Genomic DNA, 113,253 nt, shown 5'->3' with positions numbered 1-113,253 from the left:
GGCATGCTGTGCTCGTTCTCCGAGCTGGGTATTTCCGATGACCATAACGGCATCATCGAACTGCCTGCTGATGCGCCAATCGGGACTGACATCCGCGAATACCTGAAGCTCGATGACAACACCATCGAAATCAGCGTCACACCAAACCGTGCCGATTGTTTAGGTATCATCGGTGTAGCGCGCGACGTAGCGGTGCTGAACCAGGTCGAACTTAACGCACCGGAGATCGTACCGGTTGCGGCAACTATCAGCGACACGCTGCCGATTCAGGTTGAAGCCGCTGATGCATGCCCACGCTACCTTGGTCGTGTGGTGAAAGGCATCAACGTCAAAGCGCCAACCCCGCTGTGGATGAAAGAAAAACTGCGTCGTTGCGGGATTCGTTCTATCGATGCGGTTGTCGACGTGACCAACTACGTGCTGCTCGAACTGGGTCAGCCGATGCACGCATTCGATAAAGATCGTATCGAAGGCGGGATCGTGGTGCGTATGGCGAAAGAGGGTGAAACCCTGGTTCTGCTCGACGGCAGCGAAGCTAAGCTTAACGCCGATACGCTGGTTATTGCTGACCACTCTAAAGCGCTGGCAATGGGCGGCATCTTCGGTGGTGAGCACTCCGGTGTTAACGACGATACACAAAATGTCCTGCTGGAATGTGCGTTCTTCAGCCCGCTGTCTATTACCGGTCGCGCGCGCCGTCACGGTCTGCACACCGATGCCTCTCATCGCTACGAGCGCGGCGTGGATCCTGCATTGCAGTACAAAGCCATGGAACGCGCAACTCGTCTGCTGATTGATATCTGCGGCGGTGAAGCAGGTCCGGTGATTGATGTCACCCATGAAGCGTCTCTGCCTAAGCGCGCGACCATTACTTTGCGTCGCAGTAAGCTGGACCGTCTGATCGGTCATCACATTGCCGATGCGCAGGTGAGCGATATCCTGCGTCGTCTGGGCTGTGAAGTCACCGAGGGTCAGGACCAGTGGCAGGCCGTTGCGCCAAGCTGGCGTTTCGATATGGAAATCGAAGAAGATCTGGTGGAAGAAGTGGCCCGTGTTTACGGCTACGACAACATTCCTAATGAGCCTGTTCAGGCCGGTTTGGTGATGGGCTCCCACCGCGAAGCCAACCTGTCTCTGAAGCGTGTGAAAACCATGCTCAACGACAAAGGCTATCAGGAAGTGATCACCTACAGTTTCGTGGATCCGAAATTGCAGCAGTTGATCCACCCTGGTCAGGAAGCGTTGATTCTGCCAAGCCCAATTTCCAGCGAAATGTCCGCGATGCGACTTTCTCTGTGGACCGGTCTGCTCGGCACCATCGTATACAACCAGAACCGCCAGCAGAGCCGCGTACGTATTTTCGAAACCGGTCTGCGCTTTGTGCCTGATACCCAGGCAAATCTGGGTATCCGTCAGGATCTGATGCTGGCAGGTGCCATCTGTGGCAACCGCTATGAAGAACACTGGGATCTGACCAAAAACAGCGTGGATTACTACGATGTGAAAGGCGATCTGGAGTCAGTTCTCGAACTGACCGGTAAACTTTCTGAAATTGAATTCCGCGCAGAAGCGATTCCAGCCCTGCATCCGGGCCAAAGTGCAGCCATTTATTTACACGGTGAACGCGTTGGTTTCGTTGGTGTTGTTCATCCTGAGCTGGAACGCAAGCTGGATCTGAACGGCCGCACAATGGTGTTTGAACTGGAGTGGAACAAGGTCGCAGACCGCGTGGTTCCTCAGGCTCAGGACGTTTCTCGCTTCCCGGCGAACCGTCGCGATATCGCCGTTGTGGTAGCTGAAAACGTTCCCGCAGCAGATATTTTGGCCGAATGTAAGAAAGTTGGCGTAAATCAGGTAGTTGGCGTAAACTTATTTGACGTGTACCGCGGCAAGGGCGTAGCAGAAGGTTCTAAGAGCCTCGCTATTAGCCTTATCCTTCAGGATACCAGCCGTACACTCGAAGAAGAGGAGATTGCCGCTACCGTTGCCAGATGTGTAGAGGCATTAAAAGAGCGATTCCAGGCCTCATTGAGGGATTGAACCTATGGCGCTTACAAAAGCTGAAATGTCAGAATATCTGTTTGATAAGCTTGGGCTTAGCAAACGGGATGCCAAAGAGCTGGTAGAGCTGTTTTTCGAAGAGATCCGTCGTGCTCTGGAAAACGGTGAACAGGTAAAACTCTCCGGTTTTGGCAATTTTGATTTGCGAGACAAAAACCAACGTCCGGGCCGAAACCCGAAGACGGGGGAAGATATTCCCATTACAGCCCGCCGCGTGGTGACCTTCAGACCCGGTCAGAAGTTAAAAAGCCGTGTCGAAAACGCAACGCCCAAAGCAGAGTAATATGAACTAACCAAAAAGGCCGCATTCGCGGCCTTTTTTCTTTGCGCGAAGGCACACCCACCGTAAAATCAATAGCATCACTCACCTGAAAACAGACCCCATGCTTGATTTTGCTCGTCAACAACACCGTTCCGACCTGCGCTGGATGCTGGTGCTTCTGGCATTGCTGGCCGCCGTTTTTACGGTGAGCCTCTGCGCAGGCGAGCAGTGGATCGGACCCGAAAGCTGGATGAGCGAGCAGGGCAAACTGTTTGTCTGGCAAATTCGTTTGCCGCGCACCGTGGCGGTTTTGCTGGTCGGCGCATCGCTGGCCCTGTGCGGCACTATCATGCAGGCGTTATTTGAGAACCCGCTGGCAGAGCCGGGGCTGCTCGGCGTCTCCAATGGCGCGGGCGTCGGCTTGATCGCGGCGTTGATGTTGGGTGGTGGAACGCTGTCTGGCTGGAGCATTAGCCTTAGTGCCATCGCCGGTGCACTGCTGATCACCGTCATTTTACTGCGTTTCGCCCGGCGGCACCTATCGACCAGCCGCCTGCTACTGGCAGGCGTTGCGCTGGGGATTATCTGTAGCGCGCTGATGACCTGGGCGGTCTACTTCTCAACATCCTTCGATTTACGCCAGCTGATGTACTGGATGATGGGCGGTTTTGGCGGCGTCGACTGGCGACAGGGCTGGCTAATGGCGCTGCTGATTCCAGTCATTCTGTGGGCTTCTTTGCAGTCCAAACCACTCAACATGCTGGCGCTGGGGGAGATATCTGCCCGCCAGCTGGGCCTGCCGATCGGCCTGTGGCGCAATGTGCTGGTGGTGGCTATCGGCTGGATGGTCGGTGTCAGCGTTGCTCTGGCAGGGGCTATAGGCTTTATCGGCCTGGTCATTCCGCATATGCTGCGTCTTGGTGGAATCACCAACCATCGTACGTTATTGCCCGCAGCCGCTATTACAGGTGCGGCAACGCTGCTGATTGCCGATATTATCGCTCGTCTGGCGATGAGCGCCGCTGAACTCCCGATCGGTGTTGTGACTGCCACGCTGGGCGCGCCGGTGTTTATCTGGCTACTATTAAAGGCGAGTCGCTGAACTCTTTGTAATAATTGAATATTATTCAATTTGGCATAACGCCGGGGGCACCGTGGGGGCACTCCGCTAAATTTTCCCGTTTAACATGTCTATCTGGTCATCGTTCATCCGCACGATCCATTTTGAATATACGGTGTAAACCATACGCGCATTTTTATGCCCCATCTGGCTGGCAATGAACGATGGATTTGCGCCAGCTGATAGTAACCAGCAGGCATATGTATGCCGGGTGTGGTAGGGACTACGATACCTTACGCCTGATTTTCTCATGGCGCCCGGCCATGTCAGGTTTATCGTGCTCTGTGAATAATGTCTGCTCATTTCCCCTTCATCATGGTTGGGCACGAAGCAGAATCTCAGGCTTTGCTTTTCAATTTTCCCACGTTCGCGGTGGTAAAAGTCGATCTCTGCGGGCACCTTATTGCCAGTAAGTTCGAATTGCCTCGTTAACGCTTCCAGCGCCGGTTTTAACAGCTTTACGGTCCTCACCCCGGCGTTTGTCTTCGGTGGACCAAACTTCTTTGTGAGCGTCATTGTACGCTTAACATGGACCTCGCCATTTTTTAGATCGACATCCTCCCAAGCCAGACCGGTCAATTCACCATGACGTAGGCCGGTATAGACGGCAAACGACCAAAGGTTTAAATGCTGACCCTGCCAGTGCTTAGATAGCTCCTGAAATTCTTCTTTCAGCAATGGGTCTGGATCAAGTTCAGATGTCTTCAGACTCTTTATGTTCTCAAACGGCTTGTGCTGGATGTAGTTACTCTGGTGAGCGAAGCTGAGCATTCTGCATAATTGCCCCATGAAGGCGTTAACAGTTCTGACGGTGCGTTGCCCATCGGATCTGGCCTTAAATTCCCCTTCAAGTAATTTCTTCCTGTACAACAACATATCGTTTAGCTGAATTTCTTCAAGAGAAGTGCTTTCTCCGATAATTTTCGTGAAGAGAGTACTGACCGAGCGAGTAATCATCATCGTTGCCGGGCTGATCTCCACCTCTTTCACTGCGTGATATGCATCGCACAGCTCTCCAAAGGTTAAGACGCTCTTTACGGGCGTCGAAAACTTCGTAAGAGCCTTACTCTCCGGAAAACGTTCTTCGTATTTGAATGTACCCAGCTGAATTTCAGCGCATATCAGCGCTCTAAGATTGCCGGCTTTCTTGATGTTGGAATTGTTCACCGCCCAACCCTGCAAAACTTCCCTGCAGCGAATATTCTTATACTTGAATGATATCCTCAGTTTACCGTTGTGGATTTCAACACCGGTAGGAAAGCCTGCCATTACGCGTCCTTAATGAAATGGTTTATTTTGGGGTAGTTGTACCAGGCAAGTCCTTTCTCGGACTCTGTTCTGCCATCGGCGGTAACGTATTTAAAATGGATGCCGTTGACCCATGATTTAAGACGGTAGCTCTTGATTTGCCCACTTGAGAGCCCGGTTCTTTCGGTGAGTTTGGCCTCAACAATCCACTCTTCGTTAAAAATTACCTGTGACATAGTTCACCTCAGGTAACCGGCATCAGTATAAAGATGCCGGTTAAAAATAATTGATATTCCGATATCAGGAGGCCTGACCGGGTAAGGAACGGAGCCGACGCATGCCCGTCATTGCTGTAGCCACATAGCTCGCCTTACGATTCACCACTTCAACCCAAACTTTTACACCTTCAACTCTCACGGTGTAGGTCTCTTTCATCTTGCTTCGCCCGTAATCGCCGTATCGTTGCTGGTGCGCGGCGAGCGCGATGTCACATGCCTGGCGAGCTAAAGGGGATTGCTTACTGCCTCGATTGATCAGTCGCATGTAGTCTCCTTAAGGGGAGGGTTGCCCCTCCCAGTATCCTTAGGCCACGTATTCCGGTTTCATATCCGCCAGTGTGATGCTGAACTGATCGTGCAGCTCATCTCCCAGGTGCCGCTTTGACGATGCCAGCACGCGTTCGGCTTCCGCGAACCGCTCGGCGGCATCCGGCTCATCGGGCTGGGGCAGGGAGTTGATCGCCGCCTCCACCTTGTTGCGAGCATCTACAAGGTAGTAACGCTTCACCGCTATGTTTTTCAGTTCAGTGAAGAGAGCTGAGCCTAGCGCCGCTTTAGCAGTTTCGATGTCTGCGCGTAGCGCTTTGGCGCTATCTACATCCTGAGCGGCCTCGATGCGGTCGCGGAAATCATCGGCCAGAGTGTTGATGTTGGAGGCGGACTCCTGCGCGCTTTGCGTGGTTGTAACTGTGTCACCAGAAATATCCGCCAGGTTCACGCGCTGTGGTGCCGGGTTGATCTCCCTCTCAGTTCGTGGTTCAACCTCGTCTGGGCTGTAGACACCGAGAATGACTTCAGGGCAGTACAGCCTGGCCCAGTACTTCACTGCGAGGTATGCGATCTGCTGCTTTGGTGCCGTCTTCCACAGAGGTGAGTTGCGGGTGGTGATATCAGCCAAATAGATGCTTTCTCCCCAAGTGATATCAGCTTCTCCGCGCAAAACGGCTCCGACCCGGATAAACAGACCTGACTCATCACGCGCATCTTTGTGTCCAGCGATCTTTTCCCAGTCTCCACCATATTCGTAATGGAAGCGGCCAACTATTGCGCTGGAACTGGAGATCACTGCGTTGACCAACTGAGCCTCGTAGCCCAGCACGCCGTTGACCAGGTGCGTTTTCTGCGCGACAGCGTAAGGGTTCATGCCCCACTGCATAGCCTGCATGACGATAGCCATACAATCGGCGGGTTTCCCCACCAGGTGTTTGGGAACAGTAACGGCAGACTGCGCCATTAGTTCGGCAAACGAAGTCAACTGGCCAAGTGCCTGAACGTTGAATACTGCATTGCTGGCAGAGATGGTATTCGGAGCCTGCTCAGTTGTGATGATATTGGTATTTTGCATGGTCGGATCCTCCTTTAAGCCAGACGCAGCGCTTCAAGACGGCGAAGGTCAAAATCGTTCAGTTCGTCGGTGTAATCGTCGGTAATCGGTGCTGGCCACTCGCCAGTGTCGAAGCCAGTGGCGATAGCGCGCATTGATTTACGGTACTCAAGCATGCCCAGCTCCAGCAGTTCTTCAGATGCCTCAATGATGGCGATCCAGTGATAGTTCTCGTCTTTGTTGACGAAGATCCAGAAGAACTGGTCCAGCGCCGCGGTTTCACAGTACATGGCCGCGCTCAGGTGGTAATCACGTTCAATGATTTCTCTGTGAAGTCGGGCGCGCAGGCTTTCCTGCTTAACATTCCACATGCTGATAGTTTTCAGGTCAGCGCCGATACGCACGCCGTCCAGATCGATCTCGAGGTCAGGGCGCACACGTACTTCCAGACCGGTCTCCTCGTCAAAGCCGAAGTAGCTCACCTCAACGGCGCGGCTTGGGTGCTGGAGCAACATGCCAGCTGTTGGATGTGCCAGTAGTGCGGACTGAATGGCCTGGGCGGTTGCCAGCTGCTGGCGCGTCACCAGAATTTTGTCGCCAGGGTTGTCGCGCCACGCATCAAGCAGTTCGTCAGCGAATACCGCATCCGGCTTCACAGACTTCACCGTTTGGATCATCTCCGCTTTGGTACCGGAAACTTTGAGTGGTGCCGGTTTCTGCGCTTCCTGCGCCACCAGGTCAGGGTTGATGATAGCCAGCTGCTCCAGCAGCGCGTCACGGCTGCCATTGGTTTTAACAGGCACGGGCAGGGTGGCGTTGTACTCTTTGATGCATGCCTTCATTGCCGTTGCCGTCTGCTTCTGGTCTGCCTCGATACGTTGGAAGTCAGCTGGCAGCGCCATGTAGTTCTGTGCCGTTTCCTCCAGGCTTGCGCCCAGCGGCAGTTGTGCGGGTAGTGTGGCGTTATACTCTTCCAGTAGCGCTTTGATATCGTCTGTACCCAGCAGCGCTGGCAGACTGGCATTGTGTACGTCGATGAACTCGCGCAGTGTAGCGGTGGTGGTAAAAGCACCTTCAGGGATTTCCGGCTCCACACTGAACTCTTCAACGAGGTTTTCCGGTTGCAGGGCCAGTGCATGGACCAGGTTACCCATATCCAGTACTTTGGACGGCGCGCGCTGGATAGTCTTGGCGACGTGGCGCGCGTTGAAATACATCAGGCTCACACGGGCATCTTTAACCTGTGTGCTGCTGATCCCATTCGCTGCGTGATAAACGTTGTTTGGTAAACCTTCATAACGACCCGGTTCGAAGTAGGCAGGGTATTTGACAGCTTGTTCGTCCCGCTGCACTTCCGGCTCATTTTGTGTTGGTTCTGGCACATTCTGGTGTGCAGAATCGATATTCTTGCTGGCAGAATCCGTTTTTTGGTTGCCATCCCCCGGTTCTTGGTTAGCGAGGCTAGGTGCGGCAGCTGCCAGTATCTCTGCCGGCGCTACGGTAACTGCTTGCGTATCATCTGCATCAACGCCTTCGCCTGGTTGTACCGGATCATTATTTTCGACTTTCTCTGGCTGAGCCGCTTCCATCTGCACATCGCTGGTGGTCTCCGTTGTGTTTTCCGTTTTTACGACTTCATTTGAGGAGGTATTGATGGCCGGGTCGTTATTTCCACCCATCAAGCCTTCGATGGAGAACATGCCGCTGCCGAGATTCTCAACTTGTGGCTGTTGTGCTGCCGCTTCAGGTTCTGCCACTGGCTCAGGCAGCGTCAGTAACTCACCTGCGGAATTAAATTCAGTCGTCATGGTCTGGCAAACGAACTCGAGGTGTGCAGCTGGTGTCAGGTGGATATTTTCCGGCGCGATGCGCACCAGGTTGAAGATTGCAGTGCGGTTAACTCCCAGGACGCCCGGCTGATTACGTAGGATGTTGCTCCATGATTTCCACGGTTCTTCTTTCTTCGTAACGATCTCTTTGGCGCGGCGCAGGATGCTGCCCGGGATCTCAAAGTGGTTGAAGTCCATCGGCAGCAGTGCGCAGGCAATCTCAAGATCGAGGGTGTCGAGTGTATGGTGTGCGCCTTCGCCGCGGTCGGTAACATAGCCGCCGTCGGCATTAGTTCCGGAATCAGTACGCTGCACGCTGCTGGTACGATTACCGGCAGCCCATTCGCGAACGAGAATGCCACGGTCAATGTAATCAGTCGCCGCCCACATTCTTGTAAATCGGAGGACCAAAGCGAGTTCGTGACGCTTCTCCTGGCTGAACACCTTGCGAATGGCGTCGGTATAGCGCCAAAGGTCTTTGGTATCGTAACCCTTAATCTCTTCACAGTTTTCAGCCGCCAGCAGCAGGTTCTGGACGTAGCTGTTGTCAGTGTCCATCTCCAGCGCGCTGATACCTTCGTATTCTTCGCGGGTTAAGTAGTGGCGCAGTACGTCGCCGGCGAACTGGGCGAGCAGCTGCTTGCGAAACGGCATACGAACGACTGGATAACGTGTGGTTTCGTCACCATTCTCGTCAATCTGGATACCGTTATCAGGTTCTAGAACCTGATCGGTTGTAACGTCGGCGTCGCTGGTGCTATCTGATTTGAGAAGAGTAAGCTTTCCGCTTCTCCACTCTTCAACTAACTGATTGCGTTCGCCGGCATCTGCTCTCGCCCAGTCGGCCATGAATGCAGAGATGATTTCAGCTTCGTGCGCTTCAACTGGCGCGAAGACCTGCTTTATCGCCTGAACCAGTTTCCACTCTGCGTGCAGACTGAGTTCGTCAACTTCAGGGATGTCGTTCTTCGCCATCAGCAGGTTCTGGAGATAAGTATTGCCTTCATCCAGAGACATTTCGCTGGCAGCCAGCTGCTGCTCTTTGGTGATATGTGATTGGTATTTGTCGCAGGTCAGGTGGACGGCAAAACGGACCGCTGGAGTGCGGTTTTCAAGCGGGACACTCTCGACGTTAGTTTCGACTTTTACAGTCGTTTCCGGTGCGGCAACATTGCCCACTACTTCAGTTGACTCAGTACCAGCCTTTGGCAGCCAGGTCCGGCCGTCGTCCTGCAATTCGTAGCGCTCGCGCCAGGTGTAATTCACTGCGCCTTCTTCCGGCAGGTCGTTATAGACCGGGAAATCGGTGCGAACAGGTTTGGCGTAATCTTTACCGCGTCCGGTTTCGATACCAGCATCTTCCAGCTCAACATCGAGCTGCAGGTTGGCTCGTGCTTCTGATTTTGCAGTGAACCAAACCACTGCATCGTCTTTGCCAGATTTCTGCGTAGCTTTGACTACATAGAAAAAATCCATGTGAGATCCTCTTTTTTGGATGTAAGATCCCCGGGCCAGAGATAGCGCCCATTGGGTGAACTTTGGTTTTTTAGGTAGTTTTCCGGTGTAACTTTGGTCGGTGTCACCGGACGTACGGGCCGCCTTGCGCGGCTTTTACGTTATGCTTCGTGGGCCATCTGGTCGAACGAAGCGCAACGTTCAGAACAGTATTCTTTTTCCTTGCGCGCCAGCTGTGTGCCGTTGCGATAGAGAAGGGTACTTTTGACTACTTCCTCCGGTTCAACCGGCTTGCTGCAGTAGCCGCATTTCATTGAGTTACACATCTGGATTCCCCTTTTGCGCCAGCAGGTAGCAGATGCGGCGAAGAATCGCCTCGATGAAGTTCAGCTTTACTGCCTGTTGCCGTCCTGGTTTGCGTGCGAAATCAATCATTCTCACCCTCTTTTGCCTTATCGCCGGCCAGCGGAACGTTTACACCTGATGCGCGTTAATCTCTCCACCTCATCCGACTGTTCATATGCCGTCGGCGGCTACTTCGTGGGCGTCCTGCCTTGGTGGTTTTTGATGCGTCTTAGTGAGATTTATTAAATCACTGGTTTATAGATGTGTCAATGATGGGTTTGGTTTGTTTGTAAAGCTGTGACTTATATTGCTTTAATTTGTAAGATGGTTGACAAAGGGTAGGAAGATATCCCTACAAAAAGTTAGTGGAGGCTGGGGCAGGTGTTGGCTGTCGAAGTGGTTGTCAGGGTATAAAAAACCGGCACAGAGGCCGGTTGGAGATTTTAAATTTCGGTGTAAAGAGCTATTGGCTCTATAAAATACTCATTTTCATGTGGCATGCAAAAAGTCGACTCAAGATCTGCCATAGCATCATTCATATTCCATGCAGCGCTTCTTATATCGATAGCATCACGTTCTGTTTCGGCTTTTTGATCAGTATGACTTTGCGTAATTATGCCAACTACAGTAAATGGGGACTTTGTTTTTCGTGAGTATAATTTGACAAGCATTTCCGGTGAAAGCTTGAAGAAATTACGAATAAGAAATGATGTGAATTTGTAATTATTAATTATTTGAGATATCTCTAATTCATTACCATAAGCGTAGCTCAATACGTTTGATAAATTATCAAAAAATTTCTTTTTCTCTTTCGCTGAATCTTTTTCAATTCCTTTTAAAATTTCACTCTTTAGATTCATTAAATCTTTTTTATTATTTTGTGTGATGTTTTTCTCAAGAAGAAGATTTTCTATTTGCTCAAGCTGTTCATGTTTATTAACATAATGTATGGCATATCCTAATGTGGTAAAATCTTTTGTTGTATTTTTTAATTTATTAAAATCGATAATTTCAATATTGCCAGTTATTTTTATAAAAGAACCTGATTGAATTTTATCAGCTGAAAAATCATCTGAAGATATCGAGCTAAGTAAACCTAGTCGAATCAACTCTTTCTCAAATTTTAGGTAATGGTAATCATGTGGATTAACCACTGTTGATAGTTTACTTGTGTCGCTTAAACTGCTAGATTTTTTTTCAGTCTTTACTTCTAAAGCATCGACATTAGATAAGGTTGATTCTTGTTGTTCAATGGCAGATTGGACAATCCCTTCGAAAAGTTGAGAGCTTAATGAATATACTTTTTCGTAATCTATGTATACAATATTTTTAAGCGACATACATTATCCATTTAGCGAAATTTGAGCTTGTCTTTTTTGGCTTCAAATCTTTTTTTGTTTAGATTTTTGGTGTTTTCGAAATCGAGTTTCTTTTGTTTTAATTCTTTAAGGTTTTTATTTGAAATGAGAGCTATCACTATTGGCACAACTGCTGCAAGCAAACTTAGAGAAATAAATTCGAAATCCATCTTTCATTCCTCCGCCAGTATTGAGTTATTGATAATAGCACATTTGACTGAATTTTGTCCAACATATAAAGAAATGCTGCACGTGATAGCTAGGAAGATTTTAGTTGTAGATGCTTCTAAAGTTTCAGAAGACATTATGCTCATTATATAAATGATTGAGAAAAGCATAACGAAAACTACAGAAAGAGTGGTGTTTAATATTAATCTGTTTTCAGTTAACTTGCTGGGTTTCCCCATTCCGAAATAAATACTGGAGATTTGTATAGAAAAACCGAAGCATACCAATTCAGTAATATTAAATAATTCAATATTCTTGTTCGTCAATGTATATGCAATCAGTCTTATGAAAATAGGGATTGCCCCTACTATAACCGTACCGCACCACCATTTGAAATAATCATTATGTATTCTTTCTGTCATAATAATTTCTCAATAAATCCGTGTCATTAAAAAATCATAAAGGTGATGCTACAAAACGAAACCTACATCACCATGAATTTAAACGTTCAGCAGCTGATCTGAATGTTTTTTCTTGTTAAATCAATCTGATATATGAACCAGAGGATGAAGTGCAAAATGCAAAGAATCACAATTTAATTTTAAAAGGGACTTTCCTTTTTTTGACATCTCCATTTACATCCGCTAGCTATTGTCACTTTTGACTCGTCTGCTCATATATTTTTCATATAACTCATCCAGTTCCTTTAGACGAATTGCGAAGATGCGATGCATGTTCTTTTGCTCTTCCTCGGGCAACTGGCGATAGAGTTCCAGCAAGCGCTGTTCGTCAGGCTTCAGTCCGTCTTTCTCATCAACGTCTTCACCAAGTAACCAAGCGACAGAAATACCAACCGCATCGGCTATAGCCAGCGCTGATTTCTTACTAATTACTCCTTTTTTGAACCAGCCGTTTACGGCCTGAGGGGTAACTCCAGCTATGCGTGCCATGTCTGCTTTGGTAACGCCGCGATCAGTGATCTCAGTAAGACGTTCTACCAAAACGAGGTTGGGTTCTTCTTTTCTCATAGAGTCATTGTAAATATTTGGTTTATACGTGCAATAAATCCTGTGTTTGCATGGTGTGTAAATCTGTGGTTTACTTTTGTTATTAATGAACAGGAGAAGCATATGTCCGCACTCGATAAAGCAATTAAAGCTGCTGGCTCAGCCCGAAAGCTCAGTCTCGCGCTTGGCGTGACGAGTATGTCTGTAAGTCATTGGAAAAACCGTGACTGCGGGGTAGTCCCGCCCAACCACATTCTACCCATATTCAATATGACAGGTGTAACACCTCACGAGCTACGCCCCGATCTCTACCCAAACCCCACTGATGGTTTACCTAAACAGGAACCTTAACAATGCAAACTGTTTCATATGAACAGCGTAACAGAGCTTCCTCTAATCCAATGATATTCGCGTGTCATCAAAGCGAATCGGCAGCGCAGGATATTGCTCATCGCGATATTTGCTCTGCGGTCCGTGCTTGGGCGGCAGCAGAAGGGCGCGTAGCTGTTGCACTTCAAATCCAGGAAGCGGCGGAAGAACTCCAACTTGATGGCGTGGATGTGTCTGGCCAGGCTGATGTCTGGAACGTGAAGCTGTTTCGATGGCTGGACAACAAAGAAGACTCCACATCTTACCGAAAGAACGTCGAACAGCTGGTGCCCGCGATCATGTCTGTATTACCGCTTCGATACCGCGACCGTGTCGTTAAAAACGACTCGTTTGCCTACCGAATGGCCAGGTTGGAAAAAGAGGTGAGTGAGGCGAAGCAAGCTCTGATGCTCGATGCACCGAAGAAGGAAAAGCTGAAGGAGTTAGGTGAGGGGATTTTTGAGATGTTCCGTGTCGATCCGGACCTAACGGCGCCGCTGCTGGCAATGGTCACAACCATGCTGGGGGCAATGTGAAGACTTCAAAAATGGCGAAAGCCGGTCTGCGCGAACAGAACCGACTTTCTTACGCATCAGTTGTTAGGCAAATGCGGAGCTAAGTATGTCAAATACCGCCGAAATTATCAATTTCCCCAATCAAACCGAACAACCGGGAGGTCGTATGGCCGACCTGTCGAACGGGTATACCAAGATCGCCAATGAGATCCAGAAGCTTAAGCCTCGCCTGAGATTATCAGGCCGAGAATGGCAGTGTTTTGAGGCGGTGATCTGGCTTACCTACGGCTGGAATAAGAAACAGGACCGAGTAACGAACACGGTGATCGCTGAGCTTACAGGGCTGAGTGATTCGCATGTTTCCGATGCGCTCAAATCCCTCACAGAACGCAAAATTATCTTCAGTCAAAAGCAGGGCGTAATGAAAATTGTCGGTATAAATACTGACCTTTCAGCCTGGATTTTGGACAAACCGAAAACGGGAAAAGTCTTCCCGAAATCGGGAAAAGTGTTACCGAAAACGGGAAAAACCTTCCCGGAAACGGTAGACACCCAAGACTATAACAAGAACAGTATTAATAGATCCTCGTCTCGGAATTCTGACGAATCCCGAAACCAGAAAACTCAAAATTTTCTCTCTCGCAATCCAGAAGCCGCCGCCGGGATATACACACCGGCAGGTAAATCATGGGGATCCGGTGACGACCTCAAGGCCGCTCGCTGGATTTACGACAGGCTTCTCACCGTCAACGCATCGCTGACTGAACCGAACTGGGCTGAATGGGCCAACACCATCAGGCTGATGCGTGTCCAGGACAAGCGCACGCACTATGAAATTTGCGATCTGTTCCAGTGGGCAAACAGGGACGAGTTCTGGAAAGACAACATCCTGAGCCCCTCAAGCCTGCGAAAGCAGTGGGATCAACTCACCACTAAACGACTGCGCGCAACCGGAACGGCAAATCCATCCCGGGCCGGTATCGACCTGCATAACACCGACTGGATTTACGGGGTGCTGGAATGAAAAACCTTGCCGAGGGTATTCGCAATTTTGACCGCGAACAGGCACGCCGTGTGGCGCATAACTTGCCTGAGCAGTACAGCGAACGGGAACAAACGCAGCAGGTGGCGCAGATTATCAATGGTCTGTTCGTACAGCTGGCGGCCGCGTTCCCTGCAAGCTTGGTTAATCGCAGCCAGGAGGACTTGAACGAAATCCGGCGCCAGTGGGTGATGGCTTTCCAGGAGAACGGGATCACCACCCTCGAACAGGTCGCGGCCGGCATGCGCGTTGCACGCCGCCAGGAAAAACCTTTCCTTCCATCACCGGGTCAGTTCGTTGCCTGGTGCAAAGAGGAGCGTTGCCTGCTGGGCATCACCGTTGATGAATTGATGACCGAGTACTGGAAATGGCGCCGCCTCGTATTCCGCTACCCAACCAGCGAGCAATACCCATGGTCCGCGCCGGTGCTGTATCACATCTGCATTGAGCTGCGCCGCCAAAGCACCGATCGGCAGATGACAGGAAAGGAGCTGCACCAGGCGGCCGCGAAATGCCTCTCAAGCTGGGAAAAACGTATCTCTGAAGGTAAACCTATTCCGCCAGTTCGACGCGCGATCGCCGCACCGGTAAAAGCAAGTGGACCGACACCCGCAGAAATGTTGAAAGCTCAATACGAACAACGCAAAGGCGCTGGTTTCATTTAACAGGAGAACGAATGGAAACCGTAATTCAAGCACTAGAAAAAATGGGCCGGGCAACATACCGCGAAGTGGCAGTCCGTCTGGATATCGAACCTGTTGAAGCACTGAACATGCTGCGCGAACAGCGCGAGCAGGGCCTATGTGATTTCTCCGACGGCGGCTGGTTCGTTGGCAAACTGAAGGACCAAAAGAGCAGGCCTGAGCCAGTTCCGGCACCGGCAGCTGGAAAGATAGCGCTGCGCGGCGAAGAGCCGAAAACAATTAGCATTGAGGAGATCACCCGTCTGCTGACGCAGCGCGGCGCCATCGACACGGTGGCAATCGCCAGGGAGTTTGGACGTAACGCACGGGGCATTACCGCATGGATGGGGTCACTAGCCCGCAAGGGCATCGTGGTGAAGAACGGACAGGGCCGAGGAGTAACCTGGTCACTGCCGATGGCACCGACAGAACCGGCTCCTGTACCTGCTGCTGTCGAACCAGTTTCTGCAGTCAGTTCTGAACCTGAACTGACCGTTCCGTCTCAGCCGAAGAATGTCGCGCAAATTGTCAGCGAGATCCCCTCGTTCACCGAAGGGCGAGCTACCCTCCAGGCCGTTCCGACTGTCCGGGTTATCTCACGTGAAATCCGCCGGACTAAAAGCAAGTTGGCGAATCTGGAGATATTGCGTGACGCGGTGCGCGTAGTTGGGCGCCACAAACATCTCGTGCAACAGCTGGTAAATGCGGAGGGCGACCATGCCAAGACCAAAAACGCATAATGAGCGCACGCTGCTCATCGCCTGGATTATTGAGATGGTGAAAAAGCATGGTCACGCAACGACGAAAGATATCGCTGCCATGTTCGGCCTGCATCGCTCTACCGCCGAAAAATACATCCGGGTCGCAGTAGAACGCGGCAACCTCATCCGCCATGGTCGCTGCGGTATCTTCCGCGACCAGCGCGCAGTTATTGATTTCGATATGGAGCGTTACACGCACCGAGGAGCATCAGAATGATTGATTCACTGAATAACAAAGAGATTGTCGCTGTTGGTCATGATTTTGCGAAAGCGATGAGCGGTGACACCCCGATCATCGAAATCGCGAAGATGATGTCGCGCCTGGCCGAACGTCTGGATTGCACCACTGCGGCTTTGCGTGAAACAACGAAGCAGCGTGATGCGCTGGGTGTTGAGAATGCGGCTCTGAAGTCTGGGGCAGCATATTTTTCATACGGCTCTGAACACAATTTCGAATGGCACAAAACCGCCGAGTTGGCTGTCGAGGCTGCGGAATCAGCAATCGACGACCATCGCGGCGAGGCCTGTGATGGGTGGAGTGAAGAGGTCGACAGCATCTGCTGGGGTGTAATCGTGCAGTCATCAACGAAGGTAGGCGAACGACCACGCACAGAAGATGACAGTTGTGATCCTGCGATCGATACAGTTTGTGATTATGCGCTGCTGCCAACTATCAAAACCCCAGCCACAGCCGCATTTCTTGCCGAAGTGCGGGCCAGCGGTGTGGAGAAGTTGCGCGAACATCCAGCAATCAAACTTTGCTCTTTAACGCACGTATGCGACGAGTTCGCCGCCCAGTTTCGCCAGGGAGGTGCAGAGTGAGTAACTTGCTATCTCTTAAATGCACCAAAGATACCGAAGGTTGGTGGACTGAGGGGGATATTTATCCTGCCCGTGTAGTTGCCGGTGGTTTCGTTCTAGTCGGTGATGATGAAGAACTGGACGGAGAGGGATGGAGTGCCGGACCGATGGAATACCGTGAAGATGGTTCAGTGCTTTATCAGGTCGGCGGCATTGATGGTGAAGTTGTGTTTGAGGAGGCTGCCCAATGACACTCAACACGGTTAAGCCAGAGGGACCGTTTGTCCTCATGACATTCGAAGGCGATGACATTCTTTTCGATGAGCGCGGCATCGTGATGATGAACGGGAAGCCAAAGTGGGTAGGCGTAGATCGCCTCTACTTTGAGAAAGACTTGGGAGAACACAAAGTAAAATATTGGACACGTTCTATCGAGGAGGCTTTCTCATTTTCCACGATGGACGATGCGACAACGCAGCTATGTAAGTTGAAGAATCCACATTTAATTCGGGTGCGTCGGTTGCACGTGGAGGAGGAGTGAGCATGGCAGAGCAAACCGTTTTGGATATGTGTTGCGGCTCCCGCATGTTCTGGTTCGATAAGCAGGATGAGAGGGCTGTATTTAGCAATATCCGCGCCGAGGAACACACCCTGTGTGATGGACGCCACCTGGTCATCAGTCCAGATGTGATTGCCGACTTCCGTGCACTGCCGTTCGCTGACAATACCTTCCCTGTGGTGGTGTTCGATCCGCCTCATCTTGAGCGTGTTGGTGAAGAGGCCTGGATGGGAAAGAAATACGGAAGATTAAACAAAGAGACCTGGCGTACCGACCTGAGCATCGGGTTTAAGGAGGCTTTCCGGGTGTTGCGGCCACACGGGGTTCTCATCTTCAAATGGAACGAAACGCAGATCCCGGTTAGTCAGGTTCTGGCACTGACAGACGTAAAGCCAATCATAGGCCAGCGCACCGGGAAGAACGACAAGACCCACTGGATAATTTTTGTGAAGGACTAATCCAGAAGATTGGCTACATATCGCGCGAAAAAAAAGCAGGATAATAATCCTGCTTTATTCTGTGGATTCTTAGTTATTTTCCAGACAGCTTTTTCCAGATGCCCTGGCTAATACCAAAAGCAATAGCTAAGAAAACAAGACCAGACCAACGCTCTATCCCTTGCGCCATCACCAGCATAGCAACTCCGATACATCCAAGAGGAATTGCAGTGATAACAAAAAGAATAATACCCCAAAAAAATTGGCCTGCAGTGGGCTCTTGAGACATGACAACACCTTTAATGAAGGAAACCGTTTACTAATGAGCAATTTTTTATTCTTATTATTTAGTCCCAAGATTCACTTATGCTTCTGTACTTGCTCTATCTTACTCAGGTGCATCATTAATTTTCACAAAAGTAACTGCGTATCTCAACCCCCCATTTTTAGTGGGCGTTTAGTCGCGTCAGGCCTTAAACAGACCATACAAGCGATATGGGAATCCCCATATCGACAGCCAGGGCCTCTTCGGAGGCCTTTTTATCGTCCAATGACAGGCAGAAAAGCCACCTCTGAAACACCTGATCGATAGAGTAAAATCGATCTATGAAAACGATTAATTAACAAACACAGGCGAGCAACATAATTTCAACCTGACACACTGTGTCACCGCCCGAATATACTCTTACTCCCCAAGAGGCACCCCGTCCGTGCCTGGCGAAAGCATCCTAATCAGATATTTACCAGCCTACGCATGTATACATTCACTGTTAAAAATAACGATCATTTTTTGCACGTAAGTGGCAATATTATTTATTCAAATCAATCAGATAAATGACCTTGCTTAAAGATACATTTCAGGTGCATACTTTATCAAAATCAGTAAATACTGTTTATCCGTACAGGTGTTTGATGTATGGTTTATTTACTGAATCAGAAAGTTTCGTTTTCCTTCCGGCTAACCTATTTGGAAATTTGAGCCATTTGATATGTTGGCTTCATAGAGGGGATTCGTCCCTGCCGGTTGGATAGATTTTGTTGATAGCAGAGAAGGGGGTTGTGTGAAAGAAAGTCAGGAGCCAGGTGACTGGTACGATATTATCAGACGCTCTGATGGCATGCTTATGTGCTCTATGCCACTCGAGCGCAGATACCTCGTGTACTCGAAGAATGGGCTGGTGTCATGTAGGCCGTTACTCGAAGATGAGGGGCTTTTTAATTTGTCATCTGGAACCCGTTTTCTTCGGCATCTTGGCTACCGCATATCGCAACCCTCTGATATGATAATTTCAACGGACTGAACACCCGTTAACCTGATGCGCCACGGAGAATCCCATGGCGCACGAACTACAACTAATCAAGCAGTCCTCAGGCATCCTGATCCCCGCAACGCCGGAGACCAGCGAATTACTACAATCAAAAATTAAACTCGGCGCCGTGCTGGTGGCTGAGTTCAGGCAGGTACGCAACCCTGCGTTCCATCGTCGTTTCTTCGCTCTGCTGAATCTCGGTTTCGAATACTGGGAGCCAACCGGCGGCGCCATATCATCCAACGAACGCAAACTTGTCACCGGTTACGCTAAATTCCTCGCTGTGTTTGGCGGGAGTGAAACCGCGCTGATGGATGCTGCTGAGCAATACCTGGAACAGGTGGCAAGTCGCCGTGTAACGAATGGGATTAGCCTCTGTAAATCCTTCGACGCATACCGTTCCTGGGTAACAGTTCAGGCTGGCCACTACGACGCTATCAAACTGCCTGACGGCACACTTCAGAAGCACCCTCGCAGTATTTCATTCGCCAATATGGACGAACTCGAGTTCCAGCAGCTGTACAAAGCCGCGCTTGATGTTCTGTGGCGGTGGATATTGTCTCGGGTTTTCAAAGACCAGCGAGAGGCTGAGAACGCCGCTTCGCAACTGATGAGCTTCGCGGGGTGATGACTATGAAAGAATCCTGGTTCCACCACTCGGATTGCACCACACAACAGGCTGATGAACTCCTGGCGCAATACAGGCGTCGCGGCGTGCTGGCGGAACGTAGCCTTAACCCCGATTACATCACCTGGACTGTCAGCGCCAAATTACCTGAAAGCAAAAATCCGCCACGCCCCAACAATCGCTGGCAAAACCGGGTTTGGGGGTAATGATGGCCAAGAAACCACGCCGTAAGTGCGCAAGCCAGAGCTGCCGTGAATGGTTCCATCCGATTCGTGACGGTCAGGTGGTCTGCTGTTATGAGTGCGCCACCGCTGTTGCCAAAGAGCAAACTGCAAAGAACAGGGCCGAGGTTATGCGCACTGAGAAAAAGCGCCAACGCGAAGAGGAGAAGACAAGGCGCCATCGCCAGGCAGAACGCCGGCAGGCTGTGAAGCCTTTAAACTATTTCATCCGCCAGGCTCAGCAGGCATTTAACGATTTCATTCGGTACCGGGATCGTCATCTGCCATGCATCAGCTGTGACCGTCATCACGAAGGGCAATATCATGCCGGGCACTTCCGCACTACCGGAGCCAATCCGGAGCTGCGCTTCAATGAAGATAACTGCCACAAGCAGTGCTCCGCCTGCAATAACCACCTTTCAGGCAACTTGATCAACTATCGGCCGGCGCTCATTCAGAAGATTGGACAGGCCCGCTTTGATGCCCTGATGGGGCCACATGATTTACCGAAATGGAAACGCGACGACTACATCCAGATCCGCGATGAGTACCGCGCAAAACTCAAAGAACTGAAAAAGCAGGTGGCAGCTTGAAACCAGAAATGATCGAATCGCTTCGCATGCGCTGGCAGCGCCTCCGCATTTATCGCCGCCCGGGAACGGTGCTGGTGGACTACCGCATCCTTCGTAACTTTCTTCGCATTGAACAGATAGCAGGAGCTGCTGCATGAACCTCGAAAACACGGTGAAATATCACTTTGCTAAATCGACGCTGATTAGCGACTCCCCGCGCGCTACTGCCTCAGACTCACTGACCGGCACGGATATCATGGCTGCGATGGGTATGACGCAGGAGCGTGCAGCGATGGGGTACAGTGCATTCCTCGGCAAAATGGGTATCAGTAAAAATGACCGGGAGAAGGCGATCGCGCTGCTGGCGGAATACGCCCTGACCAAATGCGACAAAGTTGCCGCATTACGCAAGCTCGGCGATGAGATTAAGCCGCTGGTGATGCGTCAGCTGGCCGCCTTCGCCTTTGAGGACTATTCCCGCAGTGCCGCTAGCGTGAAACAGTGCGATTGCTGTTCCGGGCAGGGGTTCATTGAGGCTGACGTGTTTACGATGAAATCGCACTACACCATGAAACTCCCTCAGTGGGCAAAAGACCTCAAGCAGTCTCCGAGTGATTTTGAAGTTAAACGCCAGGTGAAAGAGGTTGCGCGTGTTATCTGTTCAGCCTGCAATGGGAAAAAGGTGATTAGCTGCGCTTGCGGCGATTGCCGGGGCCGCGGTAAAGCGGTTAACAAGGTTCTCACTGATAAACAGGGCGTGCCGGTTCTGGCCGATTGCAAACGCTGCAGTGGGCGCGGCTATGAGCGAATCCCTTCGACTGAGGCGTATGCAGCTGTTTGCCAGATAACTGATGCCATCACGCTAGATACCTGGAAGAAATCCGTTAAGCCATTCTACGATCAGCTAATCAACAAGTTCGATGTCGAAGAGGCATGGGCAGAGGAGCAACTTAAACAGATAACAAAATAGGGCGTTATTTTATCGTGAGCTATTTACTTTTCCCGAATCTGTGGTAATTTTGCTCTAACGATGGGTTATTGCCTTCGTTTAAAGCCCTGCGGTTAACACCGTGGGGCTTTTTTATGTTTTTCCAGAGCACACTTCTGTACCTGTGTGATTCTTCCGTAATTATCTTTTAACTAAAATCGCTTTACCATCTACATGTGATTCGATTTTATATTGTCTTAATTTTTTAATGGCCGATATGGACCCTGCTCCAGTCGCAATCGCAATTGCTGCCGTGGTTGCTGGTAATCCAATGCTGGCTACTGCAGCCGGTGCAGCAATCATTGATAATGCGGAGCTAGTTCCTCCCGTCGCGGGTGTCATAGCAAATGCTGCATACGCGATGCTAATTGCGCCAATAGCAATAGCCCATGTAACTGCGCCGCTGGCGACGATTTTTACAGTACCCTTCGTTATATCACCAGTGACTTCTATTTTGTTTGAACCACAGGCTATTGCGTTTGCAAGGTCTTTGTAAGTAGAGACTGTCTGCATAAAAATTTCCCAGAGTAAATGTTCATATCATTATCGGTAGAACACCCATTCAGCTTTAGTCATATCGGCTAATCGCCTAAAAACTTTCAACACCCGCTAACTACGCGAGGTGAGAGTATGTATCGCATGGACAAACTAACCACCGGTGCTGCGTACGGCGCTTCTGCCGGGAGCATCCTCAACGGCATGCTGAATGCCTACAGCCCCGAGCAGTGGAACGCTATAGGTGTGCTGGTGGGCATCATTGTTGCCGTTCTGACATACCTGACAAATCTTTATTTCAAAATCCGCGAAGACAACCGCCGCAGCAGGAGCCGAGATGAACCCGACACTCAGAAATAAGCTGGTGGGCGCCATTGTTGGCGGATCCGGAGCAATTACCATTGCTGCAGTAATGCTGGGTAATGCGGATGGTCTGGAAGGGCGTCGCTATTACGCTTATCAGGATGTCGTAGGTGTCTGGACTGTTTGCGATGGGCACACCGGCGCTGATATTCGACGCGGCCACCGCTATACCGATAAAGAATGTGACGCTTTGCTTCAATCCGACTTGCGCAAGGTTGCTGCATCTATCGACCCGCTGATTAAGGTCCATGTTCCCGAAACCACTCGGGCCGCGCTTTACTCTTTCACCTATAACGTGGGAACTGGAGCTTTTAGCAGATCGACGCTGCTGAGGAAACTGAATGCCGGTGATGTTCCGGGTGCATGCAAAGAACTGCAGCGCTGGACGTATGCTGGTGGAAAACAGTGGAAGGGGCTGATCACCCGTCGTGAGATTGAGCGAGAAGTTTGCGAGTGGGGCCAGGAATGAGCAGAATCACAGCTGTTATCTGCGCATTACTGGCCTGCCTGTTGGTATCGATGGCGTGGGCGATTAATTACTACCGCGACAACGCCATCACCTACAAAGACCAGCGTGATAAGGCCACTGAAAAGCTCAGCCTGGCTAACGCCACTATCACTGATATGACAACCAGGCAGCGAGATGTTGCTGCGCTGGATGCCAAATACACGAAGGAACTGGCCTATGCAAAAGCTGAAAATGTTGCTCTGCAGCGCAAGCTTGATAACGGTGGTCGGGTGCACGTCAAAGGCAAGTGTCCAGTGCCAACCTCAACCGAAACCGCCAGCACCTCCGGCATGGGCAATGATGCCACCGTCGAACTCTCTGATGTTGCTGGACGAAACGTTCTCGGTATCCGATCCGGAATCCTAAGCGACCAAACAGCATTAAGAACGCTGCAGGAATACATAAATACGCAGTGTTTGAAATAGAGCCTCGCAATAGCGGGGCTTTTTACTAAACGAGGAAAAAGAATGTCATCTCCAATCATGAAGTATTTTGCTTATCAGCATCTCCCCGCACACTTGCAGGAAGTGAGTAAGCCAATTGGCGATCTTGCGACACTGATGGATGAAACTTTACCTGATGGTGCGGAAAAATCAGCAGGATTGCGAAAGCTGCTTGAAGCCAAAGATGCACTGGTTCGCGCGAAACTCGGGTAGCCCTTACAAAGCTCATCAGTTGGTGGGCTTGATAATGGTTATCCCCTTACGGGGATAAAATAGAAATATCCTCGCAAGAGGATAAGACCTTCCAACTACCTACCAGAGAAAAACCAAAAAGAGGAAAACCGGAGCAGTCTAAAGTTGGCAATTTAAATGTACGGAACGTATTAAGGTTTTTTGGTAAGGAAGGTATCATAAGCTGCATCTCCCCAGGAAAAGAGCGGCAATCAAATGATTAGCATAAGGGAAGACATCAGTGACTTTTTACTAAGTTCGAGCCTTACATTAGTAGTTGTTTTTCTCAGTTTAACGCTGATTTCATATGGACTGAAGATGAAATCGCTTACGATTTTATGTCTTGTGCTTTTGATGATTTCCGGTGTGGTTGCGATAATGACTTTTTGATTCTCGTAACACCTTCAAATGGATAGCGAGTTGATTTCAGTACTTAATAGTTCACCATTAACAACTTTTTTTCTGGGTTTATCTCCGATCCTTTGCCTGATACTTCTTGCTCAGTCGATTTGTTTTTTTAAACTGGGCTACAGGAAACTGGCATTTGCGTTCCTGATTGTAGTTTTACTGCTAGGTACGCCAGCTTTGTTGTTAACGTATGCCTTATCCACGTAGTTGAGTGACGGTACAATGCATTCATTTAATGCAGATCATGATAGTTACCATAGAGAGCCGGGTTCAGGGCTCTGGTTGCAACATACGCTAGCACGCAATATTGCATGCCAAGAACTGGATACATAGCCCGCCGCACTAGGGGCATCATTCTTGATTATCGTATTCGAGCCACTGGCATCCGCTGGTGGCTTTTTTATTGCCATCACCATGGGTAGACCCATCGTAATGGCAAACGTGTTAATTGGCTCTATAAAGCCGGCCTAATGCCTTCGCTGCGGCACTTCTGACATCATTGTATCCATCATCCGTTAGGGCAAGCAGGCGATCAATTACAGCTTGATCTTTGACTCCACTTTCTCCAAGACCCTCAATAGCGGCAACTCGAACTTGGTTGTAACCATCTTCGGTCAAAGCAAGTAAACGACTAATTACAGCATCCATTGTTTCCACTCCGATTGGTTGTTAAACATCTGAAAAGCTCAACGATCAGAATACATATAAGAGGGCCTTATGGCAAAACCGGACTGGGGAGCGCTGCAAGACCAGTTCCTCGCCGACCATGCCAAAACGGGTATATCGCCGAAAGAGTGGTGCGAAGCGCAGGGACTGAACTACGCAACCGCCCGTCGTTATATCAAAAAGCCTGCTGCGCAAAGTGCGCAAAAACCTGCGCAGAAAAAAGTGCGCACTGCGCAGAAGGAAAAGATCGCCGATGAGCTGGTGGAGAGTAAGCTTACCGCCCAGCAAAAGCGCTTTGTGGCTGAATATCTCATAGACCAGAACGCCACGGCAGCCGCTGCAAGGGCATGTTACAGCGATTCCAGTTATGGCCGCCAGCTCCTCACGATTCCTCACGTTGCGCAGGCTATTGCGCAGCAACAGAAAGCCTCCATTGCGCGCACTCTTTCTGATGCCGATGAAGTCCTCGCTCAGATGTGGCAATTGGCCACCTTCGATGCAAATCAGCTCTCACAATACCGCCGCGGCGCGTGCCGTTACTGCTGGGGCTTTGGTCACCACTATCAGTGGCGTGATGCCGTGGAGTTCGAAGAGAAAAGACTCGAGGCTGTTGAACGTGACAGACGTGAACCAGAGGATTCTGGTGGTTACGGTTACGACCACAACAAAGAGCCAAATCCAGAATGCCCACGCTGCAACGGCGACGGGATTGGCCAGCCTTATTTCCCGGACACCCGCAAACTCCCTCCAGTCTCACGGCTCGCATACTCCGGCGTGAAAGTCGGCAAGAATGGCGTCGAGATTACCGCCATCAGCCGTGAGCGCATGTTTGAAGCGGTGATGAAGCGTCTTGGTCTGGCTGATAGTGAGTTCGCGCAGCGGCTGCAGCAGATCGAAATCGACCGCCGGCTGCTGGAGATCGAGAAACTCCGCAAAGAGCTGGCCGGTGATGGTGAGGATGATGAACCAACCCCAGTACAAATCAATATCAACGTAGTGGATGCGAGGGCAGATGATGGGGATCAGCCCGACACTTAACATTCCGCAAGCACGCTTCCTGGCGATGCAGCACAAGTTCAAAGCCTACGTCGCCGGTTTCGGTTCAGGTAAGACGTGGGTGGGCTGTGGTGGCATCTGCAAGGGAATGTGGGAGTTCCCGAAAATCAACCAGGGCTACTTTGCGCCGACATACCCGCAGATCCGCGACATCTTTTATCCTACCGTTGAGGAAGTGGCCCATGACTGGGGCCTGACCGTCAAAATCAACGAGGGAAACAAGGAGGTCCATTTCTACGAAGGGCGGCGCTATCGCGGAACAACGATCTGCAGATCGATGGAGAAACCCGGCTCGATTGTCGGCTTCAAAATCGGTAATGCGATGGTCGACGAACTGGACGTTATGCCGGCGGCAAAAGCGCAGCAGGCGTGGCGAAAAATCATCGCGCGTATGCGTTACAACGTTCCGGGTCTGCGAAACGGTATCGACGTCACTACCACGCCGGAAGGCTTCAAGTTCGTCTATCAGCAATTCGTGAAGGCGGTGCGGGATAAGCCGGAACTGGCGGCGCTGTACGGGCTGATTCAGGCCAGCACATTCGACAATGCGAAGAACCTCCCTGACGATTACATTCCGTCATTGCTCAGCTCATACCCGGACGAACTGATCCAGGCCTATCTGCGCGGCAAGTTCACTAACCTGAACAGCGGGACGATTTATCACACCTTCAACCGCAAGCTAAATAACTGTACTGACGAGATTCAGGACAACGATCCACTGTTTATCGGCATGGACTTCAACGTGGGGAAAATGGCTGCGATTGTTCACGTGAAACGCAACAGTCTGCCGCGCGCCGTTCGTGAGCTGGTGAAGGTCTACGACACCCCGGCGATGATCAAACGTATCCAGGAAGAGTTCTGGCGCTACGAGGACGGTCGCTACGTTAAAAGCCGAGAGATTTACATCTATCCGGATGCCTCCGGCGACTCGCGTAAATCGCAGAACGCCAGCAAGACCGATATTGCTCAGCTTAACGACGCCGGGTTCAGCGTTATTGTTGATGATGCTAACCCGCCGGTTAAAGACCGCATCAACTCGATGAACGCCATGTTCTGCAACGCTAACGGTGAACGCCGGTATCTGGTGAACGTCCAGAACTGCCCGGTCTATACCGAAAGCCTCGAGCAGCAGATATGGGCGGCAAACGGCGAACCGGATAAATCAGCAGATAACGATCACCCCAACGACGCTGGCGGGTACTTCATCGTGAAGGATTACCCGATCGTGAAGCCAGCCTACTCAATCACGATGGACACCACTTTCTGATATGGCAAACGACGACATCACCTGGGTTCGACCAGAACACCGGGCGGCTTCTGCTGCCTGGCGGAAATATCGCGACTTCTGCAAGGGGGCTGAGGCGGTTAAGGATGCGGGCAATAAATATCTGCCGCTCCTCGACCCGACTGATAAATCCTCTCGCAACCGTAAGCGCAACGAGGACTACCTGAGCCGGGCGGTTTTCTACGCCATAACAGGCAATACGAAAATCGGCCTGCTCGGGCTGGCGTACCGGAAAGATCCGACGTTCAGTGGCCCTGAAAAGCTCATGTACCTTCTGAACAATGCAGACGGAGCAGGGACGAGTATTTATCAGCAGTCCCAGTTGGTGACCGAAAACGTGCTGGAGGTTGCGCGCGACGGCATTTACGTCGATTACGCTGAGGCCACCAACGAGGCGATTATCCTTCGCTATCCGGCAGAAAACATCATCAACTGGCGAACAAAGCGTATTAATGGGCGCGATCAACTGGTGCTGGTGGTACTGCGTGAATGTGTTGAGCAGCCGGATGGTTACGCCTACAAAGATGAAATCCAGTATCGCGAGCTGGCGCTGGAAGAGGGGAAGTTTATCTGCCGGGTATGGCGCCGAAGCGGCGGCACCGCCAGCGGGACTTATACCATCGACAGCGAGTACCACCCTAAGCCCAAAGGTCTGGATTTCTGGGATGAAATTCCGTTCACCTTTGTCGGCGCGCAGAATAACGATCCGACAATAGATGATTCCCCGCTGGCGGCGCTGGTGGAGATTAACCACGGTCATTACCGCAACAGTGCGGACTATGAAGACAGCGTGTGGTTCTGCGGGCAGGTTCAGCCGTATATGACCGGGCTTGATACTAACTGGCGCGATCACCTTGAGAAGAAGGGCGTGAAAATTGGTTCCCGATCACCGCTTTTGCTTCCCAAAGAAGGCTCGTTTGGTTATGCCCAGGCGCAGCCGAACATGCTGGCTAAAGAGGCTATGGACAGTAAGCGCGATTACATGGTGCAACTGGGCGCCCGACTGATTGAGCAGAACGCCACGGCGAAGACCGCGACGCAGGCGAGCGGGGAGCAAACTTCATCCACATCTGTGCTCGGTATCTGCGTATCGAACGTATCCGAGGCCTATACCCTGGCGCTGGGCTGGTGCGCAAAATACCTCGGGCTCAAAGACGAGTCTCCTGCCTACACCATCAACCAGGAATTCATCGCGAAGGTGGCTGAGTCTGGTATGGTCACCGCGATCGTGAACGCCTGGCAGTCTGGCGCATTGCGCGATACCGATATGATTCGGGCATTGCAGAAACTCGATCTGATTGACCCGGCAGATAATCCTGATGATGTGATCGATGCGCTTCGCAACCAGGCACCCACAATGACAGGAGGCTAGCATGCCAACCGTCAACGAAAGCCTGCGTGACGAGGCGATTGGGCATTCCGTATGGCTCAGCCGCTACGCCACGGGCGTGGCAAATCGGATGGTTAAGTTGTTGAACGAGACGGACGCAGACCTGTCGGCGCACCTGCTCGATGCCCTGGACAGATTGCCGCAGGAGAGTTTCACCGTTAACCGGCTTGAAAGCTTGCTGGGCAGCGTGCGGCAACTGAATCATCAGGCCGTCTCTGCAATGCAGGCCGGGCTGGAAAGTGAGCTGGTGGCGCTTGCGAAGAACGAAGCCAGCTATCAGTTGAGCCTGTTCGATTCCCTCCTGCCTTCGCAGGTACTCTCCCGATATCCGCTTCAGGGCATTACGGCTGACATGGTCTACGCCGCGGCGATGGCGCAACCCTTTCAGGGGCGGCTCCTGAGCGAGTGGGCGAGCAATCTGGAGTCGGACAGGCTAACGCGCATCGTGAACGCCGTGCGGCGTGGTTATCTGGCTGGCGACACAGTGGAAACGATCGCGCGAAACGTTCGTGGCCACGCCAATAAGGACTACCGCGACGGCGCGCTGCAAATGAGCAGGGCGAATGCCGCCAGCATTGCTAAAACTGCAGTAAATCATCTGGCCGCGACCGCGCGTAACAGCTTCACCAGCGCTAACAGCGATATCGTGAAAGGCAAGCAGTGGTTGTCCACGCTGGACAACAAAACCAGCCATGACTGCATTGTTCGCGATCTGCTGCGTTACACCCTGGACAACAAGCCGATGGGGCATAAGGTGCCTTACCTGCAGGGACCGGGGAAAATTCACTTTTGCTGTCGTTCAACCGAAACGCTGATCCTCAAATCCTGGCGAGAACTCGGCATTGATATTGATGAGATGGACGAGGGCACCCGCGCGAGCATGGACGGGCAGGTCCCGGCGAAAACCACGTATCTGGAGTGGCTCAAGCGTCAGTCGGCACAGTGGCAGGATCAGGTGCTGGGCGTGGAGCGCGGCCGCATGCTCCGCGCCGGCGAAATCGACCTGAGCGACATGTACACCGATAAAGGCGAGTGGATCACTCTGGAGCGGCTCAAACAGCTATCAGCGACTGATAACTGACAAATATTACTTACATCATGCCCTGGCACCCGCCGGGGCTTTTTTTTGGGCGAGGCCCGGCAAAATCCCGAGGGGACATTATGTTAATCCGAAATATGCTTCTGAAATTTTACGCTCCAGAAAACGGCGGTGAAGGAGGTGGTGGAGGCGGTGGCGAAATCACGCCGGAAATCCAGAAGCTGATCGACGAACGCGTGACGAGCGAAGTCACCGGTCTTAAAACCAAAAACTCTGAGCTGCTGGGGACCATCAAGCAGCAGAAAGAAAACCTGTCCCGCTTTGATGGTATCGATCCGGACGCCGTGCGCGGAATCCTTCAACGTTTCTCCGACGATGAAGAGGCAAAGCTGATTGCCGCCGGGAAAATTGATGAGGTGCTGGATAAGCGCACCGAGCGTCTGCGTGCTGATGTCGATAAGCAAATCAAGATGGCTAATGAACGCGCGGATAAAGCCGAAGCGTTTTCCAACAAATTCCGGGATCGCGTCCTTGGCGATGCTATCCGCTCAGCAGCCGCTAAAACCGGCGCGCTACCGGAAGCATCTGACGACCTGATCCTGCGTGCCAAAGGCACTTTCAAGCTCAACGACGAAGGCGAGGCCGTAGCGGTTGATGCGAATGGCGATGTTCTGTTCGGAAAAGACGGGAAAACCCCTCTTAGCCCGCTTGAGTGGGCGGAGTCTCTCAAGGAGACGGCTCCACATCTGTTTCCTCGCGCGGAAGGCACTGGCGCGGGCGGGCATAAACCGAATGGTGGCGGCAGCCTGAAACGCTCCGAAATGAGCGCCAGCAACAAGGCGGACTACATCCGCAAGTATGGCCAGCAGGCCTTCCTCAAACTTCCGAAATAAGGGATTTACCCGATGACGACTGTTAATACCGATCTGATTATTTATGACGACCTGGCGCAAACCGCTTTTCTGGAGCGCCGCCAGGACAATCTGGAGATTTTCAACGCCTCCTCCAACGGGGCTATCCTGCTGGACAACGAACTGATTGACGGAGATTTTCGTAAGCGCGCGTTCTACACGGTTGGCGGCTCCATCGAATCGCGCGATGTGAACTCTACCGACAAAGTAACGGGCAAAAAAATCGGCGCGGCCGAAGCGGTATCCGTTAAAGCGCCATGGAAATATGGCCCTTACGAAACCACCGAAGAAGCATTCAAACGCCGTGGCCGCTCCGTTGACGAGTTCTCTGAGGTGATTGGCACCGATGTGGCTGACGCAACGCTGGAAGGCTACGTTAAGTACGGTCTGAAGGCGCTGACAGCTGCAATCGGTGCCAACGCTGAAATGGTGGTGACCGCTGACATCGAAACGGATGGCAAAAAGACCCTGACGCGCGGCCTGCGTAAATACGGCGATAAGTTTAACCGTGTGGTTCTGTTCGTCATGCACTCCGCCACTTACTTCGACATCGTGGATGAGGCGATCGCCAATAAAATCTACGAAGAAGCGGGCGTGGTTGTGTACGGCGGCCAGCCGGGCACCCTCGGTAAACCGGTTCTGGTTACCGACACCATGGACGCCGACGCTATTCTGGGATTGGTGACCGGGGCGGTGACCGTGACCGAATCGCAGGCACCGGGTTTCCGCTCCTATGACATCAATGACCAGGAAAACCTCGCGATTGGCTATCGTGCAGAAGGTGTGGTGAATGTCGACCTGCTTGGCTACAGCTGGGACACGGCGAAAGGCGATAACCCTGACCTGACCAAAATCGGCACCGCCGGCAACTGGAAGAAGCACTTCACCAGCAACAAATCGACGGCTGGTGTGTTGATCAAGCTGGAATCCGCTGCGGGGGAGTAACGCTGTCAGCGGATAAAACCTCCGCAACTGCTGACAGCACCGACGCGGTCACCATCTCCCTGAAATACACCCACAACGGTTCCGGCGTCTCAGGCAAGACTGTTGCCTGGTCATCGACGGGGGGCACGCTCAGCACCGAGAGCTCGCAGACCGGCTCTGCTGGTGGCGCTACGGTGAAACTTACCGCTGACGCGGCAGGGACCTTTACGGTCACTGGTACGGTTGATGGTATGGCGAAAACCAGCAATGAAATCAGTTTCACCGCACCTGCCGGCGAGTAACGCATGGGGCGAAAGCCCCACCTTCGGGATATTTCCATGATCAATACCGATATCACCAGTAGTGGCGTAAACAGCTACGCCAGCGAGGAAGACCTGGCGTCGTTCGCCGAATTGCGTGGCATTGAGCTGCCCGAGAAGCTCTCTCCATTGCTGATAAAGGCGATGGATTACCTTGAAGGGCTTGATTGGGCTGGCGCCAAATCTGAACCACGACAACCTCTGGCCTGGCCGCGTGTGAATGTCATTCTGGATGGACACGACCTGCCATCAGATGAAATCCCACGCCCGGTTATCACCGCACAATGCATGCTGGCGATTTGCTTTCAAGTGTGCGTGAGGCCGCGGTAAAAACTGAGCGCGTAGAGGGTGCTGTCACCATGACTTACGCGGTCGCAGAAGGTGAAGTGTTTACGCCGTCCTATCCGGCGGTAATGGCTATCCTCGGCGATTTAGCCGGCGGGCGAGGCTACGCCATCAATTCCTTTGCGGAGCGTGCCTAATGGGGATCTACTATCAGCGCATGCGCGCGACGGCAACGCGCATGATCAAGCAGAACGGCGTGGCCTACAACGTCACGCGCAAGGGTCAGGTGACCGTTATCGCCGGGGTTGAGCATCGGTCTGAAGATATCCATTTCACGGCGACTGGCGTTAAAACGGAATATCAGCCGGGAGAAATCGACGGTACGGCGATCGAAAGCGGTGACGTCAGGATGGTATTCACCGCTGAGGAAGAAATCTTAACCGGCGATCTGATTGATATTGACGGCAAACAGCACCGCGTTGTTAAGCCTAACCCTGCTAAGCCCGGGTCGTTAGTGCTTTGCTACAAGTCGCAACTGAGGGCATAGCATGAGTGAGAATGCCGGATTTATTGCTGATATCAATGCATTCGTTGACAGAGCGAAAGCCAACCAAGATGCGGTGGTACGCGCGGTTGGAATAAGAATCCTTAATCAGCTGGTAATGATGTCTCCCGTCGGAAACCCTGAGCTTTGGGAAATCAATCAGACAGCCGCTGCCTATAACCGCGCTGTGTATGACCACAACGAAGCGCAAAGAACAGAGCCTTCCAATCTCACAAAAACCGGACGACTGAAGAAAAAGGCCCGGGTTGTCGATGTGATGGACATCAAAGCACCGCCTGGCTACACCGGTGGGCGGTTTCGCGGCAACTGGCAGGTGTCGTTTGATGCGCCCACTACTGAGGAAACCGGTCGGATTGATAAGACCGGCGATCTCACCAAAGCCGCAGGAAACTACACACTTTCTCTATTCAAAGTAGGAATGAGTTCAATCTACTTCTGCAACAACGTTCCTTACGCTTACCCGCTTGAAATGGGGCATTCCACTCAGGCGCCGGGCGGTATGGTGCGAATAACGGCAGCAGAGTTCCAGCGGTTCTTTGATGAAGCGATCAGGGAGGTGGCGAAGTGATCCCAGATATTGCTGCGGCACTGGCCGGAAGGCTTGGTATCTGGGCCGATGCGGAGGGCATCGCGGTCGCCTGGGAAAATGTGCCGTTCACACCGCCTGCCGATGCGATTTACCTCGCGGTACACGACATGCCCGCCACACCTCGCACGCTCGATCTCGGTCTGCGCTGTCGGGTTTATTCTGGTGTGTACCAGATCAACGTTGTGGCTCCCGTTGGCACTGGCCGCTCAGTTGCTGTGGCGCTGGCGGGTCGAGTGGCTGAGCTTTTCCCTGAAGGGCAGGAAGTTGAAGGTAACGGCTTCATCACTTCGATCAGCGGCGCGCCGGGTATCTTCCGAGCTATTTCGACCGACGTCTCTTACACGGTCCCTGTCAGCCTGAACTACCGGGCAGATATTGTCAGCTAGCCTGCTTTTCACCTTTTCAAACCAGACCGGCCGCGCGCCGGTTTTCTTTTCTTCGAAGGAGTAACTCCTATGGGCTTTGCACTGCCTAATGGCGCTCACGTCTATCTGGCGTCGGGATATGGCCCGGCAATTGCTTTCACGGGCGCGACGAACGCCGAAAACGTGGTGATCACCGTCAGTTCCGCGGAGGAGCTTGATGTGGGTGATATCGTCCATGTGAACTGCAGCTGGTCCGGAATTGATAACGTCATTGCGAAAATCGACGCAATTGCTGAAAGCGCGGTCACGCTGCGAAATATCAATACCATTAACAAGAACAAATATGCCGTGGGAGGCGGCAGCGGCTCGATTCGTAAGGTGTTGGAGTGGACTGAACTACCACAGATTACAGAGTTATCGAAATCTGGTGGCGATCAGAACACAACACAAATCCAGTTCCTGAGCGATGACCGCCAGCGCAACCTCAACACCTACAAATCTGCTGTATCGCAGACCTACTCGATCGCCCACGATTCCACGCTTCCGATTTACCCGCTGCTGCGCCAACTGGATGAGGACGAAGAGACGGTCGCGGCTTACATGTACGTTCCAAAAGCGAAAGAAAACCGTTACTGGGCAGCCACGGCATCCTTTGACGACACGCCGACCACAGCAGTCAACGAGGTGGAGACGGTGAGTGTGGTACTGAACCTCCAGTCGCCGGCGATGACATTCTATAAAGTGACCGAGGCCGCCGCGTAATACCGGCGGCTGCTCCCTTAATGCATGCCTCCCGCGCGGAGGCATTTTTAATACGAGGCCATGATGGCGACTAAATTCACGCTCCAGCCCAAACCAACCTTCAAAGCAAACGTCACGATCCCGCGCGCCGGTGATGAAGACGGCGTACTGACCTTCACCTTTAATCATAAACCGCTCAAAGAGTTGGCAGATTTGGAAAAGCTGGAGGGAAAAACGGCCACTGATTTCCTGATGGAAATTATTGCAGGCTGGGCGCTACCTGATGCGTTCAATGCCGACAACCTCAGTGTACTTCTGGAGAATTACCCGGCGGCCATGAAGACCATTCCGGAAACCTACTACCGCGAACTGATGGGCCAGCGCGAAAAAAACTGATAGCGGTTGCCTCGGCGTTCTATACGCCTGAACCCACGGCAGCCGACCTTGCTCCCTACGGGCTGAGTCCTGACGATTACGATGATGAGATCGTGGATGTATGGCCCGACGTTTGGCCTTCGTTTGTCGTGTTCCAGGCCGTTAGTACTCAATGGCGTACGGGAATGGGCGGCGCGTCCGGGCTGGATTACAACGTACTGCCCTGGCTGATGCGTTTGCATAACGTGAGCGACGAGGTAACCGCGCTTTCAGATATCCGGATAATGGAGCGCGCAGCGCTGAAAATCATGCATAAAGAGAGGGTGGAATGAGTAACGATATCGCCACCATTTCGCTGCGCGTCAACACCAGCGAACTGGAGCGCGGCAATCGGGAGCTGGAGCGCTTTCAGGATACTGCGACCACCGCCGCCGATAAAGCGGATGACCTGAACAGTACATTCCGCACCGGTGTCGATAATCAGAAGAAAAACAGCGAAAGCCTGAAGCAGCAGCGCCAGGAGTTACAGAACCTGCTGAATAAAATCAGCCCGGTTAACAAAGCACTGGACGAGCTGGACTCTATTCAGGAAACCCTGGCGAAGTATCGCGGTAAAGGGCTGGTGGATGATGAAGATTTCACTCGCTATAACAGCGTACTGGAGACGACCCGGACGAAACTGGCCCAGGTCATGGAGGCTGAGACGGCAGAGGGGCGGGCTCGCATCGAGCAGGCTCAGGCGGCCCAGCGGGCAGCGGCATCAGGGAAAACCTTCATTGCCTCACTGGAGGAGCAAACTGCTACGATCGGCAAAACGCGCGCTGAAATCCTTGAGCTAAAAGCCGCGCAGTTGGGAGTAACACAACAGGCCGCTCCGATGATCGCCAAACTGAAGGAACAAGAGAACGTCTGGAGGAATGGCGCGATCAGCGCGGGGCAGTACCGTAATGCCATGCGTTACCTTCCGATGCAAATGACCGATATTGCTACCTCACTGGCATCTGGTATGCCGATATACATGGTTGCCATCCAGCAGGGTGGTCAGCTGCGCGATACGTTTGGGGGAGTGGGTAATGCGCTGAAAGCCATTCTCTCGCTAGTAACTCCGGCAAAGCTGGCTTTAGGGGGAATGATTGGTGTTGCTGGCCTGCTGGTCGCTGCCTGGTATAAAGGTTCACAAGAAGCATCCGAATATAACAAACAGCTGATACTGACCGGCAATTATGCGGGGAAAACTGCCACACAGCTGTCTGCACTGGCAAAGTCTCTATCCGGTGGCGGGATTAACCAATACGCCGCTTCTTCTGTTCTGGCTCAGGTAGTGGGTTCTGGAAAGTTTGATGCAAACAAGCTTGAGACAGTGAGCCGCGCGGCAGTTGCGATGGAGCAGGCAACTGGTCAGGCGGTGGATAAGACCATCGCTAATTTCCAGAAGCTTTATGCCGAGCCAACCCAGGCATCGCAAGAGCTCAACAATCAGCTGCATTACCTGACGGCGGCTCAGTTTGAATACATTGCTTCTTTGGAACGTCGGGGCGATAAAGAGGCTGCAGGGCAAGCAGCCGCTGATGCTTACAGCCAGGCAGAACAACGCAGAAGCCAGCAGATCCTCGCTAATCTCGGTCTGGTTGAGAAAGCCGCACTTGCAGCCCGCAATGCTTTCAAAGGGATGTGGGACGAGCTGCTTAATATTGGGCGCCCGGAAGCACCGCAAGACATGCTTGCGAGAATGCAGGCTGATCTGGCAGATCGTGAGAGTAAGCTATTGCCTGAACGCCAGAAGATGGGTTACGGCTACAGCTACGACACCAGCTCACAGGACAGAGATTACGATAATCGCCGTAGAGCGCAGCTTGCGGCCATAGCATCGTTGAAAGCCCAGATTAACCCTATGTTGGGTGCCATCACACTTCAGAACGATTTGAACGGTGCTATATCAGCAGGTAAAGAAATTAACGAAGATGCGATAAGTGCCCAGCAGATCATGAATCGCTATCTTGATGCCGGGACTGAAGCCGCAGAAAAGCGCCGTCAGGCTCAGGACGAACTGAATAAAGCCATTGCTGAAAATGCCAAAGCTGCTAAAAACGGGACGGCTACACTCTGGACGGCTGAGGACGTTGCCAAAGCGCGAGCCGGGATCGAGAAGCTTTATAGAGACCCCAAAACGCCAACAGCGAAAGGGGAAACAGTCTCGTCCGGTATGCGAGCTGAGGATTCTGCTCAGTCTGAATTGCTGGCGCTTCAAGCGCAGCTGTATGCCCTGCAGAAGCATAAAGACCTGAACGACACGATCAGTCAGCAGCGTAAAAACTTATGGACCACTGAAGCCAGGTTCCAGGTGCTGGAAGAGGCTTCCCGGACTCGCTCGCTGACCAAACAGGAGCAGTCGCTGCTGGCGAGCAAAGACCAGGTGCTTCAGTTGGCGCGTCAAAAAGCACTACTTGGCGACCAGATCACTGCTCAGGAGCAACTGAACAAGCGGATGGATACTGCGCAGAAATACACCACGCAGATGTCCGAGAAGCAGGCAGCGTTGACAGGCGGCGCCGGGATGAGTGATCGGCAAGCTCAGCGTGAACTTGCTAACAGCCATCTAGCTGCCGGCTGGAAAAATGCTGGTGGTACTCTGAACGACGACGGTTATCAGAAGCAACTAAAGGCGGCTAGTGACTATTACGATGCAGAAGATCGTCTGCGCGGTGACTGGCTGACCGGCGCGAAGAAAGGGTGGACTGAGTTCGAGGACAACGCGACCTATGTTTATGGGCAAATGCAAAATATTTCCCAGTCTGCATTCACGGGAATGGCATCAACACTCACAGATTTTTTCACCACAGGAAAAGCCAGCTTCACGGATTTTCTGACAACGTTCCTTAAGGGCATTGCGCAAATGCTGGTCCAGTTGGCTATGGTCAACAGTATGAAATCAGCGTTTGGAGGGACGGCTGTCGGGGCCTTTTTCGGTTTTTCTCAGGGTGGGCTGGTCCCGGCATTCGACAGCGGGGGCTATACCGGCGATGGTGGAAAATATCAGCCGAAAGGTGTCGTTCATGGTGGTGAGTTTGTGTTTACCAAAGAGGCTACCAGCGCGATTGGTGTTGGCAATCTCTACGCAATGATGCGCGGCGCGCAGGGTTATGCTAACGGCGGTTATGTTGGCAATGCGGCTATGTATGGGCTGCAGAATGCACATTCAGGCGGGCTTACGGTAAATATGGGAGGGATTGAGATAGCGCCAGACAGCAAGCGTCAAGATGGAGTCAAACCCACCCTTGATACAAATGCTATCATGCGTCAGCTTAAGCCAGTCGTGCTTAGTGTTATTTCAGAACAGGCATCTAAGCCTGGAACGCCTTTATGGAACGCAATTAAAGGAAAGCGATAAATGAAATTCGAAGTTGAGAACATTACCCCATTTGATAATGCTAATGGTCAAGCCACAACGGGAAAAGTTTATATCTATTTAGATGAGGATTTTAATTCAACTATATCTGTTCAAGTAAAAATCCCACTTGATATGAATAAAACCCTTGAGCAAACAAAAGAAGATTTGATATCAGAAGCCAAATTGTTGTTAAAAAAAGTTGTTAATACGATTTAGAACACATTATTACGTTAACCCGCTTCGGCGGGTTTTTTTATGCCCGGAGGAAACGTGGCGATCCAAATATTCACTTGGCGAACCCAGATACAGGCAGGTATGGAGGGCGAATTTAGTCACTCCACTCGCGCCGCATCATTCGGTGATGGCTATGAGCAGATTGCCGGCGAGGGCATCAATTCCGAAAAGCAGTCCTGGCCAATAACCCTCACGGGTAAAAAAGCAGAGATGCTTACCGCTCTGAATTTCTGCCGTTCGCACATCACAAAATCGTTTATCTGGACATCACCTATTGGCGAGGCAGGACTTTACCGCGTTGAGGCAGATTCAGTGAAAGCGCAGCCCCTCTCCAGCAAAGTAATGACCATAACCGCTACTTTCAAACAGACATACGCACCATGATCACACAAGATTACCAACGACTCGAACCGGGCAATAAAATTCGCCTCATTGAGGTTGATGGCTCCACTTTTGGTGTCGATGACGTACTGCGTTTTCATGCCTACAACTTGCCCCATGCAGCTGATGAAATTGCCGCTGCTGGTGGGGATGAAACGAAACTTGCAGCAAAGAGTATCTGGTGGCAGGGGAAAGAATATGCCGCCTGGCCATATCAGCTCGAAGGGCTTGAGGCATCAACCGACGGCAGCAGTGCACAACCGACTCTGACGGTGGCAAACATCGACAGCTCGATCACTGCGCTCTGTCTGGCCTACGACGACATGCTCCAGGCGAAGGTTACTATTCACGATACGTTTGCCCATTATCTGGATGCCAGAAACTTTCCTGAAGGAAATGCTACTGCTGATCCGCTGCAGGTCAGAAAACGGGTGTTCTACATCGATGGTAAGAACAACGAACTGGCGGGGGAAAGCGTCGAGTTTATTCTCACTAGCCCTATGGATCTTCAGGGGTTAATGATACCGACGCGTCAACTCCACTCGCTATGCACATGGTGTATCCGAAACCAGTATCGCTCGGGTGACGGGTGCGATTACGCCGGCACCAGTTACTTCGACCTGAACAATAATCCGGTAGACGATCCGTCGCTTGATGTCTGCAATGGCACGCTTACCGCATGCAGGTTGCGGTTTGGTGAGAATGAAGAATTGCCCTTCGGTGGTTTTCCGGGCACTTCCCTTATCAGGAGCTAATCATGCGTCAGAAAACGATAAACGCCATCATGGCTCATGCTGCTGCAGAGTACCCACGTGAAAGCTGCGGAGTGGTCGCGCAGAAAAGCAGAGTGGAGCGCTATTTCCCGTGCCGTAACTTCTCGGCTGAGCCGATGGAGCAATTCCATCTTTCACCTGAGGATTACGCTGAAGCTGAAGATTGGGGAACGGTGATTGCCATAGTTCATAGCCATCCTGACGCTACGACTCAACCAAGCGAGTTGGATAAAGCTCAGTGTGACGTGACGCTTTTGCCTTGGCATATCGTGAGTTGGCCTGAAGGGGATCTGTGTACCATTCAACCGCGTGGTGAGTTGCCGCTAGTGGGGCGTCCGTTTGTTCTGGGCGTGTACGACTGTTGGGGGCTTGTGATGAGCTATTTTCGCCAAACCCATGGCATTGAGTTGACCGACTATCGTGTGGATTATCCGTGGTGGGAGGACAGTTATTCGGACAATTTCTATCAGGAATGCTGGTATGAATGTGGTTTCCGCGAGTTTGACGGTCCCCCGCAGGCTGGCGATATGGTGATCATGCAGGTACAGGCCAATAAGTGGAATCATGCCGGCATCTTGCTTGAAGGGAATATGCTACTTCATCATCTGTACGGCCACCTCAGCCAGCGTGTGCCTTATGGCGGGTATTGGCGGGAGCGAACAATGAAGATAGTTCGTTTTAAGTCTGATGGGGACAGATACTCCAACTAACGCGACTCAATGTGTTAGTTATTGATTTTCAAGATACTTATTTACATGTTAGGATTAATCCGAACAATACTAATGGGAATAAGATTTTGAAAAAACTACTAATTATTTTAGCTGTTCTTACATTGGCAGGATGTGCACGTCCTTATGGGCAGGCAGAAAAGATACTAAATCAAGAAATCGTAACACCCAAAACTGATACACAGCAGACAAAGGTTACTGTTACACGAAATAAACAATTCATTGGTGGCGGAAGTGGAGGAATGTGTAAGTTCCTGGTTGCTATCGATGATAAAGATGTCGCCCTTCTAAGACAGAATCAATTCGTTACAGCTTATTTAACTGATGGTCCTCATAAATTACGAGTCAGTAACGAATGTAATGTTCTAAGCATGGGTATGCGAAAAACTCTTGATCTCGTTGCCGACGGCACGCCACAAGAATATGTGGCAGAAGTTGGTTTCTGGGGGCAATATAGAATGTGGAAAGTTAAGTAAATTCATAAATAAATTTAAGGTCGCTCAGGCGGCCTTTTTTTATGGAGTTAATATGACTGCGTTACTCAATAAAGAGCCTGCCCGAACAATTCGGCTTTATGGCATCCTCGGCGCTACCTTTGGCCGTGAATATAAGCTCTCAGTCGCATCACCCAAAGAGGCCATCCGTGCACTCTGCGTGATTGTTCCCGGCTTCGAGCGCTTTCTGAATACCAGTAAGCAGCGGGGCCTGACTTACGCTGTTTTCAGTGGGAAACGCAACCTAATTTCTGATGAGCTCGATATGGATAAAGGCTGCGATGATATCCGTATCGCGCCAGTAATCATTGGTAGCAAAAAAGCTGGCGCATTCCAGACGATACTCGGAGCGGTATTGGTCGTCGTCGGCGTTGCGATTGGTTACTTTTCTGCTGGCACGCTATCAGCGGCAGGTTATGGGGTAGCGAAGTTCGGTGCTGCGATGATGATCGGCGGCGTTGTACAAATGATGTCGCCGCAGACGGCGGGTCTTGCTAGTAAGCAGTCAGCAGATAACCAAGCTAGCTACGCATTTGGCGGTGTGACAAATACCACAGCTCAGGGAAATCCGGTACCACTCCTCTATGGCAAGCGACGCATTGGAGGTGCCATTGTATCTGCCGGCATCTACGTTGAAGATCAGCAGTAACTCCACTCTTTTCAACCTGGCCACCTTCGGGGGGCTTTTTTTATGGGCGCAATATGGTTACAGCAACTGCGATTAAAGGCCGAAAAGGCGGCAGCTCCAGCTCACGAACCCCGACCGAACAACCGGACGATCTGCAGTCTGTAGCAAAGGCGAAAATCCTCATCGCGCTTGGAGAGGGCGAGTTCGCTGGTCACCTCACTGGGAAGGATATTTACCTGGATGGTACTGCGCTCGAGAACGCCGACGGATCGCAGAACTTCAGTGGTGTTACGTGGGAGTTCCGCCCGGGAACGCAGGCTCAGAAATACATCCAGGGTATTCCCGGAACCGAAAATGAAATTAGCGTGGGGGCTGAGGTTTCCAGTGCAACCGCCTGGACGCGTACATTCACTAATACCCAGTTGTCGGCTGTGCGCTTGCGTCTGAAATGGCCCTCTCTTTTTAAGCAAGAGGACGACGGCGATCTCGTTGGCTATTCCATCAATTATGCTATCGATCTGCAGACCGACGGTGGCACATGGCAGACCGTGCTCAATACCAGCGTTACGGGGAAAACGACCTCCGGTTACGAGCGCAGCCACCGTATCGATTTACCGCAGGCGGGCAGCACCTGGACGCTTCGTCTGCGCAAGATAACCGCTGACGCAAATAGCGCGAAAATCGGCGATGTAATGACGCTGCAAAGCTTTACTGAGGTGATTGACGCCAAACTGCGTTATCCGAATACGGCGTTGCTCTATATCGAGTTTGACTCAAGCCAGTTCAACGGCTCCATCCCTCAGATTTCCTGCGAACCTCGCGGACGCGTAATCCGTGTTCCCGATACCTACGATCCCGAGACTCGAACCTACAGCGGTACCTGGACGGGCACGTTTAAGTGGGCGTGGACGGATAATCCTGCATGGATTTTTTACGATCTGGTGGTCACTGACCGCTTCGGCTTAGGCAATCGTCTCACTGCGGCCAATATCGACAAATGGTCGCTTTACCAGGTTGCGCAGTACTGCGATCAGCAGGTACCAGACGGCAAGGGCGGGAGTGGTACCGAGCCGCGATATACCTGCAACGTCTATATTCAGGACAGAAACGACGCCTACACCGTGCTGCGAGATTTTGCGGCCATTTTCCGCGGTATGACTTATTGGGGTGATGACCAGATTGTCTGCCTCGCGGATATGCCGCGTGATGTCGATTTCAGTTACACCCACGCCAATGTTGTTGACGGTAAATTCACCTACTCCAGCAGCACGACCAAGAGCAGGTACACAAACGCGCTAGTCTCATGGTCCGATCCGGATAATGCCTACGCTGATGCTATGGAGCCGGTTTTTGAACAGGCATTGGTAGCGCGCTATGGCTTCAACCAGCTCGAACTGACGGCCATAGGTTGCACCAGACAATCGGAGGCGAACCGAAAAGGGCGCTGGGGCATTCTCACCAATAACAAAGACCGTGTAGTGACCTTTAATGTCGGGTTGGACGGCAATATTCCACAACCTGGATATGTCATCGCTGTGGCGGACAGGAACCTTTCCGGACGTGATCTGGGCGGAAGAGTCGCCAGTGCAAATGGCCGGGTTATCAATCTTGATCGAGCTCCTGGTGCCACGGCAGGAGATAGGCTAATCGTTAACCTGCCTTCCGGTGTTGCTCAGTCACGCACTATCCAGGCGATTTCCGATAAAGCGGTCACTGTCACCACGCCGTATAGCGAAACACCAAACGCTGAAGCTGTCTGGTTGTTACAGAGTGATGAACTTTACTCGCAGCAATACCGTGTAGTTAGCGTGACGGACAACGATGATGGGACATTTACCATCGCCGGAGCTAATCACGATCCGGATAAATACGCCCGCATTGATATAGGGGCGATCATCGACCAGCGTCCGATAAGTGTTATTCCTCCGGGCAATCAGGCGCCGCCAGCAAACATCGTGATCAACTCTTTCTCGATGGTTCAGCAGAATATCAGCGTTGAAACAATGCGCGTCAGTTGGGACCAGGCGCAGAATGCTATCGCCTATGAAGCGCAGTGGCGCCGCAACGACGGGAACTGGGTGAACGTACCGCGCAGCTCCACCACGTCTTTTGATGTACCGGGCATTTACGCCGGGCGCTACCTGGTGCGCGTGCGCGCCATCAATGCTGCGGAAATTTCATCAGGCTGGGGATATTCAGAAGAGAAAACGCTGACGGGGAAAGTGGGCAATCCGCCGAAACCAGTTGGCTTTATCGCTTCTGAAAACGTGGTGTTTGGAATCGAGTTGAACTGGGGGTTCCCGGCGAACACCGACGATACGCTGAAGACGGAAATCCAGTACAGCCTGACCGGGGCCGAAGATGATGCGATGCTGCTGGCCGATGTGCCTTTCCCGCAGCGCAAATATCAGCAGATGGGCCTCAAGGCGGGACAGATTTTCTGGTATCGGGCGCAGCTGGTGGACCGAACCGGCAACGAATCGGGGTTCACAGACTGGGTTCGGGGCCAGGCCAGCATCGATGTTTCCGACATTACTGATGCCATCCTGGAGGATATTAAAGAATCGGACACGTTTAAGGACCTGATCGAGAACGCTGTCGACAGCAACGAAAAAATTGCTGGCATGGCCGAGGACATCAAACAGAATGCCGACGACATTGAGCAGCAGGCGCTGGCCATCCAGGAAAACTCAGATGGTCTGGTTCAGGCAGCTGTGAAGATCGACGAGATTTCTGTATCGATGGATGGCATGACGGGAGGGGTGAAGAACTCCGCTATCGCCATAATCCAGAACGGGCTGGCGCAGGTTACTTCGCGTCGATCTCAAACCGTGACGAATGCCGGAAACAGCGCCAGCATCGACCGCATTGATACAACGGTTGCGGATACCAGTTCGGCGGTTGCCCGTGCACTTGTTACGCTGGATGCATCTGCCGGTGGCAATATTTCCAACGCAACCGATCTCACCGAAACCCTGGCTGACTTCACTCAGGCATCTGCAACAAAAATCAATTCTCTGACCGTAACGGTGAATGAACAGACTGCTGCTATCACGCAAACCGCTAATGCGGTGGCTGACATTAACGGCAACATCAGTGCGATGTATAACATCAAAGTTGGCGTGGCCGCTAACGGGCAGTATTACGCTGCAGGGATGGGGATCGGCGTAGAGAACACTCCTTCTGGTATGCAGTCGCAGGTTATCTTCCTGGCAGATCGTTTCGCTGTAACCACGCAGGCTGGCAGCACTGTAGCATTGCCCTTTGTGATCCAGAACGGCCAGACTTTTATCCGAGATACATTCATCCAGGACGGGACAATATCTAACGCCAAGATTGGTAATTACATCCAGTCCAATAATTATGTTGCAGGGTCTGTAGGCTGGAAGTTGGACAAGACTGGTACTTTTGAAAACTATGGTTCGACGGCAGGAGAGGGGGCCATGAAGCAGACCAACCAGACAATCAGCGTCAAAGACGGCAGCAATGTACTGAGGGTGCAGGTTGGCAGGTTAACAGGAGTGTTCTGATATGGCATACGGGATACAAACCTGGGACGCGGCAGGGAAACCTAATAACTACGGTATCAAGCCAGTTTCCGTTGTTGGGCGTATACAACTGGCTGCCGGACAAACATCCGGCAGTTGGTCTTTTACGATTCCCTCCGGAATGAAAGTCGGCTTTGTTCTTTCACTCGATGAAGGAGGGAGCAGCGTAGGTCGGCGCATTGTAGCATCGGGGAACACTATTACCGTAACAGCTGCCTCTACTGTAGGCCTGGGGAATTATCCGGCTTCAAAGTGTGAGGTGGTCATTTTCATGGAGAAATCATAATGGCCGAATTTGGCGCAATGATATTAATGGATAACGGGAATCCCTTTGTAACGCCACAATCAACGCCTTTTTGTCTTTACGGAAAGTACACCTTTAATTCATCCGCTAACGGCAGCTCTCAGCAGGTCGCACAGAATATTGCATTGAACGCAAGTTATCCTGTGATGGTATTTATTAAAACCACCAATACAGCACAGCCCACGCCAGTTATGTCTTACAGGAATGGCGGCAATATCTATGTTGGCGGGGTTAACCCCTATAACCAGAGTTTCACCCTGACAGTATATGTATTTGCCGTATTCCCGCAGACATTACCGAAATGGGGTCTGGCTATTTGGGACGCCGCCGGAAAGCTTGTGCTGACAAATGAGTCTCGCGTTTTATCAGACCTGCAGACAGTTGGCACGCCGGGCGCAAACGGGGGGATCAATATTGACCAGACGCTCAGCGGTTCGTGGGCTGTCGCTCCTGCACAGTTGGGTCAGACCATAATCGTAAATAACTCCACCCAACCTCCTACCATTTACACAATCAATGCGTATTCGTCATGCAGATTCGATGGAACAACTACGAGGGTAAACGCAGGCGGGACTTCAACGGGGACAGGGGCGCCGGGAGGCGGTACAAATACCGGAATTTCATTAACAGCGATAAATACAGCGGCCTATGACTGATTGATCGTTTTGAGCGATCAATAACAGATAATTGATCTATCTAATCAATTATACCCGCCTATTTCATGTTGGTATTGTCTAAGTTAATGAATACCTTGGGATACCATCACATGAATAAGCTACTCATCTGCATGGCTGGGGCTGTCATGCTGTCTGGCTGCGCTGGCGTACTTGAGAAACAGGAGCCAGTTTGCAGCGGCACAGCCATCGTTGGCGGTCAGGAAAATACGGTTCAAATTTACGGCGTTCGCAAACAAAACAACCAGACGCAGTACCGAGCCGGATACCCTTTCAACTGGCGCTGGGTAAGTGCGAACACATTCACTGACACCACCTGCAAATAACCAACCATTTTGAATAACAACCTCGCTCTGGCGGGGTTTTTTATTGCCTGGAGAAAATATGCTTTATAACACTGGCACCATCGCTATTAACGGAAATACCGCCACCGGCACAGGCACGAACTGGACGGCTCCCGCCAGCCAGGTCCGCGCTGGCCAGACGATTATCGTCATGTCTAACCCGGTCCAGATGTTCCAGATTTCAGCAGTAAACAGCGCCACGTCAATGACGGTTACGCCAGCTGCTTCACCGGCGCTGAGCGGCCAGAAGTACGGCATTCTGATATCAGACAATATCTCGGTCGATGGCCTGGCGCAGGCGATGTCTCAGCTCATCAAAGACTACGACGAGAATATCGGTGCGTGGGAGACTTTTGCCACAACCACGGCAAACCAGAGCATCACTGTCACCATCAACGGCAAGGCAGTAAGCATTCCAGCGATCGGCAAGTTACTGCAGAAAGGAAGCAATGGTGCACTTGCTGTCGCAGATGGCGGTACCGGCGCAACGACCAAAGAAGACGCTCGCACAAACCTCGGTTTGGGAAGTAGTGCCACGAAGGATGTCGGAACCGCAGCTGGGAACGTCATGCAGGTGGGGGCTTTTGGGGTAGGTTCACCTCAGCAGAATAAGCCAAACGATGCTAATGCATCTTTTATCAGTGACGCTGATGGTTTAACTCTGTGGGCTCCAGCCAATGGTTGTGGTTATCAAAGTTCTTACAATACGCAGCGAATTGCGCAAATGTGGGTAACATCTAACGGTGCGGGGTACAGCCGATTTTTGACAAACACAAACCCTCAAACGCCAAAAACCGATGTACCGTGGACACTTTACCAGGCCTCTGGAACGTCAGACATTAACTTCAAAAAGGTAACCGGTAATCTTGATTTAAACGAGTCGCTTTCGAACATTGAGGCAATGGATTTTAAAACCTTCTATTACCTTGCAGATGAGGATAAAACGGTTCGCCGCGGTGTCATTGCTCAGGAGCTCGAAATGATAGATCCGCAATATGTTCACTCTGCTGAGGAATCGGGGAAAATGACGCTTGACCTCAACCCTCTTGTACTCGATGCGCTGGCGGCAATCAAAGCGCTGACAATCCGTGTGAAGGGACTAGAGAAACGGGTGGAGGATTAGGTAGCCGATGGGCTGCAAAGTTCATGCAGTTCTCTTTCTAAGCTTCTGACACGCTCTGCAAGCTCCTTTATCGCCTCCACATACAGGGCGCTCATTGCGCTGTAGTCCACAGTTTTGAGATCATTAATTTCTTCTCCAGCAGGTGTTGTGCCGGTGCCGCCAGAACTTACAGCAACCGGCAGAACCTGCTCCAGTTCCTGGGCGATAATGCCTGCGCTTCGTACCGTCTCTGATTCGGTGAGTTGAATGCCGAATGTGTAGCCCGACAGGGAACAAATCTTCTCCAGAGCGTTACTGACGAGCTCTTTGTCAAATTTAACTCGTTCGTCAGAGGTCTGGTTTACCGAAATACAGGTGAACCGGCCAGATGATTCAAACGAAAAACTATAGCCATTCGCTCCACCGTTATCGTTGCTGTCAGGTCTGAGTCGGATCGTACCGTCCTTAGGTGCATAGATTACCCCGCGTGATTCATTCCCTCCCGCACCATAAAACCAAACGTGGGCGTTCTGTGTATCGCTGGAGGCCCATACGTTTGATGAAGTTACGGCCCTTAGTGAGCCACCTGCGTTAATGCTGCCTGAGGCAGTTATGCTGTTCTGGCAGGTGATAGGATTTCGAAACTCAAAACTGTCACCGATAAAAGTGTATTTTCCAGCATAGAAAGTGAAATCCCCCTTCCCCATCCCTCCATTCGAATTGCCACCACTCAGGATTCCCGCGATATTATCAACGCCGCGGTAAAGTGCCTGGACAAAATCTGGAAGGATGGCCACCGATATCAGAAAGCGGGGATCATGCTCGGAGACTTTTTCAGTCAAGGCGTGGCCCAGCTCAATTTATTTGACGAGAACGCACCGCGGGCTGGTGGCGACAAGTTAATGGAGGTGCTGGATCAGTTGAACGCTAAAGGCGGGAAGGGCACGCTTTACTTTGCTGGGCAGGGCATACAGCAGCAGTGGCAGATGAAGCGTGAAATGCTCTCGCCGAGGTATACGACGAGATACGCTGATCTTCTTAGGGTTCGATGAGAATCAAAGCATAAATTGGTCCGCTTAGTGCCACAAGCAGACGTTGTTAACCCTGACATGTTATCTTTTCGATGGGAGCAGTGATGGTAAGAGGGGGATAGCATTTTACTGTCGTAACTTTTGAATGTTTGCTTGAAGCAATGCGTTAACATGAAAGGTAATCGGAAAATAATACTTACCTGGTCTGATTGTTCTGCCTGAAACTCATGCAATGAAATAGATACCTATATTACACTGGATAGTAATTATTCATTTGTAAGGCAATCAGTAATGGAGCAGCATTCGAACAATAAGCGCCGTACTTTCAATAGTGTAAGAATGTGGCAGAACCATAGTGATATGGTCAGTCAGGCGCTATCAGTGAGTATCCCGTGGTTCACATTTGTGAATGTCAGTTTTGCGCTGATCATTTTGTTTCGCAATATTCTCATCAGTAATTTTGATCGCTCGATCGGCGCACACACTGAAATATTGCCGTTTATAGACGAAATTACGAGTGGCATTATTGGTTTGTCGCTTCTGTTAGTACTTTTCATCTATCGCCTCCCTGCCAGATTTACACCTCTTTGTATGGCGATGCTAGTAACTATCAGCCTGATGTGGAGCTACTGTAGCTACAACTTTATCGTCTCGTGGCAACTGCCTTTTGCCTGGCCCCTCAGTGTCATCCTAGTGCTCACCGCGCTGGCAGCGCTTTATTATCATCCAACGGCCCTGTTACTTTTCATCACCCCATTATGGCTGACTGCCCTACTGGCTAGCGTGCAGATTAATCAGGGTGTTAACGTACGGTTTTTATTGGTCTGGCTTACTCTTACCGCCATTCTCATTTATGGTCGCTTTATACTACAACGCTGGTTTGATGAAGCCTGGTTACGTTATCAGGAGAACCGGATGCTTATTGCACGGCTAGATGTTATGGCTCACCAAGATGCGCTGACCGGGACGGCTAATCGGCGGTCAATGGAAAACTTTCTTGATGATGCTCTCCTACAGGCCGAGCCATTTTCGCTGCTCATGCTCGATGTGGACTATTTCAAACGCTATAACGACCACTATGGTCACCAGGCTGGAGATGAATGCCTGGCAAAAGTAGCCGATCTGATGAAGAGGTCGGTACGTACTCCAGCAGATTTGGTGGCACGTTACGGCGGCGAAGAGTTTGTCATTGTGCTGCCTGCATCCTCCCTGAATGAAGCTGCGCAGGTTGCTGAACGTATTCAGACGAACCTGCACGAAACTTCACTGCCACACGCCACTTCGGAGGTTAGTGAAATGGTGACAGTCAGCATGGGCATTACCCTTTCCAAAAGCGGTGACAGTACTGCTGGCATTATTGCCAGAGCGGATGAAGCCCTTTATCGGGCAAAACAACAGGGGCGTAATCGTTGGGAAAAGTAAAACCAGCCGCTCAGTGCCAGGAGCGGACATTACAATCATCACAGTGAACGAATCATTGGGGGCTGGTTAGTTTAGCTACTTAGTAAAGATAAACTTTTTAAGCTATTCTGAGCCGAATTATCTCGTGTAAGGACTCAGTTGATATGAAGATTATTGAAAGCGGGATTCGTGACGTTGAACAAGGTAAAAATGTAAAAGTTGTCATGCCTGTAAACCTCTATGAATGTGACCTAGGCGATGATGTTTTTGTAGGGCCATTTGTTGAGATACAAAAGGGATGTGTCATAGGCGACAGAACTAAAGTGCAGTCACACACTTTCATCTGTGAGAACGTTACCTTAGGCAAAGACTGCTTTATAGGCCATGGCGTAACCTTTGCTAACGATCTTTTCAAGTGTGGAAGTCCTGATGCTTCTGCAGAAACTTGGATACATATTGTATTAGGCAACGCAGTAATAGTGGGTAGCGGAGCAACAATTTTAACAACGGAAATTTGCAGTGGTGCGGTGATTGGTGCAGGTAGCGTTGTTACAAAGCCAGTGCTGGTAAAGGGTGTGTATGCTGGTAATCCGGCCCAGCTTTTGAGAACGCTTTAAGCATCACCTCTGCAAATTCTTAGCCCAAACTCATATTCTCCTTAGGCTGTTAACGCCCGCTTCTCGCTCTTAGCCAAGTGAGATCAATCTATCGGCAGGTTAGTGCCAGGAGCGGACATTGATGATAACGACAAAAATCAACATGACATCTGCCTGAGAAGAATATACGATCCATACATGTAATGTTATGGAGTATATGTTTATGGGTATTGTTAAAATTTCGGATTTGATGCATGAAGACGTCCGCGATGCCAGTAAAGCCATGTCGCGATCAGTGAACGCGCAAGCCGAATATTGGATCCGCCTCGGTATGATGAGCGAGCTTTACCCGGACCTTAACTATCAACAAATCAAGCTGATGATGCTGAAATCAGGTTCTGACCGTTTAATGGAGGTAATAAATGCCATCAATTCCCATTAAAACCGTCGATGAACTTGCCCGTCAACGTCATGCCGGGACACTGCTTGCTTCCGTCTTTGAAATGCTGGATACGTTTATTGTTCCGGGTGTCACTACATTAGACATCAATAACCGGGCAGAAAAATTTATTGTTGAGCAGTTGCAGTCCCGCCCGGCCAGCAAAGGACAATATGATTATCCTTACGTACTAAATACCTCAGTAAATGAAGTCGTTTGTCACGGCATCCCTAAAGCTAACGAATATCTGAAATCTGGCGCTGTCGTTAACGTAGACATTACCCTGGAGAAAGGGGGAATGATTGCTGACTCCAGCAAAATGTACCTGATCGGCGACGTTTCTCCTTTAGCTCGGCGCCTGGTGAAGAAAACCTGGGAAGCCATGTGGCTGGGCATTAAAGCGGTAAAACCGGGTGCGACTCTGGGTGATATTGGACATGCCATTCAGAGGCATGTTGAAAACAGTGGCTACAGCGTTGTCAGGGAATATTGCGGGCACGGCATCGGCAAAGAAATGCATGAAGCACCGCAGGTGCTGCACTACGGTAAACCCGGTACAGGTGAAGTGTTGCGTACGGGAATGGTTTTTACCATCGAACCGATGGTGAATCAGGGCGACAGTAAAATAAAAACTAAAAAAGACGGCTGGACAGTGGTGACCCGGGATAAAAAACTCTCTGCTCAGTGGGAACACACCATAGCAGTGACCGCTGATGGTTTTGAAGTCTTAACGCTGCGTAAAGATGAAGTCATTCCAGACAATATTCTTTAAAGCCCGGTCTCTTTGTAGAAAAACCAGAGTAAACCAACAGAGGATTACCCATAAGATTTGAACTCGCCCAGTCAGGAGTCGCAATCAACGTTTTCTTTGGGTGGCTGATAATGAGCAACAAAACCGCAATATAATTTTACTATATCAAGACAATATTAGCGGCGAGCAAAACGTCTGCTAGCTCATTGTGGACCTTTACTAACCAGAGGTCCGCTGTGTGCCAACAGCGGACCTTTTACCCTTACATGTGTATAAGCTCGTCCTCAGTCCTAAATTCTCAATGTATCGATAACCGCTCGTAGAGCAGGCGACACATTGCGGTGCGGATAATATAGAAATGAGCCTTCCAGGCGTTGGCTGTAACGTTGTAAAACTCTGATGAGCGAACCCTGTTCTAAATCCTCAGATACCAACTCCTCCGGAACATAAGCCAGTCCCAGGCCCAGCCTGGCCGCTTTGGCCTCCATATAGCTGTCCGCGAAAACCCACTGCCCCTGCGGCCGATGGGTGATTTTTTTACCGTTATGGTGAAGTTCCCATGAGTACAGTTTCCCGTCGCCAAACTGATAAGCGATGCAGGGATGAACCGCTAAATCTGCGGGGGCTTGCGGAAAGCCATAGCGACGAAAATGGTCAGGCGTGCCGACAACAGCCATCTCCATGTCTGGGGAAATACGCACAGCAACCATGCCACTACCTACTTCAGGCCCCAGGCGAACACCCGCATCAAACCTTTCGGCAATAATATCGACAAATCGGCTTTCGCTAATGAGTTCCAGTCGGATATCCGGGTAGCTCTTCTTAAATACCGCAAGCTTTGGCAGAAGCAATTTATCAATAGCATGCTGACTGGCATTGATGCGTACCGTCCCCGATGGGGACTGGCGATAATGAGCCAGCGTGTCCAGTCCCATATCTAAAGCGTCGAATCCTGCTTCAATGGTCCGGTAGAGCTTTTCACCGGCATGGGTGAGCGATAATCTGCGCGTGGTGCGCACCAGGAGCTGAACTCCCAGTCGTTCTTCAAGTTCCCGAACTGAACGGCTTATTCCTGATTGTGCCAGGCCAAGGCGATGTGCTGCTGCTGTAAAGCTCCCTTCCCGTACCACCTGCATGAACAGGTACAAATCATTATAGTTTTCCCGTTTCGCCATCATTCCGCTCCCGAAACCACATCTTAATTTAGAACAATATGGTATTAATCCTAGCACTTAACTCCCTCTAATCAGCACTATTTCTGCTAACTATAATGAGCGCATTGCTACAAAGCACAGCAGTGTTGTCCGTATGAAACCTGTTTCAATCACGTTTTATAAGGGGAGTTTTGATGACTGTTTTCACCCAAAAACTGGCAACTGCGATACCCGCCATGCTGCTATGTGCATCATTAAGTGGAGTCACAAACATGAGTTATGCTGATACAACTAATCCGAACGCGCCTGTTTCGCTGCTCGAAAAATGGGATAAAACATTCCCTGAAAGCACGAAAGTGGATCACCGTAAAGTGACCTTCCAGAACCGTTATGGGATCACTCTAGTGGGGGATCTCTACATACCGAAGAATCGTGGTGAGCGTAAGCTGGCGGCCATTGCCGTCAGTGGGCCTTTCGGCGCAGTGAAAGAGCAATCTAGCGGCCTGTATGCACAAACGCTGGCAGAACAGGGGTTTGTTACCCTGGCGTTTGACCCTTCATATACGGGAGAAAGCGGTGGCTCTCCACGTAATGTCGCCTCTCCGGATATTAATACCGAGGATTTCAGCGCGGCAGTTGACTTCTTAGGTCTGCAAAAAGAGGTTGATCGCAACCGTATCGGGCTGCTCGGTATTTGCGGCTGGGGCGGCATGGCCTTAAACGACGCCGCAATGGATACCCGCGTGAAAGCGGTGGCGACCAGCGTGATGTATGACATGAGCCGTGCGATGGGGCATGGTGTGGGTGATGGTAAAGACCGCTATTCCACTAAAGATCGTCGCGCCGTACTACAGTATCTGAACGCACAGCGTTGGAAGGATGCGGAAAATGGCACTTACGCGCCCGGCGGCCATGACATTAATGTTGATGAGAAGGGTAACGTCAGTGCATCGGATCGTGTTTTGCCGGAAACGTTACCTGCCAATCCTCATCCTGTTTTGAAAGAGTTCTTTGATTATTATCGCATGCCGCGTGGTTTCCATGCGCGTTCGGTCAATTCAACCGGGGCCTGGAATGCGACTATGCCGCTGTCATTTATGAATATGCCGCTTCTGAGTTACGCCAATGAAGTCACTATCCCTACACTTATTGTGACCGGCGAAAAAGCCCACTCACGCTATTTTGCCGAAGATGCCTTTAAGGCCATTGGCAGTAAAGAGAAAGAACTGGTGATTGTTCCGGGGGCAAACCACGTTGATTTGTACGATAACGTTGCGGGCAAGATCCCTTTCGAAAAATTTGAGCAGTTTTTCAAAGCTAATTTAAGATAACGACCTGAAACCGCCTGCTAATTGCAGGCGGTTTTAATCGTCCGCTCCCCATTCTCATCCACATGTTCTCGTTATTCTCTGAATAGCGTCTGTCCCGGCTGCTCTGAATCTCGCCGCGTACATATAAAGAGATGCTGATAATGTTCATAGTAAGTCTTAAAAGATCACCTAAGAAAACAGATGCGCACTGGGGTGGAGTGTTTGCCATGACGCTCTGCGTTTTTGTACTAATCGCTTCCGAATTTATGCCGGTCAGCCTACTGACGCCTATTGCCCGCGAGCTGCACATCACGGAAGGCCTGGCAGGCCAGGGAATTGCAATATCTGGCGCGCTGGCGGTACTGACCAGCCTGACTATCTCCCATATCGCCGGAGATCTGAATCGTAAATATCTTCTGCTGGGGCTAGCTGTCCTGATGGCCATATCTGGATTGGTTATCGCCATGGCGCCCACCTATCCGGTTTATATGCTGGGTAGGGCCCTGATTGGCGTCGTCATCGGTGGATTCTGGTCACTCTCAGCTGCAACCGCCATTCGGCTCGTACCGCAGCATCAGGTTCCCCGTGCGCTGGCGATTTTTAATGGTGGGAACGCGCTGGCTACCGTTGTGGCTGCGCCACTTGGTAGCTATCTGGGGACAACTGTCGGCTGGCGTGGGGCCTTTTTATGCATCGTCCCCCTGGCGATAGCCGCGTTCATCTGGCTATGGGTCAGCCTGCCCACTATGAAAAGCGATAAAAAACAAAAGCTAGAGGGAACTCTGCTTCGTCTGTTCAGCGACGCCATTGTACTAACAGGACTGCTAGCCTGCGGGCTCTTCTTTATTGGGCAGTTTGCCTTATTTACCTATGTGCGCCCCTTTCTTGAGAACGTGACCAACGTAGGTCCTGCTGGGTTCTCACTGATTTTGCTCGCAATAGGCGCAGCAGGTTTTGTCGGCACATTAGCCGTATCGATATTCCTGAATGCCAGGTTGTATCAAATTTTAATAATGATTCCCCTGCTTATGGCAACGGTAGCCGGTACATTGTTGCTGTTCGGACACAGCATCTGGGCGGTTACAGTTTTGCTAAGCCTGTGGGGGTTACTGGCCACGGCGGCGCCAACGGGATGGTGGACATGGATTGCACGGGCGCTGCCTGAAGATGCAGAGGCGGGTGGTGGTCTCATGGTTGCGGTGATCCAGCTTTCGATTGCACTTGGTTCAACGGCAGGAGGATTGGTATTCGACAGTCTGGGATGGCAAAGTGCTTTCGGCTTGAGTGGGTTATTACTGCTGGGGGCGGCAGCGATGACTTACGTCACATCTCTTCAAAACAGTAAGGCGCACTAGCACAATCCATTTATTTCAGGCGTGCGCTTAATTATGGCATATAGCAGAGAGCCGAATGTCTGCTTTTCGCTCAAAGCAGACATGATCGCGTAGTTTTTGTGCATCAGATCTCAGCCTCGATTAACTCCGGCCCCTGATTTCTCGGATTTCCTAAGGCTCGAGTGACCGCATGCCAGATAAACTTGTCGGCAGGCACGACACCGTCGACAATAATCTCCTCCGCTTCCTTTCCGCCAATATCCTGCCTCATCCATTCCCTGGCGGCTTCTGGTGACAGAACAAGCGGACGTCGGTCGTGGATATCGACCAGGCCCTCATCGGCAGCAGAAGTCACAATCAGAAAACCCTCCGCCTCATCGCCGCGTTCAAACGGCGTGCTGCCGATTGCTGCCATGAATATCGGTTTGCCGTCGGTGCGGTAGATGAAGTAGGGCTGTTTCTTATCGCCTTCCTTCTTCCATTCAAACCATCCGTCTGCAAAACAGATAGCCCGGCCATGCTGCCAAAGAGGTTTGAACATTCTGCTGCTGGCTGCAGTCTCTACGCGCGCGTTTATCAGTGGCGGTTTGTCCCACCACCCGGGCGCGTAACCCCAGAACACTGGATCGAGATGCAGCTGCTCGTCACGTTCGCTCAGCAACAACACTTTAGTGCCTGGCGCCACGTTATACCTGCCGATCGGTTCCGGGTCATAAGCGATATCGCGATCGGCTTCGTCTGCCAGGTACGCCAGATATTCTTCGCGAGTTTGAGCTTGTGCAAAGCGCCCACACATAGAAACCTCCAGCCAGATGTCAGACTGAAAGTATAGGGCAGGGACAAAGACTGCTAAGCTAATGCAGAGAATTTTAGGGGCAAATTTGGGGGCAAAATGTTATGCGGGGGCATGAAAAGGGGCAAGATGCTTTCCGTTATTCTCTGATATTGTCCGTTGCAGAAGAAGCTAATCTATTGGATTGTATGTAAAATTATGATTCACAAAAGATTAGTTGAGCTAGGCTCTTATCTGGCTACTATTAAAGGCCGGACGTTAGATCCGCCCATCCGTAAGACAAACTAAGGGGACGCTATGCAGTACGATATTCTGAATACCGAAGTGACGACCATTGATGGCAAGAACACGACGCTGGAAGGCTATCACGGCAAAGTTCTGCTGGTGGTCAACGTAGCCTCAAAATGTGGCCTGACGCCGCAGTACGAACAGCTGGAGAACATCCAGAAAGCCTGGGAAAAGGACGGCTTCGTGGTCCTCGGGTTCCCGTGCAACCAGTTCCTTGGGCAGGAGCCTGGCAGCGAAGAGGAGATCAAAACGTTTTGCAGCACCACTTACGGCGTAACGTTCCCGATGTTCAGTAAAATCGATGTGAACGGTGAAAACCGCCATCCGTTATATGAAAAACTGACCGCCGCTGCACCGACCGCCGTCGCGCCGGAAGGCAGTGGTTTCTACGAGCGTATGGCGAGTAAAGGGCGTGCGCCTTTGTATCCGGACGACATTCTATGGAACTTTGAAAAATTCCTGATTGGTCGCGACGGACAGGTCGTTCAGCGCTTCTCCCCGGATATGACGCCGGAAGATCCGATCGTCATGGAGTCCATTAAGCTGGCGCTGGCGAAGTAATGAATCGGCTGATGCAGCTCGCAGGCGTGGCGGAAAAGGGCAGGCTGGAACCGGTGAATGCTGACGTCCACGCAGGGGAGATTGTGCATCTCGTGGGCCCGAACGGTGCCGGGAAAAGCACGTTGCTCGCCCGAATGGCTGGGCTGACGTCAGGCGAGGGCGAGATCGTTTTACAGGGGCATTCCCTTCATGAATGGTCGCCTGTATCGCTGGCACACCGTCGCAGCTATCTGGTGCAACAGCAAACTCCGCCTTTCGCCATGCCCGTCTGGCACTATCTGGCGCTGCATCAGCATGATAAAACGCAAACCGCGCTGCTTGATGAGGTGACGGCTGCACTAGGGCTGGAAGATAAACTCCAGCGCAATGCAAATCAGCTGTCGGGCGGTGAATGGCAGCGTGTGCGGCTCGCGGCGGTGATTCTGCAAATTCATCCAGCAGGAAACCCCCACGGTTGCCTGCTGTTATTGGATGAACCGATGAGCAGTCTGGACATCGCCCAGCAGGCGGCGCTGGATAAGCTTTTAAGCCAGCTTTCCGGCAGGGGCATCGCGGTGGTGATGAGCAGTCATGACTTAAACCACACGCTGCGTCACGCGCATCGCGTATGGCTACTGGCGCGCGGCAAACTGCTCGCCAGCGGCCCGCGTGATAATGTCCTTACGCCGCCCAATCTTGCGAATGCTTACGGTATGCCTTTCCGGCGGCTGGATATTGAAGGCCACCGAATGCTGATTTCTACCGCTCAGGAATAACCCTTTCTTGCAAGGTAGTAAGGCAACAGGCTAAATTACACAAAGGACAAAAAAAGCAGAGGAATCGTCTGGAAATGCGCTTCTGGTTTCTACTCGTGGGCATATTATTACTTGCAGGATGCAGCAGCCATCGTGCGCCACCCCCTAATCCACGGTTATCGGATTCCATAACGGTGATCGCCAATCTCAACGAACAGTTGCAAAACTGGCGCGGGACACCCTATCGCTATGGTGGCATGAGCCGCGGAGGCGTTGATTGCTCGGGCTTTGTGCTGATGACGATGCGCGATAAATTCGATCTACAGCTCCCGCGAGACACCCGCACACAGGCGAAGATTGGCACAGAAATAGATAAAGATGATTTATTGCCTGGCGACCTGGTATTCTTTAAAACCGGTTCGGGTGAAAGCGGTCTGCATGTTGGCATATATGATACCGACAACCAGTTTATCCATGCCTCGACCAGTCGCGGTGTGATGCGGTCTTCCTTAGATAACGTTTACTGGCGCAAAAACTTCTGGCAGGCCCGGCGTATTTAGTCATCTTCATTTCTTTCTTGAGCGCGATTTAGGTTAAGTCGCGCTTATTTTGACTCTATGCGGTTTGCGATACATTAAGTAACATTTATTTATTCTGTAACTGTCTGTTTTCACTGATACTGGATATTATCAGATATCCAGGATAAGATTATTTTTAGATTGAGGGATAAATCTAAAAAAATAAAAGGACCGAATGAAATTAATCCTAATAAAATCAATAAAGTTGAATTGTTTTAGCCATTGCGCCAGGATGCAAGAAATCCTCTTTAACGCGGGGCCGGCGCTATGATTGTCACCCTGAATAATCCTTATCAGTCTGAACTGTTATTACTTCCAGCGCGTAATTTAGCGGGAGAGCTACAAGGGTTAGAAGTTTTAACTAACTTCGTTGGTGTGGGGGCTGACGTGCGCATTCCCACCGAGCTGGTGGCGCCGCATCTCACAGCAGAAGAAGAGTTAATCCTGTTTCAGGAAAAACTCGCTCTGATCGATTCCTGCAAACTTTTTTTTGTTCAGCACCAGCTTATTGCATGGATAAATATTACGCCTGTCATTGGTGAGTTTCTTTTAACTGACAGAAATGCCGCGTCAATATTAGATCGTTACCCGTTTATTGAGTTCACTGTTAATGAGAATTATCCCGGTTTAAATAACGGTAAGGATGATCTCATGCTGGCGAGAATGGCGATCCATTTCCCAATGGTGCTGGCAGACTACGGTGCAGGCGCGGCGTCGAATAAAGCTGTTTTTGACGGTTTGTTTACCCGGATTGTGTTCGATAAAGGTTTTATCCAGCAGCGAGTCGTCGAGTTTTCTTTCGAGCCTTTTATGCGCGCAATTCTCGCGCAAATCTCACCATATTGCCTGTCGGTTATGGTGGCAGGCGTAGATGATGAAGACATTTTGCGCCGGATGCTGCCCTTCAGCTTTAGCGCCATGCAGGGCAACCTGTGGGCCGCTGTCACCGCCGAGCAAGTAACTACGCTGGTTCAGCGATAACCCTGGTATTCGCCCGTGTTTAAGCATGGGTAAACCCTCTACACTAAGGACAGGAGGACCTATGACCCTGTCTTTTACTGCTCACTGGCACGATGAACTGCCGGGCTTTTACACCGCACTCAACCCGACACCGCTGACCAATGCCCGTTTGATTTGGCATAACGCGAGTCTGGCAAACGATTTAGGCGTTCCCTCGTCACTCTTCCAGCCAGCCTCTGGCGCTGGGGTCTGGGGCGGCGAAACGCTGCTTCCCGGCATGCAGCCACTGGCGCAGGTCTACAGCGGCCACCAGTTTGGCGTCTGGGCCGGACAGCTCGGTGATGGGCGTGGCATTCTGCTCGGGGAACAACAGCTTGCGAATGGGCAAACCGTCGACTGGCACCTGAAAGGTGCTGGTTTAACGCCGTACTCCCGCATGGGTGACGGACGCGCGGTGCTGCGCTCAACAATCCGTGAAAGTCTGGCCTCAGAAGCGATGCACGCCCTGGGTATCCCCACGACGCGCGCGTTATCGATTGTGACCAGCGATACCCAGATTGCCCGCGAAACCTATGAGCCGGGCGCGATGCTGATGCGTATCGCCCAAAGCCACGTGCGTTTTGGTCACTTCGAGCACTTCTACTATCGTCGCGAACCGGAAAAAGTGCGCCAGCTGGCCGATTTTGTTATCCGCCACCACTGGCCGCAGTGGGCCGACGATGCGGATAAATACGTCCTGTGGTTCCGTGATGTTGTGACACGCACCGCCTCGCTGATGGCCTGCTGGCAAACCGTCGGGTTCGCTCACGGGGTCATGAACACTGACAACATGTCCATTTTGGGGCTGACGATGGACTACGGTCCGTACGGTTTTCTCGATGACTATCAGCCGGACTTAATCTGTAATCATTCGGATCACCAGGGGCGTTACAGCTTTGAAAACCAGCCGGCGGTTGGGCTGTGGAATTTACAGCGTCTTGCTCAATCGCTCTCGCCGTTTATCGACGTTGACGCCCTGAACGATGCGCTGGATCTTTATCAGGACGTACTGCTGCAGGAATACGGCAAGCTGATGCGCCGCAAGCTCGGGCTGTTGACGCAAGAGAAAGGCGATAACGAGATTCTGAATGCGCTGTTTGCACTGATGGCCCGCGAAGGTAGCGACTACATCCGCACCTTCCGCATGCTGAGTCAGACGGAAAAGCACAGTGCCGCCTCGCCACTGCGCGATGAGTTTATCGACAGAGCGGCATTTGACAGCTGGTTCGTCACTTACCGCGAGCGTTTGCAGAGGGAAACAGTTCAGGATGACGCTCGTCAGGCGCAAATGAAAGCTGTTAACCCGGCGATGGTTCTGCGCAACTGGCTGGCGCAACGCGCAATTGAACAGGCAGAGCAGGGGGATTATGCAGAATTGCATCGTCTGCACGAGGCCTTGAGCACACCGTTTGCCGATCGCAGCGATGATTATGCCAGCCGCCCACCAGACTGGGGCAAGCGGCTGGAAGTGAGTTGTTCAAGCTAAGGGGCGAGAAACACCTGCGGAGTGGCATGCGCCGGATGCTGGCCAACGTGCACCTGAGCGCCATACCAGCGGGCCAAATCGTCGGCCCGCAGCACGCTTTCCGGCGAACCCTGTGACACAATTTGTCCTTCGTGCAATAACACAATTCGGTCTGCCCACAGGGCGGCCAGATTGAGATCGTGAAGGACAACGCAAACGTGAAGATTTCCCTGCACGGTTAAAGATTTCATCAGCCGCAGCAAATGCTGCTGGTGGTAAAGATCCAGTGCCGACGTCGGTTCATCGAGAAACAGCCAGCCGCGCGGTGCGCCGTCACACCACAGCTGCGCCAGCGCGCGGGCAAGCTGAACGCGCTGTTGCTCACCGCCCGACAGAGCCGCATATTTTCGTCCCGCCAGCGGCAGACAGCCGGTCAGCTGCATCACCTGATGGATGACAGACGCTTCCGGCTGCTGAGTCCAGGGCGCGCGTCCCATGCCAATCACCGCTTCAATCGGCCAGTCGAACCCCAGCTGAGTTTGCTGGCGCATGACCGCGCGATGACGGGACAGTGTCTGCGTGCTCCAGGCGTCCAGCGCTTTTCCACCCAGCATAATGTGCCCGGAGCCAGGTTTGAGAAAACCGGTCAGCAGGCGCAGTAACGTTGATTTCCCTGCGCCGTTAGGCCCGATCAGCGCCACCAGTTCGCCCTGTTCCAGCGAGAGCGAGACATCGTGGATCACGGTCTTTTCTGCTGTGCCGTAGGTCAGTCTTTGTGCGTTAAAGTGTTCAGCCATTCTGTCCTCCGCGACGGAAAATGAGCCACAGGAACCACGGTGCACCGAGCAGACTGGTCAGCAAGCCAACCGGCATTTCCGCCGGGGAAACCACCGTTCGGGCGATAGTGTCGGCAATCAGCAGTAAAAAGGCACCCGACAGAACCGAGCCAGGGATCACCGCGCGGTGGTCCGAACCCAGCCACATGCGCATCAGGTGCGGAACCACCAGACCGATAAAGCCAATCACGCCGCTCACGGCAACCGCCGAGGCGACCAGCAGCGCGCTGCAAAGCAGTAAAATACGCTGCACGATGCGAACATCGACGCCCAGGTAGTGCGCTTCTTCATCGCCGAGTTGCAGCAGATTCAGTGCGCTCGCCAGCCGCCAGATAATGAGCACCGTCGGAATCATTAGCGAGGTCGCGGCCAGCAGCGTCGACCACTGAGCCGCTCCCAGACTGCCCATACCCCACAGCGAGAGTTGACGCAGCTGGGCATCATTACTCACCCACGACAGCACGCCCACCGCCGCACCGCAAAGTGCGTTAATGGCTATGCCGACCAACAGTAGTCGCGACAGAGAGCTGTCACGCTGCTGGCTGAGCAGGAAAATCACCAGTGTCGCCGCCAGTGCGCCAATAAACGCTGCCAGCATCGGGGCATAAAGCATCAGCAGGGCAGGCAGGGTAATAGGCAATACCACCCACAGCGCCACGGCGCAGGCGGCACCGCTACTGATCCCCAGCAGTCCAGGATCGGCAAGCGGATTACGAAACAGGCCCTGCATCACACAGCCCGCCAGCGCCAGCGACCCTCCAATCACCAGCGCCAGCAGCACGCGCGGCAGACGAATGGTAAACCAGATCTGACGCAGCGCGTCGTCGGTGCCATTCCACAGCAGATTGACCGGCAGGCGCAACGCGCCAAAACCGGTCGCCAGCAGCGTCATTAGCACTAGCGTGAAAGCCAGCGTCCACAGAGAGAACGTGATCCGCCGGGGCATCAGGGCAGTTGCTCCGCTTTGTCGCGCAATTGCTGAATCGCCTGCGGCGTACGCACGCTAAAACCGAGCAGCGCCATATCGTCAATCTGCAATACCTGCTTATTCTTACCCGCAGGCGTTTGCGCCAGACCTGGCAGCTTCCACAGATTCTCTTCCCCGCCCATCGCTTTTACGCCGTCCTGCGAAATCACCACCAGATCGGGCTGGCTGGCAATCACGCCTTCCTGCGAAAGCGCCTGATATCGGGAAAAACCCTGCATCGCGTTTTGCAAACCGGCGGCGCTGATCGCCGCATCCGCTCCGGTTTGCTGCCCGGCCGCCATAGCGCTCATTCCGCCGTGGTTGAGGATGAACAGCACCCGTTTGTTAAGCGGAGTTGACGGCAGTGCCGCCAGCGCCTCACGCACGCTTTTGCGCAACGCTTCGCCTTGCTCAACGCGATGAGTCGCCTCGGCGATAACGCGGATCTTCTCGTCGATGACGCTCAGATCGTTGCTTCCCGGCACGCTCAGCACCTTAACCTTGCTCTGCTCGACCTGTTTGAGTACCAGCGACGGCTGCGCCTGTACGCTCGCCAGCACCAGCGTCGGGCGCATCGCCAGAATGCCCTCGGCATTGAGCTGACGCAAATAGCCGACATCTGGCAGGGCAGTCGCCTGCTTTGGCCACAGGCTGGTGCTGTCGCGGGCGACGAGAGAAGACTCCGCGCCCAGGGCATAGACAATCTCCGTCACATCGCCGCCGAGAGAAACGATCTTCTCCTGGGTCGCTGCAAAGGCCGTCAGCGGCAGCGCGACAATCAGGGCAAGCAGTTTTCTCATGCGGCCAGCCCTTTTGGCGTCAGGGCGTCGATCTGCGCGCGCCACTGAGTCTGTTCCGGCTGGCCTTCGGTGCGCTGGCCGTACAGCTGCGCGATCTGTGTGCCGTCCGCGGCAAACAGCTCAAGGCTGGTCACATGGCCGTCGGCGGTCGGTTTACGCGTCACCCAGGTCTCAGCGATAGTCTCTTCCAGCAAATGCAGGGTAAAGGTCGGGTTGAAAATGTTCAGCCAGCCTTTCATTGGCACCAGTTTTTTCACCGCACCGGTGAAGATCTGCACGCAGCCTCGGTTGCCGACGAAGACCATGATCTCGTTGCCATCCTGACGTGCGGTTTCCAGCAGCTGCGCCAGGGCGCTGTTGTCCACTTTGCAGGCCAGATCGTCACCCACCAGGCGGAACGCCTGTTGACGGCTCAAATTGTGGCGTTTCAGCAGGCTGAAGAACTGGTGCACGTCGGTCATCGCACGCCATTCGCTATCCACGGTTTTACCGTCAACGTCAGAGGAGTGAACCACGGCTTCGGCGGTTTTAAGCTCCAGCGGCGGATTATCGGCGAAGATAAAGCGGGTCAGGACATCACCCCACGCGGAGACGTCGGTATTGTCGGTGGTGTAAACTTTCAGCAGCGCATCGCCCTGATGGTCAAAGAATTGAATACTCTGACGCTCACCGCGCGCGGTGGCTTCGCTGATGTGGAACACGCTGGCCCACTGGTTCAGGAACAGGCGCAAATCCAGCGCACCGGGGTTCAATACCAGCCCGGCGTGGCCGTTCAGGTGTTGGTTAGTAAAGGCACCGACCTGCTCATGCACCGCGTATTCGTTGCGACAGATGCACTTGGTTTCGCCGACCGCTTCCAGCGCGGTGAGGATCTCACGGATTTCCCCGTGCAGACGCCAGGCGTCATGGCCCACGCGTGCGGAGGTCAGTTCGGCTTCGCTGATGTTCATCATGGCGGCGATGTCACGCGCGTATTTGCCAGGGTTTTGTTCTTTTAGCTCATTCCAGCGTGTGTAGTGATTCATTGTCTCTTCCTTCCAGATAAGCGCCCCGGCGAGCCGGGGCAAGGTGATTACCACTGATAACTGACGAAAATCTTGCCGTTGCGTCCATCCTGCGGGATGCCCTGCGGGGACCAGTACTCTTTGTCAAAGGCGTTGCCGAGCACCAGGGTGGTAGTGACGCCTTTCAGCTGTTCCTGGCCCTGATAGCTGACGTAGAAATCATTCACTGCGTAGCCCGGCTGCTTGCTGTAGCTGCTGCTGATGTGGGTCGAACGATCGACGAAGGTGCCAATCCAGCCCACGGAGTAGCCGCTCTGTGCCACCGGGACGTTCAGTTTGCTGGTCACGGTGTCCGGGTTGATGCTGGAGATGTACTCGCCGGTGTCGGTATCTTTGCCACGCGTGCGGTTGTAGGCCATATCTAGGCTGAACAGGTCAGCGGAGTATTTCGCCATCACGTCCCAGCCCCAAATTTTGGCATTCGGTACGTTATAGGACATGGTCGTCGCGGCGGCAAAGTCGACGGTGGTGGAAATGTAATCTTTCGCTTTGGTGTCGAAGTAGCTGGCTTTGAACTCCAGCTCGTCGTTGGCAAGCATCAAATCGTCAAAGCGCAGACCAAAGCCGTACTCCTGCGTTTCGTTGGTTTCCGGACGCAGATTCGGGTTTGGCACCCAGTAGTTAGTGTAGAAATTGCCGATGGAAAAGTGTTTGGAATCGTTATACATCTCGCCCATCGTTGGCGCACGGAACGCCTGCGCATAGGAACCGAACAGCATCAGCCAGTCGGCTGGCGTCACGGTCAGGCCCGCGCGGGAGGACCATTTGTCCGCATCCACATCTTCGTACCCTTCGCTGCTGCCACGGTAGTTGTCATAGCGCGTGCCGCCCAAAAGGGTGACTGGCAGATCGCGCAGGGTGATTTCGTCCTGCAGCCAGCCGGAGCTGAAATCGATTTTGGCGTCCGGGAAGCCGGTGGTGGAGCCGCCCGGATTTTGCTCCTGACGATAATATTCACCGCCGTAGGTCAGCAGATGAGAGGCAAAGGAGTCGGTGAAGAGGCGCGTGCGGTTCTCCACTTTCCCGCCTTTGGTGGTCTGCTTGCGGAACTCGGCGGTGCGGTCGACGTTCTGGGCGTTAATACGCGCTTCGGACCAGTACAGCTTAGTACTGGCGTTCAGCCAGTCATTACCTTCCGGCGCAATGTTGTAAGAGAGCTGTGCATCGCGCTGGATGGTGGAGCGATCTGTCATCGGGTTGCTGCTGTCGCTCGCATCAATGGTTTGCGGGTTTTTCGGTTCCTGTGCGGCGTTGTTGTAATAGCGCAGGGAACCGCCCAGGGTCTGAGCGCTGTCGATTTTCCAGCTGCCTTTCGCCAGCATGTTGTTGATGGATTCGTCGTTAGGCGCGGTGGTGCCGTCGCTCTGGCGCAAATCCCCGCGATCGCGGCTGGACCAGGCCACGACGCCGTCCAGCGTATCGGTGCGACCAAACGCGCTCGCGCCCATGCCAATGCTGTGATCGCCAGTCGCGCCGGTGCCGAACACGCGGAAGCCGCTGTTCTTACCGGCATCCAGCAGATCTTTCGCATCCACCGTGTCATAAGAGATCACACCGCCCATTGCGCCGCTGCCGTACAGCAGGGCTGACGGGCCGCGTACCACTTCGATACGTTTGATCAGCGCGGGATCGAGGAAGGTACTGTTCAGGTGGCCGGTATCGGTGCCCTGGCGCACGCCATCCACCAGAATCAATACGCCACGGCGGTCATACCCGCGCAGATTGACGTCCTGGCCGTTGGTGCGACCGGTACCGTCCAGCGTAATGCCCGGCACGTTGCGCAGCAGATCGGCGGCGGAGCTGGCGGTTTGTTTTTCAGGGGCGGTGGCGTCGATCACGCTCACCATCATCGGCGCTTCAAAGGCGCTGCGGGCGTTGCCCGTGGCGGTGACGGTGATGTCTTCTGAGGCCGCAGTGGCCGCTATCGCCGCGCCCGGCAGGGCACTGATAACAGCCAGCGCCAGCAGCGATGGGCGCAAAGACGCGGAATGCAGGTATGGCATAGCAACTCTCCATTTGGAAATCGAAAGCGCTGGCTGCCTGGGGATCACCTGGGTGGCTGGCGAATTTTATCGGTATTGTTTATTTAGTGAGAATCAGTTTTCCGGCATGGGTCTGGCGCAGCAGGTAGTGCTGGCCGTCATGCTCAATAATGACCCGGCCCTCATCGCCGAGCAGCGTTTTGCTGTCAATGCGACGTTCAGTGGGAGCAGGTTTTGGCTGTGTGCGGTCTTGTTCGAGCGTTGCCGTGCTGTTATTGATGCGTGACATAGTGTTTAAAAATAACAATCAATGTAACAATGATAATCATTATCAACAAAGTGAAATTTTACGGCAAGCGTTTTTGTGAAAAATTTGTGACGAGATCAATTTCCGTGAATTTTCAGAAGGTTTTGTAGGTCGGGTAAGCGAAGCGCCACCCGACGCAGGCGGCAGGATTTTGTAGGCTGGAGGCTCAGGGGACAGGGTTTTGTAGGTCGGGTAAGCGCAGCGCCACCCGACACCAGGGGCAGGAATACTAGAACCGGGTTCCCACAGCCGCCGCCAGTTTTTCCAGCAGCAACTCACTATCTTCCCAGCTCAGACACGGATCGGTAATTGACTGACCATACGTAATCGGCTGTCCGGCGACCACTTTCTGCGTGCCTTCTTTCAGGAAGCTCTCCGCCATGATTCCGGCGACTGCCGTTGAACCACTGCGGATCTGCTGGCAAATCTCATCGCACACGTCCAGCTGACGGCGGTGCTGTTTCTGGCAGTTACCGTGGCTGAAATCGACCACCAGATGTTCCGGCAGATCAAACTCGTGCAGCGTATCGCACGCCGACGCAATATCTTCTGTGTGGTAGTTCGGCTTTTTACCGCCGCGCATAATGATATGCCCGTAAGGGTTGCCGCTGGTTTGGTAGATGGTCATCTGGCCGTTTTTATCCGGCGAGAGGAACATATGGCTGGCGCGCGAGGCGCGAATTGCATCCACCGCAATGTGCGTATTACCGTCGGTACCATTCTTAAAGCCCACCGGACACGAGAGCGCAGAGGCCATCTCGCGGTGGATCTGGCTTTCAGTTGTACGTGCGCCGATTGCCCCCCAACTGATGAGATCGGCGATAAACTGCCCGGTCACCATATCGAGAAACTCGGTGGCGGTCGGCACGCCCAGCTCGTTAACCTGCAGGAGCAGTTTGCGCGCCAGCTCAATACCGTGGTTCACGCGGTAGCTGCCGTTGAGGTCAGGATCGGAGATAAGTCCTTTCCAGCCCACCACGGTACGCGGCTTTTCAAAGTAGGTGCGCATCACGATTTCAAGGCGATCCTGATGTTTATCACGCAGCACTTTCAGGCGCTGCGCGTAATCCATTGCGGCATCGAGATCGTGAATAGAGCAGGGGCCAATAATCACCAGTAAACGGCGGTCTTCACCGTTAAGGATTTTTTCAATGCGTCGACGTGACGCTGTCACGTGTTCCGCAACGCTTGCAGAGACCGGGTGGCGCAGCGCCAGTTCGGCGGGGGTCACCAGACTTTCGATACGCGCAGTGCGAAGTTCGTCAGTTTTGTTCATGGAAGTTCTCAGAATTTTTTGCTTCATCGGCAGACTACCGGGAAGTGATGGGCATCACCTTAAACCAATCCCTGCTGATTTCAAGTTCGGGGCAAACCCGCCCCGAGAGTGGACGCAATGATAACTGAAAATAAACTATCGTACTAGCATATTAGTACATGCGGCGATTCAGTCCCATGATGTCGAGGATTTTTGTGGCGATCTCTTCGACCGAATAGTTGGTGCTATTCAGCCACGGAATCTGATTCTTGCGATACAGGGCTTCCACTTCTGATACTTCCATACGGCACTGGCGCATCGAGGCATAGCGGCTGTTTTCGCGACGCTCCTCGCGAATGGCGGCCAGACGCTCTGGATTAATCGTCAATCCAAACAGCTTATGTTGCAGTGGTTTCAGAGCGGCAGGCAGCACAAGGTTATCCATATCATCAGCAATAAACGGATAGTTTGCCGCGCGGATACCAAACTGGAGAGCAAGATAGAGACTGGTCGGCGTTTTACCGCAACGCGACACGCCCAGCAAAATCACCTGCGCCTGATCGAGATTGCGCATCGAAATACCGTCGTCGTGGGCGAGGGTGTAATCGATGGCGGCGATGCGTGCATCGTACTTCACCAGATTGCCGGGGTTCAGACCGTGAGTACGATGGGCGATCGGCGTCGGGTCGAGCTTGAGCTCGCCTTGTAACGGGGCCACCAGGGCCTGCACGATATCCTGACAAAAACCTTCACTCTGCAAAATAATGGTACGAATTTCGGGAATAACAATGGAATAGAAGACTAACGGACGCACACCGGTTTGCTGGAAAATAGCATCAATTTGCTCTTTCACCGCCTTTGCCCGGCTCTCGTTTTCAACAAACGGCAGCGTGATGCTGTTAATCGCAACGGGGAATTGCGACATCACCGCATGCCCCAGCACCTCGGCGGTGATCGCCGTACCATCAGAAATATAAAAAACATGGCGATCCACAGCATTATCCATTTTATCCACCCTGAATAGCGTACGTAATTGCCTGAAAGCATAAATTAAAAAAGTAAAATACACAGCAAAGAACTTGTCTGAATTATAAATGAAATGGTGTTTTTGATTTTACTGAAAAGTGGATTTCATTTTTAAAATAGACGCTTAGTTTTAAGGGTTTTTGTACGAATCTATAGGAATCATCGGGTTAGCGCTTGATGGGAAAGTGTCCGAAAAACAGAAAAATAAAAGTGCTTACACGATTCACCGTTTTTTTGCGGGGAATAAATATGCCAGTATAAATACGAAGTCAGGCGTTACTTACTCCGTTTAAATATCACAAAAGGATTGTTTCGATGTCCAACAATGGCTCGTCACCGCTGGTGCTTTGGTATAACCAACTCGGCATGAATGATGTAGACAGAGTTGGAGGCAAAAATGCCTCCCTGGGTGAAATGATTACAAATCTGTCGGGTATGGGCGTTTCCGTACCGAACGGGTTTGCCACAACTGCCGACGCGTTTAACTATTTTTTAGACCAGAGCGGTGTTAACCAGCGCATTTACGACCTGCTGGACCAAACGGATATTGATGATATTGCCGCGCTGAACAAAGCCGGTGCACAAATCCGCCAGTGGATCATCGACACACCTTTCCAGCCGGAGCTGGAAAAAGCCATTCACGATGCTTATAACCAACTCTCCGCTGATGACGCGCAAGCCTCGTTCGCCGTGCGTTCCTCTGCCACCGCAGAAGACATGCCGGACGCCTCTTTTGCCGGACAGCAGGAAACCTTCCTGAACGTTCAGGGCTATGACGCGGTGCTGGTGGCGGTGAAGCATGTGTTTGCCTCCCTGTTTAACGACCGCGCGATCTCCTATCGCGTGCATCAGGGCTATGACCACCGTGGCGTGGCGCTCTCTGCGGGTGTGCAGCGTATGGTGCGCTCGGACATTGGCTCATCCGGCGTGATGTTCTCCATTGACACTGAATCCGGTTTCGACCAGGTGGTGTTTATCACTTCCGCCTGGGGTCTGGGCGAAATGGTGGTGCAAGGCGCGGTCAACCCAGATGAATTCTACGTACACAAACCGACGCTGGCGGCTAACCGTCCGTCGATCGTGCGCCGCACAATGGGTTCCAAAAAAATCCGCATGATCTACGCCCCGAGCCAGGAACATGGCAAACAGGTGAAAATCGAAGACGTGCCGCAGGAGCAGCGCGATCGCTTCTCGCTGACCGATGCGGAAGTTCAGGAACTGGCGAAACAGGCCGTTCAGATTGAGAAACATTACGCTCGTCCGATGGATATCGAATGGGCGAAAGACGGCCACACCGGCAAATTGTTTATCGTGCAGGCTCGTCCTGAAACCGTGCGTTCGCGCGGCCAGGTGATGGAGCGTTACACGCTGCATGCGCAAGGCAAAATCGTTGCTGAAGGGCGCGCGATTGGTCATCGTATCGGTGCCGGTCCGGTGAAAGTGATCCACGACATCAGCGAGATGGACCGTATTCAGCCTGGCGACGTGCTGGTGACGGACATGACCGACCCGGACTGGGAACCGATCATGAAGAAAGCCGCGGCCATCGTCACTAACCGTGGTGGACGTACCTGTCACGCGGCGATCATCGCTCGTGAACTGGGCATTCCGGCGGTTGTCGGCTGCGGTGACGCCACCGAGCGCATGAAAGACGGCGAGAAAGTCACCGTCTCCTGTGCCGAGGGCGATACCGGCTACGTTTACGCGGATATTCTCGACTTCAGTGTGAAAAGCTCCAGCGTCGACACCATGCCGGACCTGCCGCTGAAGATTATGATGAACGTCGGGAACCCGGATCGCGCCTTTGATTTCGCCTGTCTGCCGAACGAAGGCGTGGGTCTGGCACGTCTGGAATTTATCATTAACCGTATGATCGGCGTGCACCCGCGCGCGCTGCTTGAGTTTGACGACCAGACTCCACAATTGCAGAACGAAATTCGCGAAATGATGAAAGGCTACGACTCGCCGAAAGAGTTCTACGTTGGCCGTCTGACAGAAGGGATTGCGACTCTGGGCGCGGCATTCTATCCGAAACGTGTGATTGTGCGTCTGTCGGACTTCAAGTCCAACGAATACGCCAACCTGGTGGGTGGCGAGCGCTACGAGCCGGAAGAAGAGAACCCGATGCTCGGCTTCCGTGGGGCCGGTCGCTACGTGGCCGATAGCTTCCGCGACTGCTTCGCCCTCGAGTGTGACGCCGTAAAACGCGTGCGCAACGAGATGGGATTGACCAACGTCGAAATCATGATTCCGTTCGTACGTACCGTCGATCAGGCCAAAGCGGTGATCGATGAGCTGGCGCGCCAGGGTCTGAAGCGTGGCGAGAACGGGCTGAAGATCATCATGATGTGCGAAATCCCGTCCAACGCCTTACTGGCTGAGCAGTTCCTGGAACATTTTGATGGCTTCTCTATCGGCTCTAACGATATGACGCAGCTGACGCTCGGTCTGGACCGTGATTCCGGCGTGGTATCTGAGCTGTTCGATGAACGTAACGAAGCGGTGAAAGCGCTGCTGTCGATGTCCATCCGCGCCGCCAAGAAACAGGGCAAATACGTCGGGATTTGTGGGCAAGGCCCATCCGATCACGAGGACTTTGCCGCCTGGCTGATGGAAGAGGGGATCGACAGCCTATCCCTGAACCCGGATACCGTGGTGCAAACCTGGCTGAGCCTGGCAGAACTGAATAAGTAACATTGACTGTGCCGTCTCTTTTATTCTGTAAAAGGGACGGCAACACACTATTCCCCCAGTATGCTCCTCGTCACACTTACCGCAATTAACCAAATATCGTAATCAGTCTGTTAATTTCTACAATTGTTAGCCCGCGAAGCGCTGCTAATAATTGAGCCTTACTGCGCATTACCCTACATCGTGCGCACTGGTTGAAATACGTTTTAACCTGATAAAAGGCTATTAAAAATGACGATCTCCTCTGTATTACGTACCAAAGATAAAATAGGTTACGGACTCGGCGATATGGCAAGCGCCCTGGTCTGGCAGACTGCCACCTTATTTCTGGCTTATTTCTATACGGATGTATTTGGTTTACCTGCGGCGATTATGGGCACCATGTTTCTGGTGGTGCGCGTGGTGGATGCTTTTGTCGATCCGTGCATTGGCGCGCTGGTGGATCGCACCCAGACGCGGCACGGGCGTTTTCGACCCTGGCTGCTGTGGTTCGCTATTCCGTTTGGCGTGAGTTGTTTGATCACCTTTTACGTGCCGGATGTCGGCCCAACGGCAAAAATTGCTTACGCCTGTGTCACTTACACATTGCTGAGCCTGATCTATTCGGCAATTAACGTGCCGTACTGCGCGATGCCCGGTGCGCTGACGATGGATCCGCGTGAACGTCACTCCCTGCAATCATGGCGCTTTGGCTTGTCCTTTATCGGCGGACTGATCGTGACGGTTATTGCTCTGCCGCTGGTATCACACTTAGGCGACGGCAACGTCCAGAAGGGCTATTTCTATGCTATGAGTCTGATGGGCCTGTTAGGCATCATCTTATTCTTCATCTGCTTCTTTATGACCCGCGAGCGTTATTCTCCGCGCAATGACACCTCCGGCTCGATGCTCACGGATTTAAAACTGTTAGCCGCAAACAGCCAATGGCGCATTGTTTTTGTGTTTAATATTTTGCTGCTCACGGCAGTGGTGACGCGCGGCTCCGCCACCCTATATTACGTCAATTATGTGTTGTTACGTCCGGATCTCGTTTTTGCCTTTATCGTCTCCGGAATGGTGGCCTCCTTAAGCGGTGCCTTATTATCCGAAAGGTTATTGGGGAAATTTGACCGCGTCCGCGCCTACCAATGGACGATTATTTCCTTTGTGATTTTTGGCGCACTGATTTTCTTCCTGCCGCCGACGCAAATCTGGCTGATCTTCGGCCTGAATATCATCTTTAGCTTTATCCAAAACCTCACCACCCCGCTGCAATGGACCATGTTCTCGGACGTGGTGGATTACGAAGAACACCGTAGCGGCCGACGTCTGGACGGGCTGGTGTTTTCCACCGCGCTGTTCGCCATCAAATTCGGCCTTGCCCTCGGCGGTGCCGTGGTCGGCTGGGTGCTGGGAATGATGAACTACGTGCCAGGGCAGGAAATGCAAAGTCCGCAGGTACTCACCACCATTAATGCCCTGTTCACCCTGATCCCCTGCGTGCTGTTTATCGGCATGGTGGTGCTGCTCTCGGTTTACAAGCTGAACAGCCGCCGGGTGAATTCCATAGCAAGAGAGCTTGCCAGCAAGCGCGAAGCGCGTACCTATGCGGGGCAAACCCCGGCCTTTCATTCCGCTACACAGGAGTAAAATATGACTGCCATCTACAAGGACGCGGGCTATCCCGTGCAGGAACGTGTCGCTGACTTACTGGCGCGTATGACCCCGGAAGAGAAATTCGCGCAGATGCACGCTTACTGGCTGATTCTCGATGAGAACGGGAACCATCGTGAACGCAGCGACCTCAGTGACGAATTTGCGGGTGTGAGTGAACAGGCCGCGTTAAGCGAACGGCTAAAACTCGGAGTTGGGCAAATCACCCGCCCGTTAGGAACGCATATTGTCGATGCCCACACCGGCGTGCGTGCGGCTAACAGGCTGCAACGGATGATGATTGAGGAAACCCGCCTCGGTATCCCGGCGCTGTTTCATGAGGAGTGTCTGGTCGGCCTGCTGTGCAAAGACGCGACGCTGTTCCCGTCATCCCTGAACTACGGTTCGACCTGGGACCCGGAGCTGGTCAAGCGCGCGGCGCAGCAGATTGGTCATGAGGCGCGTTCGGTGGGCTGTCAGCAGGGGCTGGCTCCGGTGCTGGATGTCTCCCGCGATGTGCGCTGGGGGCGTACCGAAGAGACGTTCGGCGAAGATCCGTGGCTGGTGGGCGTGATGGCGACGGCTTATGTCGAAGGACTGCAGGGCGAAAAACGCGATCTGCTCGCGACCCTCAAACACTATGTCGGCCACTCGTTTAGCGAAGGGGCGCGCAACCATGCCCCGGTCCATCTCGGTTTCTGCGAGCTGAACGACACCTTCCTGCTGCCATTTGAGATGGCGGTAAAACGGGCCAACGCCGGATCGGTGATGCCGGCCTATCATGATATCGACAATCAACCTGGCCACAGTGACAGCTTTTTGCTGACCACCGTTCTGCGCGAACAGTGGGGCTTCGACGGGATCGTGGTGGCCGACTACGGCGGTGTCAGCCTGCTGCATCAGCATCACGGCATTTCCCACGACGCGGCTGAGTCTGCTGCACTGGCCTTCAACGCCGGGCTGGACGTGGAGCTGCCGAAAGATGACTGCGCCCGCCATCTCGCGGAGGCGGTCGAACGCGGGCTGATTTCGATGGAGAAGATCGATGAAATCGTCTCCCGCGTGCTCAGCGAAAAATTCCGCTTAGGCTTGTTTGAGCATCCCTATACGCAAGAAGAGAATATCGATCTGCAGAATGCGCAAACCCGTCAGGTGGCGCGCGAGGTCGCGACCCGCTCGCTGACGCTGCTGGAAAACAACGGCGTGCTGCCGATATCCGGTAAACCGCGCGTGGCGGTCGTCGGGCCGACCGCTGACGATCCGCTGGCGCTGCTGAGCGGCTACAGCTTCCCGGTGCATCTGATCATCAGCGATATGGTCGAAGAGACCTCGCAGGTGACGACGCCGCTTGCCGCCCTGAAAAATTATCTCGGGGATGCTCAGGTTCGCTACGCCAAAGGTTGCCACATTATCGAGCACCGCATGGCGGGCGCGCCGGTCTTCCCTGGTGACAGCGGCGGCAAACCGATGCAGCAATCGCCAGTGTCGTTTGATACCAGCCTGATCCCGCAGGCAGTGCGCACAGCGCAGGAGAGCGATGTGGTGGTCGCCTGCGTGGGCGATCTGGCCGGATTATTCCAGAGTGGCACTGTCGGCGAAGGCTCTGATACGGACAGTCTCAACTTGCCTGGCGTGCAACAGCAACTGCTGGAAGCGCTGGTGGCGACTGGCAAACCGGTGGTGGTAGTCATGACTGGCGGGCGTCCATACAACCTGCAAGGTCTGGAAGATAAGGTCGCGGCCCTACTGCTGGCCTGGGCTCCAGGGCAGGAGGGCGGTTGGGCTATCGCCGACGTGCTGACTGGACGCGCTGAACCGCAGGGCCGCCTGGTGGTGAGTGTTCCGAAAAGCGCCGGAGCGATGCCGTACTACTACAACCACAAGCTGAAAAGCGGCGGCACGCCGTTCGCCTTCCACTTTGGTTCGCGTTATCCCTTCGGTTTTGGCCTCGGCTGGACACAATTCTCCTGCGAATCTGTGCGTCTTGCGCAAACCACTGTTCCAGTGGATGGCGAAGTGACCCTGAGCGTGGAAGTCAAAAACAGCGGTGAGCGCAGCGGTAGCGAAGTAGTGCAGGTGTATGTGCGCGACAAAGTGGCCTCGATGGTGCGTCCGTTGCAGGAACTCAAAGCGTTTCAGCGCGTGACGCTGTCGCCTGGCGAAACAGCGACGCTCACCGTCAGTCTACCGGTGGATATGTTTAACTTCACCCGGCGCGACGGCAAAAGAGTGGTCGAACCTGGCGAGTTTGAACTGCAGGTCGGTTTATCGTCGGCGGATATCCGCGGCGCGGTGACGGTGAATGTTTTCGGAGAGACGCATATATTGCCGAATGACTGGCGGATGCTGAGTTTGTGTGAGGTCAAACACGCGTAATCCGGATAAAAAAAAGCCCTTCGTGGGAGAAGGGCAAAGACTACACACAGCAATTCGTTGTTTCACTCAGGGGATTTCCATGCTTATAAATCAATGTGTTGATTCATAACCGTGAAGTAATAGTAGGTCATGCGAGGTTTTAGCGTCGATCAGATTCGTCTCAATAGTTTAAGAACTATGAAGATTTTGCGAGGTGAATGGCGTGATGATGCGGGGTGGGGCTGAGAAAAGTCCTAATACAGATTAGCCTGTCTTAAGTATCAGGCGGGTTTCCCCGCCTGAGGATTAATTACTGCTTATTCTTATCTTCAAGCTCATGCAGAACCACATCCGGGTCGGTTGCAGGCGCTGGGATTTCGTGAACCCACGCGGAGAACAGACGCCAGGTCACTGCCAGCAGTACAGGGCCGATAAACAGTCCGATCATGCCAAAGGCAATTAACCCGCCGATGACGCCGGAGAGGATAAGAATCAGCGGCAAATCTGCACCCATGCGAATCAGCATCGGACGGATAACGTTATCCATTGTTCCTACCACGCAGCTCCACACCAGCAGCACCGTGCCCCAGGTGGTATCGCCGCTCCAGTAGAGCCAGATAATGCAGGGAATGAGCACTAATAGCGGGCCAAGCTGTATCAGACAGGTGAGGATCATGATGACGGTGAGAATGGTTGCGTACGGCACGCCGGTGATCGCAAGCCCTATCCCGCCGAGAACCGCCTGCACCAGCGCTGTGACTACCACGCCCAGCGCCACGGCGCGCACGGCTTGCGCCGCCAACAGCACAGCAGCATCACCGCGAGTCCCCGCGAGGCGCGTCGCAAAATGACGCACGCCATGCGCAACTTGTTCACCGCGCCAGTAAAGCAGGGCGCTGAAGAGCAGCATCAGGGTACAGTGCATCATAAAGTGGCCGATATTGGCCGCCTGGGCGATAAACCAGGTGGTCGTCGTGCCGACGTACGGACGCACCTTCGCCATGATCGCGCTGCCGCCCATCTCCAGCAAGCTATGCCAGCCGCTGTAAAGCTTTGCGCCGACCAGTGGAATGCTGTTGAGCCACGCCAGATCCGGCACGGTCATCTCACCGCTGGTTATCCCGCGGATCACCGGCCCGCTGGTATCGACCAGGCTGTTAACCAGCAGCGCAATCGGAATAATGAAGACTAAAAAAAGCAGCAACGTCATCACCAGCACGGCGAGCGTACGGCGACCGAACAACAATTTCTGCAAGCGCAACAGCAGTGGCCAGGTGGCGACGACCACCGTACCTGCCCACGCAAATCCAAGGATGAACGGACGAACTATCCATAGACACGCAATGATCATGATGGCTAAAAACAGCACCGACAGCAGTATTTGCGCAACGTCCCTGGGCTGACGAGAAGTGACCATAAATGAAATTTACCTTAAATGAAGACCAGACAGTCTGGCCAAAACTGAAAACCGCATCCCTTAATCATTAGTGATTTCAGCGGTTTTTGACAGGCGAATTCTGCCCGTAATTCTGCTGGGCGTATAAGAAAAAAATGTGATACAACAATTCAAAGGCAAGTACAACGCAAACGATAAACAACTCTAATTAGGGTCTTCCGTAATGATCCCATTGATTTCTCAGGCACCCGGCGTCGTTCAGCTGGTGCTGACTTATTTGCAAGCACTGGAGCAACAGGGTTTTACAGGTGATACCGCCACCAATTATGCCGACAGGCTGACGATGGCGACCGACAACAGTATCTATCAGTTACTTCCCGATGCCGTCGTATTTCCTCGCTCGACCGCCGATGTGGCGCTGCTTTCTCGTATTGCCGCCCAGGAGCGTTTCGCCTCGCTGGTCTTTACGCCGCGCGGTGGCGGCACTGGCACCAATGGTCAGGCTCTGAATCAGGGCATCATCATTGATATGTCTCGTTACATGAACCGCATCATTGAGATAAACCCGGAAGAGGGCTGGGTGCGCGTCGAAGCGGGGGTGATTAAAGATCAGCTCAACCAGTTCCTGAAACCCTATGGTTACTTCTTTGCCCCGGAATTATCCACCAGCAACAGGGCGACACTTGGCGGGATGATTAACACCGATGCCTCCGGGCAGGGGTCGCTGGTGTACGGTAAAACCTCCGATCACGTGCTGGGCGTGCGCGCGGTTCTTTTGGGGGGCGACATTCTCGATACTCAGGCGATGCCGGTGCAACTGGCCGAAACCCTCGGGCAGGACAACACGGCGGTCGGGCGCATCTATCGCAGCGTGCTCGACAGCTGTCGCGATAATCGCCAGCTGATTCTGGATAAATTCCCGAAACTGAACCGTTTCCTGACCGGGTACGATCTGCGCCACGTCTTCAATGACGATCTCAGCGAGTTCAATCTCACCCGAATTCTGACCGGCTCGGAAGGCACGCTGGCCTTTATCACCGAAGCGCGTCTGGATATCACCCGTCTGCCAAAAGTGCGCCGTCTGGTCAACGTCAAATACAACTCCTTCGATGCTGCCCTGCGCAATGCGCCCTTTATGGTCGATGCGCGCGCGCTGTCGGTGGAAACCGTCGACTCGAAAGTGCTCAACCTGGCGCGGGAAGATATCGTCTGGCATTCGGTGAGAGAACTGATCACCGACGTGCCGGATAAAGAGATGCTGGGCCTGAACATTGTCGAATTTGCAGGCGATGATGAGGAACTTATCGATTCACAAGTTCAGACACTCTGTGCTCGCCTGGACGAACTGATCGCTCAGGGTGAAGGCGGGGTGATTGGCTGGCAGTTGTGTAACGATCTCTCGGGTATTGAACGAATTTACGCGATGCGTAAAAAAGCGGTCGGCCTGCTGGGGAATGCCAAAGGCGCGGCCAAACCGATCCCGTTTGCGGAAGATACCTGCGTGCCGCCGGAACATCTGGCGGATTATATTGTGGAGTTTCGCGCGCTCCTCGACAGCCACGGCCTGAGCTACGGCATGTTTGGCCATGTGGATGCGGGCGTGTTGCACGTGCGCCCGGCGCTGGACATGTGCGACCCACAGCAGGAGATCCTGATGAAACAGATCTCCGACGACGTGGTGGCGCTGACGGCAAAATACGGCGGCCTGCTGTGGGGCGAGCACGGAAAAGGCTTCCGCGCCGAGTACAGCCCGGCGTTCTTCGGCGAGCAGCTTTACGGCGAACTGCGCAAAATCAAAGCCGCGTTTGACCCGAAGAACCGTCTCAACCCCGGCAAAATCTGCCCGCCTGCAGGCGTGGACGATCCGATGATGCAGGTTGATGCGGTAAAACGCGGCACCTATGACCGCCAGATCCCGATTGCGGTGCGATCATCATGGCGTGGAGCGATGGAGTGTAACGGCAACGGCCTGTGTTTTAACTTCGACGTGAAAAGCCCGATGTGCCCGTCGATGAAAATCACCAGCAACCGTATTCACTCACCAAAAGGGCGGGCGACACTGGTGCGCGAATGGCTGCGTCTGCTGGCCGATCGCGGTGTCGATCCGTTGAAGTTAGAAAACGATCTGCCGGAAAAACGTGCAAGTTTGCGCACGCTGATCGAGCGTTCCAGGAACAGTTGGCATGCGAGTAAGGGCGAGTACGATTTCTCCCATGAAGTGAAAGAGGCGATGTCCGGCTGTCTGGCCTGTAAAGCCTGCTCGACACAATGTCCGATTAAAATCGACGTGCCGGAGTTCCGCTCGCGCTTCTTGCAGCTGTATCACTCCCGCTATCTGCGCCCGATGCGCGATCATCTGGTGGCGACGGTTGAAAGCTATGCGCCACTGATGGCGCGAGCGCCAAAGACCTTTAACTTCTTTATTAACCAGCCGCTGGTGCGCAAACTTTCCGAAAAACATATCGGGATGGTCGATCTGCCGCTGCTTTCAGCGCCTTCTCTGCAACGCCAGCTGGTTGGACATCGTTCGGCCAATATGACGCTGGAACAGCTGGAAGCCCTGAGCGATGAGCAAAAAGCGAAAACCGTGCTGGTGGTGCAGGACCCGTTTACCAGCTATTACGATGCGCAGGTAGTGGCCGATTTTGTTCGTCTGGTGGAGCGCGTCGGCTATCAGCCGGTGGTGCTGCCGTTCTCGCCTAACGGCAAGGCGCAGCACATCAAAGGCTTCCTTAATCGTTTTGCCAAAACGGCGCAGAAAACGTCAGATTTTCTGAACCGCATCGCGCAGTTGGGTATGCCGATGGTCGGCGTCGATCCGGCGCTGGTGCTCTGCTATCGCGATGAGTACAAACAGACGCTGGGCGACAAACGCGGTGATTTCAGCGTTATGCTGGTTCACGAATGGCTGCCCGCTGCGCTGCAATCTACTGTCGCGAAAGAGGTCAGCGGCGAAGCCTGGTATTTGTTCGGCCACTGTACGGAAGTCACGGCGTTGCCGGGCGCACCGGCGCAGTGGGCGTCTATTTTCGCGCGCTTTGGTGCGAAGCTGGAAAACGTCAGCGTCGGTTGCTGTGGTATGGCCGGAACCTACGGCCACGAAGTGAAAAACCATGCTAACTCGCTGGGGATCTATGAATTATCATGGCATCAGGCGATGCAGCGCCTGCCGCGTAATCGCTGTCTGGCGACGGGGTATTCCTGTCGCAGCCAGGTGAAACGCGTGGAAGGCAGCGGCGTTCGCCATCCATTGCAGGCTTTACTGGAGATTATGGGATGATCTGGAAACGTACCGTCACGCTTGAGGCGTTGAATGCGATGGGCCAGGGCAATATGGTCGGCCTGCTGGATATTCAGTTTACACGCATTGGCGAAAACGACCTGGAAGCCACCATGCCAGTGGACAGCCGCACGCATCAGCCGTTTGGTCTGCTGCACGGCGGCGCATCGGTGGTGCTGGCCGAAACCCTGGGATCGGTGGCGGGTTATCTCTGTACCGAAGGCGAGCACAAAGTGGTGGGGCTGGAGGTCAACGCCAACCACATTCGCTCCGTGCGCAGTGGGCGCGTGCGCGGTGTGTGTCGCGCACTCCACGCGGGAGGTCGTCATCAGGTGTGGCAAATCGACATTTTCGACGAGCAGGAGAGGCTGTGCTGCTCGTCGCGTCTGACGACGGCGGTGGTTTAAATTTCGGTAAACATCCGTGATGAATTGTCTTTGGTCAAAAATTGGTCAGGCGGAAGTGCTATACTGGTCAGGTTTTGTACATAGAGAGGATGTTATGGATACCGAAATGAACCCCACCCAACTGGCAGTAGAGTTTTTACGTCGCGATAAGAGCAACCTGTCTCCGGCGCAATACCTGAAAAAGCTGAAACAGCTTGAACTGGAGTTTGCCGATCTGCTCGCGCTCTCTTCAAACGAACTGAAAGAAGAGATCTACTTTGCCTGGCGGTTAGGCGTTCACGTCCATTAATCTCCCGCTTATTGAAAAGGCCGCTAATGCGGCCTTTTTTGTTTTTGTCCTTTGTGAGTTCAAGGTCTTATAACCACAAATGGATAATGGTTTATCTAAAATAAAGACCCTATAATCTCCATCCCTTTTCGAGTCTTAAGTTTAAGCTGGAGGATAAATGGAGCTTAGCCGGAGGCAGTTCTTTAAGATCTGCGCGGGCGGTATGGCAGGAACCACTGTTGCATCTCTCGGATTTTTATCATCATTTTCTGCGCACGCAGAAGCCCGTCAATACAAACTCTTAAAAGCAAAAGAGACGCGTAATAACTGTACATACTGCTCAGTCGGCTGCGGCATGCTGATGTACAGCCTCGGCGACACCGCCAAAAACGTCACAGAAAGTATCTATCACGTCGAAGGCGACCCGGATCATCCGGTCAGTCGCGGTTCCCTGTGTCCAAAAGGGGCCGGCGTGCTGGATTATATTCACAGCGACAACCGACTGTTGTATCCCGAATACCGCGCGCCTGGCTCTGATAAGTGGCAGCGAATCTCCTGGGATGAGGCGATCGAGCGCATCGCCCGGCTGATGAAAGCGGACCGCGACGCCAACTTCATCGAGAAAAACGCCCAGGGGCTGACGGTGAACCGCTGGACCACCACCGGCATGCTCTGCTCTTCGGCGGCCAGCAACGAAACCGGTATTCTCGACGGCAAATTTGCCCGCGCGCTGGGGATGGTCGCCATCGACTGCCAGGCACGCTTATGCCACGGCCCGACCGTCGCCGCGCTGGCCCCAACGTTCGGTCGTGGGGCAATGACCAATAACTGGGTCGATATCAAAAACGCCAACGTGGTACTGATCATGGGTGGCAACGCCGCCGAAGCGCACCCGGTCGGCTTCAAATGGGTTATTGAAGCGCAAACCAAAAACGACGCTACCGTAGTCGTCGTCGATCCGCGCTTTAACCGCAGCGCCGCGGTGGCGGATTTATATGCCCCGATCCGCGCCGGTTCCGACACCGCCTTTTTACTCGGCGCCATTCGCTATCTGATCGAACATGACGCCATTCAGCACGAATACGTGCGCGCCTACACCAACGCCAGCCTGATTATTCGCGATGACTACACCTTTGATGACGGTCTGTTCAGCGGGTACGACGCCGAAAAACGGCAGTACGACAAATCGAGCTGGTTCTACCAACTTGACGAGCAAGGGCACGCCCTGCGCGATGCGACGCTGAGCCATCCGCGCTGCGTCTGGAACTTACTCAAAGCGCACGTCGATCGCTACACGCCAGAAATGGTCAATCGTCTTTGCGGCACCTCGATCGATGACTTCAACCGCATCTGCGAGATCCTCGCCAGCACCAGCGTGCCGAATCGCACGGCGACCATTTTGTACGCGCTGGGCTGGACGCACCACTCGGCAGGCGCGCAGATCATCCGTGCCGCCGGAATGCTGCAACTCCTGCTCGGCAATATCGGCATGGCGGGAGGCGGGGTGAATGCCCTGCGCGGGCACTCCAATATTCAGGGCTATACCGATCTCGGTTTGCTCTCCACCAATCTGCCGGGGTACATGCCGCTGCCGTCGGAAAAACAGCCGGATTATCAAACCTATATTTCGCAAATTACGCCGCCAGCGCTTGGTCTGAATGAGGTCAACTACTGGCAAAATACGCCGAAATTCTTTATCAGCATGATGAAAAGTTTCTGGGGCGATCGCGCCACGGCGGAAAACAACTGGGGCTATGACTGGCTGCCGAAGTGGGACCGTCTGTACGACGTGATGACCCAGGCGAAGCTGATGCTCGACGGCAAAATTAACGGTTACATCGTGCAGGGCTTCAACCCGCTGGCGGCGTTCCCGGATAAGAACAAATCTGCGCGCGCGCTGGCGAAACTCAAGTACATGGTGGTGATCGACCCGCTGGTGACCGAATCCTCGACCTTCTGGCAGCACCACGGCGAGATGAACGACGTCGATCCGAAAGAGATTCAGACCGAAGTGTTCCGCCTGCCATCGTCCTGTTTTGCAGAAGAGGACGGCTCGATCGCCAACTCCGGCCGCTGGCTGCAGTGGCACTGGGCGGCGGCGGAGCCACCGGGTGAGGCGATGCACGACGGCAAAATTCTTGGGCGTCTGTTTACGCGCCTGCGTGAGCTGTATCAGCAGGAGGGCGGGGCAAATCCTGAGCCGGTGCTGAACATGTCGTGGAATTATAAAAATCCACGTGACCCGCATCCGGAAGAGATCGCCCGCGAAGCCAACGGCGTAGCGTTAGCCGATCTGTATGACGACAAAGGTCAGCTGATCGCCAAAAAAGGCCAGCAGCTCAGCAGCTTTGCGCAGCTGCGTGACGACGGCACGACCAGCAGCTTCTGCTGGGTGTACTGCGGGAGCTGGACCGAGCAGGGCAATCAGATGGCGAACCGCGACAACAGCGATCCCTATGGTCTGGGCTGCACGCCGGGCTGGGCGTGGTCGTGGCCCGCGAACCGCCGCATTCTCTATAACCGCGCGTCGGCGGATGTCGCCGGTAAACCCTGGGACCCGCAACGTGCGTTGCTGCACTGGGACGGAAAAAAGTGGGCTGGCATGGACGTGGCGGATTACAACGCCTCCGCACCGGGCACAAACGTCGGGCCGTTTATCATGAACCCGGAAGGGGTGGCGCGCCTGTTCTCCATCGACAAGATGAACGACGGCCCGTTCCCGGAACACTACGAACCGCTTGAATCGCCGATTGGCACCAATCCGCTGCACCCGAACGTGATCTCCAGCCCGGTGGCGCGCGTGTTCAAGGAAGACGTTGCCAATATGGGCCACGCGGCCGACTTCCCGTATGTCGCCACCACTTACTCGATCACCGAACTGTTCCGCCACTGGACCAAACATGCGCGGCTTAACGCCATTGCCCAGCCCGATCAGTTTATCGAGATGGGCGAAGCGCTGGCACAGCAGAAGGGTATCGTCGCCGGAGACGTGGTGAAAGTGACCTCGAAACGGGGGTATATCAAAGCCAAAGCGGTGGTCACCAAACGCCTGCAAACGCTGACCATTGATGGGCGTCAAATCGACACCATTGGCATTCCGTGTCACTGGGGCTTTGAAGGGGCTACGCGCAAAGGGTTCCTTGCCAATACGCTGACGCCGTCCGTCGGTGACGCCAACTCGCAAACGCCGGAATACAAAGCGTTTTTAGTCAACATCGAGAAGGCGTAAGGGAGGCCGCGTATGTCTATGCAATCACAAGATATTATCAAACGTTCGGCCACCAACGTCATGACCCCGCCGCCGCAGGCGCGGGATTTCAAAGCCGAAGTCGCGAAGCTTATCGACGTTTCGACCTGCATCGGCTGCAAAGGCTGTCAGGTGGCGTGCTCGGAGTGGAACGATATTCGCGACGAGGTCGGCGTGTGCGAGGGCGTATATGACAACCCGATGGATTTGAGTGCCAAATCCTGGACGGTGATGCGCTTTAGCGAAACCACGCAGAACAACAAACTGGAGTGGCTGATCCGCAAGGACGGCTGCATGCACTGCGCGGAGCCGGGCTGTCTGAAAGCTTGCCCGTCCGCCGGGGCGATCGTTCAGTACGCCAACGGGATTGTCGATTTTCAGTCTGAGCACTGCATCGGCTGCGGATACTGCATCGCCGGGTGTCCGTTCAATATTCCGCGTCTCAATCCTGACGACAACCGCGTCTACAAATGTACGCTGTGCGTGGATCGCGTCAGCGTCGGTCAGGAGCCGGCCTGCGTCAAAACCTGTCCGACCGGTGCAATTCATTTCGGCACTAAAAAAGAGATGCTGGAGCTGGGCGAATCGCGTGTGATGCAGCTGAAAAAACGCGGCTACGCGCATGCGGGCGTTTATAACCCGCAGGGTGTGGGCGGGACGCATGTCATGTACGTGCTGCATCACGCCGATCAGCCGGAGCTGTATCACAATCTGCCGACGGATCCGAAGATCAGTCTACCGGTGGATCTGTGGAAGGGGATCCTCAAGCCGCTCTCTGCCGCCGGGTTTATCGCCACCTTCGCGGGGCTGATTTACCACTACATTGGCGTGGGGCCAAACAAGGAGACGGACGACGACGAAGAGGAGAATCCGCATGAGTAAGAGCAAAATGATCCTGCGCACGAAGTTTATCGACCGCGCCTGTCACTGGACGGTGGTGATCTGTTTCTTCCTGGTGTCGTTATCCGGTATTGCGCTCTTTTTCCCGACGCTCCAGTGGCTGACGGAAACCTTCGGCACCCCGCAGATGGGGCGCATCTTGCATCCGTTTTTTGGCGTGCTGATCTTTTTCGCGCTGATGTTTATGTTTGTTCGCTTTGTGCATCACAACATTCCGGATAAGCAGGATCTGCCGTGGATCAAGGGCATTGTCGAAGTGCTGAAAGGCAACGAGCATAAGGTGGCGGATGTCGGGAAGTATAATGCCGGGCAGAAAATGATGTTCTGGAGCATTATGAGCCTGATTTTCGTCCTGCTGGCGACGGGGGTGATCATCTGGCGGCCTTACTTTACCCACTACTTCCCGATCTGGCTGGTGCGCTGGAGCCTGCTCATTCACGCCACGGCGGCGATTGTGCTGATCCACGCCATTCTGATTCATATCTACATGGCGTTCTGGGTGAAAGGCTCGATTACCGGCATGATCGAAGGGAAGGTGAGCCGCCGCTGGGCGAAGAAACACCATCCGCGCTGGTATCGTGAGGTTGAGGCGAAAGAGGAAGAGTAAAACGGGGTTGCCGGGTGGCGGCTGCGCCTTACCCGGCCTACATTTGAGGTTCTTGTTGCCGGGTGGTGGCGATGCCTTACCCCGCCTACGTTTGAGGTTCTTGTTGCCGGGTGGTGGCGATACCTTACCCGTCCAACGGTTGAGGTTTTTGTAGGCCGGGTAAGCGAAGCGCCACCCGGCAATACAGGCTAAACGTTCACCGCATCAATCAACCGGGTTTTCATCGACTGATACGCCGAGGCGGCGTAATCTTCCGCCCAGCGCTGATCGTCGATCGCCTCCAGCTGCACCGCGCAGTATTTCGTTTCCGGCGTTTTGGACGTCGGGTCGAGATTATCCTGCGTCAGTTCGTTGCAGGCTCCGATCCACCACTGATAAGTCATATAAACGGCACCTGCGTTAATACGTTCGCTGATGTTCGCTCGGGTGATCACTTTCCCGCGACGCGAACGTACCCAGACCAGCTGCCCGTCAGAAACACCAAGCGCATGCGCATCAACCGGATTCATCTGCACGCGCCCCGGTTCATCGGCCAGGCTTTGCAACGCGGCACAGTTGCCTGTCATTGAACGACACGAATAGTGGCCGACTTCACGCACCGTACACAGCACCAGCGGATAGTCCGCGTCCGGCACTTCCGCCGGCGCGCGCCATTCGGCGGCAAACAGCTGGCCTTTGCCATTTGGCGTATCGAACTGATTGTCTTTGTACAGGTACGGCGTGCCGGGGTGATCCAACGTTGGGCACGGCCATTGAATGTGGCCCATTTCGCCCATTTTTTCGTAGGTCACGCCGAAGAACAGCGGGCACAGATCGCGCATTTCGTCCCATATTTGCTGGTTGGAATCGTAATGCATCGGATAGCCCATCGCGCTGGCGAGCAGGCTGATGATCTCCCAGTCACGCTTGACGTTCCCACTGGCCTCGATCGCTTTGCCGAAGCGCTGGAAGCCGCGGTCCGCGCAGGTGAAGACGCCGCCGTGCTCGCCCCATGAAGTGGCTGGTAGCAACACATCCGCCACTTCAGCGGTTTTGGTCATGAAAATGTCCTGGACGACCACGAAATCGAGCGCTTCAAAGCCGCGGCGTACCAGGCCGAGATCGGCTTCGGTCTGGAGCGGATCTTCACCCATGATGTAATAGGCTTTGATTTTGCCTTCCAGCGCCAGATGCGGCACTTCAGTGATGCGCGTCCCGACCTGGTCATCCATGTCGTTGACGTTAATTCCCCATGCATCGGCGAACTTCGTGCGCACGGCGGCGTCGGTCACATCCTGATAGCCGGGGAACATATTTGGCAGCACGCCCATATCGCACGCACCCTGGACGTTGTTTTGTCCGCGAACCGGGCCGACACCCACGGCAGGGCGGCCAAGATTGCCGGTCAGTAACGCCAGACTGGAAAGGCCTTTCACCACATCCACAGCCTGACCGAACTGAGTCACGCCCATGCCCCACATCACCGTCGCGGACGGTGCAGCGGCAAAGGTGCGCATCGCCTGACGCACATCCCGCGCCGAAACACCGGTCAGATGCTCGACCTTTTCAGGTGCATAATCGTTAACCGTCTGACGATAGGCATCGAGGCCATCCGCGAAGCGCGCGACGTAGTTTTTGTCGTACAGCTCCTCTTCCAGCAGGACGTAGCCAAAGGCATTGACCAGCGCCATATTGCTGCCGTTATTGAGCTGTAAATGCTGATCGGCGATGCGCGCTGTTTCAATACGGCGCGGATCGCAGACGATGATCTTCGCGCCATTCTGGCGGGCTTTAAGCACCCGGCGCGCCACGATAGGGTGCGAATCCGCACAGTTATAACCAAACACCAACAGGCATTTTGAGTTCTCAATATCGTTAATCGAGTTACTCATCGCCCCGTTGCCCAATGTTTCCTGTAAACCCGCCACCGATGGCCCGTGGCAGACGCGGGCGCAGCAGTCCACGTTATTGGTGTTAAGGACACCGCGGGCAAATTTCTGCATCACGTAGTTGGTTTCGTTGCCGGTTCCGCGTGAGGAGCCAGTGGTCATAATGGATCGCGGGCCATGCTGTTCTTTGATCGCTTTCAGTTTGCTGGCGGTGTAGCGGATGGCTTCTTCCCAGGTGACAGGGGTGAATTTGTCGCCTTTGTGGTAGCGGATCATCGGCTGGGTGAGGCGAGGGGTGAGTAGACGGGTATCGTTAAGAAAGTCCCAGCCGTAAAAACCTTTCAGGCACAGGGTACCCTGGTTAGTGACGCCATCAGCGGCTTCGGCACGGATGATACTATTGTTCTCGACCACGAGATTTAATTTACAGCCTGCGCCACAGTAGGGGCAGACGCTTGCGATTTTTTTCATCAATAACAGACCTGTTAAGAGTGAATGAGCGTCATCTGACATCCTGCCTAAAGCAGGTTCTGTGCCAGAATTTCATTCTATTGATTTAACAGGTTTTATTGATTTTTGAGCCGCACGCTCGACATGACATTCGACAGAAGTGTCGACAAAATGAGAAGGCCAGTGAGAAACCGCTACGGTGGCAATAATCTCGTCTGGCCTGTCTGGCGGGAAATTGTGTTTTTAGATATCGTCCATGGTATAGCCAACCACAATTTCCAGAGTCTTACGGATCACATCGGCGGTCACCACATCTTCGGTGGTTTCGAGCGCGGTGATCAGCCATAAAATAATGGCTTTATTGGTCAGATGTCCTTCTGACGCCATAATGCTGCTAACTGCGGTAGCAAAAAGGGCCGACTCTTCAGCCAGTCGGTCACCAGAATTACGGAAATACTCAGACAGAGGGTTGTCGTAAAAACCAGCATACAAAGCGGGTTGAACCTGAATATTTTGTCTCATTTATTCTCACCGTAAGGGGTTATTGATCGGTTGCTGTTAATGGATATTGTTTCTGCCGCCGGGCTTACCATCACCAAATAGCGGGAAAACGTTATCCTTTTGCTCACTTTTCATACCGTTCAGATCCCTCTGAGGACGCGCTTTTTTTCGCTGCGCAAACGGCGTATTGCTGGCGTTGATTTCCAGAATCACCGCCGCAAGCGCTTCACAACGGCGCGGATCGCTCTCCCGCGCTGCCATGTCCTGCAATCTCTTCACAAGAGATTGTTTACTGACAGGACCGTGCTCTTTTAAAAGAGACAAAACGGCCTCGCCAATGAGTTCATCTGTTAGTTGCTCTGTTTCACTTCTGTTCATAACTGCATCTCTGATCGCCGCAGGTTGACGTCCCGCACTGCGGCATTAAGTCAGAACCCTTGCTTGGGGTCTGCTGAAGATTGCCAGGTCTTACTGAAGCCTGAAACGTTCCTTCGTCATAATTGACTTTAAAACCAGGTGGTCTGTTAAATGGGTTTGCTATTGGGTCTTAACGATCAAATAGCAAACCAATCAATGTGTGGTAATGGGTCTCTTCTTCCGGGCCTGATGCTGTATCGAGGCGGCTAAGAAGCTTGGTGCACAGGGTCTTACGATTCAGATTGCGGCCATCACTCAGGATCTCCACCACAATTTGTCCGAGCGTTTCCTGCTGTGTCGGCAGCGCGGCTTTCTCAAAATACTGGACAATGGCGTTGCCACTGTCGGGAATGTAGCTGTTCTGACGCATGTATCACTCCTGTAAAATTAAGTAGTCAGCTAAGTTACAATTTAAGTTATACGTTTTTTTAAAAGCTGTACATTTTTGGTGTACAGTTTTTAACGTTAATTTTGATCAAAAAGTGCTATTCATTTATTATCAGGTAGTTACAAGAGAAATCATCTCTTAACAGTACAGAATATATTGTACAAGATGTTTCACTCTGAAAATGTGTCCTACACGGGAGGTGGAACAGCAGATTGCAGCTAAACTGACTGGGGTGTGAAATGTTTGTTAATTAATGTGGTATAACAACGACCTGGGCACTTCGTGTGTCAACGGCAACGCCCCTTTAAACTCCCGGAAAAACTATGCTCACGACAATAATTTACCGCAGTCATCTGTGCGAAAACGTTCCGGTAAAAGCGCTGGAAGAGATGGTCGCGGCGGCCAATATTAAAAACGGGGAATCCGATGTCACCGGGATTTTACTGTTTAACGGCACCCATTTCTTTCAACTTCTGGAAGGCCCTGAAGAGAGTGTTTTCCGGATCTATAACAACATTTGTCATGACAAACGCCATTACAACCTGGTGGAACTGCTGTGCGATTACGCTCCGTCTCGGCGCTTTGGCAAAGCAGGCATGGAGCTGTTTGATTTAAGAACCTATGAGCGGGAAGAAGTGCTCCAGCACGTTCTTGATAAAGGGACGACAAAGTATCAATTGACCTACAACGATCGCGCGCTGCAATTCTTCCGAACCTTTGTCGAAGCCACGGAAAAAGAGAATTACTACGAAATACCTGACGGCAGCAGCTGGGATTTTATTGCGGACGACGACGCTAATCCGGCGCGTTCCATTGAGGTGGATGAAACGGCGGATTGCGGCTTTGCATTTCAGCCTATTGTTGACCCGTTCGCCCAGCAGGTGGTCTCCTTCGAGGCGCTGATCCGCACAGCAGACGGCGGCTCTCCGCAAGCGTACTTTAACGCGTTTTCCGGCAACGATATTTACGCAGCGGATCTCCAGAGTAAGAAGATGGCGTTTGCGATGGCGGGAAAATTGGGCCTGAAAGAACAGGCGTTATCCGTTAACTTATTGCCGATGACGCTGGTGAATGTGCCCGGCGCGGTGGGTTTCTTGTTGAATGAGATTGAAGCCAACGGCCTGGTACCTGAGCAGATCGTGGTCGAGTTTACCGAGAGCGAAGTTATCTCGCGCTTTGATGAATTTAAAGACGCGGTCCGGCAGCTAAAAAGCGCCGGTATCAGCGTGGCTATCGATCACTTTGGCGCGGGATTCGCAGGGCTTTTGCTGCTGGCACAATTTCAGCCCGACAGAATCAAAATAAATCGCGATCTGGTGGCGGACGTTCACCGCAGCGGGCCTCGTCAGGCGATTATTCAGGCGATCATCAAATGCTGTTCTTCACTCGAAATTTTGGTGTGCGCGGTGGGTGTCGAAAAAGCCGAAGAGTGGATGTGGCTTGAGTCGGCAGGGATTTCTCAGTTCCAGGGACATCTGTTTGCCAGCCCGTGCTTCGCCGGAATACCGTCGATTGCGTGGCCAGAGAAAAAAGCGGGAATGTAAGCAACGCTAAACTCGAAACAGCTGTACAAAAAAACCAGCGTCAGGGAATCTTGTACAAAATGGGCTTGAACCCTGATGATTTGTTAGTTATACAATGAATTTGTACAATCTGCTAAAATTGAACAGGTTTGGTATGGACGTTTTGCGTTTAAGCATGAGGGAGTTAATGGCCTTATACAGTATCGGCGAAGTCGCCGAACGATGCGGAATCAACCCCGTCACACTCCGCGCCTGGCAGCGTCGCTACGGTTTATTAAAACCGCAACGCAGTGAAGGGGGCCATCGTCAGTTTGACGAAGAGGATATCCAGCGCATCGAAGAGATCAAGCGTCTGATGAAAACCGGCATTTCCGTCGGCAAAGTCAAGGCACTGCTTGAGGTTGGCCCTCGTACGGTGGACAGCAACTGGATAGCATTCCAGGAAGAGATGATGACGGTCCTGCGTTACGCCAGCCCTGCGAAACTGCGCGCTAAAATTTCTGAATTCCGCCGCGACCACGCCATTGACGCCATCATCGACCACATTTTCATTCCTGTTCGTCAGCGTTTAAGCCTGGATCACAATACCGCCCGCCATATGTCCAGCCTGTTGGACGGCGTGCTGATTGATTTCATCGCCATGCTTCTGGCCGACGCGCGCAAAAAGCCGGGCAAAGAAGCATTGCTGATCGGCTGGGATACGGATGATCGCACACGTTTGTGGCTCGAAGCAGGGCGTTTGTCGCAGCAGGGATGGCATATTGATGTGATGGCGGAGCCGATTGACTCGCCAAAACCGGAGCTGTTCCCCGGTCAAAAACTCTTTGTCTGGACCGGCCTTGCGCCGTCAAGACGTCAGCAGGAACAGTTAGACCACTGGCGAGAACAAGGTTTCTCCGTCTCTTTCATCGAAGGCTAACCGTCCCGCTGATGCAGAGAAGGCCCTTTCGGGCCTGACTTAATTGACTTATTTTCGGCCTACCAGTAAACCAATAATCAATCCAATCGCACCCGCTGCCATCAGCCCGGTCAACGGGTTATCGCGGACTCTGTCCGAAACTTCTGACGCGACATCGGATGCCTGCGCTGCGTATTTACGTGCCGCACCTTTCAACTGATGCTTCGGCGAATCGACCACATCGCCAAACTGGTATTGCGCTTCACCCGCAACTTCATCAGCTTTATTCAGGGCTTTTTTCGCCAGGCGATCGGCTTCGTTTTGAAGGTCTTGTGATGACATGGTTATCTCCTTTTGGTGTCCCCATAAAGTCTAGTCGCTGTAAGCCTGAGCGCTGACGATTCGGTGTTTTCCTGGAAATTTCCAACCGATTAAATAAATAGGTATTCCCGATGCATATTTTCCCCTTGCGCAAAAAATGCGAAATATGCTGGATAAATGCTTTATACATCAATTAATTAAACAATTTTGACATAGCCTAATGGCCTGCGTAGTAGGGTCTATGCTTAATAAAAGTAGCCAAAAAGGGCGGTTTAGGTGAAAGCCCCTGCTATCAGGGGGTTGAAGTGATAATCGTTATCACTAACATGGTGTAATGCCCCTGGTGGCTTAATAGATGAGGTGGACCTATGGAATTGCATTCAGAAACCTTTAATCCCGCTGATTTCGCCTGGCGTGGTTTGACGCTGACGCCAACGGCAGCGGCGCATATTCACGAGCTGATAGCGAAAAAACCGGACATTGTGGGTTTGCGTTTAGGTGTTAAACAGACTGGCTGTGCCGGATTCGGCTATGTACTGGATACGGTCAGCGTGCCCGAAAAAGACGATCTGGTCTTCGAAACCGACGGCGCTAAGCTGTTCGTTGCGCTGCAGGCGATGCCGTTTATCGATGGCACTGAAGTCGATTACGTGCGCGAAGGCTTAAACCAGTTATTCAAATTCAATAACCCAAAAGCGCAGAATGAATGCGGCTGCGGCGAAAGCTTTGGGGTATAGGCGGTACTATGTCTCGTAATACTGAAGCAACTGACGATGTGAATACCTGGAGTGGCGGGCACCTCAACTATAAAGAGGGCTTCTTCACCCAACTGCAAACGGACGAACTGGCGAAGGGCATCAACGAAGAGGTGGTGCGCGCAATTTCGGCCAAACGTAACGAGCCGGAGTGGATGCTCGAGTTCCGCCTGAGCGCGTTTCGCGCGTGGCTGGAGATGGAAGAACCGCACTGGCTGAAAGCCCATTACGATAAGCTTAACTATCAGGATTACAGCTACTACTCCGCGCCATCCTGCGGCAGCTGTGACGATACTTGCGCCTCCCAACCTGGCGCGGTGCAGCAAACTGGGGCTAACACCTTCCTGAGCAAAGAGGTCGAAGAGGCCTTTGAGCAGCTCGGCGTGCCGGTGCGAGAAGGGCGTGAAGTGGCTGTGGACGCCATTTTTGACTCCGTTTCTGTCGCGACGACTTATCGTGGCAAGCTGGCCGAACAGGGGATCATTTTCTGCTCCTTTGGCGAAGCCATTCACGATCACCCGGAACTGGTGAAGAAATACATCGGTACCGTGGTCCCAAGCAACGATAACTTCTTTGCGGCGCTGAACGCGGCGGTCGCCTCCGACGGGACCTTCATCTACGTGCCGAAAGGCGTGCGTTGTCCGATGGAGCTCTCGACCTATTTCCGTATCAACGCTGAGAAAACCGGTCAGTTCGAGCGCACCATTCTGGTCGCGGATGAAGGTAGCTACGTGAGCTATATCGAGGGCTGTTCTGCGCCTGTGCGCGACAGCTATCAGCTGCACGCGGCGGTGGTGGAAGTGATCATCCACAAAGACGCCGAAGTGAAATACTCCACGGTGCAGAACTGGTTCCCCGGCGATGGCAACACCGGCGGTATTCTGAACTTCGTCACCAAGCGCGCGCTGTGCGAAGGCGAAAACAGCAAGATGTCCTGGACCCAGTCTGAAACCGGTTCAGCGATCACCTGGAAATACCCAAGCTGTATTCTGCGCGGCGATAACTCGATCGGGGAGTTCTACTCCGTGGCGTTGACCAGCGGGTATCAGCAGGCCGATACCGGAACCAAGATGATCCACATCGGCAAGAACACCAAATCGACCATCATTTCGAAAGGGATCTCCGCCGGACACAGCCAGAACAGCTATCGCGGGCTGGTGAAGATCATGCCGACGGCGACTAATGCGCGTAACTTCACCCAGTGTGATTCGATGCTGATCGGCACTGACTGCGGGGCGCACACCTTCCCGTACGTCGAATGTCGCAATAACAGCGCCCAGCTGGAACATGAGGCCACCACGTCGCGCATCGGCGAAGACCAGCTGTTCTACTGTCTGCAACGCGGTATCAGTGAAGAAGATGCGATTTCGATGATTGTGAACGGCTTCTGCAAGGATGTGTTCTCTGAACTGCCGCTGGAATTTGCCGTAGAAGCCCAAAAATTATTAGCGATCAGCCTTGAGCACAGCGTCGGTTAAGGAAAAAACATGTTAAGCATTAAAGATTTACAGGTCAGTGTTGAAGATAAAGCGATCCTGCGCGGGCTGAACATTGACGTCCGCCCAGGGGAAGTGCACGCCATTATGGGGCCGAACGGCTCGGGGAAAAGTACGCTTTCTGCAACGCTGGCCGGGCGTGAAGATTATGAAGTGGTCGGCGGTTCCGTCGAGTTTAAAGGCAAAGATTTACTCGAACTGTCGCCGGAAGACCGCGCGGGTGAAGGCATCTTTATGGCCTTCCAGTATCCGGTCGAGATCCCTGGCGTCAGTAATCAGTTCTTCCTGCAAACCTCGCTGAATGCGGTGCGCAAATACCGTGGCGAGGAAGAACTTGATCGCTTTGACTTCCAGGATCTGATGGAAGAGAAGATCAAACTGCTGAAAATGCCGGAAGATTTGCTGACCCGTTCCGTGAACGTCGGTTTCTCCGGCGGCGAGAAAAAGCGTAACGATATCCTGCAAATGGCGGTGCTGGAGCCTGAACTGTGCATTCTGGATGAAACAGACTCTGGTCTGGACATCGATGCGCTGAAAATTGTAGCTGACGGCGTGAACTCCCTGCGCGACGGCAAGCGCTCGTTCATTATCGTCACCCACTATCAGCGTATTCTGGACTACATCAAACCGGATTACGTCCACGTCCTGTATCAGGGCCGCATCGTGAAATCCGGTGATTTTACTCTGGTCAAACAACTGGAGGAGCAGGGCTATGGCTGGCTTACCGAACAGCAGTAACGCGCTGCAGCAGTGGCATCGCCTGTTTGAAACCCAGGGCGAAACGCGATCCGAACAGGCGCAACAGCACTTGCAACAGATGCTGCGTCTCGGCCTGCCGACGCGCAAGCATGAGAACTGGAAATACACGCCGCTGGACGGCCTGCTCAACAGTCAGTTCGTTACCCGTCTGGCGGAGGTCGCTCCGGCGCAGCGTGATGCCCTGGCGCTGAATGTGGACGCCGTGCGGCTGGTGTTTGTCGACGGACGCTATCAGCCTGAACTGAGCGACAGTACTGAGACGAGCGGCTTTGAGGTCGAGATTAACGATCAGCGCCAGGCGTTGCCCGCCCCTGTGCAGCCAGAAGTGTTCCTGCATCTGACAGAAAGTCTCGCGGCGAGCGTCACCCACATCCGCGTGAAGCGTAATCAGCGCCCGGCAAAACCGCTGCTGCTGTTGCACATCACCCAGGGGCTGGACGGCGAAGAGGTCAACACGGCGCATTATCGACACCATTTTGAGCTGGCAGAAGGCGCGGAAGCGACGATCATCGAGCACTACGTTAGCCTCAATGACACCAAACACTTTACTGGCGCGCGCCTGACCATGAACGTGGCGGCCAACGCCCAACTGCATCACATCAAGCTGGCGTTTGAAAACCCGGTCAGCCATCACTTTGCCCATAACGACATTTTGATGGGGCCGGATGCGGCGGCGTACAGCCACAGTTTCCTGCTCGGCGGGGCGGTGCTGCGTCACAATACCAGCACCCAGTTGAACGGTGAAAACACCACGCTTCGCATCAACAGCCTGGCGATGCCGGTTAAGTCAGAAGTGTGCGATACCCGAACCTGGCTTGAGCACAACAAGGGCTACTGCAACAGCCGTCAGATGCACAAAGTTATCGCCAACGACAAAGGTCGCGCGGTGTTTAACGGCCTGATTAACGTGGCGCAACATGCCATCAAAACTGACGGGCAGATGACCAACAACAATCTGCTGCTCGGGCGTCTGGCGGAAGTGGACACCAAGCCGCAGCTTGAAATTTATGCCGATGACGTCAAGTGTAGCCACGGGGCGACGGTAGGACGGATCGACGATGAACAGATGTTCTATCTGCGCTCGCGCGGGATCGACAAACACGCGGCGCAGAAAATGATCATCTACGCGTTTGCCGCAGAACTGACGGAAGCGCTACGCGATGAAACCCTGAAACAGCAGGTGCTGGCGCGCATTGGCCAGCGTTTGCCAGGAGGCGAAGCATGAGTTTTCCCGTAGAGAAAGTGCGGGCGGATTTCCCCGTCCTGACCCGTGAAGTGAACGGTCTGCCGCTTGCCTATCTCGACAGCGCAGCCAGCGCGCAGAAGCCGAATCAGGTGATCGACGCCGAGGCGGAATTCTATCGCCACGGCTACGCAGCGGTGCATCGCGGCATTCACACCCTGAGCGCCGAAGCGACGCAGCGCATGGAAAACGTGCGCACGCAAATTGCCGCGTTCCTTAACGCCCGCTCGCCGGAAGAGTTGGTGTTTGTGCGGGGTACCACCGAAGGCATTAACCTGGTGGCGAACAGCTGGGGCAGCGCGCAGGTCCACGCGGGTGACAACATCATCATTACGCAGATGGAACACCACGCCAATATCGTGCCGTGGCAGATGCTTTGTGAGCGCGTGGGCGCCCAACTGCGGGTGATTCCGTTGAATCAGGACGGTACCTTGCAGCTGGAGGCGCTGGATTCCCTGCTCGACGATCGCACGCGACTGGTGGCCATCACCCAGATTTCCAATGTGCTTGGCACCGAAAACCCGATAGCGGAGATCATCGCCAAGGCCCACCAATCTGGCGCGAAAGTGCTGGTGGACGGCGCGCAGGCGATCATGCACCACACCATCGACGTGCAGGCGCTGGATTGCGATTTTTATGTTTTCTCCGGTCACAAACTGTATGGCCCGACCGGGATTGGCGTGCTGTATGTAAAAGAGGATATCCTGCAGGCGATGCCGCCGTGGGAAGGGGGCGGGTCGATGATCGCCACCGTTAGCCTGACGCAAGGCACCACCTACGCGAAAGCACCGTGGCGCTTTGAAGCAGGCACGCCGAATACGGGCGGGATCATCGGTCTTGGCGCAGCTATTCAGTACGTGTCAGCCATTGGGCTGGACGCGATTGCGGAATATGAAGAGACGCTGATGCACTATGCGCTGGCAGAACTCGCCAGCGTGCCGGATCTGGCGCTTTACGGCCCGGATTCGCGTAAAGGGGTGATTGCCTTTAATCTGGGTAAACATCACGCCTACGACGTCGGCAGTTTTCTCGATAACTACGGCGTGGCCGTGCGTACCGGGCATCACTGCGCCATGCCGCTGATGGCGTTTTACCAGGTCCCGGCGATGTGCCGCGCGTCGCTGGTGATGTATAACACAACGGAAGAGATCGACAGGCTGGTGACGGGGCTGAAACGCATCCACCACCTGCTGGGTTAAAAGAGAGGCAAGACATGGCCGCGTTGCCGGACAGAGATAAGCTGTTGCGTAACTTTAGTCGTTGCGCCAACTGGGAAGAGAAATACCTGTACATTATTGAGCTGGGCCAGCGTTTGCCTGCCCTCAGCGAAGAGGATCACAGCCCGGAGAATACGATTCAGGGCTGTCAAAGCCAGGTGTGGATCGTGATGAATCAGACCGATGGCGGTGTGATAGAACTGCAGGGCGACAGCGATGCGGCCATTGTTAAAGGGCTGGTTGCCGTTGTTTTCATCCTCTATCACCAGATGTCCGCTCAGGACATTGTGGCTTTTGACGTGCGTCCGTGGTTTGAAAAAATGGCCCTGACTCAGCACTTAACGCCTTCCCGTTCTCAGGGGCTGGAAGCGATGATCCGCGCAATCCGCAACAAAGCGTCCAACATTAGCTAAACTAAAAAGACTGCATTCATTCTGTTTCGCGAGGTGGCTCCCACCTCGCTGGTTTTTCGGCTTTCTGGCGTTCTGCCAGTGAATAAGGAATCTCAGTATGAAGCGCGCGTCGATAATTACACTTTTACTGCTTAGCACTTTTGGTGGTCTTAATTCTGCCAGCGCGATGGATTATCCGTTGCCGCCAGCGGGCAGCCGCCTTATTGGTCAAAATCAAACCTACGCCATCCAGGAAGGGGACAAAAATTTACAGGCGATTGCCCGACGATTTAATACGGCGGCGCAGCTGATCCTCGAAACCAATAATACCATTGCCCCTATCTATCCCGCGCCGGGCACGGTGATTACCATTCCGTCGCAAATGCTGCTCCCGGATACGCCGCGTGAAGGCATTGTGGTGAACCTCGCCGAGCTGCGACTCTATTATTTCCCGCCGGGCGAAAATATCGTGCAGGTCTATCCGCTCGGGATTGGTCAACTGGGGCTGGAAACGCCGGTGAGCACCACGCGTGTGAGTCAGAAAATCCCAAATCCAACCTGGACACCTACACCGGGCATCAGAGCGCGTTCTCTTGCGCAGGGTATCAAATTGCCGCCGGTAGTCCCGGCAGGCCCTAACAACCCGCTGGGGCGCTTCGCGCTGCGTCTGGGGATAGGTAACGGCGAGTATCTGATTCATGGGACCAGTGCGCCGGACAGCGTCGGTCTGCGCGTGAGTTCGGGCTGTATGCGCATGAATGCGCCAGATATTAAAGCGCTGTTCGAGCAGGCTCGCGTGGGGACACGCGTGCAGATCATCAATGAGCCGGTAAAATTCTCGGTTGAACCTGATGGCAGAAGCTATGTGGAAGTGCATCGCCCGCTGGCGCAGGTCGAGGGCGAGAATCCGCAAACCACGCCAATCGTTCACAATGCCGATTTTACGTCATTTGCCACGCGTGAAGGCACTGACAAAGTGCTGATTGATAAAGCGCTGTCGCGTCGTGCAGGCATCCCGGTTGCGGTCACAGCGGGAAACGGACCTTCCGCATCAGCCAATAATCCGGTGTTGTCGGTGCAAAACAGTCGCGCCTCAGCGGCGGTGGCGGAAAGTGAGAATACGAAAGAGGTGGTGACGCAGTAGGGCGATGGATGAGAGACAAAAAAAATGGCGCACAATGTGCGCCATTTTATTAACAGGTACTATTACTTACGGTATTTAGTAGCCTGGTTGTCCAGACGCTGGTTAGCGCGTGCTGCGTCGTCTTTAGCAGCCTGAACGTCAGAACGGATTGCGTTCACGTCGTTGCTCAGCTGGTCAACTTTAGCGTTCAGAGTCTGAACGTCAGAAGACAGTTGGTCGATTTTAGCATTGCTAGAACAACCAGCCAGCATAGTAGAAGCCAGGATTACCGCGCCCAGTACCAGTTTAGTACGATTCATTATTAATACCCTCTAGATTGAGTTAATCTCCATGTAGCGTTACAAGTATTACACAAAGTTTTTTATGTTGAGAATATTTTTTTGATGGGAATACCCCTATTTTTGATCGTTCGCTCAAAGAAACAACGAATCTGCCTCTTTTGCCTAAAAAGCCATGTTAAAAAAGACATTTTTCATCGGATTCGTCTTAGATAATTCACTCTTAAATAGAAAAACTCGATTTGCATTTTGAATAAAACTGGCTAATGCCATAAATAAAAAAAGCGCCCAGAGGGCGCTTTTTACGAAATTAATTCGTTTGAGAATGATTACAGCACGTGAACAGATGCAGTATTGGTCGTTCCGCTTGGTACCAGAGCACCAGAAACCATCACCACAACGTCACCTTTACGCGCCAGACCGCGATCAACCAGCTGCAGAGCGACTTCTTTACCCAGACGGTAGAAATCGTCAGTAGAGGCGATCTCTTTTACCAGGTGTGGGATCACGCCTTTGCTCAGAACCAGCTGACGTGCAGTGGTTTCGTTGGTGGTCAGCGCCAGAATGGTCGCGTTAGGGAAGTATTTACGTACGGCTTTAGCGGATTTACCGCCCTGGGTTGCAACCACGATCAGCGGGGCGTCCAGTTTCTCAGCAGTTTCAACGGCACCACGGCAAACGGCTTCGGTGATACGCAGTTTACGGCTGTCGTTGCTGTTATCCAGACGGCTGGTCATCACACGGTCAGTACGTTCGCAGATAGTGGCCATGATGGTCACAGCTTCCAGCGGGTATTTACCTTTCGCGGATTCGCCAGACAGCATCACGGCATCAGTACCGTCGAGGATGGCGTTCGCCACGTCGCCAGCTTCAGCGCGGGTAGGGCGTGGGTTTTTGATCATGGAGTCGAGCATCTGCGTGGCAGTGATAACCACTTTACGTGCACGCACACATTTCTCGATCATCATCTTCTGCGCGAAGATCACTTCTTCAACCGGGATTTCAACGCCCAGATCGCCACGTGCAACCATGATGCCGTCAGACGCTTCGAGGATTTCGTCGAAGTTGTTCAGGCCTTCCTGGTTTTCGATTTTGGAGATGATCTGGATCTTCTCGCCGCCGTGCGCTTTCAGGTGCTCACGGATTTCAGTCACGTCAGAACGTTTACGGATAAAGGACGCCGCAACGAAATCAACGCCTTGTTCGCAACCGAAGATCAGGTCTTGTTTGTCTTTTTCAGCCAGAGCTGGCAGCGCGATGGAAACACCTGGCAGGTTAACGCCTTTGTTTTCGCCCAGGTCGCCGTTGTTCAGCACTTTACAAACAACGTTTTTGCCTTCGATGGCAGTCACTTCCATACCGATCAGGCCATCATCCACCAGAACGGTGTTGCCAACGGACAGGTCGGTGGTGAAGCCTTCGTAAGTCACAGCAACGATGTCGCTGTTACCCACAACGGTTTTGTCGGTGGTGAAGGTGAAGGTCTGGCCCGCTTTCAGGGAAACGTCGTTTCCGCCTTCCAGTTTGATGGTGCGGATTTCAGGGCCTTTGGTATCAAGCAGGATGGCTGCTTTTTTACCGGTCTTGCTCATCACGTTGCGCAAGTTCTGAATACGCTGACCGTGTTCAGCATAGTCGCCGTGGGAGAAGTTCAGACGCATTACGTTCATGCCGGCGTCCAGCATTTTGCTCAGCATCTCTTCAGATTCGGTTTTCGGGCCGATGGTGCAAACAATTTTCGTCTTTTTCATGACAGTCTTAGTCTTTAAGTTGGGAAGGATATGGGAATCTCGCTCCGGGGGCGCACTGCCGCAGAGTCAAACCTGTGTAGCGAAATTTTGTATGACACGCACTAAGGATAGGTGACATCAAATGAGCGTGCAGAAGAAAGTGTGCCTGAGTGTTGGCCCAATGAAGGAGAGTTGCAGTTGTACGTTGTTTTTTGTATTCCAAGCGCTGAAACCATTCACCCAGGGATTAGGCGCGCATTATACGCTGATTTTCAGATAAAAGGAAAATGGAAACGGTGTTTCAAAAACATTCTGTGCAGTTTCACAAAGATTGTTATCAAGGCGTTAAGGCGAAATGGCATCTTGTTGCGGCAGACGCACGGCCTGCCGCAAATTGCTTAGTTTTTCAGCGCTTGCTCAAGGTCGGCAATTAAATCGTTCGCATCTTCAATCCCAACGGACAAACGAATCAGCTGCGGAACAATGCCATTGGCTAAGCGCTGCTCAAGCGGAATAGACGCGTGTGTCATGCTGTACGGCTGGCTGACCAGGCTTTCAACCCCGCCCAGGCTCTCTGCCAGAGTGAACAGTTTCAGCTTGCGGATAATGACGGTGGCCTGTTGCGCATCGCCTTTTACCACCACAGAAATCATCCCGCCCGGCAACGCCATCTGTTCACGTGCCAGCTGATAATGTGGATGCGATTCCAGCCACGGGAACCACACTTTTTCAACCTGTGGGTGCTGCTCCAGCCATTGCGCAATCGCCAGCGCATTGGCGCTGTGTTTTTCGACGCGCAAGGCGAGGGTGCGAATCCCGCGTAGCGTCAGGAAGCTGCTGAACGGATCGAGCACACCGCCGACGGCGTTTTGCAGATAGCCCAGCTGGTCAGCCAGTTCGCTGTTATCGCCGACCACCGCCAGGCCCGCCACCACATCAGAATGGCCGTTGAGATATTTGGTTGCAGAATGCACGACGATATCAAAGCCAAACTCCAGCGGGCGATGAATCACCGGCGAGGCAAAGGTATTATCCGCCACGCTGATGATGTTGTGGCGGCGCGCAATCTCCGCAATGCCGGCGAGATCCGCCAGTTTCAGCAGCGGATTGGTCGGCGTCTCTACCCAAATCATTTTAGTGTCGGGGCGAATCGCCGCTTCCAGCGCCGCTAAATCTCCCGGTTTTACCCAGCTCACCTGCAGGCCGGTGCTGCGTTTGCGCACATTTTCAATCAGGCGATATGTGCCGCCATACACATCGTCAATGGCGACGATATGGCTGTCTTTGTCCAGCAGTTCCAGCACGGTGGAAATCGCCGCCAGACCGGACGCGAAAGCATATCCGCGCGTGCCGCTTTCCAGTTCAGCAATCGCCGTTTCCAGGGCGTGGCGCGTTGGGTTGCCGCTGCGCGAGTATTCGTAGCCCGTATGTTCGCCAGGTGCCGGTTGCGCAAACGTCGAGGTGGCGTAAATCGGCGGCATCACCGCCCCGTGCTGATCGTTAAACTCGCCGCTGTGGACGCTAAGAGTTGCCAGGTTTTTCATCATTATTGTTCCTTATTGTTGAAGACGGTTGCGCCAGACGGTGAGGACATCGCTGCGCGTAATCAGGCCGAGGAAGCGATTGCTGTCGTTAATGACGGCTACTAGACCACGGTCAAAAATAGGTTTCAGCGCGCTCTCTGAGGCGTGTTTGTCGAGCACTTCGACGTTGCGGGTCATGGCTTGCGTGACGGGCAGGGCGAAGCGCTCACCGTCGCCTGCGATATGGCTGACCAGATCCCACTCGTCGACAATCCCGACCACCTGACCGTTGTCCAGCACCGGCAGCTGCGAAATGTCGTACAGCCGCATACGCGCGAGAACGGTGGCGAGGGTGTCATCCGGGGCGGCGGTCACGGTCGCGCCTTCGTCATGACGCAGGGCGATATAGTCAGAGAGATCGCCGGTTTGCGGGCGGGAGATCAGCCCCTGCTGGCGCATCCAGTCGTCGTTGAACATTTTCGACAGATATTTGTTTCCGCTGTCGCAGGCAAAGGTGACCACGCGTTTAGGTGTGGTTTGCGCCTGGCAGTAGCGTAACGCCGCCGCCAGCAGCGTGCCGCTTGAAGAACCCGCCAGAATACCTTCAGTTTTCAGCAGATCGCGGGCGGTGGTGAAGGCTTCGCGGTCGGTCACACGATACGCCTGATGAACCCCTTCGATACGTGCCAGCGGCGGAATGAAATCCTCGCCGATGCCTTCGACCAGCCACGAGCCCGCATCCTGATGACGACCCGATTCCACCTGATCCGCCAGCACCGATCCCGCCGGGTCTGCTAACACAAACTCAGTTTGCGGGGAATGCTGCGCAAACCACGCCTGCAGCCCGCCAAGCGTGCCGCCGGAACCGACGCCGACGACAATCGCGTCGATTTTGCCGTCCAGTTGCTCAAACAGCTCCGGTGCGGTGGAGGTGCTGTGCGCCAGCGGATTGGCCTCGTTATTAAACTGATCAATATAGAAACTGCCCGGAATTTCCTGCGCCAGACGCTGCGCATAATCCTGGTAATAGGCCGGATGGCCCTTGTTGACGTCTGAGCGGGTCAGCACCACCTGAGCGCCCAGCGCGCGCAGATGGAAAATCTTCTCGCGGCTCATTTTGTCCGGCACCACCAGCACCAGCGTGTAACCTTTTTGCGCCGCAATCAGCGCCAGCCCCAGCCCGGTATTGCCTGCCGTGGCTTCAATGATGGTCCCGCCCGGCGCGAGCAGCCCTTTGCGCTCCGCTTCGTTAATCATCGACAGCGCCACGCGGTCCTTAATGGAACCGCCCGGATTCTGGTTTTCAAGTTTCAAAAACAGCGAGCACAGGCCGGTATCGAGCTTGTGCAACTGGATAATTGGCGTGCGGCCAATCAGTTCGGTGACGGAATGATAAATCGCCATGGTCTTTTCCTTAACAGGGACATGGCTGGATGATAGGACCATGAAAATTTCTCAAGAAAGAACGTTTCACTGCCTTTTAGAACGGAAAGTAATATAAATGCCTTTTCTGGAAGTAAGGGCGGAAAGCCGTAAAGTGCTCCAGATGTGAGGACGGCTATATAAGGACAAAATGCGGTAAAAATGACCATTTTTGCGCCTGAGGCGCTGCTGCATATCCATTTCACAGCTAATCATTGCTGAAAATAAGCTAATCGTCCTGCGCCCAGTCGGCACGCTTCATATTCTTCTGCGTTATAAGACATTCGATTTTGTTCATTTAAAACAGGATAACCTCTGATTACTATCGTTTGGACATCCATACTGCTAAACCGCTATACGCGTAACGGATAAGAAAAATAATGATAGTTCTGAGGAATATTTCGAAGATTTTTGACAACGGAAAAGTGGCGTTAACCGCCGTGGATGACGTTAATTTGACGGTTGAGCAGGGGCAGATTTACGGGATTATCGGCTACAGCGGCGCCGGAAAAAGTACGCTGATTCGTTTGCTGAATGGGCTGGAAAAGCCGACATCGGGCAGCGTGACCATCAGCGGCCAGAATATCTCTGCAGCCAAAGGCGAAGAACTGCGTCAGGCGCGCCTGAAAATCAGCATGGTGTTCCAGCACTTCAACCTGCTGTGGTCGCGCACGGTGACAGAAAACATCGCCTTCTCGATGCAAATCGCGGGCGTACCGAAAGCGAAAATTAAAGCGCGCGTTGCCGAACTGGTTGAGCTGGTCGGGCTGACGGGCCGCGAGAACGCCTATCCGTCGCAGCTCAGCGGCGGGCAGAAACAGCGCGTGGGCATCGCCCGTGCGCTGGCGAATAATCCGGATGTGCTGCTGTGCGATGAAGCCACGTCTGCGCTCGATCCGCAAACGACCGATCAGATCCTCGATTTGCTGCTCGACATTAACCGTCGTTTCAAACTCACCATCGTGCTGATCACCCACGAGATGCACGTGGTGCGCAAAATCTGTGACCGCGTGGCGGTGATGGAAAACGGCAAAGTGGTGGAGGAGGGCGATGTTCTGAGCGTCTTCACCCATCCACAAAAACCGATCACCCAGCAGTTTGTGCGTCAGGTCAGCCAGTACGCCGAGGAAGAAGCGTTTAACCCGGAACTGGCGAACGAACTGGAAGGCACTGTTATCCGTCTGACCTTTACCGGACACAGCACGCATAAGCCGATTGTCGGGGAACTGACCCTGCGCTACGGCGTGGCGTTTAACATTCTGCACGGCAAAATGACGCAAACCGCGCACGGCGTTTTCGGCCAGCTCTGGCTGCACGTGGTGGCTTCCGAAGAGCAACTTAACAATATCCTCGCCGACCTGAAGCACAGCGATATTGAAGGCGAGGTGATTAAACATGCTTGAGAATCTTTTTCCGCATCTGAAAGTAGAGCAACTGTGGGCGGCGACGCTGGAAACGCTGTACATGACCGCGATTTCTGGTGTTGCGACCTTTGTTCTGGGGATTGTGCTGGGCCTGGCGCTGTTCTTAACCGCGCGCGGCGGGCTGTTCCACAACCGCACCGTCTACAGCGTAATTTCGATTGTGGTGAACGTTTTCCGGTCCATTCCGTTCATCATCCTGATTGTGTTGCTGATTCCGTTCACTAAAACCATCGTCGGCACCATTCTTGGCGCTAACGCTGCGCTCCCGGCGCTGATTGTCGGCGCCGCACCGTTTTATGCGCGTCTGGTGGAAATCGCTCTGCGCGAGGTGGACAAAGGGGTGATCGAGGCGACGCGTTCGATGGGCGCACGTTTGAGCACCTTAATTTTTCGGGTATTACTGCCGGAATCATCACCTGCCCTGGTATCAGGCATCACGGTCACGTTGATTGCACTGGTCAGCTACAGCGCTATGGCGGGGGTGATTGGGGCAGGCGGTTTGGGAAATCTGGCTTATCTGGAAGGATTCCAGCGCAACCACGGTGATGTCACGCTGGTGGCAACGGTGACCATTTTGATCATCGTTTTCATCATCCAGTTCTGCGGCGATGTCATTACTTCACTGTTAGATAAACGATAAAACTCATAACACACAGGAACCACATCATGAAAAAGACACTGACACTGATTGCCGCCGCAACCCTGAGCGCCCTGAGCTTTGCCTCCTGGGCGGATACGTTGACCGTTGGCGCATCCAACACCCCGCACGCTGAAATTCTGGAGCAGGCGAAACCGATTCTGGCGAAACAGGGTATCGATCTGGAGATCAAACCTTTCCAGGACTACATCCTGCCAAACACTGCGCTGGCGGGACGTGACATCGACGCGAACTACTTCCAGCACATCCCTTACCTGAACAGCGTGCTGAAAGACCATGCAGGCGACAAAGATTACGATTTCGTCAGTGCCGGTGCTATTCACATTGAGCCGATTGGTATCTACTCCAAAAAATACAAATCGCTGAAAGACCTGCCAGAAGGCGGCAAAATCATCATGCGTGATGCGGTGTCTGAAGAGGGCCGTATTCTCTCTATCTTCGAGAAAGAGGGGGTGATTAAGCTCAAACCTGGCATCGATAAAGTGACCGCGCGCATCAGCGACATCGTGGAAAACCCGAAAAAACTGCAGTTCACCCCGAACGTCGAAGCTTCTCTGCTGCCGCAGATGTATAACAACGACGAAGGCGCGGCGGTGGTGATCAACGCCAACTACGCCATCGATGCCGGTCTCGACCCGGTTCACGACCCGATTGCGGTAGAAAGCGGTGAGAACAACCCGTACGCGAACATCATCACCGTGCATCGCGGCGACGAGAAGAAGAAAGATATCGTCGCGCTGGTGGACGTGCTGCACTCCAAAGAGATTCAGGACTGGATCCGCACCAAATACAAAGGCGCAGTGATCCCAGTCAATAACTAAGCACGACCGATTCCCTCTCCTTTTGGAAGAGGGTTAGGGTGAGGGGAAATCGCGGTTTCTCCTCACCCTTTTTTGTATCCATTCTGTTAATCATTTAAGCTGCTCCTTTACAGCAATGGAGTGATAGCAATGGGCAATGTGACTAAAGACGACGCGCTGTATCAGGAAATGTGCCGGGTAGTCGGGAAAGTCGTTCTTGAGATGCGGGATTTAGGGCAAGAGCCGAAGCATATTGTCATTGCGGGGGTGCTGCGCACCGCGCTGGCGAACCAGCGCGTGAAACGCAGTGAATTGACGACAGAAGCAATGGAAACGGTGGTTAAAGCGCTGGCTGGTTAATGCGCCAGCGTTTAGCTGCCTGCTCAAGCCCACAGCAGAGCAGGTAATAGACCACGCCGGTAAAGATAAAAATGGCCGCCGGGTAAATCTGCACCCGGTTGTTCACCTGTCCGGCGACGGTCGTCAGCTCCGGCACGTTGACAATAAAGGCCAGCGACGTATCTTTCAGCAGGCTGATAAAAATCCCCAGCAGAGACGGCAGAATATTGCGTAACACCTGCGGCAGCAGGATCAGCCACAGCGTCTGCTGCGTGCCAAATCCTTGCGTTAATGCCGCCTCGTATTGTCCGTTGAGTAAGGCCCGAAGCCCGGCCAGCACCGAGTGCATCACCGCCGCCGCGGTAAACCACGCCAGCGCCAGCGTCACGGTCAACGCGCCGGGCAGGTCACCGCCGGTCAATAGCGGCAGCAAATACCACATCCAGAAAATCACGAAGATCAGCGGGATACCGCGAATCAGCTCCGCCCACAGGAACAGCGTTTTGCGCACCATGCCCGGAAAACGCCAGGCCAGCGCGGCGAGGGCAATCCCACCCGGCAAAGCCAGCACCGCAGCTCCCAGCGCCATCAGCAGCGTCAGCAACACGCCGCCTGGCTCGCCCGCAGACATCCGGCCCCACAGCAGATAATCCAGATTTTCGGTAATCACGTTCAGTCCGGCGATCATGCGCGTTCACTCCCTGTATTGATGGCCGTTTGACGCGGGCGACGTTTTGCGGTCGTTGGCCCCAGTTTTAACAGCAGCAATCCCAGCACCACGCCAGTCAACAAATACAGCACGGTGCCGACGGTAAAGGCCTCCAGCGCGTGGGCGTTGTAGCTCTCGATTTGCCGCACCTGATAGGTCAGCTCAGCAAAGCCAATGCCGCTTGCAAGCGACGAGAGTTTCATTAAGTTCAGATACTGGCCTACCACCGGTTGCCAGGCATTCGCCAGTCCCTGCGGCAGCAGGATGTAGTGGAACAGTCGCCACGGCGAAAACCCCTGCGCCAGCGCCGCCTGCCGCTGTCCAGTCGAAACGGCCTGTAAACCTGAGGCGATCTCCTCGATCAAAAACGCCGACGTGAACACCCCCAGCCCCCAGGCGGAACAGAGAAACTCCGGCGTAAACCACCAGACGTCACCCGGCAGAATCGACCAACTGTGATCGGCGTTGATATAGTCGCGAAACACGCGTGGTAGCCCGTTCCAGGCGGCGAAATACCAGAACAGCAGCTGGACCAGTAACGGCGTATTGCGAAACAGCGACACCCACACCGCCACGATTGCGTTACCCGTTTTTCCGCCTGCCAGACGCAGGAGCAAAAACAGAACGGCAAACGTGCTGGCGATAATCATGCCTGCGAGCGTCACCCACAGCGTGGTGAGAAAACCGGAAAAAATCCACTGTAAGGGCTGTCCGGAAAGCACCCCTTGCCAGTCGAGGGCGGGCATCACGGCTGCTCCTGATGCAGCGGGTTAAGCACCTTTTGCAGGAACTGTCGGGCGCGTGGATGTTCCGGATGGCGGAAGAACTGTTCCGGCGGGGCGGTTTCCAGAATCTGTCCGCCGTCGATAAACACCACCCGGTCGGCAATTTCACGGGCAAACTGCATCTCATGGGTTACGACGATCATCGTGATACCGCTATGGGCGAGGGCCTTCATCACCTGCAACACTTCGCCAATCATCTCCGGATCGAGAGCTGATGTCGGCTCATCAAACAGGATAATTTGCGGCGACGACGCCAGCGCACGGGCAATCGCCACGCGCTGCTGTTGCCCACCGGAAAGTTCTGCCGGGTAATGCTCCGCTTTCTCCACCATCCCGACTTTATCCAGCAGCGTTAGCGCACGTTCCAGGGCCTGCGGTGGCTTCCAGCCGTGAACATGTTCCAGCGCCAGGCTGATGTTTTGGCTGGCGGTCAGATGGGCGTAAAGATTAAATTGCTGAAATACAAATCCTACCCGGCTGCGCAGCTGGCGCAGGGCCGTGCCGGTTAGTTTGCCGGTGGGTTTGTTGTCAATCAGGATTTCGCCGCCGTTCAGCGACTCAAGCTGGTTAATCAGACGAATCAACGTGGACTTACCGGAACCGGACGGGCCGAGGATCGCCACCACTTCACCGGGATTGATGCTGAGATTGATCCCTTTTAAAACCGAGTGATCGCCGTAGCGTTTAACCACCTCGCGGAACTCAACGCTTGCCTGGTCCAGATGTGAAAAATCCGCGGCACGGGCCGCGGAGCGTGAAAATAAACCTGAGAGCATATTACTGGGCTTCTATTTTAAAGGCGCGAGGCTGAGGTGACTGGGTTTGTGGGCCGAACCAGACGTCATAAATTTTAGCCGCGTCGCCGGTTTTCTCCAGATTGACCAGCTCGTCGTTAACCACTTTCAGCAGCGCGGTTTCGCCTTTCTTCACCCCCACGCCGATCTCTTCTTTACTGAGCAAGTCTGGCAGGATTTTGAAATCGGCTTTATCCGGAGCCTGTGCCAGCAGGCCAGCCAGAATGGTGCTGTCTTGAGTAATCGCCTGCACGTTGCCGTTACGCAGGGCGGTTAACGCCAGTGGAATATCGTCATAGGAGAGCACGCGAGACTGCGGGAAACGCTGATGCAGTGCTTGTTCGCCAGTGGTGCCTTTCACCGCGCCAATGCGCGCTTTGCTGTAATCATCCAGTTTATCCGCTGATTTTGCCGGAACCAGGAACTGCTGACCGGTGACAAAATACGGCGTGGAGAAGTCAATCACCTGCGCTCGTTCCGGAGTGATGGTGATATCAGCGACGATCAGATCGGCTTTGCCCGACTGCAACAGCGGAATGCGGTTGGCCGGATTGGTGGCGACCAACTCCAGCTTCACGCCAAGTTTTTTAGCCAGCGCTTTGGCGAAATCAACGTCATACCCGACGATATCGTGGGTTTTGGCATCGATAGAACCAAACGGCGGGTTGGCATCAAAAGTGGCGACCTTCACCACGCCAGCGGCTTTGATATCCGCCAGCTGGTCGGCCTGAGCCTGCGTCGATAAAAAGCCGCCTGCGGTCAGTAAACCCAATGCCAACGCCAGTCTGTGATAATGCTTTTTGTGTGTAGCCATAGTTCCCTCAAAGTTCCCGTTGTTTTTGTTTTGTTCGAATACGCTCCCATAAGCGTTATGTATCGCCAAATAAGAAAATGTTCTTTGCTATATAGGAAAAGTTATTAGTGAACATGGTGTTACGGGTAAGTGACGGGAAACGACGCATTTGCGGATTCTGACAATGGTCAGCTGATATTGGTATTTCCGTTACGTCGAGTTTGGGTTTTAACTGAGTTCAGACGCAATCGAGAGGAGTCGGACCATGCAAAACTGGGTGAATACGTTACGGCGGTTTTTTGCAGCCAAATCAGAGAGTGCGGAGAACAGCGCGCAACGTGTTATTGAATCGGTGCTGCCGATTGCCAGTCTGTATGGCGTCGATGTGGCCAACATTGACCCGGAGTGGTTCCATGACAAAACACCACGCTGAGTTACGGCGTACGCGCCTGACCTACTGGAACGAACTGTGCAGCCGATACCTCAGCGTATCGGCATTTTTTTGTTCTTAATCCGCCAACCTGCTAAGGTCAAAGGCAAAAATCACCTCGCCTGAAGACCGAATGACTAGCCAAAAATTAATCCGACGCGCTCTGATAGTCTGGATAATTGTCTGCCTGCTGAGCAGCGTGCTTTTGTATGCCGAACAGATTCGCCGCCAGTTCTGGGAACGCGATCGCGAGTTTACCGCGCTTTTTTCCAGCATCAGCGCGGTGTTGACCCAAAATGAATCTGTTTTGCCGCTACTGAACGGCGATGAAGATCTGATGGCGCTGCGTAAAAAATTCCCGCAGATCCTTGCCCTGGAAAAAACACACGACCGCGCGCTGGATGCCGCGCGCGTTGAGCCACTCGACGACGAACAATACTGGCTCTACAACCCGTGGCGGCAGATCCGGGTGCTTGTCGATCTGCGTTCGCTGCTCACAACGGCGCATGAATTTTCCCCTCTGCACATCAATCTGTCGGCAACGATTCCTGAACCTTCGACGGCATTCTGGCACTGGCAGCGCGATTTTCCCCAGCATACGCAGCGCTTCACGCTGACGGCGGATGCCGAGCCACGCTGGCTGAACATCCGCTGGGTACTTTTCCCGCTGCTGTTCCTCGGCTGGGCGGGCATTGTCGCTGTGGGGGCGGGCGTGGTCTGGCAGCGATTGCAGCGACAAAACGCCGAACGTCGCGCCTGGTATTATCAGCACGCGCGCCTCAACACGCTGGGGGAAATCACCGCCGGGATTGTGCACGAGATCAATCAGCCGCTGACGGCGACGCAAACCTGGATTCAGGGCGCGCAGCGGCAGTTAGTGCAGGAAAATACGCAGGCGGCTAGTCATGCACTCGGCGCAGCGCTTACCCAAACTCAGCGCATCGGTGAACTGCTGAAGCGCTTTCGTGAACATGTGGTTCAGGAAAAAGTCACGTTGAGCGAGATAGATTTGGCCGAGTGCTGGCAGCACGTGGGCAATTTGCTGGAGCATGAGCGCAGAAATGAGCATATCACCGTCAGCCACCATTTCCCGCCGCAGGCCGCGAGCGTGCAGGCGGACCGGCTGTGGCTGGAGCAGGTATTGCATAACTTGCTCAGCAATGCCATTCAGGCGCAGCAAGAAAACGCGCGCGGCTGGGTGCACATCTCCAGCCAGCGTAAAAACGGGGTGACGGAAATTATCATGACCGACGGCGGGCCGGGGTTCAGCCCCGAGGCGTTGCAGAACGCGTTTATGCCGTTCTACAGCGGCAGAGAAAAGGGAATTGGCCTCGGAATGACGCTTACGGAATCATTGATGATGCGCATGAATGGCAGTATTACGCTCGACAACGCGCCGCAGGGCGGGGCACAGATCGTATTACAACTGGAACCGGGTAAGGGAGCCGCGCATGAGTAATGTGGTGTATCTGATTGATGACGACGCCGCCATCCGCGAGTCGATGGCGTTTCTGCTGTCGGGTATGAGCTGGGAGGTGCAAACCTTCGCCAGCATCGAGGCGTTTACGGCGGAACATGACGCGGAAAAAGCGCTGACCGGCTGTCTGCTGCTGGACATGCGCATGCCGGGCAAAGGCGGTCTCACCTGGCTGGAAGAGGGCGCGTGGCCGTGGCCGTTGCTGCCGGTGATTATCATGACCGGACACGGCAGCGTCGATGCCTGCCGTCGCGCGTTTCACACCGGCGTGTTTGAATTTTTTACCAAGCCGCTGGACGCCGATAAACTCATCGAGACTCTCGCCCGCGCATTCGAAGAGAGCCAGCGCCGCACGGCCAACTGGCAGGAACTTAAGCGGGTGAAAGCGCTGTTTGAACAGCTGACTGCACGCGAGCACGAAGTGCTTTCAGAGCTGATGGAAGGGCGCAGCAATAAAGAGGTGGCGGCGCGGCTTAATTTGTCTCCCCGAACCGTCGAAGCGCACCGCGCGGCGCTGTTTGCCAAACTCGGCGTGAGCAGCCTGGTGCAGGCGATCCGCGAATACGATAAATTGCAATCCGTATAACTACCAGGTGGGCTGCGTAATCAACCGAATACCGCTCAGTCGCACATCCCGATAGCATCGCGTTGTCTCCCACATTCGAGGAATTGCGATGAAAAAGTTCATGACGGTCGCCGCGCTGCTGGCAGGAATGGTTTCGGTGTCAGCTCAGGCAGAAACCCTGACCCAAAAAAATATCTCTCTGACCCAGGCGAATGCCCTGGCGAGTGCGGCGATTCAGGCCTGTAGCGCCAAAAATTATCAGGTGAGCGTGACGGTGGTGGATCGCGCGGGCGTGGTGAAAGCGGTTCAGCGCACCGATAACGCCGGTCCGCACACGGTGAAAGCCAGTGAAATGAAAGCCTTCACGGCGCTCAGCACCAAAAATGCTTCCGGTAAAGTGATGGAATCCGCGCAGAGCAACGCGGGCGCGCAGAATATGCGTGACGTGCCGGGCTTCTTATTGCTGGCGGGTGGTTTGCCGGTGAAAGAGGGCGATGAAGTGATTGGTGCGATCGGTATTGGCGGTGCGCCGGGCGGTCAGCTGGATGAGGCGTGTGCACAGCAGGCGCTGGATGGGTTGAAGAAGTAGTTTTGTGCGGTCTGGTGCCCTCACCCCGGCCCTCTCCCATTGTACGGTCCGGGGACATGGTAGACAGGTGTTCGGGGACATGGTGAACACTATTTAACATCCTTTACCCATGGTGATCGACTTTTTCTTCAGGTCGATCACCCCCACTTTCGTGCTGTACCACCACACCTCATAACAGCCATCTTCAGCCCCTTCCTTCAGTCCCACATATTC

Annotated in this window: 119 protein-coding genes, 1 other RNA gene and 6 pseudogenes (1 of these 126 only partly in view); 86 read left to right on the top strand and 40 right to left on the bottom strand. The window is 53.3% G+C overall.

The features are described from left to right. The 3 genes from pheT to btuC all read left to right on the top strand — a co-directional run. Window positions 1-2,040, top strand: partial view of a phenylalanine--tRNA ligase subunit beta gene (pheT, locus tag C3708_RS07400; protein WP_103948543.1) — the 3' portion only. Its footprint begins 348 nt before the window's first position; only the last 2,040 of its 2,388 coding nucleotides appear in the window; its start codon lies beyond the left edge, outside the window; the stop codon is at window positions 2,038-2,040. A gap of 4 nt (window positions 2,041-2,044) precedes the next feature. Beyond that, complete coding sequence (gene ihfA / locus C3708_RS07395; protein WP_003857805.1) at window positions 2,045-2,344, top strand: integration host factor subunit alpha; 300 nt, start codon at window positions 2,045-2,047, stop codon at window positions 2,342-2,344. A 100-nt stretch (window positions 2,345-2,444) separates the two neighbouring features. Continuing rightward, complete coding sequence (btuC, locus tag C3708_RS07390; protein ID WP_103948542.1) at window positions 2,445-3,425, top strand: vitamin B12 ABC transporter permease BtuC; 981 nt, start codon at window positions 2,445-2,447, stop codon at window positions 3,423-3,425. A gap of 66 nt (window positions 3,426-3,491) precedes the next feature. Here btuC and C3708_RS07385 read toward each other — a convergent pair whose 3' ends face one another. The 10 genes and pseudogenes from C3708_RS07385 to C3708_RS07350 form a co-directional block, all read right to left on the bottom strand. Continuing rightward, entirely contained in the window at window positions 3,492-4,712 is a 1,221-nt protein-coding gene (locus C3708_RS07385; protein ID WP_103948541.1) for a site-specific integrase, read from the bottom strand. Then, the gene (gene xisR / locus C3708_RS07380) at window positions 4,712-4,927 is read right to left on the bottom strand and encodes an excisionase family protein (RefSeq protein WP_103947548.1); all 216 of its coding nucleotides are present in this window, start codon (window positions 4,925-4,927) and stop codon (window positions 4,712-4,714) included. The genes C3708_RS07385 and xisR overlap by 1 nt, the downstream gene beginning before the upstream one ends. Before the next feature lie 64 nt (window positions 4,928-4,991). Next, window positions 4,992-5,234 carry a DUF4060 family protein gene (locus tag C3708_RS07375; RefSeq protein WP_103948540.1) on the bottom strand — a complete coding sequence of 81 codons (243 nt, stop codon included), beginning with the start codon at window positions 5,232-5,234 and terminating at the stop codon, window positions 4,992-4,994. Between the two features lie 39 nt (window positions 5,235-5,273). Beyond that, window positions 5,274-6,366: pseudogene (locus tag C3708_RS07370) on the bottom strand (RecT family recombinase). Further along, window positions 6,329-9,598, bottom strand: coding sequence for a RecE family exodeoxyribonuclease (locus C3708_RS07365; protein WP_103948538.1), 3,270 nt, complete (start codon window positions 9,596-9,598; stop codon window positions 6,329-6,331). The pseudogene C3708_RS07370 and the gene C3708_RS07365 overlap by 38 nt, the downstream one beginning before the upstream one ends. Before the next feature lie 140 nt (window positions 9,599-9,738). Continuing rightward, window positions 9,739-9,903, bottom strand: coding sequence for a YdaE family protein (locus C3708_RS23770; protein ID WP_165790664.1), 165 nt, complete (start codon window positions 9,901-9,903; stop codon window positions 9,739-9,741). After that, window positions 9,896-10,051 (bottom strand): annotated as a pseudogene (locus C3708_RS23865) (hypothetical protein); the annotation flags it as partial. The gene C3708_RS23770 and the pseudogene C3708_RS23865, both read right to left, overlap by 8 nt. A gap of 314 nt (window positions 10,052-10,365) precedes the next feature. Then, a complete protein-coding gene (locus C3708_RS07360) occupies window positions 10,366-11,262 on the bottom strand; it encodes a hypothetical protein (RefSeq protein WP_103948537.1) in 897 nt (298 codons plus the stop codon). A gap of 11 nt (window positions 11,263-11,273) precedes the next feature. Further along, window positions 11,274-11,450, bottom strand: coding sequence for a hypothetical protein (locus tag C3708_RS23700; RefSeq protein WP_158251357.1), 177 nt, complete (start codon window positions 11,448-11,450; stop codon window positions 11,274-11,276). Between the two features lie 642 nt (window positions 11,451-12,092). Further along, window positions 12,093-12,476 (bottom strand): helix-turn-helix domain-containing protein, encoded by a 384-nt coding sequence (locus C3708_RS07350; RefSeq protein WP_103948812.1) that lies wholly within the window; start codon window positions 12,474-12,476, stop codon window positions 12,093-12,095. A 102-nt stretch (window positions 12,477-12,578) separates the two neighbouring features. Here C3708_RS07350 and C3708_RS07345 point away from each other — a divergent pair, with 102 nt between their 5' ends. From C3708_RS07345 to C3708_RS07300, 10 genes and pseudogenes are all read left to right on the top strand, one after another. Next, window positions 12,579-12,806 carry a YdaS family helix-turn-helix protein gene (locus C3708_RS07345; RefSeq protein ID WP_103948535.1) on the top strand — a complete coding sequence of 76 codons (228 nt, stop codon included), beginning with the start codon at window positions 12,579-12,581 and terminating at the stop codon, window positions 12,804-12,806. Window positions 12,807-12,808: 2 nt separating this feature from the next. Continuing rightward, window positions 12,809-13,360 carry a toxin YdaT family protein gene (locus C3708_RS07340; protein WP_103948534.1) on the top strand — a complete coding sequence of 184 codons (552 nt, stop codon included), beginning with the start codon at window positions 12,809-12,811 and terminating at the stop codon, window positions 13,358-13,360. Window positions 13,361-13,445: 85 nt separating this feature from the next. Further along, the gene (locus C3708_RS07335) at window positions 13,446-14,363 is read left to right on the top strand and encodes a replication protein (protein ID WP_165790663.1); all 918 of its coding nucleotides are present in this window, start codon (window positions 13,446-13,448) and stop codon (window positions 14,361-14,363) included. Beyond that, window positions 14,360-15,046, top strand: a complete 687-nt coding sequence (locus C3708_RS07330) for a replication protein P (protein ID WP_103948533.1) — start codon at window positions 14,360-14,362, stop codon at window positions 15,044-15,046. Before C3708_RS07335 ends, C3708_RS07330 begins: the two co-directional genes overlap by 4 nt. An 11-nt stretch (window positions 15,047-15,057) precedes the next feature. After that, on the top strand, window positions 15,058-15,804 hold the full coding sequence (locus tag C3708_RS07325; protein WP_103948532.1) for a DUF1627 domain-containing protein: 747 nt from the start codon (window positions 15,058-15,060) through the stop codon (window positions 15,802-15,804). After that, a pseudogene (locus C3708_RS07320) lies at window positions 15,782-16,021 on the top strand (DUF977 family protein); the annotation flags it as partial. The gene C3708_RS07325 and the pseudogene C3708_RS07320, both read left to right, overlap by 23 nt. 17 nt (window positions 16,022-16,038) lie before the next feature. Next, window positions 16,039-16,647, top strand: coding sequence for a hypothetical protein (locus tag C3708_RS07315; protein ID WP_103948530.1), 609 nt, complete (start codon window positions 16,039-16,041; stop codon window positions 16,645-16,647). Next, entirely contained in the window at window positions 16,644-16,877 is a 234-nt protein-coding gene (locus C3708_RS07310) for a hypothetical protein (protein ID WP_103948529.1), read from the top strand. Before C3708_RS07315 ends, C3708_RS07310 begins: the two co-directional genes overlap by 4 nt. Next, window positions 16,874-17,167 (top strand): hypothetical protein, encoded by a 294-nt coding sequence (locus C3708_RS07305; protein WP_103948528.1) that lies wholly within the window; start codon window positions 16,874-16,876, stop codon window positions 17,165-17,167. Before C3708_RS07310 ends, C3708_RS07305 begins: the two co-directional genes overlap by 4 nt. Window positions 17,168-17,169: 2 nt before the next feature. Continuing rightward, a complete protein-coding gene (locus C3708_RS07300; RefSeq protein ID WP_103948527.1) occupies window positions 17,170-17,643 on the top strand; it encodes a class I SAM-dependent methyltransferase in 474 nt (157 codons plus the stop codon). 73 nt (window positions 17,644-17,716) lie between these two features. Here C3708_RS07300 and C3708_RS07295 read toward each other — a convergent pair whose 3' ends face one another. Next, on the bottom strand, window positions 17,717-17,911 hold the full coding sequence (locus C3708_RS07295) for a hypothetical protein (RefSeq protein ID WP_032651382.1): 195 nt from the start codon (window positions 17,909-17,911) through the stop codon (window positions 17,717-17,719). Window positions 17,912-18,957: 1,046 nt separating this feature from the next. On the opposite strand from C3708_RS07295, the gene C3708_RS07285 reads away from it, so the two are divergent. Genes C3708_RS07285 through C3708_RS07265 form a run of 5 tightly spaced genes read left to right on the top strand, consistent with a single transcriptional unit; the run spans window position 18,958 to window position 21,323 of the window. Continuing rightward, window positions 18,958-19,560, top strand: coding sequence for a DUF1367 family protein (locus C3708_RS07285; RefSeq protein WP_103947530.1), 603 nt, complete (start codon window positions 18,958-18,960; stop codon window positions 19,558-19,560). Beyond that, a complete protein-coding gene (locus tag C3708_RS07280) occupies window positions 19,560-19,766 on the top strand; it encodes a hypothetical protein (protein ID WP_103948526.1) in 207 nt (68 codons plus the stop codon). Before C3708_RS07285 ends, C3708_RS07280 begins: the two co-directional genes overlap by 1 nt. A gap of 2 nt (window positions 19,767-19,768) precedes the next feature. Beyond that, the gene (locus C3708_RS07275; RefSeq protein WP_103948810.1) at window positions 19,769-20,374 is read left to right on the top strand and encodes a recombination protein NinG; all 606 of its coding nucleotides are present in this window, start codon (window positions 19,769-19,771) and stop codon (window positions 20,372-20,374) included. After that, window positions 20,371-20,511 (top strand): YlcG family protein, encoded by a 141-nt coding sequence (locus C3708_RS07270; protein ID WP_103948525.1) that lies wholly within the window; start codon window positions 20,371-20,373, stop codon window positions 20,509-20,511. The genes C3708_RS07275 and C3708_RS07270 overlap by 4 nt, the downstream gene beginning before the upstream one ends. Then, a complete protein-coding gene (locus C3708_RS07265; RefSeq protein ID WP_103948524.1) occupies window positions 20,508-21,323 on the top strand; it encodes an antitermination protein in 816 nt (271 codons plus the stop codon). The genes C3708_RS07270 and C3708_RS07265 overlap by 4 nt, the downstream gene beginning before the upstream one ends. Window positions 21,324-21,482: 159 nt before the next feature. Here the strand turns inward: C3708_RS07265 and C3708_RS07260 are convergent, their stop codons facing one another. Beyond that, window positions 21,483-21,854, bottom strand: coding sequence for a hypothetical protein (locus C3708_RS07260; RefSeq protein WP_103948523.1), 372 nt, complete (start codon window positions 21,852-21,854; stop codon window positions 21,483-21,485). A 117-nt stretch (window positions 21,855-21,971) separates the two neighbouring features. On the opposite strand from C3708_RS07260, the gene C3708_RS07255 reads away from it, so the two are divergent. From C3708_RS07255 to C3708_RS07240, 4 genes are read left to right on the top strand one after another with little or no spacing between them, the layout of a single operon-like run. Beyond that, window positions 21,972-22,196: a class II holin family protein gene (locus tag C3708_RS07255; RefSeq protein WP_103948522.1), complete on the top strand. Its 225-nt coding sequence runs from the start codon at window positions 21,972-21,974 to the stop codon at window positions 22,194-22,196. After that, on the top strand, window positions 22,174-22,668 hold the full coding sequence (locus tag C3708_RS07250; RefSeq protein WP_103948521.1) for a lysozyme: 495 nt from the start codon (window positions 22,174-22,176) through the stop codon (window positions 22,666-22,668). Before C3708_RS07255 ends, C3708_RS07250 begins: the two co-directional genes overlap by 23 nt. Continuing rightward, window positions 22,665-23,132 carry a lysis protein gene (locus C3708_RS07245; RefSeq protein WP_103948520.1) on the top strand — a complete coding sequence of 156 codons (468 nt, stop codon included), beginning with the start codon at window positions 22,665-22,667 and terminating at the stop codon, window positions 23,130-23,132. Before C3708_RS07250 ends, C3708_RS07245 begins: the two co-directional genes overlap by 4 nt. Before the next feature lie 42 nt (window positions 23,133-23,174). Continuing rightward, window positions 23,175-23,363, top strand: a complete 189-nt coding sequence (locus C3708_RS07240; protein WP_042395713.1) for a hypothetical protein — start codon at window positions 23,175-23,177, stop codon at window positions 23,361-23,363. 870 nt (window positions 23,364-24,233) lie between these two features. Here C3708_RS07240 and C3708_RS07235 read toward each other — a convergent pair. Further along, entirely contained in the window at window positions 24,234-24,437 is a 204-nt protein-coding gene (locus C3708_RS07235) for a HEAT repeat domain-containing protein (RefSeq protein ID WP_103948519.1), read from the bottom strand. Between the two features lie 69 nt (window positions 24,438-24,506). On the opposite strand from C3708_RS07235, the gene C3708_RS07230 reads away from it, so the two are divergent. The 26 genes and pseudogenes from C3708_RS07230 (at window position 24,507) to C3708_RS23855 (ending at window position 46,919) form a co-directional block, all read left to right on the top strand. Further along, a complete protein-coding gene (locus C3708_RS07230) occupies window positions 24,507-25,493 on the top strand; it encodes a terminase small subunit (RefSeq protein WP_103948518.1) in 987 nt (328 codons plus the stop codon). After that, window positions 25,471-26,778 carry a terminase large subunit domain-containing protein gene (locus C3708_RS07225; RefSeq protein ID WP_103948809.1) on the top strand — a complete coding sequence of 436 codons (1,308 nt, stop codon included), beginning with the start codon at window positions 25,471-25,473 and terminating at the stop codon, window positions 26,776-26,778. The genes C3708_RS07230 and C3708_RS07225 overlap by 23 nt, the downstream gene beginning before the upstream one ends. 1 nt (window position 26,779) lies before the next feature. Then, window positions 26,780-28,168 carry a DUF4055 domain-containing protein gene (locus C3708_RS07220; protein WP_103948517.1) on the top strand — a complete coding sequence of 463 codons (1,389 nt, stop codon included), beginning with the start codon at window positions 26,780-26,782 and terminating at the stop codon, window positions 28,166-28,168. A gap of 1 nt (window position 28,169) precedes the next feature. Then, window positions 28,170-29,267, top strand: coding sequence for a phage minor head protein (locus tag C3708_RS07215; RefSeq protein ID WP_103948516.1), 1,098 nt, complete (start codon window positions 28,170-28,172; stop codon window positions 29,265-29,267). A gap of 80 nt (window positions 29,268-29,347) precedes the next feature. Next, the gene (locus C3708_RS07210; protein ID WP_103948515.1) at window positions 29,348-30,118 is read left to right on the top strand and encodes a hypothetical protein; all 771 of its coding nucleotides are present in this window, start codon (window positions 29,348-29,350) and stop codon (window positions 30,116-30,118) included. Between the two features lie 12 nt (window positions 30,119-30,130). Beyond that, window positions 30,131-31,081 (top strand): major capsid protein, encoded by a 951-nt coding sequence (locus C3708_RS07205; protein ID WP_103948514.1) that lies wholly within the window; start codon window positions 30,131-30,133, stop codon window positions 31,079-31,081. Further along, window positions 31,006-31,362: an Ig-like domain-containing protein gene (locus C3708_RS23860; protein WP_158251360.1), complete on the top strand. Its 357-nt coding sequence runs from the start codon at window positions 31,006-31,008 to the stop codon at window positions 31,360-31,362. The genes C3708_RS07205 and C3708_RS23860 overlap by 76 nt, the downstream gene beginning before the upstream one ends. A gap of 36 nt (window positions 31,363-31,398) precedes the next feature. Further along, window positions 31,399-31,862: pseudogene (locus C3708_RS07200) on the top strand (DnaT-like ssDNA-binding protein). After that, entirely contained in the window at window positions 31,862-32,212 is a 351-nt protein-coding gene (locus C3708_RS07195; protein WP_103948513.1) for a hypothetical protein, read from the top strand. Before C3708_RS07200 ends, C3708_RS07195 begins: the two are co-directional and overlap by 1 nt. A gap of 1 nt (window position 32,213) precedes the next feature. Continuing rightward, window positions 32,214-32,798: a hypothetical protein gene (locus tag C3708_RS07190; protein WP_103948512.1), complete on the top strand. Its 585-nt coding sequence runs from the start codon at window positions 32,214-32,216 to the stop codon at window positions 32,796-32,798. Beyond that, a complete protein-coding gene (locus C3708_RS07185) occupies window positions 32,795-33,205 on the top strand; it encodes a DUF4128 domain-containing protein (protein WP_103948511.1) in 411 nt (136 codons plus the stop codon). The genes C3708_RS07190 and C3708_RS07185 overlap by 4 nt, the downstream gene beginning before the upstream one ends. Before the next feature lie 69 nt (window positions 33,206-33,274). Beyond that, a complete protein-coding gene (locus C3708_RS07180) occupies window positions 33,275-33,946 on the top strand; it encodes a phage tail protein (RefSeq protein WP_103948510.1) in 672 nt (223 codons plus the stop codon). A gap of 63 nt (window positions 33,947-34,009) precedes the next feature. Continuing rightward, window positions 34,010-34,321, top strand: coding sequence for a phage tail assembly chaperone (locus C3708_RS07175; RefSeq protein WP_103948808.1), 312 nt, complete (start codon window positions 34,010-34,012; stop codon window positions 34,319-34,321). Beyond that, a complete protein-coding gene (locus C3708_RS07170; RefSeq protein ID WP_103948509.1) occupies window positions 34,318-34,632 on the top strand; it encodes a DUF1799 domain-containing protein in 315 nt (104 codons plus the stop codon). The genes C3708_RS07175 and C3708_RS07170 overlap by 4 nt, the downstream gene beginning before the upstream one ends. Beyond that, a complete protein-coding gene (locus tag C3708_RS07165) occupies window positions 34,629-37,688 on the top strand; it encodes a phage tail tape measure protein (RefSeq protein WP_103948508.1) in 3,060 nt (1,019 codons plus the stop codon). Before C3708_RS07170 ends, C3708_RS07165 begins: the two co-directional genes overlap by 4 nt. Then, a complete protein-coding gene (locus C3708_RS07160; RefSeq protein WP_103948507.1) occupies window positions 37,689-37,904 on the top strand; it encodes a hypothetical protein in 216 nt (71 codons plus the stop codon). It abuts the gene before it with no gap. Window positions 37,905-37,958: 54 nt separating this feature from the next. Next, the gene (locus C3708_RS07155) at window positions 37,959-38,306 is read left to right on the top strand and encodes a phage tail protein (RefSeq protein ID WP_103948506.1); all 348 of its coding nucleotides are present in this window, start codon (window positions 37,959-37,961) and stop codon (window positions 38,304-38,306) included. Then, a complete protein-coding gene (locus C3708_RS07150) occupies window positions 38,303-39,058 on the top strand; it encodes a phage minor tail protein L (RefSeq protein WP_103948505.1) in 756 nt (251 codons plus the stop codon). The genes C3708_RS07155 and C3708_RS07150 overlap by 4 nt, the downstream gene beginning before the upstream one ends. A gap of 2 nt (window positions 39,059-39,060) precedes the next feature. Continuing rightward, a complete protein-coding gene (locus C3708_RS07145) occupies window positions 39,061-39,786 on the top strand; it encodes a C40 family peptidase (RefSeq protein ID WP_103948504.1) in 726 nt (241 codons plus the stop codon). An 11-nt stretch (window positions 39,787-39,797) separates the two neighbouring features. After that, window positions 39,798-40,280, top strand: coding sequence for a hypothetical protein (locus tag C3708_RS07140; RefSeq protein WP_233210398.1), 483 nt, complete (start codon window positions 39,798-39,800; stop codon window positions 40,278-40,280). Between the two features lie 52 nt (window positions 40,281-40,332). Next, the gene (locus C3708_RS07135; RefSeq protein ID WP_103948503.1) at window positions 40,333-40,947 is read left to right on the top strand and encodes a tail assembly protein; all 615 of its coding nucleotides are present in this window, start codon (window positions 40,333-40,335) and stop codon (window positions 40,945-40,947) included. Between the two features lie 53 nt (window positions 40,948-41,000). Further along, a complete protein-coding gene (locus tag C3708_RS07130; RefSeq protein ID WP_103948502.1) occupies window positions 41,001-44,456 on the top strand; it encodes a host specificity protein J in 3,456 nt (1,151 codons plus the stop codon). Between the two features lies 1 nt (window position 44,457). Continuing rightward, complete coding sequence (locus tag C3708_RS07125) at window positions 44,458-44,760, top strand: hypothetical protein (RefSeq protein ID WP_103948501.1); 303 nt, start codon at window positions 44,458-44,460, stop codon at window positions 44,758-44,760. Next, a complete protein-coding gene (locus tag C3708_RS07120) occupies window positions 44,760-45,434 on the top strand; it encodes a hypothetical protein (RefSeq protein ID WP_103948500.1) in 675 nt (224 codons plus the stop codon). The genes C3708_RS07125 and C3708_RS07120 overlap by 1 nt, the downstream gene beginning before the upstream one ends. Before the next feature lie 110 nt (window positions 45,435-45,544). Further along, window positions 45,545-45,778 carry a cor protein gene (locus tag C3708_RS07115; protein ID WP_103948499.1) on the top strand — a complete coding sequence of 78 codons (234 nt, stop codon included), beginning with the start codon at window positions 45,545-45,547 and terminating at the stop codon, window positions 45,776-45,778. A 58-nt stretch (window positions 45,779-45,836) separates the two neighbouring features. Next, entirely contained in the window at window positions 45,837-46,919 is a 1,083-nt protein-coding gene (locus C3708_RS23855; protein WP_103948498.1) for a tail fiber domain-containing protein, read from the top strand. Here C3708_RS23855 and C3708_RS07105 read toward each other — a convergent pair. Next, entirely contained in the window at window positions 46,916-47,605 is a 690-nt protein-coding gene (locus C3708_RS07105) for a tail fiber domain-containing protein (protein ID WP_103948497.1), read from the bottom strand. The two genes, C3708_RS23855 and C3708_RS07105, sit on opposite strands and share 4 nt — an antisense overlap. Window positions 47,606-47,617: 12 nt before the next feature. Here C3708_RS07105 and C3708_RS07100 point away from each other — a divergent pair. The 5 genes and pseudogenes from C3708_RS07100 to map all read left to right on the top strand — a co-directional run. Further along, window positions 47,618-47,950: pseudogene (locus C3708_RS07100) on the top strand (DUF4113 domain-containing protein); the annotation flags it as partial. 339 nt (window positions 47,951-48,289) lie between these two features. Continuing rightward, entirely contained in the window at window positions 48,290-49,351 is a 1,062-nt protein-coding gene (locus C3708_RS07095) for a membrane-associated sensor domain-containing protein (protein WP_370446870.1), read from the top strand. A 143-nt stretch (window positions 49,352-49,494) separates the two neighbouring features. Then, window positions 49,495-49,947 (top strand): acyltransferase, encoded by a 453-nt coding sequence (locus tag C3708_RS07090; protein ID WP_103946465.1) that lies wholly within the window; start codon window positions 49,495-49,497, stop codon window positions 49,945-49,947. Window positions 49,948-50,149: 202 nt separating this feature from the next. Further along, the gene (locus C3708_RS07085) at window positions 50,150-50,368 is read left to right on the top strand and encodes a ParD-like family protein (protein WP_103946478.1); all 219 of its coding nucleotides are present in this window, start codon (window positions 50,150-50,152) and stop codon (window positions 50,366-50,368) included. Further along, a complete protein-coding gene (gene map / locus C3708_RS07080; RefSeq protein ID WP_103946464.1) occupies window positions 50,349-51,137 on the top strand; it encodes a type I methionyl aminopeptidase in 789 nt (262 codons plus the stop codon). Before C3708_RS07085 ends, map begins: the two co-directional genes overlap by 20 nt. 269 nt (window positions 51,138-51,406) lie before the next feature. Here map and C3708_RS07075 read toward each other — a convergent pair whose 3' ends face one another. Then, a complete protein-coding gene (locus tag C3708_RS07075; protein ID WP_103946463.1) occupies window positions 51,407-52,291 on the bottom strand; it encodes a LysR family transcriptional regulator in 885 nt (294 codons plus the stop codon). A gap of 173 nt (window positions 52,292-52,464) precedes the next feature. Between C3708_RS07075 and C3708_RS07070 the strand changes: the two genes are divergently transcribed. Next, on the top strand, window positions 52,465-53,601 hold the full coding sequence (locus C3708_RS07070) for an alpha/beta hydrolase (RefSeq protein WP_103946462.1): 1,137 nt from the start codon (window positions 52,465-52,467) through the stop codon (window positions 53,599-53,601). A gap of 140 nt (window positions 53,602-53,741) precedes the next feature. Beyond that, window positions 53,742-54,935 (top strand): MFS transporter, encoded by a 1,194-nt coding sequence (locus C3708_RS07065; RefSeq protein WP_103946461.1) that lies wholly within the window; start codon window positions 53,742-53,744, stop codon window positions 54,933-54,935. 103 nt (window positions 54,936-55,038) lie between these two features. Here the strand turns inward: C3708_RS07065 and C3708_RS07060 are convergent, their stop codons facing one another. Then, complete coding sequence (locus C3708_RS07060) at window positions 55,039-55,710, bottom strand: SOS response-associated peptidase (RefSeq protein WP_103946460.1); 672 nt, start codon at window positions 55,708-55,710, stop codon at window positions 55,039-55,041. 294 nt (window positions 55,711-56,004) lie between these two features. On the opposite strand from C3708_RS07060, the gene C3708_RS07055 reads away from it, so the two are divergent. From C3708_RS07055 to selO, 5 genes are all read left to right on the top strand, one after another. Next, on the top strand, window positions 56,005-56,556 hold the full coding sequence (locus tag C3708_RS07055; RefSeq protein ID WP_095281725.1) for a glutathione peroxidase: 552 nt from the start codon (window positions 56,005-56,007) through the stop codon (window positions 56,554-56,556). Then, the gene (btuD, locus tag C3708_RS07050) at window positions 56,556-57,311 is read left to right on the top strand and encodes a vitamin B12 ABC transporter ATP-binding protein BtuD (protein WP_095281726.1); all 756 of its coding nucleotides are present in this window, start codon (window positions 56,556-56,558) and stop codon (window positions 57,309-57,311) included. Before C3708_RS07055 ends, btuD begins: the two co-directional genes overlap by 1 nt. 74 nt (window positions 57,312-57,385) lie before the next feature. Next, entirely contained in the window at window positions 57,386-57,850 is a 465-nt protein-coding gene (locus C3708_RS07045) for a C40 family peptidase (RefSeq protein ID WP_095281727.1), read from the top strand. Between the two features lie 285 nt (window positions 57,851-58,135). Then, a complete protein-coding gene (locus C3708_RS07040; RefSeq protein WP_103946458.1) occupies window positions 58,136-58,849 on the top strand; it encodes an EAL domain-containing protein in 714 nt (237 codons plus the stop codon). A gap of 61 nt (window positions 58,850-58,910) precedes the next feature. Beyond that, window positions 58,911-60,353 (top strand): protein adenylyltransferase SelO, encoded by a 1,443-nt coding sequence (gene selO / locus C3708_RS07035; RefSeq protein WP_103948495.1) that lies wholly within the window; start codon window positions 58,911-58,913, stop codon window positions 60,351-60,353. Here selO and C3708_RS07030 read toward each other — a convergent pair. The 8 genes from C3708_RS07030 to C3708_RS06995 all read right to left on the bottom strand — a co-directional run bounded on the left by C3708_RS07030 (window position 60,350) and on the right by C3708_RS06995 (window position 68,549). Continuing rightward, window positions 60,350-61,129 carry a heme ABC transporter ATP-binding protein gene (locus C3708_RS07030; RefSeq protein WP_103948494.1) on the bottom strand — a complete coding sequence of 260 codons (780 nt, stop codon included), beginning with the start codon at window positions 61,127-61,129 and terminating at the stop codon, window positions 60,350-60,352. The genes selO and C3708_RS07030 overlap by 4 nt on opposite strands. Next, complete coding sequence (locus tag C3708_RS07025; protein ID WP_103948493.1) at window positions 61,122-62,114, bottom strand: iron ABC transporter permease; 993 nt, start codon at window positions 62,112-62,114, stop codon at window positions 61,122-61,124. The genes C3708_RS07030 and C3708_RS07025 overlap by 8 nt, the downstream gene beginning before the upstream one ends. Continuing rightward, window positions 62,114-62,935, bottom strand: a complete 822-nt coding sequence (locus C3708_RS07020; RefSeq protein WP_103946454.1) for a hemin ABC transporter substrate-binding protein — start codon at window positions 62,933-62,935, stop codon at window positions 62,114-62,116. Before C3708_RS07020 ends, C3708_RS07025 begins: the two co-directional genes overlap by 1 nt. Further along, the gene (chuS, locus tag C3708_RS07015; RefSeq protein WP_103946453.1) at window positions 62,932-63,960 is read right to left on the bottom strand and encodes a hematinate-forming heme oxygenase ChuS; all 1,029 of its coding nucleotides are present in this window, start codon (window positions 63,958-63,960) and stop codon (window positions 62,932-62,934) included. Before chuS ends, C3708_RS07020 begins: the two co-directional genes overlap by 4 nt. 47 nt (window positions 63,961-64,007) lie before the next feature. Further along, window positions 64,008-66,002: a TonB-dependent hemoglobin/transferrin/lactoferrin family receptor gene (locus C3708_RS07010; protein ID WP_103948492.1), complete on the bottom strand. Its 1,995-nt coding sequence runs from the start codon at window positions 66,000-66,002 to the stop codon at window positions 64,008-64,010. Window positions 66,003-66,081: 79 nt separating this feature from the next. Beyond that, window positions 66,082-66,270 (bottom strand): hemin uptake protein HemP, encoded by a 189-nt coding sequence (hemP, locus tag C3708_RS07005; protein ID WP_095281735.1) that lies wholly within the window; start codon window positions 66,268-66,270, stop codon window positions 66,082-66,084. 247 nt (window positions 66,271-66,517) lie between these two features. Beyond that, entirely contained in the window at window positions 66,518-67,564 is a 1,047-nt protein-coding gene (gene aroH, locus C3708_RS07000) for a 3-deoxy-7-phosphoheptulonate synthase AroH (RefSeq protein WP_103948806.1), read from the bottom strand. A 151-nt stretch (window positions 67,565-67,715) separates the two neighbouring features. Next, window positions 67,716-68,549 (bottom strand): pyruvate, water dikinase regulatory protein, encoded by an 834-nt coding sequence (locus tag C3708_RS06995; RefSeq protein ID WP_095281737.1) that lies wholly within the window; start codon window positions 68,547-68,549, stop codon window positions 67,716-67,718. Window positions 68,550-68,884: 335 nt separating this feature from the next. Here C3708_RS06995 and ppsA point away from each other — a divergent pair, with 335 nt between their 5' ends. The 3 genes from ppsA (at window position 68,885) to C3708_RS06980 (ending at window position 75,268) form a co-directional block, all read left to right on the top strand. After that, the gene (gene ppsA / locus C3708_RS06990) at window positions 68,885-71,263 is read left to right on the top strand and encodes a phosphoenolpyruvate synthase (protein ID WP_103946451.1); all 2,379 of its coding nucleotides are present in this window, start codon (window positions 68,885-68,887) and stop codon (window positions 71,261-71,263) included. Between the two features lie 228 nt (window positions 71,264-71,491). Next, the gene (locus C3708_RS06985) at window positions 71,492-72,889 is read left to right on the top strand and encodes an MFS transporter (protein WP_103948491.1); all 1,398 of its coding nucleotides are present in this window, start codon (window positions 71,492-71,494) and stop codon (window positions 72,887-72,889) included. A gap of 3 nt (window positions 72,890-72,892) precedes the next feature. After that, a complete protein-coding gene (locus tag C3708_RS06980) occupies window positions 72,893-75,268 on the top strand; it encodes a glycoside hydrolase family 3 N-terminal domain-containing protein (protein ID WP_103948490.1) in 2,376 nt (791 codons plus the stop codon). Window positions 75,269-75,273: 5 nt separating this feature from the next. Here the strand turns inward: C3708_RS06980 and rprA are convergent. Next, window positions 75,274-75,381, bottom strand: an RNA gene (gene rprA / locus C3708_RS06975) — antisense sRNA RprA. A gap of 176 nt (window positions 75,382-75,557) precedes the next feature. Next, the gene (gene ydiK / locus C3708_RS06970) at window positions 75,558-76,664 is read right to left on the bottom strand and encodes an AI-2E family transporter YdiK (RefSeq protein ID WP_103948489.1); all 1,107 of its coding nucleotides are present in this window, start codon (window positions 76,662-76,664) and stop codon (window positions 75,558-75,560) included. Between the two features lie 202 nt (window positions 76,665-76,866). Between ydiK and C3708_RS06965 the strand changes: the two genes are divergently transcribed. From C3708_RS06965 to fdnI, 6 genes are all read left to right on the top strand, one after another. Continuing rightward, on the top strand, window positions 76,867-79,923 hold the full coding sequence (locus tag C3708_RS06965; protein WP_103948488.1) for an FAD-binding and (Fe-S)-binding domain-containing protein: 3,057 nt from the start codon (window positions 76,867-76,869) through the stop codon (window positions 79,921-79,923). Further along, on the top strand, window positions 79,920-80,330 hold the full coding sequence (menI, locus tag C3708_RS06960; RefSeq protein ID WP_095281743.1) for a 1,4-dihydroxy-2-naphthoyl-CoA hydrolase: 411 nt from the start codon (window positions 79,920-79,922) through the stop codon (window positions 80,328-80,330). Before C3708_RS06965 ends, menI begins: the two co-directional genes overlap by 4 nt. A 94-nt stretch (window positions 80,331-80,424) precedes the next feature. Next, window positions 80,425-80,619, top strand: coding sequence for a YdiH family protein (locus C3708_RS06955; RefSeq protein ID WP_095281744.1), 195 nt, complete (start codon window positions 80,425-80,427; stop codon window positions 80,617-80,619). A 157-nt stretch (window positions 80,620-80,776) separates the two neighbouring features. Continuing rightward, window positions 80,777-83,827 (top strand): formate dehydrogenase-N subunit alpha, encoded by a 3,051-nt coding sequence (gene fdnG / locus C3708_RS06950; RefSeq protein ID WP_103948487.1) that lies wholly within the window; start codon window positions 80,777-80,779, stop codon window positions 83,825-83,827. A gap of 12 nt (window positions 83,828-83,839) precedes the next feature. Beyond that, on the top strand, window positions 83,840-84,727 hold the full coding sequence (fdxH, locus tag C3708_RS06945; protein WP_103948486.1) for a formate dehydrogenase subunit beta: 888 nt from the start codon (window positions 83,840-83,842) through the stop codon (window positions 84,725-84,727). Further along, entirely contained in the window at window positions 84,720-85,352 is a 633-nt protein-coding gene (gene fdnI / locus C3708_RS06940; RefSeq protein WP_095281747.1) for a formate dehydrogenase-N subunit gamma, read from the top strand. The genes fdxH and fdnI overlap by 8 nt, the downstream gene beginning before the upstream one ends. Window positions 85,353-85,540: 188 nt before the next feature. Here the strand turns inward: fdnI and fdhF are convergent, their stop codons facing one another. From fdhF to ycgZ, 4 genes are all read right to left on the bottom strand, one after another. Beyond that, window positions 85,541-87,691: a formate dehydrogenase subunit alpha gene (gene fdhF, locus C3708_RS06935; protein ID WP_103948485.1), complete on the bottom strand. Its 2,151-nt coding sequence runs from the start codon at window positions 87,689-87,691 to the stop codon at window positions 85,541-85,543. A 222-nt stretch (window positions 87,692-87,913) separates the two neighbouring features. Then, window positions 87,914-88,192 carry a biofilm development regulator YmgB/AriR family protein gene (locus tag C3708_RS06930; protein WP_165790603.1) on the bottom strand — a complete coding sequence of 93 codons (279 nt, stop codon included), beginning with the start codon at window positions 88,190-88,192 and terminating at the stop codon, window positions 87,914-87,916. A 36-nt stretch (window positions 88,193-88,228) separates the two neighbouring features. Further along, complete coding sequence (locus C3708_RS06925) at window positions 88,229-88,549, bottom strand: hypothetical protein (RefSeq protein ID WP_103946443.1); 321 nt, start codon at window positions 88,547-88,549, stop codon at window positions 88,229-88,231. Between the two features lie 169 nt (window positions 88,550-88,718). After that, complete coding sequence (ycgZ, locus tag C3708_RS06920) at window positions 88,719-88,958, bottom strand: regulatory protein YcgZ (protein ID WP_095281750.1); 240 nt, start codon at window positions 88,956-88,958, stop codon at window positions 88,719-88,721. 341 nt (window positions 88,959-89,299) lie between these two features. Between ycgZ and C3708_RS06915 the strand changes: the two genes are divergently transcribed. Further along, on the top strand, window positions 89,300-90,520 hold the full coding sequence (locus C3708_RS06915) for a diguanylate phosphodiesterase (RefSeq protein ID WP_095281751.1): 1,221 nt from the start codon (window positions 89,300-89,302) through the stop codon (window positions 90,518-90,520). 166 nt (window positions 90,521-90,686) lie between these two features. Then, complete coding sequence (locus tag C3708_RS06910; RefSeq protein WP_095281752.1) at window positions 90,687-91,418, top strand: MerR family transcriptional regulator; 732 nt, start codon at window positions 90,687-90,689, stop codon at window positions 91,416-91,418. A gap of 48 nt (window positions 91,419-91,466) precedes the next feature. Here C3708_RS06910 and C3708_RS06905 read toward each other — a convergent pair whose 3' ends face one another. Beyond that, window positions 91,467-91,739, bottom strand: a complete 273-nt coding sequence (locus C3708_RS06905) for a YqjD family protein (RefSeq protein WP_095281753.1) — start codon at window positions 91,737-91,739, stop codon at window positions 91,467-91,469. 347 nt (window positions 91,740-92,086) lie between these two features. Between C3708_RS06905 and sufA the strand changes: the two genes are divergently transcribed. The 7 genes from sufA to C3708_RS06870 all read left to right on the top strand — a co-directional run bounded on the left by sufA (window position 92,087) and on the right by C3708_RS06870 (window position 98,724). Next, a complete protein-coding gene (gene sufA / locus C3708_RS06900) occupies window positions 92,087-92,455 on the top strand; it encodes a Fe-S cluster assembly scaffold SufA (protein ID WP_095281754.1) in 369 nt (122 codons plus the stop codon). Between the two features lie 8 nt (window positions 92,456-92,463). Next, window positions 92,464-93,951 carry a Fe-S cluster assembly protein SufB gene (sufB, locus tag C3708_RS06895; protein WP_095281755.1) on the top strand — a complete coding sequence of 496 codons (1,488 nt, stop codon included), beginning with the start codon at window positions 92,464-92,466 and terminating at the stop codon, window positions 93,949-93,951. Between the two features lie 9 nt (window positions 93,952-93,960). Further along, entirely contained in the window at window positions 93,961-94,707 is a 747-nt protein-coding gene (gene sufC, locus C3708_RS06890) for a Fe-S cluster assembly ATPase SufC (RefSeq protein ID WP_095281756.1), read from the top strand. Then, a complete protein-coding gene (sufD, locus tag C3708_RS06885) occupies window positions 94,682-95,953 on the top strand; it encodes a Fe-S cluster assembly protein SufD (RefSeq protein ID WP_095281757.1) in 1,272 nt (423 codons plus the stop codon). The genes sufC and sufD overlap by 26 nt, the downstream gene beginning before the upstream one ends. Then, a complete protein-coding gene (gene sufS, locus C3708_RS06880) occupies window positions 95,950-97,170 on the top strand; it encodes a cysteine desulfurase SufS (protein WP_103948484.1) in 1,221 nt (406 codons plus the stop codon). The genes sufD and sufS overlap by 4 nt, the downstream gene beginning before the upstream one ends. A 14-nt stretch (window positions 97,171-97,184) precedes the next feature. After that, the gene (gene sufE, locus C3708_RS06875) at window positions 97,185-97,601 is read left to right on the top strand and encodes a cysteine desulfuration protein SufE (protein ID WP_095281759.1); all 417 of its coding nucleotides are present in this window, start codon (window positions 97,185-97,187) and stop codon (window positions 97,599-97,601) included. Window positions 97,602-97,698: 97 nt separating this feature from the next. After that, a complete protein-coding gene (locus C3708_RS06870) occupies window positions 97,699-98,724 on the top strand; it encodes a L,D-transpeptidase family protein (RefSeq protein ID WP_103946439.1) in 1,026 nt (341 codons plus the stop codon). A 62-nt stretch (window positions 98,725-98,786) separates the two neighbouring features. Here the strand turns inward: C3708_RS06870 and C3708_RS06865 are convergent, their stop codons facing one another. The 4 genes from C3708_RS06865 to C3708_RS06850 all read right to left on the bottom strand — a co-directional run bounded on the left by C3708_RS06865 (window position 98,787) and on the right by C3708_RS06850 (window position 103,659). Then, window positions 98,787-99,023, bottom strand: a complete 237-nt coding sequence (locus tag C3708_RS06865; RefSeq protein WP_095281761.1) for a major outer membrane lipoprotein — start codon at window positions 99,021-99,023, stop codon at window positions 98,787-98,789. Window positions 99,024-99,331: 308 nt separating this feature from the next. Then, a complete protein-coding gene (gene pykF, locus C3708_RS06860; protein WP_095281762.1) occupies window positions 99,332-100,753 on the bottom strand; it encodes a pyruvate kinase PykF in 1,422 nt (473 codons plus the stop codon). A gap of 377 nt (window positions 100,754-101,130) precedes the next feature. Further along, window positions 101,131-102,276 (bottom strand): PLP-dependent aspartate aminotransferase family protein, encoded by a 1,146-nt coding sequence (locus C3708_RS06855; RefSeq protein ID WP_103948805.1) that lies wholly within the window; start codon window positions 102,274-102,276, stop codon window positions 101,131-101,133. Between the two features lie 12 nt (window positions 102,277-102,288). Then, complete coding sequence (locus C3708_RS06850; RefSeq protein ID WP_103948483.1) at window positions 102,289-103,659, bottom strand: cystathionine beta-synthase; 1,371 nt, start codon at window positions 103,657-103,659, stop codon at window positions 102,289-102,291. Window positions 103,660-104,057: 398 nt separating this feature from the next. On the opposite strand from C3708_RS06850, the gene C3708_RS06845 reads away from it, so the two are divergent. From C3708_RS06845 to fumD, 4 genes are all read left to right on the top strand, one after another. Continuing rightward, the gene (locus tag C3708_RS06845) at window positions 104,058-105,080 is read left to right on the top strand and encodes a methionine ABC transporter ATP-binding protein (protein WP_103948482.1); all 1,023 of its coding nucleotides are present in this window, start codon (window positions 104,058-104,060) and stop codon (window positions 105,078-105,080) included. After that, entirely contained in the window at window positions 105,073-105,741 is a 669-nt protein-coding gene (locus tag C3708_RS06840; protein WP_095281765.1) for a methionine ABC transporter permease, read from the top strand. The genes C3708_RS06845 and C3708_RS06840 overlap by 8 nt, the downstream gene beginning before the upstream one ends. 26 nt (window positions 105,742-105,767) lie before the next feature. Further along, complete coding sequence (locus C3708_RS06835) at window positions 105,768-106,580, top strand: MetQ/NlpA family ABC transporter substrate-binding protein (RefSeq protein WP_006174916.1); 813 nt, start codon at window positions 105,768-105,770, stop codon at window positions 106,578-106,580. 129 nt (window positions 106,581-106,709) lie between these two features. Next, window positions 106,710-106,919, top strand: coding sequence for a fumarate hydratase FumD (gene fumD, locus C3708_RS06830; protein WP_045401410.1), 210 nt, complete (start codon window positions 106,710-106,712; stop codon window positions 106,917-106,919). On the opposite strand, the gene C3708_RS06825 is transcribed toward fumD, so the two are convergent. From C3708_RS06825 to C3708_RS06810, 4 genes are read right to left on the bottom strand one after another with little or no spacing between them, the layout of a single operon-like run. After that, a complete protein-coding gene (locus tag C3708_RS06825) occupies window positions 106,900-107,586 on the bottom strand; it encodes an amino acid ABC transporter permease (protein WP_103948481.1) in 687 nt (228 codons plus the stop codon). The genes fumD and C3708_RS06825 overlap by 20 nt on opposite strands. Further along, window positions 107,583-108,353, bottom strand: coding sequence for an amino acid ABC transporter permease (locus tag C3708_RS06820; protein WP_103948480.1), 771 nt, complete (start codon window positions 108,351-108,353; stop codon window positions 107,583-107,585). The genes C3708_RS06825 and C3708_RS06820 overlap by 4 nt, the downstream gene beginning before the upstream one ends. Beyond that, entirely contained in the window at window positions 108,353-109,168 is an 816-nt protein-coding gene (locus C3708_RS06815; RefSeq protein ID WP_103948479.1) for an amino acid ABC transporter ATP-binding protein, read from the bottom strand. The genes C3708_RS06820 and C3708_RS06815 overlap by 1 nt, the downstream gene beginning before the upstream one ends. Window position 109,169: 1 nt before the next feature. Beyond that, window positions 109,170-110,000, bottom strand: a complete 831-nt coding sequence (locus tag C3708_RS06810) for an ABC transporter substrate-binding protein (protein ID WP_103948478.1) — start codon at window positions 109,998-110,000, stop codon at window positions 109,170-109,172. A gap of 244 nt (window positions 110,001-110,244) precedes the next feature. On the opposite strand from C3708_RS06810, the gene C3708_RS23765 reads away from it, so the two are divergent. The 4 genes from C3708_RS23765 to C3708_RS06795 all read left to right on the top strand — a co-directional run bounded on the left by C3708_RS23765 (window position 110,245) and on the right by C3708_RS06795 (window position 113,040). After that, a complete protein-coding gene (locus tag C3708_RS23765) occupies window positions 110,245-110,412 on the top strand; it encodes a hypothetical protein (RefSeq protein ID WP_165790662.1) in 168 nt (55 codons plus the stop codon). Window positions 110,413-110,542: 130 nt separating this feature from the next. Further along, window positions 110,543-111,868, top strand: a complete 1,326-nt coding sequence (locus C3708_RS06805; protein ID WP_103948477.1) for a sensor histidine kinase — start codon at window positions 110,543-110,545, stop codon at window positions 111,866-111,868. Further along, entirely contained in the window at window positions 111,861-112,472 is a 612-nt protein-coding gene (locus C3708_RS06800; RefSeq protein WP_103948476.1) for a response regulator transcription factor, read from the top strand. Before C3708_RS06805 ends, C3708_RS06800 begins: the two co-directional genes overlap by 8 nt. 88 nt (window positions 112,473-112,560) lie before the next feature. Further along, window positions 112,561-113,040, top strand: a complete 480-nt coding sequence (locus C3708_RS06795) for a heme-binding protein (RefSeq protein WP_103948475.1) — start codon at window positions 112,561-112,563, stop codon at window positions 113,038-113,040. 93 nt (window positions 113,041-113,133) lie between these two features. Here the strand turns inward: C3708_RS06795 and C3708_RS06790 are convergent. Continuing rightward, window positions 113,134-113,253, bottom strand: a pseudogene (locus tag C3708_RS06790) (IS481 family transposase); the annotation flags it as partial.

Origin of the sequence: Lelliottia sp. 7254-16 (assembly GCF_002922995.1) — a bacterium.
Lineage (GTDB): Bacteria > Pseudomonadota > Gammaproteobacteria > Enterobacterales > Enterobacteriaceae > Enterobacter > Enterobacter jeotgali.
Note: the sequence above shows the minus strand (reverse complement) of the source record. Positions and strands in the feature narration are given on the sequence as shown.

Coding starts and splice junctions, on each gene's coding strand:
- C3708_RS07330 (WP_103948533.1), top strand. CDS start 14,360: ATGAAAAACCTTGCCGAGGGTATTCGCAATTTTGACCGCGAACAGGCA.
- sufC (WP_095281756.1), top strand. CDS start 93,961: ATGTTAAGCATTAAAGATTTACAGGTCAGTGTTGAAGATAAAGCGATC.
- C3708_RS07260 (WP_103948523.1), bottom strand. CDS start 21,854: ATGCAGACAGTCTCTACTTACAAAGACCTTGCAAACGCAATAGCCTGT.
- fdxH (WP_103948486.1), top strand. CDS start 83,840: ATGTCTATGCAATCACAAGATATTATCAAACGTTCGGCCACCAACGTC.
- C3708_RS07360 (WP_103948537.1), bottom strand. CDS start 11,262: ATGTCGCTTAAAAATATTGTATACATAGATTACGAAAAAGTATATTCA.
- menI (WP_095281743.1), top strand. CDS start 79,920: ATGATCTGGAAACGTACCGTCACGCTTGAGGCGTTGAATGCGATGGGC.
- C3708_RS07190 (WP_103948512.1), top strand. CDS start 32,214: ATGAGTGAGAATGCCGGATTTATTGCTGATATCAATGCATTCGTTGAC.
- C3708_RS07385 (WP_103948541.1), bottom strand. CDS start 4,712: ATGGCAGGCTTTCCTACCGGTGTTGAAATCCACAACGGTAAACTGAGG.
- C3708_RS07030 (WP_103948494.1), bottom strand. CDS start 61,129: ATGGCTGAACACTTTAACGCACAAAGACTGACCTACGGCACAGCAGAA.
- C3708_RS23765 (WP_165790662.1), top strand. CDS start 110,245: ATGCAAAACTGGGTGAATACGTTACGGCGGTTTTTTGCAGCCAAATCA.
- C3708_RS07345 (WP_103948535.1), top strand. CDS start 12,579: ATGTCCGCACTCGATAAAGCAATTAAAGCTGCTGGCTCAGCCCGAAAG.
- C3708_RS06805 (WP_103948477.1), top strand. CDS start 110,543: ATGACTAGCCAAAAATTAATCCGACGCGCTCTGATAGTCTGGATAATT.
- C3708_RS07125 (WP_103948501.1), top strand. CDS start 44,458: ATGGCATACGGGATACAAACCTGGGACGCGGCAGGGAAACCTAATAAC.
- C3708_RS06980 (WP_103948490.1), top strand. CDS start 72,893: ATGACTGCCATCTACAAGGACGCGGGCTATCCCGTGCAGGAACGTGTC.
- C3708_RS06985 (WP_103948491.1), top strand. CDS start 71,492: ATGACGATCTCCTCTGTATTACGTACCAAAGATAAAATAGGTTACGGA.
- C3708_RS07180 (WP_103948510.1), top strand. CDS start 33,275: ATGGGCTTTGCACTGCCTAATGGCGCTCACGTCTATCTGGCGTCGGGA.
- sufA (WP_095281754.1), top strand. CDS start 92,087: ATGGAATTGCATTCAGAAACCTTTAATCCCGCTGATTTCGCCTGGCGT.
- C3708_RS07205 (WP_103948514.1), top strand. CDS start 30,131: ATGACGACTGTTAATACCGATCTGATTATTTATGACGACCTGGCGCAA.
- C3708_RS07175 (WP_103948808.1), top strand. CDS start 34,010: ATGGCGACTAAATTCACGCTCCAGCCCAAACCAACCTTCAAAGCAAAC.
- fumD (WP_045401410.1), top strand. CDS start 106,710: ATGGGCAATGTGACTAAAGACGACGCGCTGTATCAGGAAATGTGCCGG.
- C3708_RS06810 (WP_103948478.1), bottom strand. CDS start 110,000: ATGGCTACACACAAAAAGCATTATCACAGACTGGCGTTGGCATTGGGT.
- fdnG (WP_103948487.1), top strand. CDS start 80,777: ATGGAGCTTAGCCGGAGGCAGTTCTTTAAGATCTGCGCGGGCGGTATG.
- C3708_RS06850 (WP_103948483.1), bottom strand. CDS start 103,659: ATGGCGATTTATCATTCCGTCACCGAACTGATTGGCCGCACGCCAATT.
- ydiK (WP_103948489.1), bottom strand. CDS start 76,664: ATGGTCACTTCTCGTCAGCCCAGGGACGTTGCGCAAATACTGCTGTCG.
- C3708_RS07150 (WP_103948505.1), top strand. CDS start 38,303: ATGATCACACAAGATTACCAACGACTCGAACCGGGCAATAAAATTCGC.
- aroH (WP_103948806.1), bottom strand. CDS start 67,564: ATGAACAAAACTGACGAACTTCGCACTGCGCGTATCGAAAGTCTGGTG.
- C3708_RS07055 (WP_095281725.1), top strand. CDS start 56,005: ATGCAGTACGATATTCTGAATACCGAAGTGACGACCATTGATGGCAAG.
- C3708_RS06820 (WP_103948480.1), bottom strand. CDS start 108,353: ATGCCCGCCCTCGACTGGCAAGGGGTGCTTTCCGGACAGCCCTTACAG.
- C3708_RS07285 (WP_103947530.1), top strand. CDS start 18,958: ATGGCGCACGAACTACAACTAATCAAGCAGTCCTCAGGCATCCTGATC.
- C3708_RS07130 (WP_103948502.1), top strand. CDS start 41,001: ATGGTTACAGCAACTGCGATTAAAGGCCGAAAAGGCGGCAGCTCCAGC.
- sufB (WP_095281755.1), top strand. CDS start 92,464: ATGTCTCGTAATACTGAAGCAACTGACGATGTGAATACCTGGAGTGGC.
- C3708_RS07215 (WP_103948516.1), top strand. CDS start 28,170: ATGCCAACCGTCAACGAAAGCCTGCGTGACGAGGCGATTGGGCATTCC.
- C3708_RS06930 (WP_165790603.1), bottom strand. CDS start 88,192: ATGAGACAAAATATTCAGGTTCAACCCGCTTTGTATGCTGGTTTTTAC.
- pykF (WP_095281762.1), bottom strand. CDS start 100,753: ATGAAAAAGACGAAAATTGTTTGCACCATCGGCCCGAAAACCGAATCT.
- btuD (WP_095281726.1), top strand. CDS start 56,556: ATGAATCGGCTGATGCAGCTCGCAGGCGTGGCGGAAAAGGGCAGGCTG.
- ihfA (WP_003857805.1), top strand. CDS start 2,045: ATGGCGCTTACAAAAGCTGAAATGTCAGAATATCTGTTTGATAAGCTT.
- ycgZ (WP_095281750.1), bottom strand. CDS start 88,958: ATGCGTCAGAACAGCTACATTCCCGACAGTGGCAACGCCATTGTCCAG.
- C3708_RS23700 (WP_158251357.1), bottom strand. CDS start 11,450: ATGGATTTCGAATTTATTTCTCTAAGTTTGCTTGCAGCAGTTGTGCCA.
- C3708_RS06955 (WP_095281744.1), top strand. CDS start 80,425: ATGGATACCGAAATGAACCCCACCCAACTGGCAGTAGAGTTTTTACGT.
- fdnI (WP_095281747.1), top strand. CDS start 84,720: ATGAGTAAGAGCAAAATGATCCTGCGCACGAAGTTTATCGACCGCGCC.
- C3708_RS07365 (WP_103948538.1), bottom strand. CDS start 9,598: ATGGATTTTTTCTATGTAGTCAAAGCTACGCAGAAATCTGGCAAAGAC.
- C3708_RS07025 (WP_103948493.1), bottom strand. CDS start 62,114: ATGCCCCGGCGGATCACGTTCTCTCTGTGGACGCTGGCTTTCACGCTA.
- xisR (WP_103947548.1), bottom strand. CDS start 4,927: ATGTCACAGGTAATTTTTAACGAAGAGTGGATTGTTGAGGCCAAACTC.
- C3708_RS06865 (WP_095281761.1), bottom strand. CDS start 99,023: ATGAATCGTACTAAACTGGTACTGGGCGCGGTAATCCTGGCTTCTACT.
- C3708_RS07045 (WP_095281727.1), top strand. CDS start 57,386: ATGCGCTTCTGGTTTCTACTCGTGGGCATATTATTACTTGCAGGATGC.
- C3708_RS07145 (WP_103948504.1), top strand. CDS start 39,061: ATGCGTCAGAAAACGATAAACGCCATCATGGCTCATGCTGCTGCAGAG.
- C3708_RS06870 (WP_103946439.1), top strand. CDS start 97,699: ATGAAGCGCGCGTCGATAATTACACTTTTACTGCTTAGCACTTTTGGT.
- C3708_RS07245 (WP_103948520.1), top strand. CDS start 22,665: ATGAGCAGAATCACAGCTGTTATCTGCGCATTACTGGCCTGCCTGTTG.
- C3708_RS07220 (WP_103948517.1), top strand. CDS start 26,780: ATGGCAAACGACGACATCACCTGGGTTCGACCAGAACACCGGGCGGCT.
- C3708_RS06855 (WP_103948805.1), bottom strand. CDS start 102,276: ATGAAAAACCTGGCAACTCTTAGCGTCCACAGCGGCGAGTTTAACGAT.
- C3708_RS06995 (WP_095281737.1), bottom strand. CDS start 68,549: ATGGATAATGCTGTGGATCGCCATGTTTTTTATATTTCTGATGGTACG.
- sufE (WP_095281759.1), top strand. CDS start 97,185: ATGGCCGCGTTGCCGGACAGAGATAAGCTGTTGCGTAACTTTAGTCGT.
- C3708_RS06825 (WP_103948481.1), bottom strand. CDS start 107,586: ATGATCGCCGGACTGAACGTGATTACCGAAAATCTGGATTATCTGCTG.
- C3708_RS06795 (WP_103948475.1), top strand. CDS start 112,561: ATGAAAAAGTTCATGACGGTCGCCGCGCTGCTGGCAGGAATGGTTTCG.
- C3708_RS07060 (WP_103946460.1), bottom strand. CDS start 55,710: ATGTGTGGGCGCTTTGCACAAGCTCAAACTCGCGAAGAATATCTGGCG.
- C3708_RS07105 (WP_103948497.1), bottom strand. CDS start 47,605: ATGGGGAAGGGGGATTTCACTTTCTATGCTGGAAAATACACTTTTATC.
- C3708_RS07230 (WP_103948518.1), top strand. CDS start 24,507: ATGGCAAAACCGGACTGGGGAGCGCTGCAAGACCAGTTCCTCGCCGAC.
- C3708_RS07305 (WP_103948528.1), top strand. CDS start 16,874: ATGACACTCAACACGGTTAAGCCAGAGGGACCGTTTGTCCTCATGACA.
- C3708_RS06835 (WP_006174916.1), top strand. CDS start 105,768: ATGAAAAAGACACTGACACTGATTGCCGCCGCAACCCTGAGCGCCCTG.
- C3708_RS07160 (WP_103948507.1), top strand. CDS start 37,689: ATGAAATTCGAAGTTGAGAACATTACCCCATTTGATAATGCTAATGGT.
- sufD (WP_095281757.1), top strand. CDS start 94,682: ATGGCTGGCTTACCGAACAGCAGTAACGCGCTGCAGCAGTGGCATCGC.
- C3708_RS06905 (WP_095281753.1), bottom strand. CDS start 91,739: ATGTCATCACAAGACCTTCAAAACGAAGCCGATCGCCTGGCGAAAAAA.
- C3708_RS06925 (WP_103946443.1), bottom strand. CDS start 88,549: ATGAACAGAAGTGAAACAGAGCAACTAACAGATGAACTCATTGGCGAG.
- C3708_RS07225 (WP_103948809.1), top strand. CDS start 25,471: ATGGGGATCAGCCCGACACTTAACATTCCGCAAGCACGCTTCCTGGCG.
- C3708_RS06840 (WP_095281765.1), top strand. CDS start 105,073: ATGCTTGAGAATCTTTTTCCGCATCTGAAAGTAGAGCAACTGTGGGCG.
- C3708_RS06845 (WP_103948482.1), top strand. CDS start 104,058: ATGATAGTTCTGAGGAATATTTCGAAGATTTTTGACAACGGAAAAGTG.
- C3708_RS07115 (WP_103948499.1), top strand. CDS start 45,545: ATGAATAAGCTACTCATCTGCATGGCTGGGGCTGTCATGCTGTCTGGC.
- C3708_RS06915 (WP_095281751.1), top strand. CDS start 89,300: ATGCTCACGACAATAATTTACCGCAGTCATCTGTGCGAAAACGTTCCG.
- C3708_RS07135 (WP_103948503.1), top strand. CDS start 40,333: ATGACTGCGTTACTCAATAAAGAGCCTGCCCGAACAATTCGGCTTTAT.
- ppsA (WP_103946451.1), top strand. CDS start 68,885: ATGTCCAACAATGGCTCGTCACCGCTGGTGCTTTGGTATAACCAACTC.
- C3708_RS07010 (WP_103948492.1), bottom strand. CDS start 66,002: ATGCCATACCTGCATTCCGCGTCTTTGCGCCCATCGCTGCTGGCGCTG.
- C3708_RS23770 (WP_165790664.1), bottom strand. CDS start 9,903: ATGTGTAACTCAATGAAATGCGGCTACTGCAGCAAGCCGGTTGAACCG.
- C3708_RS07095 (WP_370446870.1), top strand. CDS start 48,290: ATGGTCAGTCAGGCGCTATCAGTGAGTATCCCGTGGTTCACATTTGTG.
- C3708_RS07250 (WP_103948521.1), top strand. CDS start 22,174: ATGAACCCGACACTCAGAAATAAGCTGGTGGGCGCCATTGTTGGCGGA.
- C3708_RS07075 (WP_103946463.1), bottom strand. CDS start 52,291: ATGGCGAAACGGGAAAACTATAATGATTTGTACCTGTTCATGCAGGTG.
- C3708_RS07210 (WP_103948515.1), top strand. CDS start 29,348: ATGTTAATCCGAAATATGCTTCTGAAATTTTACGCTCCAGAAAACGGC.
- C3708_RS07265 (WP_103948524.1), top strand. CDS start 20,508: ATGAACCTCGAAAACACGGTGAAATATCACTTTGCTAAATCGACGCTG.
- C3708_RS07295 (WP_032651382.1), bottom strand. CDS start 17,911: ATGTCTCAAGAGCCCACTGCAGGCCAATTTTTTTGGGGTATTATTCTT.
- hemP (WP_095281735.1), bottom strand. CDS start 66,270: ATGTCACGCATCAATAACAGCACGGCAACGCTCGAACAAGACCGCACA.
- C3708_RS07090 (WP_103946465.1), top strand. CDS start 49,495: ATGAAGATTATTGAAAGCGGGATTCGTGACGTTGAACAAGGTAAAAAT.
- C3708_RS07280 (WP_103948526.1), top strand. CDS start 19,560: ATGACTATGAAAGAATCCTGGTTCCACCACTCGGATTGCACCACACAA.
- C3708_RS06910 (WP_095281752.1), top strand. CDS start 90,687: ATGGCCTTATACAGTATCGGCGAAGTCGCCGAACGATGCGGAATCAAC.
- C3708_RS23855 (WP_103948498.1), top strand. CDS start 45,837: ATGCTTTATAACACTGGCACCATCGCTATTAACGGAAATACCGCCACC.
- C3708_RS07255 (WP_103948522.1), top strand. CDS start 21,972: ATGTATCGCATGGACAAACTAACCACCGGTGCTGCGTACGGCGCTTCT.
- C3708_RS07085 (WP_103946478.1), top strand. CDS start 50,150: ATGGGTATTGTTAAAATTTCGGATTTGATGCATGAAGACGTCCGCGAT.
- C3708_RS07350 (WP_103948812.1), bottom strand. CDS start 12,476: ATGAGAAAAGAAGAACCCAACCTCGTTTTGGTAGAACGTCTTACTGAG.
- fdhF (WP_103948485.1), bottom strand. CDS start 87,691: ATGAAAAAAATCGCAAGCGTCTGCCCCTACTGTGGCGCAGGCTGTAAA.
- C3708_RS06815 (WP_103948479.1), bottom strand. CDS start 109,168: ATGCTCTCAGGTTTATTTTCACGCTCCGCGGCCCGTGCCGCGGATTTT.
- C3708_RS07195 (WP_103948513.1), top strand. CDS start 31,862: ATGGGGATCTACTATCAGCGCATGCGCGCGACGGCAACGCGCATGATC.
- C3708_RS07020 (WP_103946454.1), bottom strand. CDS start 62,935: ATGAGAAAACTGCTTGCCCTGATTGTCGCGCTGCCGCTGACGGCCTTT.
- C3708_RS07235 (WP_103948519.1), bottom strand. CDS start 24,437: ATGGATGCTGTAATTAGTCGTTTACTTGCTTTGACCGAAGATGGTTAC.
- sufS (WP_103948484.1), top strand. CDS start 95,950: ATGAGTTTTCCCGTAGAGAAAGTGCGGGCGGATTTCCCCGTCCTGACC.
- C3708_RS07325 (WP_103948532.1), top strand. CDS start 15,058: ATGGAAACCGTAATTCAAGCACTAGAAAAAATGGGCCGGGCAACATAC.
- chuS (WP_103946453.1), bottom strand. CDS start 63,960: ATGAATCACTACACACGCTGGAATGAGCTAAAAGAACAAAACCCTGGC.
- C3708_RS07165 (WP_103948508.1), top strand. CDS start 34,629: ATGAGTAACGATATCGCCACCATTTCGCTGCGCGTCAACACCAGCGAA.
- map (WP_103946464.1), top strand. CDS start 50,349: ATGCCATCAATTCCCATTAAAACCGTCGATGAACTTGCCCGTCAACGT.
- C3708_RS07375 (WP_103948540.1), bottom strand. CDS start 5,234: ATGCGACTGATCAATCGAGGCAGTAAGCAATCCCCTTTAGCTCGCCAG.
- C3708_RS07315 (WP_103948530.1), top strand. CDS start 16,039: ATGATTGATTCACTGAATAACAAAGAGATTGTCGCTGTTGGTCATGAT.
- C3708_RS07070 (WP_103946462.1), top strand. CDS start 52,465: ATGACTGTTTTCACCCAAAAACTGGCAACTGCGATACCCGCCATGCTG.
- C3708_RS07335 (WP_165790663.1), top strand. CDS start 13,446: ATGTCAAATACCGCCGAAATTATCAATTTCCCCAATCAAACCGAACAA.
- C3708_RS06800 (WP_103948476.1), top strand. CDS start 111,861: ATGAGTAATGTGGTGTATCTGATTGATGACGACGCCGCCATCCGCGAG.
- selO (WP_103948495.1), top strand. CDS start 58,911: ATGACCCTGTCTTTTACTGCTCACTGGCACGATGAACTGCCGGGCTTT.
- btuC (WP_103948542.1), top strand. CDS start 2,445: ATGCTTGATTTTGCTCGTCAACAACACCGTTCCGACCTGCGCTGGATG.
- C3708_RS07340 (WP_103948534.1), top strand. CDS start 12,809: ATGCAAACTGTTTCATATGAACAGCGTAACAGAGCTTCCTCTAATCCA.
- C3708_RS07040 (WP_103946458.1), top strand. CDS start 58,136: ATGATTGTCACCCTGAATAATCCTTATCAGTCTGAACTGTTATTACTT.
- C3708_RS07065 (WP_103946461.1), top strand. CDS start 53,742: ATGTTCATAGTAAGTCTTAAAAGATCACCTAAGAAAACAGATGCGCAC.
- C3708_RS06965 (WP_103948488.1), top strand. CDS start 76,867: ATGATCCCATTGATTTCTCAGGCACCCGGCGTCGTTCAGCTGGTGCTG.
- C3708_RS07300 (WP_103948527.1), top strand. CDS start 17,170: ATGGCAGAGCAAACCGTTTTGGATATGTGTTGCGGCTCCCGCATGTTC.
- C3708_RS07275 (WP_103948810.1), top strand. CDS start 19,769: ATGGCCAAGAAACCACGCCGTAAGTGCGCAAGCCAGAGCTGCCGTGAA.
- C3708_RS07120 (WP_103948500.1), top strand. CDS start 44,760: ATGGCCGAATTTGGCGCAATGATATTAATGGATAACGGGAATCCCTTT.
- C3708_RS07240 (WP_042395713.1), top strand. CDS start 23,175: ATGTCATCTCCAATCATGAAGTATTTTGCTTATCAGCATCTCCCCGCA.